This window comes from Microbulbifer rhizosphaerae, from assembly GCF_014191725.1.
Taxonomy (GTDB): Bacteria; Pseudomonadota; Gammaproteobacteria; order Pseudomonadales; family Cellvibrionaceae; genus Microbulbifer; species Microbulbifer rhizosphaerae.
The window spans coordinates 315,077-410,499 of record NZ_JACHWZ010000002.1 but is presented as its reverse complement, the minus strand read 5'-3'; the positions used below and the strand labels follow the sequence as shown (position 1 = coordinate 410,499).

Annotated in this window: 95 protein-coding genes and 2 pseudogenes (1 of these 97 cut by a window edge); 47 read left to right on the top strand and 50 right to left on the bottom strand. The window is 60.7% G+C overall.

Features of this window, described 5'->3' with window-relative positions; translation table 11 throughout:
- Positions 1-118: 118 nt before the first annotated feature.
- The 10 genes from FHS09_RS03555 to FHS09_RS03515 are packed head-to-tail and all read right to left on the bottom strand — an operon-like array spanning position 119 to position 8,004.
- Positions 119-943, bottom strand: a complete 825-nt coding sequence (locus tag FHS09_RS03555) for a phosphate ABC transporter ATP-binding protein (protein WP_183456731.1) — start codon at positions 941-943, stop codon at positions 119-121.
- The gene (pstA, locus tag FHS09_RS03550; RefSeq protein ID WP_183456729.1) at positions 940-1,782 is read right to left on the bottom strand and encodes a phosphate ABC transporter permease PstA; all 843 of its coding nucleotides are present in this window, start codon (positions 1,780-1,782) and stop codon (positions 940-942) included. Before pstA ends, FHS09_RS03555 begins: the two co-directional genes overlap by 4 nt.
- On the bottom strand, positions 1,775-2,683 hold the full coding sequence (gene pstC, locus FHS09_RS03545; protein WP_183456727.1) for a phosphate ABC transporter permease subunit PstC: 909 nt from the start codon (positions 2,681-2,683) through the stop codon (positions 1,775-1,777). Before pstC ends, pstA begins: the two co-directional genes overlap by 8 nt.
- Positions 2,684-2,717: 34 nt before the next feature.
- On the bottom strand, positions 2,718-3,530 hold the full coding sequence (locus FHS09_RS03540; protein ID WP_183456725.1) for a substrate-binding domain-containing protein: 813 nt from the start codon (positions 3,528-3,530) through the stop codon (positions 2,718-2,720).
- Positions 3,527-4,051 (bottom strand): arsenate reductase ArsC, encoded by a 525-nt coding sequence (locus tag FHS09_RS03535; protein WP_183456723.1) that lies wholly within the window; start codon positions 4,049-4,051, stop codon positions 3,527-3,529. Before FHS09_RS03535 ends, FHS09_RS03540 begins: the two co-directional genes overlap by 4 nt.
- Positions 4,051-4,485, bottom strand: coding sequence for a hypothetical protein (locus FHS09_RS03530; protein WP_246394355.1), 435 nt, complete (start codon positions 4,483-4,485; stop codon positions 4,051-4,053). The genes FHS09_RS03535 and FHS09_RS03530 overlap by 1 nt, the downstream gene beginning before the upstream one ends.
- Positions 4,485-5,303 carry a DUF547 domain-containing protein gene (locus tag FHS09_RS03525; RefSeq protein WP_183456721.1) on the bottom strand — a complete coding sequence of 273 codons (819 nt, stop codon included), beginning with the start codon at positions 5,301-5,303 and terminating at the stop codon, positions 4,485-4,487. Before FHS09_RS03525 ends, FHS09_RS03530 begins: the two co-directional genes overlap by 1 nt.
- A gap of 3 nt (positions 5,304-5,306) precedes the next feature.
- Entirely contained in the window at positions 5,307-6,770 is a 1,464-nt protein-coding gene (locus tag FHS09_RS03520; RefSeq protein WP_246394353.1) for a dihydrolipoyl dehydrogenase family protein, read from the bottom strand.
- Positions 6,770-7,462: a TVP38/TMEM64 family protein gene (locus FHS09_RS22690; protein ID WP_246394345.1), complete on the bottom strand. Its 693-nt coding sequence runs from the start codon at positions 7,460-7,462 to the stop codon at positions 6,770-6,772. Before FHS09_RS22690 ends, FHS09_RS03520 begins: the two co-directional genes overlap by 1 nt.
- Positions 7,463-7,473: 11 nt before the next feature.
- On the bottom strand, positions 7,474-8,004 hold the full coding sequence (locus FHS09_RS03515; protein ID WP_183456719.1) for a DUF3641 domain-containing protein: 531 nt from the start codon (positions 8,002-8,004) through the stop codon (positions 7,474-7,476).
- A gap of 81 nt (positions 8,005-8,085) precedes the next feature.
- Here FHS09_RS03515 and FHS09_RS03510 point away from each other — a divergent pair, with 81 nt between their 5' ends.
- The 7 genes from FHS09_RS03510 to FHS09_RS23055 all read left to right on the top strand — a co-directional run bounded on the left by FHS09_RS03510 (position 8,086) and on the right by FHS09_RS23055 (position 11,884).
- Positions 8,086-8,640 (top strand): carboxymuconolactone decarboxylase family protein, encoded by a 555-nt coding sequence (locus FHS09_RS03510; protein WP_183456717.1) that lies wholly within the window; start codon positions 8,086-8,088, stop codon positions 8,638-8,640.
- A gap of 131 nt (positions 8,641-8,771) precedes the next feature.
- On the top strand, positions 8,772-9,197 hold the full coding sequence (locus FHS09_RS03505; protein ID WP_183456715.1) for a thioredoxin family protein: 426 nt from the start codon (positions 8,772-8,774) through the stop codon (positions 9,195-9,197).
- On the top strand, positions 9,197-9,910 hold the full coding sequence (locus tag FHS09_RS03500) for a cytochrome c biogenesis CcdA family protein (RefSeq protein ID WP_183456713.1): 714 nt from the start codon (positions 9,197-9,199) through the stop codon (positions 9,908-9,910). Before FHS09_RS03505 ends, FHS09_RS03500 begins: the two co-directional genes overlap by 1 nt.
- Positions 9,907-10,389: an RNA polymerase sigma factor gene (locus FHS09_RS03495; RefSeq protein WP_183456711.1), complete on the top strand. Its 483-nt coding sequence runs from the start codon at positions 9,907-9,909 to the stop codon at positions 10,387-10,389. Before FHS09_RS03500 ends, FHS09_RS03495 begins: the two co-directional genes overlap by 4 nt.
- The gene (locus FHS09_RS03490; RefSeq protein WP_183456709.1) at positions 10,382-10,999 is read left to right on the top strand and encodes a hypothetical protein; all 618 of its coding nucleotides are present in this window, start codon (positions 10,382-10,384) and stop codon (positions 10,997-10,999) included. The genes FHS09_RS03495 and FHS09_RS03490 overlap by 8 nt, the downstream gene beginning before the upstream one ends.
- Positions 11,000-11,045: 46 nt before the next feature.
- Positions 11,046-11,663 (top strand): RNA polymerase factor sigma-70, encoded by a 618-nt coding sequence (locus tag FHS09_RS03485; protein ID WP_183456707.1) that lies wholly within the window; start codon positions 11,046-11,048, stop codon positions 11,661-11,663.
- The gene (locus tag FHS09_RS23055) at positions 11,603-11,884 is read left to right on the top strand and encodes a zf-HC2 domain-containing protein (RefSeq protein WP_183456705.1); all 282 of its coding nucleotides are present in this window, start codon (positions 11,603-11,605) and stop codon (positions 11,882-11,884) included. Before FHS09_RS03485 ends, FHS09_RS23055 begins: the two co-directional genes overlap by 61 nt.
- A gap of 35 nt (positions 11,885-11,919) precedes the next feature.
- Here the strand turns inward: FHS09_RS23055 and FHS09_RS03475 are convergent, their stop codons facing one another.
- The 4 genes from FHS09_RS03475 to FHS09_RS03460 form a co-directional block, all read right to left on the bottom strand.
- Positions 11,920-12,339, bottom strand: coding sequence for a L,D-transpeptidase (locus FHS09_RS03475; protein WP_246394343.1), 420 nt, complete (start codon positions 12,337-12,339; stop codon positions 11,920-11,922).
- Positions 12,340-12,545: 206 nt separating this feature from the next.
- Complete coding sequence (locus tag FHS09_RS03470; protein WP_183456701.1) at positions 12,546-13,298, bottom strand: YiiX/YebB-like N1pC/P60 family cysteine hydrolase; 753 nt, start codon at positions 13,296-13,298, stop codon at positions 12,546-12,548.
- A 3-nt stretch (positions 13,299-13,301) separates the two neighbouring features.
- On the bottom strand, positions 13,302-13,799 hold the full coding sequence (locus FHS09_RS03465) for a DoxX family protein (RefSeq protein ID WP_183456699.1): 498 nt from the start codon (positions 13,797-13,799) through the stop codon (positions 13,302-13,304).
- Positions 13,800-13,951: 152 nt separating this feature from the next.
- Positions 13,952-14,248, bottom strand: a complete 297-nt coding sequence (locus FHS09_RS03460) for a BufA1 family periplasmic bufferin-type metallophore (RefSeq protein WP_183456697.1) — start codon at positions 14,246-14,248, stop codon at positions 13,952-13,954.
- 386 nt (positions 14,249-14,634) lie between these two features.
- Here FHS09_RS03460 and FHS09_RS23355 point away from each other — a divergent pair, with 386 nt between their 5' ends.
- Positions 14,635-14,769: a TraR/DksA family transcriptional regulator gene (locus FHS09_RS23355; protein WP_425487759.1), complete on the top strand. Its 135-nt coding sequence runs from the start codon at positions 14,635-14,637 to the stop codon at positions 14,767-14,769.
- A gap of 278 nt (positions 14,770-15,047) precedes the next feature.
- On the opposite strand, the gene FHS09_RS03450 is transcribed toward FHS09_RS23355, so the two are convergent.
- The gene (locus tag FHS09_RS03450; RefSeq protein ID WP_221191767.1) at positions 15,048-15,827 is read right to left on the bottom strand and encodes an alpha/beta fold hydrolase; all 780 of its coding nucleotides are present in this window, start codon (positions 15,825-15,827) and stop codon (positions 15,048-15,050) included.
- 680 nt (positions 15,828-16,507) lie between these two features.
- Positions 16,508-16,888 carry a BufA1 family periplasmic bufferin-type metallophore gene (locus tag FHS09_RS03445; RefSeq protein ID WP_183456693.1) on the bottom strand — a complete coding sequence of 127 codons (381 nt, stop codon included), beginning with the start codon at positions 16,886-16,888 and terminating at the stop codon, positions 16,508-16,510.
- Positions 16,889-17,115: 227 nt separating this feature from the next.
- Here FHS09_RS03445 and FHS09_RS03440 point away from each other — a divergent pair, with 227 nt between their 5' ends.
- Positions 17,116-17,445: a TraR/DksA family transcriptional regulator gene (locus FHS09_RS03440; RefSeq protein ID WP_183456690.1), complete on the top strand. Its 330-nt coding sequence runs from the start codon at positions 17,116-17,118 to the stop codon at positions 17,443-17,445.
- An 850-nt stretch (positions 17,446-18,295) separates the two neighbouring features.
- Here the strand turns inward: FHS09_RS03440 and FHS09_RS03435 are convergent.
- The 7 genes from FHS09_RS03435 to FHS09_RS03405 form a co-directional block, all read right to left on the bottom strand.
- The gene (locus tag FHS09_RS03435; RefSeq protein ID WP_183456688.1) at positions 18,296-18,607 is read right to left on the bottom strand and encodes a hypothetical protein; all 312 of its coding nucleotides are present in this window, start codon (positions 18,605-18,607) and stop codon (positions 18,296-18,298) included.
- A gap of 309 nt (positions 18,608-18,916) precedes the next feature.
- Positions 18,917-19,276, bottom strand: coding sequence for a hypothetical protein (locus FHS09_RS03430; RefSeq protein WP_183456686.1), 360 nt, complete (start codon positions 19,274-19,276; stop codon positions 18,917-18,919).
- 68 nt (positions 19,277-19,344) lie between these two features.
- Positions 19,345-21,213 (bottom strand): membrane dipeptidase, encoded by a 1,869-nt coding sequence (locus FHS09_RS03425; protein ID WP_183456685.1) that lies wholly within the window; start codon positions 21,211-21,213, stop codon positions 19,345-19,347.
- A 9-nt stretch (positions 21,214-21,222) separates the two neighbouring features.
- A complete protein-coding gene (locus tag FHS09_RS03420) occupies positions 21,223-21,921 on the bottom strand; it encodes a hypothetical protein (RefSeq protein WP_183456683.1) in 699 nt (232 codons plus the stop codon).
- Positions 21,922-22,186: 265 nt separating this feature from the next.
- Positions 22,187-22,495, bottom strand: a complete 309-nt coding sequence (locus tag FHS09_RS03415; protein ID WP_183456681.1) for a hypothetical protein — start codon at positions 22,493-22,495, stop codon at positions 22,187-22,189.
- Positions 22,496-23,010: 515 nt separating this feature from the next.
- On the bottom strand, positions 23,011-23,226 hold the full coding sequence (locus tag FHS09_RS03410; protein WP_183456679.1) for a hypothetical protein: 216 nt from the start codon (positions 23,224-23,226) through the stop codon (positions 23,011-23,013).
- 388 nt (positions 23,227-23,614) lie between these two features.
- On the bottom strand, positions 23,615-25,870 hold the full coding sequence (locus tag FHS09_RS03405; RefSeq protein WP_183456678.1) for a thioredoxin domain-containing protein: 2,256 nt from the start codon (positions 25,868-25,870) through the stop codon (positions 23,615-23,617).
- A 200-nt stretch (positions 25,871-26,070) separates the two neighbouring features.
- Here FHS09_RS03405 and FHS09_RS03400 point away from each other — a divergent pair, with 200 nt between their 5' ends.
- From FHS09_RS03400 to FHS09_RS23050, 7 genes are all read left to right on the top strand, one after another.
- Positions 26,071-26,376 carry a hypothetical protein gene (locus tag FHS09_RS03400; RefSeq protein WP_183456676.1) on the top strand — a complete coding sequence of 102 codons (306 nt, stop codon included), beginning with the start codon at positions 26,071-26,073 and terminating at the stop codon, positions 26,374-26,376.
- 154 nt (positions 26,377-26,530) lie between these two features.
- Complete coding sequence (locus tag FHS09_RS03395; RefSeq protein ID WP_183456674.1) at positions 26,531-27,376, top strand: PA4780 family RIO1-like protein kinase; 846 nt, start codon at positions 26,531-26,533, stop codon at positions 27,374-27,376.
- A gap of 300 nt (positions 27,377-27,676) precedes the next feature.
- A complete protein-coding gene (locus tag FHS09_RS22530) occupies positions 27,677-27,874 on the top strand; it encodes a hypothetical protein (protein ID WP_221191766.1) in 198 nt (65 codons plus the stop codon).
- A gap of 162 nt (positions 27,875-28,036) precedes the next feature.
- On the top strand, positions 28,037-29,836 hold the full coding sequence (locus FHS09_RS03390; protein ID WP_183456672.1) for a SpoIIE family protein phosphatase: 1,800 nt from the start codon (positions 28,037-28,039) through the stop codon (positions 29,834-29,836).
- Positions 29,837-30,247: 411 nt separating this feature from the next.
- Entirely contained in the window at positions 30,248-31,333 is a 1,086-nt protein-coding gene (locus tag FHS09_RS03385; RefSeq protein WP_183456782.1) for a linear amide C-N hydrolase, read from the top strand.
- 170 nt (positions 31,334-31,503) lie between these two features.
- Positions 31,504-32,904, top strand: coding sequence for a guanine deaminase (gene guaD / locus FHS09_RS03380; protein WP_183456670.1), 1,401 nt, complete (start codon positions 31,504-31,506; stop codon positions 32,902-32,904).
- A complete protein-coding gene (locus FHS09_RS23050) occupies positions 32,901-33,878 on the top strand; it encodes an antibiotic biosynthesis monooxygenase (RefSeq protein WP_183456668.1) in 978 nt (325 codons plus the stop codon). Before guaD ends, FHS09_RS23050 begins: the two co-directional genes overlap by 4 nt.
- A gap of 189 nt (positions 33,879-34,067) precedes the next feature.
- Here the strand turns inward: FHS09_RS23050 and FHS09_RS03370 are convergent.
- From FHS09_RS03370 to FHS09_RS03330, 9 genes and pseudogenes are all read right to left on the bottom strand, one after another.
- Positions 34,068-34,160, bottom strand: a pseudogene (locus FHS09_RS03370) (IS5/IS1182 family transposase); the annotation flags it as partial.
- A gap of 69 nt (positions 34,161-34,229) precedes the next feature.
- Positions 34,230-34,289, bottom strand: a pseudogene (locus FHS09_RS23350) (DUF1232 domain-containing protein); the annotation flags it as partial.
- 145 nt (positions 34,290-34,434) lie between these two features.
- A complete protein-coding gene (locus FHS09_RS03360) occupies positions 34,435-35,052 on the bottom strand; it encodes a class I SAM-dependent methyltransferase (RefSeq protein ID WP_183456667.1) in 618 nt (205 codons plus the stop codon).
- Between the two features lie 126 nt (positions 35,053-35,178).
- Positions 35,179-35,394: a hypothetical protein gene (locus FHS09_RS03355; protein WP_183456665.1), complete on the bottom strand. Its 216-nt coding sequence runs from the start codon at positions 35,392-35,394 to the stop codon at positions 35,179-35,181.
- Positions 35,391-38,534 (bottom strand): efflux RND transporter permease subunit, encoded by a 3,144-nt coding sequence (locus FHS09_RS03350; protein ID WP_183456663.1) that lies wholly within the window; start codon positions 38,532-38,534, stop codon positions 35,391-35,393. The genes FHS09_RS03355 and FHS09_RS03350 overlap by 4 nt, the downstream gene beginning before the upstream one ends.
- Positions 38,528-40,057 carry an efflux RND transporter periplasmic adaptor subunit gene (locus tag FHS09_RS03345; RefSeq protein WP_183456661.1) on the bottom strand — a complete coding sequence of 510 codons (1,530 nt, stop codon included), beginning with the start codon at positions 40,055-40,057 and terminating at the stop codon, positions 38,528-38,530. The genes FHS09_RS03350 and FHS09_RS03345 overlap by 7 nt, the downstream gene beginning before the upstream one ends.
- Positions 40,054-40,224: a hypothetical protein gene (locus FHS09_RS03340; protein ID WP_183456659.1), complete on the bottom strand. Its 171-nt coding sequence runs from the start codon at positions 40,222-40,224 to the stop codon at positions 40,054-40,056. Before FHS09_RS03340 ends, FHS09_RS03345 begins: the two co-directional genes overlap by 4 nt.
- The gene (locus FHS09_RS03335; protein ID WP_183456657.1) at positions 40,221-41,510 is read right to left on the bottom strand and encodes a TolC family protein; all 1,290 of its coding nucleotides are present in this window, start codon (positions 41,508-41,510) and stop codon (positions 40,221-40,223) included. Before FHS09_RS03335 ends, FHS09_RS03340 begins: the two co-directional genes overlap by 4 nt.
- Positions 41,511-41,601: 91 nt before the next feature.
- A complete protein-coding gene (locus tag FHS09_RS03330) occupies positions 41,602-41,997 on the bottom strand; it encodes a hypothetical protein (protein WP_183456655.1) in 396 nt (131 codons plus the stop codon).
- Positions 41,998-42,136: 139 nt separating this feature from the next.
- Here FHS09_RS03330 and radA point away from each other — a divergent pair, with 139 nt between their 5' ends.
- The 5 genes from radA (at position 42,137) to FHS09_RS03305 (ending at position 46,848) form a co-directional block, all read left to right on the top strand.
- The gene (gene radA, locus FHS09_RS03325) at positions 42,137-43,531 is read left to right on the top strand and encodes a DNA repair protein RadA (RefSeq protein WP_183456653.1); all 1,395 of its coding nucleotides are present in this window, start codon (positions 42,137-42,139) and stop codon (positions 43,529-43,531) included.
- A 69-nt stretch (positions 43,532-43,600) separates the two neighbouring features.
- Complete coding sequence (locus FHS09_RS03320; RefSeq protein ID WP_183456651.1) at positions 43,601-44,278, top strand: REP-associated tyrosine transposase; 678 nt, start codon at positions 43,601-43,603, stop codon at positions 44,276-44,278.
- Positions 44,275-45,084 carry an ABC transporter substrate-binding protein gene (locus FHS09_RS03315; protein ID WP_183456650.1) on the top strand — a complete coding sequence of 270 codons (810 nt, stop codon included), beginning with the start codon at positions 44,275-44,277 and terminating at the stop codon, positions 45,082-45,084. The genes FHS09_RS03320 and FHS09_RS03315 overlap by 4 nt, the downstream gene beginning before the upstream one ends.
- Complete coding sequence (locus FHS09_RS03310; RefSeq protein WP_183456648.1) at positions 45,068-46,087, top strand: FecCD family ABC transporter permease; 1,020 nt, start codon at positions 45,068-45,070, stop codon at positions 46,085-46,087. The genes FHS09_RS03315 and FHS09_RS03310 overlap by 17 nt, the downstream gene beginning before the upstream one ends.
- Positions 46,084-46,848: an ATP-binding cassette domain-containing protein gene (locus tag FHS09_RS03305; protein WP_183456646.1), complete on the top strand. Its 765-nt coding sequence runs from the start codon at positions 46,084-46,086 to the stop codon at positions 46,846-46,848. Before FHS09_RS03310 ends, FHS09_RS03305 begins: the two co-directional genes overlap by 4 nt.
- 191 nt (positions 46,849-47,039) lie before the next feature.
- Here FHS09_RS03305 and FHS09_RS03300 read toward each other — a convergent pair whose 3' ends face one another.
- The 3 genes from FHS09_RS03300 to FHS09_RS03290 form a co-directional block, all read right to left on the bottom strand.
- Positions 47,040-47,861 (bottom strand): putative porin, encoded by an 822-nt coding sequence (locus FHS09_RS03300; protein ID WP_183456644.1) that lies wholly within the window; start codon positions 47,859-47,861, stop codon positions 47,040-47,042.
- Positions 47,862-47,944: 83 nt separating this feature from the next.
- The gene (locus FHS09_RS03295; RefSeq protein WP_183456643.1) at positions 47,945-49,291 is read right to left on the bottom strand and encodes a tetratricopeptide repeat protein; all 1,347 of its coding nucleotides are present in this window, start codon (positions 49,289-49,291) and stop codon (positions 47,945-47,947) included.
- A 148-nt stretch (positions 49,292-49,439) separates the two neighbouring features.
- Positions 49,440-51,665 carry a TonB-dependent receptor gene (locus tag FHS09_RS03290; protein ID WP_183456641.1) on the bottom strand — a complete coding sequence of 742 codons (2,226 nt, stop codon included), beginning with the start codon at positions 51,663-51,665 and terminating at the stop codon, positions 49,440-49,442.
- 565 nt (positions 51,666-52,230) lie between these two features.
- Between FHS09_RS03290 and FHS09_RS03285 the strand changes: the two genes are divergently transcribed.
- The 4 genes from FHS09_RS03285 to FHS09_RS03270 all read left to right on the top strand — a co-directional run bounded on the left by FHS09_RS03285 (position 52,231) and on the right by FHS09_RS03270 (position 56,503).
- A complete protein-coding gene (locus FHS09_RS03285) occupies positions 52,231-52,581 on the top strand; it encodes an ArsR/SmtB family transcription factor (RefSeq protein WP_183456639.1) in 351 nt (116 codons plus the stop codon).
- 201 nt (positions 52,582-52,782) lie between these two features.
- Positions 52,783-53,154 carry an SRPBCC domain-containing protein gene (locus tag FHS09_RS22675; RefSeq protein WP_343057391.1) on the top strand — a complete coding sequence of 124 codons (372 nt, stop codon included), beginning with the start codon at positions 52,783-52,785 and terminating at the stop codon, positions 53,152-53,154.
- Between the two features lie 76 nt (positions 53,155-53,230).
- Positions 53,231-54,889 carry an amidohydrolase gene (locus tag FHS09_RS03275; protein ID WP_183456637.1) on the top strand — a complete coding sequence of 553 codons (1,659 nt, stop codon included), beginning with the start codon at positions 53,231-53,233 and terminating at the stop codon, positions 54,887-54,889.
- A gap of 36 nt (positions 54,890-54,925) precedes the next feature.
- Positions 54,926-56,503 carry a phytoene desaturase family protein gene (locus tag FHS09_RS03270; protein WP_183456635.1) on the top strand — a complete coding sequence of 526 codons (1,578 nt, stop codon included), beginning with the start codon at positions 54,926-54,928 and terminating at the stop codon, positions 56,501-56,503.
- A gap of 259 nt (positions 56,504-56,762) precedes the next feature.
- Here FHS09_RS03270 and FHS09_RS03265 read toward each other — a convergent pair whose 3' ends face one another.
- Positions 56,763-57,668 carry a helix-turn-helix domain-containing protein gene (locus FHS09_RS03265; protein ID WP_183456633.1) on the bottom strand — a complete coding sequence of 302 codons (906 nt, stop codon included), beginning with the start codon at positions 57,666-57,668 and terminating at the stop codon, positions 56,763-56,765.
- 175 nt (positions 57,669-57,843) lie between these two features.
- Between FHS09_RS03265 and exaC the strand changes: the two genes are divergently transcribed.
- Positions 57,844-59,364 carry an acetaldehyde dehydrogenase ExaC gene (gene exaC / locus FHS09_RS03260; protein WP_183456631.1) on the top strand — a complete coding sequence of 507 codons (1,521 nt, stop codon included), beginning with the start codon at positions 57,844-57,846 and terminating at the stop codon, positions 59,362-59,364.
- Positions 59,365-59,826: 462 nt separating this feature from the next.
- Positions 59,827-60,528, top strand: a complete 702-nt coding sequence (locus tag FHS09_RS03255; protein WP_183456630.1) for a glutamine amidotransferase-related protein — start codon at positions 59,827-59,829, stop codon at positions 60,526-60,528.
- Positions 60,529-60,641: 113 nt separating this feature from the next.
- Here the strand turns inward: FHS09_RS03255 and FHS09_RS03250 are convergent, their stop codons facing one another.
- Positions 60,642-61,190, bottom strand: coding sequence for a thioredoxin family protein (locus FHS09_RS03250; protein ID WP_183456628.1), 549 nt, complete (start codon positions 61,188-61,190; stop codon positions 60,642-60,644).
- A 122-nt stretch (positions 61,191-61,312) separates the two neighbouring features.
- On the opposite strand from FHS09_RS03250, the gene FHS09_RS03245 reads away from it, so the two are divergent.
- Entirely contained in the window at positions 61,313-64,549 is a 3,237-nt protein-coding gene (locus FHS09_RS03245; RefSeq protein WP_221191764.1) for a TonB-dependent receptor, read from the top strand.
- A 485-nt stretch (positions 64,550-65,034) separates the two neighbouring features.
- Here FHS09_RS03245 and FHS09_RS03240 read toward each other — a convergent pair whose 3' ends face one another.
- The 9 genes from FHS09_RS03240 to ettA form a co-directional block, all read right to left on the bottom strand.
- Positions 65,035-66,426, bottom strand: a complete 1,392-nt coding sequence (locus tag FHS09_RS03240; protein WP_183456626.1) for a sigma-54-dependent transcriptional regulator — start codon at positions 66,424-66,426, stop codon at positions 65,035-65,037.
- Entirely contained in the window at positions 66,423-68,234 is a 1,812-nt protein-coding gene (locus FHS09_RS03235; RefSeq protein WP_343057395.1) for a sensor histidine kinase, read from the bottom strand. The genes FHS09_RS03240 and FHS09_RS03235 overlap by 4 nt, the downstream gene beginning before the upstream one ends.
- A gap of 275 nt (positions 68,235-68,509) precedes the next feature.
- Positions 68,510-69,907, bottom strand: a complete 1,398-nt coding sequence (locus tag FHS09_RS03230) for a TRAP transporter large permease (protein WP_183456622.1) — start codon at positions 69,905-69,907, stop codon at positions 68,510-68,512.
- Positions 69,908-69,909: 2 nt separating this feature from the next.
- Positions 69,910-70,494, bottom strand: coding sequence for a TRAP transporter small permease subunit (locus FHS09_RS03225; RefSeq protein WP_221191763.1), 585 nt, complete (start codon positions 70,492-70,494; stop codon positions 69,910-69,912).
- A gap of 124 nt (positions 70,495-70,618) precedes the next feature.
- The gene (locus tag FHS09_RS03220) at positions 70,619-71,608 is read right to left on the bottom strand and encodes a TRAP transporter substrate-binding protein (RefSeq protein WP_183456620.1); all 990 of its coding nucleotides are present in this window, start codon (positions 71,606-71,608) and stop codon (positions 70,619-70,621) included.
- 48 nt (positions 71,609-71,656) lie between these two features.
- Positions 71,657-72,958, bottom strand: a complete 1,302-nt coding sequence (locus tag FHS09_RS03215) for an OprD family outer membrane porin (RefSeq protein ID WP_183456618.1) — start codon at positions 72,956-72,958, stop codon at positions 71,657-71,659.
- Between the two features lie 276 nt (positions 72,959-73,234).
- Positions 73,235-74,230, bottom strand: a complete 996-nt coding sequence (locus tag FHS09_RS03210) for a questin oxidase family protein (protein WP_183456616.1) — start codon at positions 74,228-74,230, stop codon at positions 73,235-73,237.
- A 17-nt stretch (positions 74,231-74,247) separates the two neighbouring features.
- Positions 74,248-75,066, bottom strand: a complete 819-nt coding sequence (locus tag FHS09_RS03205; RefSeq protein WP_183456614.1) for an MOSC domain-containing protein — start codon at positions 75,064-75,066, stop codon at positions 74,248-74,250.
- A 158-nt stretch (positions 75,067-75,224) separates the two neighbouring features.
- Entirely contained in the window at positions 75,225-76,889 is a 1,665-nt protein-coding gene (gene ettA / locus FHS09_RS03200) for an energy-dependent translational throttle protein EttA (RefSeq protein WP_183456612.1), read from the bottom strand.
- Between the two features lie 201 nt (positions 76,890-77,090).
- Here ettA and FHS09_RS03195 point away from each other — a divergent pair, with 201 nt between their 5' ends.
- Entirely contained in the window at positions 77,091-78,194 is a 1,104-nt protein-coding gene (locus FHS09_RS03195) for an enoyl-CoA hydratase/isomerase family protein (RefSeq protein WP_183456610.1), read from the top strand.
- A 59-nt stretch (positions 78,195-78,253) separates the two neighbouring features.
- Positions 78,254-79,156 (top strand): 3-hydroxyisobutyrate dehydrogenase, encoded by a 903-nt coding sequence (gene mmsB, locus FHS09_RS03190; protein ID WP_183456608.1) that lies wholly within the window; start codon positions 78,254-78,256, stop codon positions 79,154-79,156.
- A 111-nt stretch (positions 79,157-79,267) separates the two neighbouring features.
- Here mmsB and FHS09_RS03185 read toward each other — a convergent pair whose 3' ends face one another.
- Positions 79,268-79,672 (bottom strand): hypothetical protein, encoded by a 405-nt coding sequence (locus tag FHS09_RS03185; protein WP_183456606.1) that lies wholly within the window; start codon positions 79,670-79,672, stop codon positions 79,268-79,270.
- A gap of 198 nt (positions 79,673-79,870) precedes the next feature.
- Here FHS09_RS03185 and FHS09_RS03180 point away from each other — a divergent pair, with 198 nt between their 5' ends.
- The 12 genes from FHS09_RS03180 to ribA all read left to right on the top strand — a co-directional run bounded on the left by FHS09_RS03180 (position 79,871) and on the right by ribA (position 89,419).
- Positions 79,871-80,350 (top strand): outer membrane beta-barrel protein, encoded by a 480-nt coding sequence (locus tag FHS09_RS03180; protein WP_183456604.1) that lies wholly within the window; start codon positions 79,871-79,873, stop codon positions 80,348-80,350.
- A 127-nt stretch (positions 80,351-80,477) separates the two neighbouring features.
- A complete protein-coding gene (gene glyA / locus FHS09_RS03175) occupies positions 80,478-81,743 on the top strand; it encodes a serine hydroxymethyltransferase (RefSeq protein WP_183456602.1) in 1,266 nt (421 codons plus the stop codon).
- A gap of 72 nt (positions 81,744-81,815) precedes the next feature.
- Entirely contained in the window at positions 81,816-82,283 is a 468-nt protein-coding gene (gene nrdR / locus FHS09_RS03170) for a transcriptional regulator NrdR (RefSeq protein ID WP_183456600.1), read from the top strand.
- Position 82,284: 1 nt separating this feature from the next.
- Positions 82,285-83,430 carry a bifunctional diaminohydroxyphosphoribosylaminopyrimidine deaminase/5-amino-6-(5-phosphoribosylamino)uracil reductase RibD gene (ribD, locus tag FHS09_RS03165; protein ID WP_246394341.1) on the top strand — a complete coding sequence of 382 codons (1,146 nt, stop codon included), beginning with the start codon at positions 82,285-82,287 and terminating at the stop codon, positions 83,428-83,430.
- Positions 83,430-84,089 (top strand): riboflavin synthase, encoded by a 660-nt coding sequence (locus tag FHS09_RS03160; protein ID WP_183456598.1) that lies wholly within the window; start codon positions 83,430-83,432, stop codon positions 84,087-84,089. The genes ribD and FHS09_RS03160 overlap by 1 nt, the downstream gene beginning before the upstream one ends.
- Positions 84,090-84,281: 192 nt before the next feature.
- Positions 84,282-85,397: a bifunctional 3,4-dihydroxy-2-butanone-4-phosphate synthase/GTP cyclohydrolase II gene (ribBA, locus tag FHS09_RS03155; RefSeq protein ID WP_183456596.1), complete on the top strand. Its 1,116-nt coding sequence runs from the start codon at positions 84,282-84,284 to the stop codon at positions 85,395-85,397.
- Between the two features lie 148 nt (positions 85,398-85,545).
- Positions 85,546-86,016, top strand: a complete 471-nt coding sequence (gene ribH / locus FHS09_RS03150) for a 6,7-dimethyl-8-ribityllumazine synthase (RefSeq protein ID WP_183456594.1) — start codon at positions 85,546-85,548, stop codon at positions 86,014-86,016.
- A gap of 170 nt (positions 86,017-86,186) precedes the next feature.
- Complete coding sequence (nusB, locus tag FHS09_RS03145; protein WP_183456593.1) at positions 86,187-86,627, top strand: transcription antitermination factor NusB; 441 nt, start codon at positions 86,187-86,189, stop codon at positions 86,625-86,627.
- 23 nt (positions 86,628-86,650) lie between these two features.
- On the top strand, positions 86,651-87,604 hold the full coding sequence (thiL, locus tag FHS09_RS03140) for a thiamine-phosphate kinase (protein ID WP_183456591.1): 954 nt from the start codon (positions 86,651-86,653) through the stop codon (positions 87,602-87,604).
- 52 nt (positions 87,605-87,656) lie between these two features.
- Positions 87,657-88,136: a phosphatidylglycerophosphatase A family protein gene (locus FHS09_RS03135; RefSeq protein ID WP_183456589.1), complete on the top strand. Its 480-nt coding sequence runs from the start codon at positions 87,657-87,659 to the stop codon at positions 88,134-88,136.
- A 9-nt stretch (positions 88,137-88,145) separates the two neighbouring features.
- Positions 88,146-88,793 (top strand): retropepsin-like aspartic protease family protein, encoded by a 648-nt coding sequence (locus FHS09_RS03130; RefSeq protein ID WP_183456587.1) that lies wholly within the window; start codon positions 88,146-88,148, stop codon positions 88,791-88,793.
- An 11-nt stretch (positions 88,794-88,804) separates the two neighbouring features.
- Positions 88,805-89,419: a GTP cyclohydrolase II gene (gene ribA / locus FHS09_RS03125; protein WP_183456585.1), complete on the top strand. Its 615-nt coding sequence runs from the start codon at positions 88,805-88,807 to the stop codon at positions 89,417-89,419.
- A gap of 316 nt (positions 89,420-89,735) precedes the next feature.
- Here ribA and FHS09_RS03120 read toward each other — a convergent pair whose 3' ends face one another.
- Positions 89,736-90,155, bottom strand: coding sequence for a TraR/DksA family transcriptional regulator (locus FHS09_RS03120; protein WP_246394340.1), 420 nt, complete (start codon positions 90,153-90,155; stop codon positions 89,736-89,738).
- 137 nt (positions 90,156-90,292) lie between these two features.
- Between FHS09_RS03120 and FHS09_RS03115 the strand changes: the two genes are divergently transcribed.
- The 4 genes from FHS09_RS03115 (at position 90,293) to FHS09_RS03100 (ending at position 92,428) form a co-directional block, all read left to right on the top strand.
- Positions 90,293-90,670, top strand: a complete 378-nt coding sequence (locus FHS09_RS03115; protein ID WP_183456583.1) for a MerC family mercury resistance protein — start codon at positions 90,293-90,295, stop codon at positions 90,668-90,670.
- Between the two features lie 63 nt (positions 90,671-90,733).
- Positions 90,734-90,952: a ZrgA family zinc uptake protein gene (locus tag FHS09_RS03110; protein WP_183456581.1), complete on the top strand. Its 219-nt coding sequence runs from the start codon at positions 90,734-90,736 to the stop codon at positions 90,950-90,952.
- A 3-nt stretch (positions 90,953-90,955) separates the two neighbouring features.
- On the top strand, positions 90,956-91,423 hold the full coding sequence (locus FHS09_RS03105) for a Fur family transcriptional regulator (RefSeq protein WP_183456579.1): 468 nt from the start codon (positions 90,956-90,958) through the stop codon (positions 91,421-91,423).
- Positions 91,424-92,428 carry a CobW family GTP-binding protein gene (locus FHS09_RS03100; protein WP_183456577.1) on the top strand — a complete coding sequence of 335 codons (1,005 nt, stop codon included), beginning with the start codon at positions 91,424-91,426 and terminating at the stop codon, positions 92,426-92,428.
- Between the two features lie 107 nt (positions 92,429-92,535).
- Here the strand turns inward: FHS09_RS03100 and fghA are convergent, their stop codons facing one another.
- Positions 92,536-93,375, bottom strand: coding sequence for an S-formylglutathione hydrolase (gene fghA, locus FHS09_RS03095; RefSeq protein WP_221191762.1), 840 nt, complete (start codon positions 93,373-93,375; stop codon positions 92,536-92,538).
- Positions 93,376-93,387: 12 nt separating this feature from the next.
- Positions 93,388-94,515, bottom strand: a complete 1,128-nt coding sequence (locus FHS09_RS03090) for an S-(hydroxymethyl)glutathione dehydrogenase/class III alcohol dehydrogenase (RefSeq protein ID WP_425487758.1) — start codon at positions 94,513-94,515, stop codon at positions 93,388-93,390.
- A 139-nt stretch (positions 94,516-94,654) separates the two neighbouring features.
- Here FHS09_RS03090 and FHS09_RS03085 point away from each other — a divergent pair, with 139 nt between their 5' ends.
- Positions 94,655-95,423: the 5' portion of a LysR substrate-binding domain-containing protein gene (locus FHS09_RS03085; protein ID WP_183456575.1), read on the top strand. It continues 122 nt past the right edge of the window; 769 of the gene's 891 nt are visible here — the first part of the coding sequence; it begins with the start codon at positions 94,655-94,657; its stop codon lies off the right edge, out of view.

Here is a 95,423-nt window from a genome sequence, read left to right as displayed (position 1 = left end):
GAGATCCAGGACCTTATCTGAAAGACACGTTTGAGACTGCAAATCTCGGTATTTTTGCAGGATAACGTGCTTTTTTTATGCAACTACAGGGTTAACTCAACAGTATTGCATCAAAGTTTCACCCTTTCGCCCCGCTGATATAGGCGGCGGTGAGCGCTTGCGCCGGCGATTCGAACAGCCGCCGGCACTGGCCGAATTCGATCAGTTGGCCCACCTGTTCCTTCATCCAGAAAAATGCCGCGTAGTTGGCCAGGCGTTTCGCCTGTGCCAGGTTGTGGGTGACGATCACCACTGTGTAGCGGCCCTGCAGGCGGGCGATCAAGTCCTCGATGGCGGCGGAGGCGATGGGGTCCAGGGCGCTGCAGGGCTCGTCCATCAGTAGTATCTCCGGTTCCAGCACCAGCGCGCGGGCGATGCACAGGCGCTGCTGCTGGCCGCCGGAGAGCGCCAGCGCGGAGCTGTCCAGGCGGTGGCCGACCTCGCTCCATAGGTTTACGTCGCGCAGCGCCCGTTCGATTTTTTCCTCCAGCAGTTGGCGCCCGCGCACCCCGTGCTCGCGCAGCGGCAGCTCCAGGTTGCGGCGGATCGAGAGGGGAAAGGGGTTGGGTTTCTGGAAGATCATGCCGATGCGCCGGCGCAATGCCAGCAGGTTTACGGAATCGGCGAGAATATCCTGTCCGTCGAATGCCACTTCCCCGTGCACGTTCGCATCCGGTGTCAGGTCGTGCAGCCGGTTCAGGGTGCACAGAAAGCTGGTTTTACCGCAGCCGGAGGGACCGATCAGCGCGGTGATGCAGCCGCGGTAGATATCCAGGGACACGTCCTCGAGCACCGGGCGGCCGCCGTAGGCGACGGAGAGCCCGCGCACCCGCAGGTGCGCCTCGGGCTCGCAACAGGGCGGGCCCGCTTTCACCTGGCCGAGGGTATAGGTCCGGGTTGTCATAGGGGAGTGATCCTCCGGCTGAGCCAGTTGTCGGTGAGCGCCTGGGCCAGGACGTTGAGCAGCGCGATCAGCGCGATCAGCACCAGGGCCGAGGCGTAGGCGGCGGCGTCGCCGCCGGTGACGTTCATGGAAAGATCGTAAATGTGCACCGCCAGCGCGCGGCCGGAATCCAGCAGCGAGCCGGGTATGCGGTCCACATAACCACTGGTGAAAATGAGCGCGGCGGTCTCCGCGGTGGCGCGGCCGATGCCCAGTACCAGCCCGGCGGCGACCGCCGGCGCCGCGGCGGGCAGCAGGATATGCCGGACGGCGGCCCCGTGGGTCATGCCCGCGGCCAGCGCACCCAGGCGCCACTCGCTGCCGACCGCGCCCAGTCCCGCCTCGCAGGTGCGGATAAACACCGGCAGTATCATGCAGGCCAGGGTGAGGCCGCCGGACAAAAGGGAAAATCCCAGTCCGAGGTAAATGCTGAAAAAGGCATTGCCGAAAAGCCCGTAGACGATCGACGGTACCCCGGCGAGCACATCCAGAAACAGGCGCATCGTATCGCCGCCGCGCCCGGCGCGGGTGAACTCCGACAGCCACACCGCCACCGCCAGCCCCAGGGGCACGGCCACGGCAAGCGCGATCGACAGGATCAGCAGGGTGGAAACCAGTATCGGAGCTATACCGCCGGTGCGTCCGGCGTCGCCCGGCGCCTGCGATAAAAAGGACCAGGACAGCGTGGAAAATCCGCGCAGTGCCACGTCGGCGACAATCCACAGGAACACCGCGGCCACCAGCGCCACCGACAGCCACACGGCGGTGGTAAAGGTGCGCTCGGCGAGCTTCTCACCCATGACGATGCCCTCGCATGACCCGGGTGCCCAGCCAGGCCAGCAACAGCACCAGCAGCGTCAGCACCAGCCCGGAGGCGAACAGGCCTGAGCGGTGTGTGCCCGTGGCGTAGGCCATCTCCAGGGCGATATTGGCGGTGAGGACCCGCACCGGTTCGAACAGCCCCGAGGGATTCTGTACCACGTTGCCCGCCACCATCAGCACCGCCATGGTCTCGCCCAGGGCGCGCGCCGCGGCCAGCAGGAAACCGCCGGTGATGCCGCCGCGCGCCGCCGGCAGCGCCACGCCGAGAATCCGTCCTCTGGCGCCGATACCCAGTGCCACTGCGCCGGAGAGCACCGCCCGCGGCACCGCTCTCAGGGCGGCGATGGCGGTCACCGCCACCGTGGGCAGAATCATCAGCGCCAATATCAGCACCGCCGCCAGCAGGCTGGCGCCGGGGGGCTGCCAGCGGGCGATCAGCGGCACCAGTACGGTCAGGCCCCAGAGCCCGAACACTACTGAGGGGATACCCGCCAGCAGGTTGAGTACCAGACGGTAGAAGCGGGCCAGCGGCGCGGGGGCGTAAAACACCACGAAAATCGCGCTGGCCAGACCCAGCGGCGCGGCCAGCAACAGGGCGCCGGTGGCGGCGGCGAGGGATGCCCACAGCATGGGCATCAGGTCGAAGCGATTCTCCAGCGGATACCAGCCTTCGCTGGAGAAAAACGCCCGCCAGTGCGCCAGTACCGGCAGTGACTCGACGAGCAGAAAGGCCAGCACCAGCAACAACAGGGTCGCGCAGGCCGCGGCCAACCCGGCGAGCAGTGCGCCCAGGCGGCGGTCCGAATCCCGCTTAAGGAACCTCTGAACAAGCCCCGGGGATGCTGTGGGAGCGAGCCCTGCTCGCGATTTCGCCTGCATGGCAGGCTCCCACAAAGACTTACTCATAGGTTCCCTAAGGTTCCAGCGGAACAAAGAACTGGGCCTCCACCAGGTCGTTCACCGCCGCCGACCGCGCGAACCCGATAAAGCGCTCGCCCAACGCCGGGGGCTTTCCCTTCACCACCAGGTTCAGCGGCCTCGAGAGCGGATAGCTGCCGTCGCGCACCGCGGCCACGCTGGCCTCGACGCCGTCCATCGGAATCAGCCTGATCGGCACCCCGCGCTTCTGCTCGAACTCTGCGCTGCCGATGGACACATAGCCGATGGCACCGGGGTTGCCGGCCACTGTCTTGATGCCCTGCTGGTTGTCGCCAATCACCACCTGCGCCCGGATCTGGCTGTTTTTCAGTGCGAAGTAGTGCAGGAACAGTTCCAATGTCGAGCGGCCCTCCGCCTTGTTGACTGCGGTGATGGGCTTGTCCGGGCCGCCCAGCTCGCGCCAGTTGCGGGTCTTGCCGGTGTAGATATCGACGATCTGTTCCACGCTCAACTGCCTCACCGGATTATCCCGGTGCAGGATAATGCCGATGCCGTCCAGCGCGATGGTGTAGGCGGTCAGGTCTTTCTCCTCCGCATTCAGCGCGCGCGATACCAGGCCGATGTCCGCAAGCCCCAGGCGCGCGTCGTTGATCCCCCGGGAGGAGCCGCCGGTCTGCACGTCCACGCGCACACCGGGATTTTCCCGCTCGAAGCGCTTGCCGATTTCCAGCGCCAGCGGCGCCACGGTGCTGGAGCCGGTGAGGGTCAGGCGGTCGTCCGCAGCGGCCAGCGGCTGCAGCCAGCCAGCGGCCAGCAGGACGAGAAGGGTTTTTGCGATTCTGTTCACTGCATGGTCTCAGTCTGTCCGGCGAATGCGCGCATGGCCCGCGCCACTTCCGCCCGGCTGTAGCCGGCCAGCGGCAGTGCTGCGAGTGTTTGCACCCGCGATTTGAGGATGTCGAAACAGTCGCTGAAGGCCGCGCGCTTTTGTCCGTCGGCCGCCGCTGCCGGGTCCGGCAGCCCCCAGTGGATATGTTCGTAGTCGCCGTAAAAGGCCGGACAGGGCTCCGCTGCGGCGCCGTCGCAGACGGTGAGCAGCAAGTCCAGTTCGGGCGCGCCCGCGCGGGAGAATTCGAGCCAGTTCTTACTGCGGTAGTTCAACAGCGGAATACCGCGGCTGGTGATCTGGTTCAGGGCGTGGGGATTGACCTGGCCCGTGGGGCGACTGCCGGCGCTGTAGGCGTTGAAGTGGCGGCTGCCGACGCTGTTGAAAATGGCCTCCGCCATAATGCTGCGGGCGGAATTGCCGGTGCACAGAACCAGCAGTGTCCAGCGGTCGCGTGGTTTTTTTTGTACCGAGTCGTGCATTATCGATTTCCCAGTTTTGTCGTGGCGATAGTGTCCAGGTCGCGCAGCAGGTAGAGCGCGATACAGGCTGAGAGCATGGGCCAGGCGGTGAAAAACAGCAGGTTCTTGAACGGGTCCAGGTACTGCGGAAAAGAGGAAAAAGTGGAGACCGCGTGTAACAGCAGTACCAGGCCGTAGCTCCAGCGTTTCCAGGAACCGGTGACAAAGGCGAGCAACAACAGCAGCTCCAGCAGGCCGATCACCGTAAACGCGTTTTCGCCCAGGCCACCGATAAAATAGAAGTTTTCGAATACCCTGCCCGCGTGTTGCGGATTGAAAAATTTGTCCAGGGTCCACATCAGCATCACCAGGAAGACGCCGAGCCGTAACAGCAGCAGGGAGAGGGCGATTCTCGCCTGAGTTTCGCTTACCTTGGGAGTGGTGGTCCGCATCATCAGTGTTCCTGTGCCAGGTTTTTTGCCGGTGTTTCGTTAAGCCGCCAGTCGTAGTCCAGATACTCGACGGTGATTACCCCGGACTGCAGCAGGCGCATATCCTCCGGGGAGAGGTCCAGGCTTTCCGCGTACTTTTTCCAGAAGTCGTCGAGCGACCAGAAACCCCGCCAGCCCCTCTCAAAATCTTCCCTGTACCACTTAAAGATTTTGGAAACCTTGAGCACCTTGCCGTCCAGTCGGTTGCGCACCCGGTCGGTGAGAAACAGCCGCGCCTGCTCCTCCAGTTGCGCTTCCAACTGCTCGCCGGTGTAGGCTTCCGTGCGCAGCGCCGGGCAGCCGACACTGGCGCAGTTCACCGCGAAGTGAATGCGCGGGTCCCGGTAGCGCCCGGAGCCGCGGATCAGCTTGTGCTCGATATCGTCCAGGGAAAGCTCGTCGCCGAACAGGGGCACAAACGCCTTGTTCCACGGCGTGCGGAAGAGGCTGCCCAAATCCTTGATCGACTCGATATTCGGATAGCCGCGCAAAACCAGCTCCACCGTCCAGGCATTGTAGGCGTTGATCAGGAAGGCGAGTTGTTCCCGCCGCGGCCAGCGGTCGAACTGCTCCTGCTCAACCGCCGACATCCGCTCCAGATAGCCCTTCAGTTGCGCGCGTTCGCGCTGTATACCGGCGTAGTCCATCGCGGTGGCGTGGTCGTCGCGCAGGGAAACCACATGTCGTTGTAGCAGCCGATTCCAATCGTCGTGATCGAAGGTTTCCGCCTGTGTGCCGAAGGCAAAAAAAGCGAGTACTGTGAAACAGATGAATTTCCACATGATTCAGTTCCTCATCCAGCGGTGATAGCGCTCCAGCCACTTGAGTAGCTTTTGCGGCACGTGATTGCGTTTCCATTCACCCGCGGCGTATTTGTTGGCCTCGGCCCAGGTGGGATAGCTGTGGATGGTGCCAAGTATTTTGTTCAGGCCCAGGCCGTGCTTCATGGCCAGCACGAATTCCGCCAGCAGATCGCCGGCGTGCTCGGCGACGATGGTGACGCCGAGAATCTTGTCCTTTCCCGGCGGAGTCAGCACCTTGACGAAGCCCTCTGCGGCGCCGTCGGCGATGGCCCGGTCCAGTTCCTCCAGTTCGAAACGGGTTACCTCGAAGGCGATGGCTTTTTCCTTTGCCTCGCGCTCGTTCAACCCCACCCTCGCCACCTCCGGATCGACAAAGGTAGTCCAGGGCACAAAGCGGTAGTCCACCTTGAATTTCTTGAACTGGCCGAAGAGCGCATTCACCGACGCATACCAGGCTTGGTGCGCGGAGACGTGGGTGAGCTGATAGGGGCCCGCCACGTCGCCGGCGGCGTAGATATTGCGGTGCAGGGTCTGTAGATATTTGTTGGTCTCAATGGTGCGCCCGGTCTCAATGCCCAGCTCTTCCAGGCCGTAGCCCGAGAGGCGCGCGGTGCGGCCCACTGCGCAGAGCAGGGCGTCGAACTCGATACGCTCCTCGCCGCTGTCGCCCTGCACCGCCATGAACTTGCGCTCGCCCATGCGCAGGCAGTGCAGCGCCCTGTGCCCGGTCAGCACCTGTACCCCGTCGCGCTTCAAGGCTGCCTCGACCAATGCTGCGGCATCCGCGTCCTCGCGCGCGAGCAGTTGCGGCGACATCTCCACCTGGGTGACCTCGGAGCCCAGGCGCGCAAAGCTCTGTGCCAGCTCGCAGCCGATGGGGCCGCCGCCCAGCACCAGCAGCCGGCGCGGCGGCCGCTCCAGCTCGGCGAATTCCTGCCACAGGGTATCGCTGGTCACATAGCCCACTTCCTCGATGCCGGGCAGCGGCGGCACAAAGGGTCGCGCGCCGGTGGCGATCACTATGGCGCGAGTGCGCAGGCGCACACTGCCGCCGTCCTCAAGTTCGACCTCCACCGTGTGCGGGTCCACGATGCGCGCGTAACCCTGCAAAACCTCCACACCCAGCGCGGAATAGCGCTCGGCGCTGTCGTGGGGTTCCACGCGGGCGATCACCTCCTGCACCCGCTGCATCACCTTGCGGAAGGAAACCCCGGGATCTACGGCTTCCAGGCCAAAATGATCGGCGCGGCGCATCTGCTGCGCCAGTTTGGCGCTCCTGATCAGTGCCTTGCTGGGTACGCAGCCGTAGTTGAGGCAATCGCCACCCATCCTGTGAGATTCGACCAGAGTCACTTTGGCCTTGACCGCGGCGGCGATATAGGCGCTTACCAAGCCGGCGGCGCCGGCGCCGATCACCACCAGGTTGCGATCGTATTTCACGTTCATCAGTGCTCCCCAATCCGTTCTCTACGTTTGAGCTGGATCAGGCCCAGCAGCTTTTTGGCCAGCAGCGGGAAAAGCCCCAGCAGCCCGAAGGACAGCAGCAGTGCCGGCGAGAGGATGCCCGACAGGCTCTGCAACTGCGCCAACTGGGTGCCCGCGTTGACGTACACCAGGGTGCCCGCGAGCATGCCCAGTTGGCTCACCCAATAGAAGGTGGTGGCGCGGATCGGGGTCAGGCCCATCAGCAGGTTGATCAGGAAAAACGGAAACAGTGGCACCAGGCGCAGGGTAAACAGGTAGAAAATGCCGTCCTCCTCCACGCCCCGGTTGACCGCTTGCAGGCGCTCGCCGAAGCGCGTCTGTATCCTGTCCCGCAGCAGGTAACGGGAGGTCAGGAAGGCCAGCAGCGCCCCCAGGCTGGAGGCGAAGGACACGATCAGGCTGCCCCACAGGAACCCGAACAGGGCACCCGCGGCCAGGGTCAGGACCGCCGCGCCGGGCAGCGACAGTGCGGTGACCAGCACATAGACGGCGAAGAAGGCCGCGGCCAGCGCCAGCGGATGCGCGGTGCGCAGGGCGGCGAAATCGTCCATGCCCGACTTGAGCCCCTCCAGGGTCAGCATCTGGTGCAGGTCGAACAGGAAAAAGGCGCCGATAGCCAGCGCCAGCAGCAGTGCCAGCAGAACTTTTTTCATCACAGCTTTCCTCACAGCGCGCCTCCGCAACTGCTGCCCTGCCCAGCAGTGCAGCCGAAGCAGTGGTCGGCCACACGCACCGGGCGGCCCGAGAGATCCTCGCGCAGCAGGTCGCGCAGGTGCGGGCGGCCGGACTGTGTCGGGCCGGGCAGCGCCAGGCCCAACTGCTGGTTGAAATCGCAGTCGTACAAGTGGCCCCGCCAGTCGACGCTGACCAGCGAGCGGCACATCACGTCCTCCAGGTTGTCCGCCGCGTGGTTGTCCTTGAGCAGGCGCATATAGTCGTGGAACTGCCCCTTGGAAATCAGCGTGGAGCCGAAGCGCTGGATGGGCATATTGGCCAGCGCGTAGAGTTCGTTGAACACAATGCCGAAGTGCTCGAACAGGGCGCGCTTGTAGTCCGCCTGCAGCGGCGCCTTATGGCCGGGAATTCCGTCAGTTCCAGCAGGGGCAGGGTCGCGTGCATCGCGGCTTCCTCGCGTTGTGTTTTGCCGGTCTGTCGCCGCGGGGAGGGCGTTTGTTACAGGGCGGGGTATTTTCATGGCTGTAACTCTTTCCTTGTAACAAGGGCCCGCCTCCCGTCGACTAACGTTGAACCTACACAGGCAACCTGGAGCAGAGCCATGACCGATTTCACTTTCCACACCCCGGAATCCGCGCCGGAGGATGCGCGGGACGTCCTGGAAAAGGCGCAGGCGCAAATGGGCTTCGTGCCCGGCCTCTACGCCGGGCTGGCCAACGCGCCGGCGGCGCTGGACGCCTACCTGGCGGTATCGGATTATTTTTCCCGCACCAGCCTGTCGCCCGAGGAGCAGCAGGTGGTGCTGCTGGCCGCCAGCGTGGTGAACGGCTGTGACTTCTGCGTCGCCGCCCACTCGATGATCGCCAAGCAGATGGCCGGCGTGGCAGAGCCGGTGGTCGCCGCCCTGCGCGACGGCGGGCAGCCGCAAGACCCGAAACTGGCCGCGCTCGCGGAGTTTACCCGTGCGGTGGTGAGCGAACGCGGCTGGGTTCGCGAACACCCGGCCTTCCGCGCCTTCCTGGACGCGGGCTACAGGCCCGAACAGGCGCTGGAAGTGATCCTCGGCGTGGCCCAGAAAACCCTCAGCAATTACGCCAACCACTTGCTGCAAACACCGCTGGATTCCGCCTTGGAGAGCGAGCGCTGGTCGCGCTGATCCTCGTGAAATCAAGGAACCGGAATATTTTTTCCGGCGGGCTGCAATCAAAACCCGCACTCATTCGTCTTCATCCAGGGCGCGGCCGGACCGGCCGCGCCAAACCCTGTATCACACAGCGAGGCCCCCCCATGAAACAACTGATCGCCGCACTGCTGCTCCTGCCCGGCTTGGTGGCCGGCGCTGTGGCCGCGGAAGAGCCCTCAGCGGAGGTAAATAAGGAATCCTTCAGCAAAGAACGCTTCGAGGCGCTCAAGGCCGCGGGCCAGGTGGTGTTGGTCGATGTTTACGCCGGCTGGTGCCCCACCTGTGCGAAGCAGCAGGAAGTAATCCAGCAATACCGTGAAGACAATCCGGGCAAGGAGTTCCACGTACTGGAAGTGGATTTCGACAAGGACAAGCAGTGGGTGCGCCACTTCCGCGCGCCGAGGCAGTCCACCTTGCTGCTGTACGCCGGTGAACAGCAGATGTGGTTCGGCGTCGCCGAGACCCGCCCGGACGTGATCGCCGCCGAGCTGGACAAGGCTCTCGCGGCGGCCGCTGAGGGCGGCTCCTGATGGCATTGGAGCTGGCGGCGGTACCCCTGGCTTTTGTGGCGGGGGTGGTCGGCATCCTGTCCCCCTGCGTCTGGCCACTGGTACCTGTGATCATGACGTCCGCGGCCAGCGGCGGCCGCGCCGGCCCGCCGTTCCTGGCCCTGGGCCTGGCCTGTGCCTTCGCCCTGGCGGGCACGGTGCTGACCCTGGCGCTGATAAACCTGGGGCTGGACCCGGTGGCCTTTCGCACGGTCGCGGCGGTGCTGCTCATTTTAGTAGCGCTGATGCTGCTGGTGCCGCGCTTTGGTAGTTGGGCCAGCGCGCAGCTGTCGCGTCTCACTAGCCGGTTCGACAGCGGCGGCAGCGCCATCGGCTCCGGTGCCGCCGGCCAGTTTGCGGTGGGTGCGCTGCTCGGGCTGGTGTGGCTGCCCTGTGTGGGGCCCACCCTGGGCGCCGCCATCGCGCTTGCCTCCCTGGGACAGCAGATGGCGATGGCCTTTGCGGTGATGTTCACCTTTGGTATCGGTACCGCCGCGGCACTGCTGGCGGCGGCCTATCTTTCCGCGCGCCTGCTCGGCCGCTGGCGGGGCGGGATTGTCGCGGGTGCGAACCGCGGCAAGCAGCTGCTCGGCGGCCTGCTGCTCGTCCTGGGTGTCATGGTGCTGAGCGGGGCCGATAAACTGCTGGAGGCTTTCGCGCTCGGCGTGCTCCCCGACTGGGCCATCTCCCTATGACCTTTACCCGTTCCGAGCTGGATGCACTGTTCCGCTACTGCCTGGCACTGATCGGACAAGCGGAGGACGCCCAGGATCTGCTGCACAGCGCGCTGGAGCGCTTCCTGCGCAGCCGGCCGGCAGATGTACAGCAACCGCTGGCCTATATTCGCCGCATCGCCCGCAACCGCTTCTTCGACCAGATGCGCCGCGCGGGCAGGGTGCAGTTCGACTCCCTCGAAGACGTGGACGCCCAGCCTGGCACAGAGCGGGACCTCGAAAGCCTGCTGGTGGACGAGATGACCTTGCGCCAGTGGCGGGACCTGAACGCCGCGGAGCGGGAGGTCGTGTTCCTGTGGGCGGTGGAGGGGCTCTCCAGCGGCGAGATAGCCCTGCAACTGGGCCAGCCTCGGGGTACGGTACTGGCGCGCCTGCACCGGTTGCGCCGGCGGCTCCTGCAGCGATTCCCACAACCGGCGGGGGGAATTGTGCATGACTGAAGTATCGAAAGGGCGCGGCCCACTGCGCCCACAGCTGAAACAGATGCTGGAACGGGATCGCCTGGACGATCGCCAATACGCCCAACTGCAACGTTCGCTGGATAGCCGCGGGACGCGCACCGGGCAGAACCGGCGACGCGCCTGGCTGGCGAGTGCGGCAGCGCTGTTGTTGTCGTTCGGAGTCTGGTTCTCCTGGCACACGGTCAGCGGTGTTGTTCCGGGGCGCATTGCCGAAGAGGTCACCACCAACCATATCCACCTGCACCCGCTGGATATCGAGACCTCGTCCATGCAGCGGGTGCGCTCCAGGCTCCAGCGCCTCGACTTTGTTCCGGTGAGGCCCGACGCGGCGAATGGGCTCACCCTGTTGGGTGCGCGCTACTGCACGCTGCAGGGTGCCATTGCCACACAGCTGATGTTCCTCACCCCGGACGGTTCACTGGTTACCTTCTACCAGGCCGCTTACGACCCGCAGCGGTTCGGCGACTTGCCCCAGGGGTTGCAGGAACGACCGCTCACACTGGTCAGGCAGGGGGTGGAAATTCGCATCTGGGTGGAGCGCGGCGTGGTGATGGCGCGGGCACAAACCGCCGCCCCCACGCCCGTTTAAAAACACTGTAACAAGGCCGGTGGCCGGCGCGACCAAAGGAAGAACAATGCATATCGACGATACCGACCCGGCAAAGGTTCTGGCCGAAGAGGGCCTCCTGCGCGATCTGCGCAGCCAGATGCACCGCTTCGCCAGCCTGCAACTGGGGGACCCACAGCTGGCGGAAGACGCGGTGCAGGAGGCTTTGATGGGAGCGCTGAAAAACGCCCGCAGCTTCGGGGGCCGCGCCGCGCTGAAGACCTGGGTGTTCGCCATTCTCAAAAACAAGATCGCGGATACCCTGCGCAAGCGGAGTCGCACGGTGGAGGCGAACCAACTGGTGGGCGACGGGGAAGAAAGCTTCGACGAGCTGTTCGACGAGCGCGGCTACTGGCACGCTGCCGAGCGGCCGGTGCACTGGGCGGACCCGGAGTCGGCGCTACACGACAAGCATTTCTGGCGGGTGTTCGAAACCTGTCTCGATCACCTGCCCGGCCGGCAGGCACGGGTGTTTATGATGCGGGAATTTATCGAGTTGGAGAGCCGGGAAATCTGTGCGGCTGCGGATATCACCGTCAGCAACCTTAACGTGACTCTGCACCGGGCACGCCTGCGGCTGCGCGAATGCCTCGAGAACCACTGGTTCCTGCGCGGAGAATTGTCATACGGAGGGTCGTCCCGGTGAACTGCCGCCACGCCACGCGGCTGCTCTCGGAAGCCCAGGAGCGGGAACTTTCCCTCAGCGAGCTCGCGAGTCTGAAATTCCACACCGCTATGTGCGTTGGTTGCCGCAATTTCGGTCGGCAGATACAGACTCTGCGCAAAATCAGCCGCGCCTATACTCTGGGCGCCGGGATGGAAGAGCCCGAAAAGACCGAGGGGAGGTCAGGGGACGGGGACTCCTGATACCGCTACCCCAAAGTTCCCCTCGGATAAAGTAATCAGTGGGTGATGGTCACCCGTGTGCCCACCGGTGCGTGCCGATAAAACTTGCGCGCCATTTCCGGCGGCAGGCGCACGCAACCGTGCGAAGCCGGGCGGTTGGGTACATTGCCGGAGGCATGGAAACCGATACCGCTGTTGAATCGGATGTAGTAATGCATCTTGGCGCCGCGATAGTAAGTACCCGGCGGGCGGCGGTGTTTTCTGGTGTTCACATTCGCCCTGATGACCCGGCCGCTCCCGTGCTGGACAAAACTGCCGTAAATACTCGAACGATGCCTGGGGTGTTTCGACAGCACGCGGAAATGCCCCGGCCGCGTCGCGAAGCCGGGCTTGCCGGATGACGCCCTGGAAACGCCAATCAGCTTTCCTCCCTTATAGAAATAAGCGCGCTGCTCGCTGAAATCAACCTTGATCAAAGGTGTTCCGCTACTGCTGGCCGCAGCCTGATCATCAAACCAATTGACCTTTTTCGCGTGTGCCAGCGGGGAAAGCGCGAGCATCGCGGCCAGGAATATGGCATTTCCGCCTGTGGATTATGGATTTGTTTTGCCCTGATCGATGTTATTGCCATCGAATAGAGAGCAGTACCGACGACTGGGACGGAATTCTGCAGGCGGAGGGCTTATTCGCCGTCCATCGGGGCCTTGCGCCACACAATCCGGTGAAAATCGAAATCGCTTTCCAGGGTAGGTTTGATCACCGAAAAGTAGGGTGATACATCGAAATCCCGCGGGGTGAAGAGACTGTGGTGGCGGATATGGAACAGCTCCCTGCTGCAGTTGCGACAGCCCTCGGTCTCCACCGGCAGCTGCTCCACCAGCGGCAATATGGGATAGCTGATCGACTGGAAGGCCTGGGCGATCAGCGTGGAACAGATGGCCCGCGAAGGATCGCCGCTGCCGAGCGCGATCATGCGCCGCCGGTAGCGCGAGGGCACCGGCGGCGTGGGCAGCAGGTAGCGGGCCAGATCGAAAATATTGCGCAAGTCGTACCGGTAGCCGATACGCTCGATTGCATAGTCGATCACCAGGCGGCGATCGTCTTCCGTCAACCCATGGGGACGGCAGATGCGCGTGTGCATACCGGCGAATTGCTCCAGCCCGACGCTGCGCACCCCCTCCAGCGTATCCGCCTCCACAAAGCAGTTCTGCTCATCGCCGCCCACATAGAGGGCTGCGTGGGACCAAGTGGATTGGGTGAGGTATTTGATCGCGGTGCTGAAGCGGGTGTTGCCCTCCACCAGCAGCACATCCGCCGGCTGAAGGCAGGCGCGCAATTGCTCGATGGGCGTGGCCGCGGCGGCGGCGTGAGCTCGGTGGGGTTTCTCAAGGTAGCGCGCCAGCCATTTCCCGAGATTGTTCAGCAAGCGATTCACCCCTTATCTCCCGCCGAAATGCCGCGCCAGCAAGCAATCCAGGGAGAGGCGCCCCGGCCCCATGGCCATCAGCATTAGGAATATCGCCGCCCAGGTGCCGTGGGTCGGCCAGGCGCCCGGGTAAACGAACACCTGGATCACCGCGGTCATCACCAGTAGCGCCAGGGCGGCGAAGCATGTGCCCAGACCGAACAGCAGCATCAGCGGAAACAGGTGCTCGGCGGTGGCGGCCAGCAAGGCGCCGAGCTTCGGGGAAATCAGCGGCAATTGGTATTCGTCGCGGAACAGGTCCCCCGCCGATTCGGACAGGTGCGGCCATCCCAACTGAAATGTGCCGTCGACCAGGTCTACGGCAAAACCTTCGACTTTGGTCTGTCCGGACTTCCAGAAGACGCCGGCGATGGCGAATCGGCCCAGCAGCGCGATCAGGCTGTAGGGGATGCGGCCCAGCCACTCCCGAAAGCGGTTGGCGAGGCGGCACAGGGAATGGAAAATTGCCATGAGTTGAATTCCTCTCGTTATTTTTCGATTGCCGTGAGCAGTGAACGAAATACCGGGGCGTGAGCCTCCACACCAGTGGCAACTGTGCAGCAACTGCCGCGGGTGGGAGCGCCACGGGAGGAGCGGTCATCTCGCGGCGCTCTCGTCCGGCCTCAGGATTTTTTTTCTTTGAACTCGCTGAGCTGGCCGTAGCCGGTGGGAGAGGTGGGGGAAGAGGTCTTTTTACAGGTGCCCTTTGACACGTATTTCCAGGCGTTGCCCTGGTAGTCCCTCTTGGAAGTGCCCGAGCAGGTGGTACCGGGCCCGGCCGCGCAGTCGTTCTTGCCGGCCAGGGCCACGCCGTAGCATTTCTCCTTGTTTTTCTCTACGGCGGCTGCCGGCGCGGCGGCGAAGGCCACCGCGGCACTCAGTGCGAAGGCCAGGGAAGTGGAGGTGAGTCTTCGGTTCATGAACGAGCTCCTGTTCACTAATGAAGGGAGACATCGGGGCCAACCCGGCGGACCGGGCGGTTCCGAATTCTTCGTCGCGGCGAAATTGTGTCCTGCTACATCCAGATATAGATGCCACGCTTTCACTTAATGAATATAGCCAACCTGGCCGATAGGCTATTGTTGTTGCCGCGGAAATCAAAGATATTCGGCTTATTTGTGGGAAGGCCGTATGGACAGCGATCCGATACAGATACTCAAATCGAAGCTGTTGCGAATGAAAGCGGCACTGGCGGCAGAAACGGACTCCGGCCAGGCCGAAACTGTCGAACTCGACCAGAGCCGCATGTGTCCTACAGGCGCAGCAGGTCGCGCTGGAAGCCGGGCGGCGCCGGGAGCGCCAGTGGTTGGCCATTGAAGGGGCCTTGAAGCGGATCGAATCCGGCGACTACGGCTACTGCTATGCCTGCGGCGAAGAGATCTCCTTTGCGCGGTTGAGTTTCGATTCAACCATCACGCGTTGCGTCGATTGCGCGTCTTAGCGTCGGAGAGGTACGGGATCGCGTTAACGGGATGTTGGCGGTGCCCTGTGGTTGAGGCACCAGGCCACGGTGAATTCCAGTGGCACCGGTTTGTGTATAGCGCGCCGCCGAAAGGGCGAACACAAGTTTCGCCCTACACGAGTTGGCGACTTCCGATTATGTGGAAAAGTGACTGCTGCCATCCCTTTAGGGTAAGTACTGCTGAATCAGGCAATTGCATTTTCATTGCCGCCTCTCTCCTCAAGGAGTGCTCATCAAGTCCATTCCTATGCCTGCCACTACTTCACATCCGCAAGCAACTGGTTGATCTCTTGCGCAATAACCTCGGGATGGTCCTCGGGCGTGAAATGTTTTCCACCTTCGATCCGGTGTAGCGATGCGGAAAGATCATGTGCAAAGCGTTCCCCGTACTCAATTTTCTGGAACTGATCCGCAGCGCCCCAGGCGATACGGGCGGGGAGCCCCAGTTTCGGCAAGTCATTCGCGACAGCCAAGGTGTCCTGCACATTGAGCGAATCCACCTGGCGGACGAAAGCGGCGGCACCGTCATGATGATCGTAATGGGACCAGTGCACCTCTACGGCTTCATCCGCCGCGGCGCTGTCATCGTGACCGCGGTGAATAAAGGTCCGGAAAACCTGCCTGAAAGCAGGGTCGGGCAGATGACGCACAACTGGTCCTGCCATACGCATAGCCTTCACGCTCGGGATGGGCCAGGAGTCATAACCGATTGCGTTGGTCAGGAAGAGACCGCGGAATAGCCCGGGGTGCCGTACGGCAGCGATCTGAGCCACTCCCCCGCCAAGATCGTGGCCGGCGAGAATAGCCTGCTCGATTCCCAGATGTTTAAGCCAGCTTACGAGATAGTCGGCCTGCCGAGCTATGGAAATGTCCCGGTCGAGCCCCTCAGGGATGGAGGCGCCGTAGCCGACCATCTCCCAGGCAAGGCAGCGAGCTCCATTAATTCTAGGCACAACGTGGCGCCATAGCGCGGGACTGGTGGGGATTCCGTGTATAAGGACGACCGGCACGCCCTCGCCTCCCTCCTCCCATCTCATGTTAATTCCATCCACAACTACCCTGTTGCTAGCCACCTGCATTGCCTCCGAAATGTTTCACCGCCTTGGCTCCAGCCCAGCAGCGCTCCAGCAAAGATGCGTCGTCAGACTCGTGGAGGGGCCATCAGATGGCCTTTTATGCCAAAGAACTTGCTGACGATCGGCATCAGCGTTGGTGACCAGCCAGCGGATCTCCCCGAGAAGGATAACCGCGCAGTGAGGGATAGCCGCCAACGAGGTAAATGACCAAGCCGTAGAGGGCGCCCACCCCGACTGCAGTACCTGTGCCCAAGCCACCGCATAGCCAAGCGAAAACTGCGGCATATATCCAGGCCAGAATGAAATGAATCACCATTGCCGTTATTACAATGCCTATCGCAAAAGAGGCTGGAGGTGGTAGAACTTCGCGCCCCAATACTATTGCCGCGATCATGCGTGGTGGGCCCCACAGGCTTGCCCCCATGAACAGCATTTCCTGCAGCAGGAATACGATGCCGCGATGCCGGCAATGAGCCCGCTCCAGAATATACCTTTCCAACTGATTGTCTGATTACCGGTTAGTGTATGGAGTGCCATACACAAACACTCCCTATGTTGGTGTTTAGTCAATGTTTGCCGCGAGTGGAGAGCGCTGCAGGGTGAACGCGAGCCCGCGAATATCTGCAGCGCTCCCCACCGGTTCAGGCACTCTTCTCGTCGAACTCCTCAAGCTGGCCCTTGCCTGTGGGCGAGGTGGCGGAGGGGATTTGCTCACAGGTGCCCTTGGGCACGTATTTCCACGCGTTGCCCTGGTAATCCGTTGTGGAACTGCCCGAGCAGGTGGTGCCGGGGCCGGCCTTGCAGTCATTCTTGCCGGCCAGGGCCACGCCGTAGCATTTCTCCATGTTTTTCTTATCTTTCATATCCGTCATGCCATTTTCCCTGCCTTTCTGCATGCCGTTTTCCATGCCTCTTTCCATGTCTTTTTCGTCGTCTCTGCGATCACAGGATGGCAGGGTGGCGATCGCTACCGCGGCGCTCAGGGCGAGGGCCAGGGAAGCGGGGGTCAACTTGCGATTCATGTTCGTGCTCCTGTTCGATGTGGATTGGAAGTCATCGGCGTCCCCCTGGCCAGGCAGACCGGGAGTTCCCGAATATTTCATAGCAGCCGGAGAACGGCTCGTTACATCTAAAGTGTAGATATTGAGACCGTTTCGTCGCTTTTGGTGTGAAATTATTAGCTTGAGTGACGGGCTATTGCCGCCGTCGTCGAAATCAGCGACATTCAGCTCATTTGCGGGGAGCACGTATGGACGGTGATCAGGAGCGGAGACTCAAAGCGAAGCTGCTTCAGATGAAGGCGGCGCTTGAGGCGGAGACGGATTCCGGGCAGGGTGAAACCGTCGAACTCGACCAGAGCCGCATGGGCAGGCTTTCGCGTATGGATGCCCTGCAGGCGCAGCAGATCGCACTGGAAGCCGGGCGGCGCCGGGAGCGCCAGGGGCTGGCCATTGAAGGGGCCTTGAAGCGGATCGAATCCGGCGACTACGGCTACTGCTATGCCTGTGGCGAAGAGATTTCCTTTGCCCGGCTGAGTTTCGACCCGACCGTCACCCGTTGCATCGATTGCGCGTCCTAGAGGAGCTTGGGAAGGGGATTATCTCGCCTCCATCGCGAGGAGCCTCCCAATTCCGACCGAATCAATCCCTCTTCCATTAGGGGCCCGATCTTGCGGATCTGTCGGGGGAATATCGCGCTGTCCTGGGCGGGCAGGTTACACACGCCCTGCTCATACACATAGGCGGTGGCCCTTGCCGGCCAGCCTTCTTGCCTTCCCGCAACGGGATCAGCTTCATTTGGCGTGCCAGTTCGCGGCCCTGCTTCAGCACGGCGAGTACCCGGTGGAAGGCCGAAGCCAGCATCATTCCAGACAGGCCAGCGCCTGCTTTAGCCAGTGGACCATTCCTTTGAGGCAAACGCCAAGCACGGCGGAGGCGGATGCACAGCATTTGGCTTCCGCTGATACGTCTCATTAAGGCTTTTACTGATGTTGGAGTTCGATCATGTCCAGAGTGAGAATGGATGCGTTCGAGCATTGATTGCCAGTTACCCAGATTGTGCGAATCTTCTTACCTGCGATGTAGGCAGACAGAAGGCTACTGGTGAGTTCTTTATAAGCTGCATTACTGGGCGAGACAACAGCATGCATTCTATACTGGGAACCGCCACCACAAGCAGCTGGCGCTGGAGAAAGCGCTACATAAACACCTTGAGCTCCCACTCGCATGCTTGAAATAGTAAAGGGACCATCCTGATCAGCCCAGGACGCCGCGTTGGCCGAGAGGAGCAAGGTCAAACAGCCGATTAAGTATCTTTTCATTCTTCTAATACTTCAATTCTATAATAATTTTAACGTCACACAGGAAGCCAAAAACAGCACACGAAGTGTACTGCTTTTGGCTTGCTGTGCTGCGCTTGGTTATGCCTGCTTATTTAAGGCTAATAATTCCGACGCTCGGGTAGCCGTTGACCACATCCCAATATCGTATCCAGATGTTCGATTGGCCGGATAGTTTTGCTGCCAGTGCGGTCGAGTACATAACTTCGGCCGCTTTTTCTCCAACCTCGCCAATGGAGAGATATCCCGATACACCCTCAACCTGAATTAGCATTACGCCTGCGTTGTTGATGTATACTTCAGTAATCCTCGCGCCACTTTTGTCGTGCATATCAGCAAGCACGTCAATGGACGAAAATAACAGGGCGAGCATGAGTGCAACTCGCGGAAAGGTATTCTTCATAAAATTCTCCTTTAAGTACCTGGTAGCTAAGGGCCTTGCGGCCCTTCGCCCCATAAGAACTGTACGTGATAGTTTCCCAGCATACAGCTCAAGCCTTTTGAAGGCCGCTCGGGCGACCCAACTATTTATATCCAATAAGGCCTCCATTCAGGCGGCCAGCTTCTCGTGCGACGAGCCATTCAAGAACCTTCTGTCCCGTCGAGCATTCATCGGCTGCTCCTTGTATCTCGCTTCAAAGTAATTCATGCCGCAATTAACGTTGCCAGCATGCACCGTGTTAGCGGTCATCGTGACCGGCTTTGTTACACCTTAGTAGATTGAAGTGTACCAAACCTCGCAATCCGGACTATTTTCCAAGATGCGAACATATACATCCTTTCCGGACATGTGTGCCGCGAGCAGCATGCTATACATTTCGGTAAAATGGGGATGGCTTCTCTTTATGGTGGCATACACTCCTTCACTCAGACTACAGCCGAGAACAGAAGTATCAGAGCCATTGGCACCAATAGGTGGAGTGATTTTAATATTCCCTTCTGGATGCAAATAAATTCGATCGATTTTTCCGACGCAGGCCAACCTTTGGCAGCCTTGAAATGGAGGTGTTCCTGCGATTGTAGCTAATGGCACTGCAATTAGGAGCAACAATATCATCATTCTCTTTTTCATATTCTTCCTTCCTTTTAACGTGTAACAGTCAATTCAAAAGACGCTGCTTTATATCTACATACTAGATATTAAAAGATAATCAAATTTTGCAGAGGAACAAACCAGGAGTAGTCATCTCCTTTCAACTCAGAATTATGAGCTCGCTCCCACATCTGCACAAAGTTTTCCGCTGAGCTGTTGATGTGATCTATATATTGCTGATTTAGACCTACCTCTTCCAGATCATTTACCAGCACAGGAAGCAATCCTATATGAGCGAGGCCTTGACCATCAAACTGCGATCTTTCATACCAAGGTTTTTGCGGCTGAGCATCTTGGTCTGAATTATTTCCCCAACAAGCTTCTTCTTCAGCTCCATATCTGGGTAGCATTTGTTCGATAAAGCCATTTAAATCTGCGCCAAAGCCAATAGTTAAATTATGATCGACCGCATAGGCTACCGATTGTGCAAAAGACTTAGACGAACCTTGACAATTGTTTAAAACGCCTGATGAATAAACCGTTCGGGTTTTCTCGGGTCCTGTCCGAACACCCGCCATTCCCCCGGTTTCAACAAACATATCTATTTCAGGTTGGGTAAGATACTTCTCATTGAACGATTCTTTTGGGTCCGTTACGACATCCGCAAGATGCACATGGGAAGAGAACATTGGATAACTGTTGCGCTTAGACACCTCGTATACATCTTTAATAGTATTTCTGGAAGAGTGCGCAAGATCAATTAACATACGACGCTCCATCATCGCTTTTACAAGCTTTCTACCGTCAGAAGTTAATCCTTTGGCATTGAGGTAGTCTCTGCCATCGCAATCTCCCTTTGCGCCGGTGGCATTGCCTTTATAGGTGCATGTTACTCTACTGAAATTTGAACCAATGCCAATATTTTGACTAATGACTGTTAGTATGTCGTTGGACCCTAGAAGCCCTTCTAAAACTTCTAAGATAGCCGGTATGCCCGACATATTGTTAAATTCATTCAATACACCGCCTTTATTCACAAGCTTGGAAAATGGCGCTACGCCAGCGAACCGGCTGTTCGCATGATGGGCTAAGTGAATAGATCTAACGCCCAAGTCATAGAAATCCTGCAATTGCGGCTCAATATCACCGCTCGGGAAGAGATCTGTGATTTCAACAGATAGAACCAGAGCTAATTTATTTTGAACTTGAATGATATTCCTGGCTTCATCCGGTGTTTTTGCCACTGCGAGCCAGTCATTGTTCCGTTCAACGAACGTTTGGAATGCCTGCAATTGCCTGCGAACTGAATCCATCTCACCACAGGGGAACCGACGTTTGTGCGGCGGCGTAAGTTTACACATCATTTCCGATTCAGCTATTGATACAACCATCAACTTCATGCCGCCTTCGAATGCGTCCTTTAGCCAACCTTCCCACATCTGCTGGTGCGCACGAGTATCCCAGGAAGGCCAACCCTGAAAGTGTGGCCTGGGACAGGTGCCGGGAACTTCGACTTTAATACCCCATATCCTGTCTATATATACATAGCGGCACTTTCTGTTATCAAACCCTCTGCGCTTACCCAGGTGAATCCCCACGTCACCACCAGAAAGATCCCATTTAATTGGATTATCTATACCTGCTTCAGAAAGCCCATGATAATCGCCAAAAAGTTCAGTTGCAGGACCTAATATAGTGGCTGCATGACTGTGTGATGGCACGGGAGTAGGTAGATCATCCCAAAAAGCCATATCATGAGTATGTAGCCCTCCATCGCAACGAGCTAAAGCCTGTTCCATTGGGCCGGAATTTTTGCCCCAAAACCAGCTTCCCCCAAATTGATATTCCGCCATCAAGTGCGAGTGTAGTTCCGCGAAGCCGTTAATTCTGCCGTAGCTTGTGCTTTCTGCTTGTGCGGAATTTGTAAGCAATAAAGCACTCAGTAAAAGCGAACTTAAAAAGCAATTTTTATACATTTTTATCACCTACGAATTTTCCTGATATGAAAATTGAAATTTCTCGACTGAATCAGATCTCGAAAGCGTATTATCAAGTTTCATTTGTCCAATTACCCTGCCGTAAAAATCCATCCAGAAAAGTAGTTTTCTTTGCTCATCGAATGCCAATCCATGAAACTCATTTTCTTCGACTTGGATGAGCTTTTCCTTCTTAATAAGACTTCCTTGGCTATCAAGCGTTAGCCGTCCAATCCAACCCGCTGCATGAATAAATACTTCTTCATTATCATATTCATTGACGTAACTAATTTGATAGGGATAAACAAAATTGCTTTTAATGGTTTCAACTACACTTCCACTCATACTCTTCCGCTTTAGTACTCCATCTTTGCTACTGGTCCAGTACAGGGCATCGCCAGATGGGCTCAATGCAACGCCATAAGGAGTGGATGTATCTTCTGTTAAAGTTGTCTCGACATTGGTCGCTAAATTTATTGAGACAATTTTATTGGATCTGGCTTCAATGGAAATTTCTTCGCCATCTTGAATCTGCAGTACTCGCCTTGGCGAATCTACGCTAGAGCCATATCGGTCAGCAAACCCTCCGTCCAGTTCAGAAGGCCCGTCCTCGGAAGCATTAACCTGGCTAACAAGGAAACATGAAGATAAAACACCGAGAACTAAAAAAGATCTTACTGGTAGGTATTTTTTAATTGAAGTAGTCATAAAGTTAACTCTCTATACACAATAGTAAACCTGTATTTTTCATCTTTTCAGTATCGCTTAAGCCGCAGATCTGATCTTTGCGCGCTCATCCCAGGCTTGTCTACGCCTCTCTCCGGATGCCGGCAAGATTTCTTAAAGCCGGCTTAGTTTAATTGGTAATTAGGTAAGGATTTAGTTCGACCAGTGGCTATTTTTTTAAGCTAAAATGGTCTGCTAAGCTCTGGGAAATCTCTCTCCAGAATATAATACTGTAACTGCGACAGTCTTAATATGCCATGTACTCTGGAGAGGCATAAGTCGGATTTGAGTCGCTGCAGCTCGATAATGAGGACCAATAGAAGGTTATTTCTCTGTCAGCGGTACGTGCAGTAAGCAAAGTGCTGTAAGCTCTATTTTTATCCTCTTCGCTGCTCCATTTGATTTGGCACCAATTTTTACAGGTTTGTGACGACATAAAATAGATGTTTCCATTCTGATGAAGAATGGCAGCATTTATGTCTTCGGCGCAATGAATGCCCGCATTCGCAATAAGTGGCATTGTCAGAAATAAGGAAAGTAGAAACTTTAACTTCATGGAGTTCTCCAGGTTATTCTGTGTCTTTGGAATCTAGTATTTATGAGCTAGTGGTGGTTAGTTGTCAGTAACAGTTCCATCTTGCTCCCTTTAGGGAGGCAGTAACGAACAGAGCCGGTAATACTTCAAATCCGGATCTAAATACACAACAATTTTTGCACAAAAAATATACGCCCACAGGGAGTGAATTCAATGCAGGTAAGCTAACCAATACCAGCTTCAGGTTGATTCGATGGGAAACTTATCAGAGATTTGCGGGGAACTTTCTTCCAGGAGTGCTATTAATAATGAAAGCGCGCCTTCATATCGCAATATTAGACATATTCTGCCATTGGAGGTCAGTAAAGGACTCAGATAATAGTGGAACGGATATTCTCAAACCGAAGTGGGAAAGTTGCTCCGTAGTCAGCCCAAGGCCTTGATAAATGTATACTCCATTCTTAGTCTTTGACACATCCGCAATAGAATACGGGCATGTGAAAAGAGGCTTTATCTGAATGGAGCAGGGGGCAGTGTCAGCGCTGATTAATTCCGGCCCAGTTCCACCAAGTGCCGACAGTGCTGCCGTCACTATTGCCGTAGTCATCAATGACCTGCACGGAATGAGTTTGCATGCCGATGGAGATGTCTTCATTGAAAACAAACCGTTGGTGACTATTGCCGGCGGCGTAATTCTTCTTACCCTTGAGAGCTACGTCGTAGCATTTCTCCATGTTTTTCTTATCATTCATGTCTGCCAAGGTTTTTTCGTCACCTTGCGGTCACAGGATGGAGAGACACGATTGCTACCGCGGCGTTCAGGGCGAGGGCCAGGGAAGCGGGGTCAGCTTGCGGTTCATGTTCACGTTCCTGTTCAATGTGAACGGGAGGTCATCGGGGCCCTGTCCGGTTGGCAGACCCGGAATATTTCCTTGCCGCCGGGGAGACCGGTTACATCGGGAATGTAGATATTGAGACCGTTTCGTCGCTTTTGGTGCGAAATTATTAGCCTGAGTGACGGGTATTGCCGCCGTCGTCGAAATCAGAGACATTCAGCCCAGTTGAGGGATAGCGGATGAGCAGCAATCAGCTTCGGATACCCTCCAGCGCGAAGAGCCCCGCCAAAGGTTTCTGACCGCATCAATCCCTCTTCCACAGGGGCTCGACCTTGCGGATCTGTCGGGAGAAGATCGCGCTGTCTTGGACCGGCAGTTCGCATACGCCTTGCTCGCATACATAGGCGGTGGCCTTGCCGGCCTGTGCCTTCTTGCCTTCCAGCAGTGGGATCAGCTTCGTCTGGCGCGCCAGTTCGCGGCCCTGCTCCACCACGGCGAGTACCCGGTTGGGCAGGAAGGTGCGCCGCAGCTCCGCGAGCATGGGCGCGGCGCTGTCCTTCTCCCCCTCCGGGGTGACGATAATGATTTCCTTCGCCCTGTCGCGATAGAAGGCCAGGGCCTGCATCATTTCCGACAGGGCCATGGGGTTGGTCTGCAGGCTGCCGGCAAAGGCTTTCAGGCCCTTTTCCGCGCGCTGGCGAAAGCGGTCGTCGGTGGTGAACTCGTGCAGGCGGAGCAGGTTGAGCAGGGCCGCGGAATTGCCCGAGGGCTCCGCGCCGTCGAAAGCGGGTTTTTCCCGGGCGAGAAGTTTTTCGTGGTCGTCGCTGGTCATATAAAAGCCGCCCTGCTTCCTGTCCTCGTAGAGCTTCTCCAGAGTTTCGTCCAGCGCCAGCGCCTGTTGCAGCCAGTGGAGTTCGCCGCTGGCCTCGTAGAGGTCGAGCATCGCGGCGATGGTGAAGGCGTAGTCCTCCAGGTAGCCGTTGTGGCGCGCGCGGCCGTCCATGAAACTGCGCTGGAGGCGGCCGTCCTCGTACAGGTTTTCGAGCAGGAAAGCGGCTGCGTTTTTTGCGGTTTCGGTGTAGTCCGGCTCGTTCAGCACCAGCCCCGCCCGGGCGAAGGCGGAGATCATCAGGCCGTTCCAGGCGGAGAGGATTTTCTCGTCGCGGATGGGCGGCGGGCGTTGGGCGCGGGCGCGGTAGAGTTTTTCGCGGATCGATGCCAGCAGCAATCGGGCACGATGGTCTGGAATTTCCAGTTCACCGGCAACGGCCGCCAGGGGTTCGGGCGCGTGCAGGATATTGCGCCCCTCGAAATTGCCCTTTTCGCTGACCTGATAGTAGCTTTTTGCCAGCAGTGCCTCTTCCTCATTCAGCACAGCGTCCATTTCCGCCGGTGTCCAGGTGAAGAACCAACCCTCCTCGCGGTGGCCTTCCGGAGTGGGGCTGTCGGCGTCGGTGGCGGAATAGAAGGCGCCGCCGGGAGCCATCATATCCCGCTTTACATAGCGCAGGATATCCTCCGCCACGGTTTTGAACAGCGTGTCTCCGGTGACCTGATAGGCCTCCAGATAGGCGATCGCCAGCAGCGCATTGTCGTAGAGCATTATCTCGAAGTGTGGCACCAGCCACTGGGCATCGGTGGAGTAGCGGTGAAAGCCGCCGCCCACCTGGTCGTGGATACCGCCGGCGGCCATCTTCTCCAGGGTGTTGGTGGCCATCTCCAGCACGGCCTCGTCGCCGCTGTGGCGATAGTGGCGCAGCAGCAGTCGGACCGGCAGGCCGCTGGGAAATTTGGGCGCACCCTCGATGCCGCCGTGTTGCGGGTCATACACCTGCCGGTATCGGGTTACCGCGGTTTGCAGCAGTTCCGCCTTCGGCAGCTCGCCGCTGGTTTGCGGCGCCAGTATCTGTTTGACCGCGCGGGTCAGTCCCTCACTGGATTGCGCCACCTTCTGCGGGTGCTGGTGGTAAATTTCCGCCAGTTGTCGCAGCAGGGTGAGATAGCCGTAGCGGGCGCCGCGGTCGCCGTCGCGGGGTGGGATATAGGAGTCGCCGTGGAAAGGCTTGCCTTCCGGCGTCAGCCACACGGTCATCGGCCAGCCGCCGCGGCCGGTGAGCGCCTGCACCGCGCTCATATACACCGCGTCGATATCCGGCCGCTCCTCCCGGTCCACCTTGACGGCGATGTAGTGCTCGTTCATGGCTTTGGCGATTTCCTCGTCCTCGAAGGATTCCTCCTCCATGACGTGGCACCAGTGGCAGGTGGAATAGCCTACGCTGAGCAGGATCGGCCGATCGAGTTTTTTCGCCGCGGCGAAGGCCTCCTCGCCCCAGGGGTACCAGTTCACCGGGTTGTGGGCGTGCTGCAGCAGGTAAGGGCTGGATTCCATGAACAGGCGGTTGGTGTATCTGGCCGAGCCATCCTCGTTCAGGTGGCGGGTGCGCGGCCGGTAGTCCGCACCCTTGTTGCGGTAGGCCGCCGCTATATCCTTGCGCAGGGTTTCGCCCTGGGGCTCGGCGCCGGGCAGCGCGACTGGGGATGGCGTGGGTTTCTGTGACATGCGGAGCTCCATCCCGATAGAGGCGCCGATCGCGCCGGCGCACAGCAACACAGCGCGCCCCGCAGAATTATCCTGCTGCGCATTGGGTTCACCTGTGGCTGGGAATCTGCCTGTGGTTGAATAATCAGGTTATGACGATATTTACAGCGATGCCACCCGACTGCATGCTCGATATGGGCTCCAGGTCGCGCTGGAGGCCATTGGCGAGATACCACCCGCCCATCAGACCTTTATTCACCTCGACCCACGACAGTTCCAGCATTCGTCAGCACTTCCATCGGGTGGTGGACGAACCAGCGCGGTTCGAGGCCCTGTGCCGGTTGCTGCTCACCTATTGCCCCTTGCCCCGAGTCCAGCGTGGTATTCTGCAACACCAGCGCGAGACCCAGGAAGTCGCCGATATCCTGGGCGAGCACGGCTTCAGTGTCCCGTCCGGGCAGGGTGGCATCGCCAGCGATCAGGTGGGCAAGATCAAGGTGCAGGAGCGCAAGCCTATGTCGCCGTGAGCCGCGACGTGACCAAGATCGCACTGCAGAAACTGAGCGCGGGTAAGCTCAAGGGGCGCTCGTTCCGCGCCCGTAGAGTCACCTGAAAAGGCCTGCGCTTCGCTCGGCGATTTTCAATAGAACCTGAACTAGAGAGGGCTGATTACCAAGAACCATGAAAGTACCCAAAAGATTACAGCCGCTGGTCGACGACGGCATTATCGACGAGGTCATCGTCCAGTTGATGAGCGGCAAGGAAGCACAGGTGTATGTGGTGCGCTGCGGCGAGCGCTTGCGCTGTGCCAAGGTCTTCAAGGAAGCCAGGCAGCGCAGCTTCAAGCAGGCGGTGCAGTACCAGGAAGGCCGCAAGGTGCGCAACAGCCGCCGCGCCCGCGCGATGTCGAAGAAGACCCGCTACGGCCAGAAAGAGCAGGAACAGGCCTGGCTGAATGCCGAGGTCGACGCCCTGTATCGGCTGGCGTCGGCCGGTGTGCGCGTCCCCCAGCCATACGGCTTCGTCGATGGCGTGCTGCTGATGGAGCTGGTGGCCGACGACGAGGGCTACGCCGCCCCGCGGCTGGATGACATCACGCTGAGCGCGGAGCAGGCCCACGATTATCACGGCCAAGTCATAGCCGACGTCGTGCGCATGCTGTGTGCCGGCCTGGTGCATGGCGACCTTTCCGAGTTCAACGTGCTGGTGGACCGCCACGGCCCGGTGATCATTGATTTACCCCAGGCGGTGGATGCAGCCGGCAACAATAACGCCGCCATGATGCTGGAGCGCGATGTCGACAATATGCGCGCCTATTTCGGTCGCTTCGCCCCGGAACTATTGACTACCGATTACGGCAAGGAGATCTGGGCGCTTTTTGAGGCGGGTAAACTGTACCCGGACAGCTCCCTTACCGGGCATTTCGAGCATGACACGACCGGCGTCGACGTCGGGGACCTGATGGCCGTCATCGATGACGTTCGTGAAGAGCAGGCCGAGCGCATGGCGCCGGCTTGGGATGAGTAGGACGACGATTGAGACAAGTGGAATTCAGGGTGCACCCAGAGCGATCAGGCGGCAAAACGGCGGGCCGTTGACGGAAAACTACCGCCAGACCTGAAAAGGGCGTTTATTCTTCCTATACTCCGCAAGTCAGTAGCCGGAACGATCATCGCAGGCGGGCTCGCGGCCGCTAGGCGGTCACCGCCCTGGCCCAGGATGAATCGCGACAGGCCGCCGACGACGAGGCCCGGAAATCGCCTCTGTCTGTCAATCTCCCGAATTGATCGAATTGGAAAAGTCGGTAACCAGACCCTGATCTTCCACATGCATGGCGACGAGAAATATATCAACCACCTGCCCTATCGATGCTCGGGCCTGAAGCGCAACAGCATTCTGCACGAGACCTCACTCAACTCCTACTGTGACCTGGATATCATCCCGGTCATCGGCACCTCACTGGGAATGCGCCTGGGTTCGTGTCCGCTGGGCCCGGCCGGATTCCGGCAGCGTGGGACAGCATGACCAGTAACTGTTCCGCGCTATTTCCGGATCTGGAATTTGCCGATCAGTTGCCGCTTCCCGGTCTGTGGATGGTAGCTTCAGTGCTGGTTAGGGGGGGCATCTGTATTTTCCTGTTAGGGGCCAAAGACCGAGCCACGATCCGAGCCGCGGAGGTACCCTGGAATGTCGACAAAGCGTCCTACAACCGCCGACACGGCAGGCGCTGACAGCAACACCCGCCGCACCAAACCGACGTTTCTGGTGGTGGACGATGATCCCATGGTACGCAAGATCGTTGCCTGGGGGCTGGCAGCGCTCGATCCGGCGGAAGTATTGGAGGTGGAAGACGGATTGGCAGCACAGGATGTGCTGAGAGCAAAAACCGTGGACGTGGTTGTGACCGATGTTCTCATGCCCCACATGAATGGCCTTGAGCTCATGAAGTGGGCGCAGGAGCACTGCCCGGGACCGCTCTGGATCGTCCTGTCCGGACTGGAGACTTTCGACGCTGCCGTGGACGCGCTGCAACTGGGCGCCTTCGACTATCTGGGGAAGCCGCCGGAGGTGCAGCGGGTGCGGGTTGTGGTACGCAACGCCCTGGAGCAGATCGAGCTGGTGCGCGAGCGCAAACGGCTGTACGAACAGATCGAGCGCAGCAACGCGCAGCTCGCCGAAAAGGTGGAGCAACTGGAACAGGTCTGCCGCATGCTTGAGGAACAGGCCGCGGTCATCCAGTCGGACCTGGATCGTGCCGAAGTCATTCAGCACGCACTCCTGCCCCAGGAGCCTCCGGAAATCGATGGCTGGTGCCTGGAAACCCTGTACCGTTCAGGGAGCAGCGTGGGTGGTGACCTCTACGACGTCATTCTGCTGGATCAACAGCACATGGGACTGGTGATTGCAGACGCCGCCGGCCACGGCGTGGCTGCGGCCATGCTCTCGGTGCTGCTCAAGTTGCGCCTCAACCTTACCGATAAAGCGGGCACGTTGCGAATGCCGAGTCAGGTCCTGAGCAACCTCAACCGCAGGCTCCACGAGACCGTAACGGCGCCTGGAGCCTTCATCACCGCCGTGTATGTGCTGCTGAATCGGCACACAGGGCAGGCGCGGATCGCATCGGCCGGGCATCCGCCCTGTATCTGGACCACGCCGGGCGGGCAGTGCCAACTGCTGGCACACACAGGCCCGGCACTGGGTCTTGAAGCGGACGCCCGCTACGAGGAGCGAGAGGTTCAGCTGGCTGTCGGCGATCGGCTGCTGCTGTACACCGACGGCGTGCTGGGGAGTGGAGCCGAGTCCATCACGAGTGACGAGCTTACTCGTACCCTGTGCTCCGGGATCGACCGCGCAGAGCTGCCGGGTTCCCTGTACCGGGCGGCAACGCAGAAGATCACCGGAGAGCGTGATGACATTACCATGATCCTGCTGGAGCGCGGCGAGGGTGCCAGCCATTTCGATGACACGGCGAGCCCCGAGGAACGCCTCACCCCCCAACCGTCCACCACACAGGCGCAGCTGCTGTATGCAGTGCGGGGGGAGCAGGCGTTCATCAGCATTGCCGGCAATGTAACCTGGGTTTTCAGCCAAGCCTTGCTGGACACCGCCAACACACTGCTGGAGCGATACAATAAACTGACCATAGACTTGGCAGCCTGCGAGTACATGGACAGCACCTGCCTCGGCACCCTGCACGAGATCGTGATCTCGCGACCGGATGCAGTGTACCTGCAACGGATGCCTACCAATATTCGGGAACTGTTCGAAGAGCTGAGTATGGGCGCGGTACTGAGTCATGAGAGCCCCTCGAACGACCCGCTCCCGGATTTGATGGAGCCGTTACCGCAGAAGGAGATCGATGTGGCCCGGCAGGGCGCGCGCATGCTGAGTGCGCACGAAACGCTCGCGTCGCTCAGCCCGGAGAATCGCGAGAGGTTTCAAGGTGTGGTCGATTCACTGCGGGCAGATCTGGACCGGAAGCGGTAGACCCCTCCGCCACCGCCTGCGGATGATGCCCGGTGTTGCACCGCAGCCTGCAATACCACTTCCAGCTCGGCCACCTTCGGCTCCAGCGTACGAAGCACTGAGATCGCCGCTTCGAGCTGTGCGTCACGGCCGATGTGGTTCAAGTCGCAAGGCGGTGGCAGCGGCGGCCCGCCCACCAATGATGTTGTCCGGGCCCTTAGGCACTCAGGGCGATCAGGCGGCGAAATGGCGGGCGGTTGACGAGCGGTTGATGGAAAACTACCGCCGGACCTGGGCAAAAAAAGGGCGTTTATTCTTCCTATACTCGGCGGGCCTGGGCAAAAGGGCATTTATTCTTCCTATACTTTTCCCTCAAGCGGCGCCCGCGACGCGCCTCAATGGAGACGAGTAAGGAACATGCATTTGAAAAAGATGAAATTCCTGTCCTGGGTTGCGCTAACCTTATTCTCGACCGCGGCGGTGCTGACCTCCGTAGCCCAGGCCTGCACCCGCACGCTCTACTCCGGTACCGACAACATGGTGATCACCGGCCGGTCGATGGACTGGATGCAGGACATGCAGACGGACCTCTGGGCGTTTCCGCGCGGTATGGCGCGCAACGGCGCGGCCGGCCCGGATTCGCCGAAATGGGTATCCAAATACGGCAGCGTTATCGCCTCGGCCTACAATATCGCCAGCGCCGACGGCATGAACGATCAGGGACTGGTCGCCAACCTGCTCTATCTCGCCGAGTCTGACTACGGCAAACAAGGCGATAAGCCGCCACTGTCGATCGGTCTGTGGGCACAGTACGTGCTCGACAATTACGCGACGGTCGCCGAAGCGGTAGACGGGCTGCGGGCGGAGCCGTTCCGCATCATTGCGCCGAACCTGCCGAACGGCTCCGCCGCCGAGTTGCATCTCTCCATCTCCGATCCTTCCGGCGATTCGGCGATCTTCGAGTACCTTGATGGCGAGCTCGTCATTCACCACGGCAAACAGTACACGGTGATGACCAACTCGCCGAGCTACGACCAGCAGCTGGCCCTCAACAGCTATTGGGAGAAGATCGGTGGGCTCAAGTTCCTGCCCGGTACCAACAGCGCCGCCGACCGTTTCGCCCGCGCCTCGTTCCTGCTCGGAGCGGTTCCCGTAAAGACTGATCCGAACTTCATTTCGGCGGTCCCCGAGCAGACCTACGCCCACCAGGCGATCGCCGAGGTGATGTCGGTGATGCGTGCGGTCAGCGTACCGCTGGGTATCACCACACCCGGTTCGCCGAACATCGCTTCCACCCTGTGGCGCACGGTCGCTGATCAGAAGAACAAGATTTATTACTTCGATTCGTCAACGACACCGAATGCGTTCTGGGTACCGATGGCAGATCTGGATCTCTCAAAAGGCGCCCCGGCGAAGAAGCTGGCGATTGCCGGCGGCAAGTATTACGCGGGCAACGCCGCAGAACACTTCGCGGAAGCCACCCCGTTCGAGTTCCTTCAGGCCGCCCCGGCGAAGTGATGTCTGCCGTCAGGCATGGCATCTGATCCGCGGCCACCTGTCCGTCCGGTCCCGGTCTGTCTGCGTGGGCAGCGCCGGGAGTTCTTCATCGTTTTCGAATGAGCCGCTCGTCTTATTCTTCCTATACTCGATCATACGACCGAAGGGGCGGGCTGGAGGAGCTGAGCCAAATGAAGAGAGGCGTCCGTGGAACCTGGTTCGACTTCGTCGACGACCCCTGGAAGCACGTAGGGCGGGAGATGGAGGCGGCGCGCTTCCATCCGGATGGACTGCTGGTGATCGAGGACGGGATCATCGCGGACTTCGGGCCCTTCGACGAGGTGTCCCCGCGACATCCGGACCTCGAGGTCACGCAGATCGAGCGCCGGCTGATCCTGCCGGGTTTCATCGACGGCCACATCCACGTGCCGCAGACCCGGGTGCTGGGCGCCTTCGGCGAGCAGTTGCTGCCCTGGCTCGAGACGTGGGTGTTCCCGGAGGAGATGAAGTACGCCGATCGGGAGTATGCCGAGGAGGGCACCCAGCGGTTCTTCGACAATCTGCTGGCGGCCGGTACCACCACCTGCCAGGCTTTCACCACCAGTTCCCCCGTCTCCACGGAGGTGTTCTTCGAGGAGGCGAGCCGGCGGAATATGCGCGTGATCGGTGGCCTGACGGGCATCGATCGCATGGGTCCCGAGGAGTTCCTGAACACACCAGAGGGCTTCTACGAGGATAGCAAGGCCCTCATCGAGCGGTTTCATGGCCAAGGCCGCAATCTGTATGCCATCACGCCGCGCTTTGCCTACGGAGCCTCCCCCGAGCTGATGGAGGCCTGCCGCCGCCTGAAGCAAGAGTTCCCGGACTGCTGGGTCAACACGCACATCTCGGAGAATCCCTCGGAGTTCTACGGAGTCCTGCGGCTCCACACCGATTGCCGGGACTACCTGGGGGTCTACGAGAAGTACGACCTGGTGGGCCCCCGGTTCTCGGGGGGCCACGGCGTCTGGCTCTCCAACGACGAGTTCCGACGGATCTCGGCCCATGACGCGTCCCTCACCTTCTGTCCCTGCTCGAACCTGTTCCTGGGCAGCGGCCTCTTCCGCCTGGGCCGGGTCACCGATCCCGCGTTCCGCATCCGCCTCTCCTTCGGTACCGACATGGGCGGTGGGAACCGCTTCAGCATGCTGAGCGTGCTGGACGAGGCCTACAAGGTGGGCATGTGCAACAACACCTTGCTCGACGGCAGCGTTGACCCCTCGCGGGAGGACCTGGCCGAAGCGGAGCGCAACAAGCTGTCCCCCTACCGGGGGTTCTGGTCGGTCACCCTGGGCGGCGCCGAGGGGCTGTACCTAGATGACAAGGTGGGCAACTTCATGCTCGGCAAGGAGGCGGATTTCGTCGTCCTGGATTGGGAGGGCGGACCGAAGGCCGCGGCCTGGCATCAGTCGCTTGTGGTCGGTCCCGAGGGGCCCGCGACCATGGAGCAGGCGGCCAACCTGCTCTTCGGCATGATGATGGTGGGCGACGACCGCTGCGTGGACGAGACGTGGATCATGGGGGCCCGCGCCTACAAGAGAACGCGCGCGTGACCGTCGCCTCGGGGTCCCCCGTGGCGTTGGTTATCCAGACCCGGATCGCCGAGGAGGGGGCGGGCTCCTATGTCGAGTGGCAGCGCCGGGTGGGCGAGGTGCTGCAGTCCCGCCCCGGGTTCCTGGGGCAGGAGGTCCTGGCTCCGTCCCCGCCCGCCCAGGCGGACTGGATCGTGGTCCAGCGGTTCGAGGACCTGGACCACGCCCGGGACTGGATGCAGTCCGACGAGCTGCACCGGCTCCTCAAAGAGGTGGCCGGGCTCTTCGCGGGGCACGAGGACATCTTCCTCGTGGGCGACTCCCTGGCCCGCCACCCTCCCGTGTCCGCCATCATCTACTGCCGGTTGGGGCCGGAGGAAGAGGAGGCGTTCCTGGAATGGGAGGAGCGGCTGTTTCGGGCGGAGATGAGCTTTCCCGGTTTCGTCGGACACAAGCTGAACCAGCCCATCCCCGGGATCCAGGAGAGCTGGGTGGCGGTGGTCACTTTCGACACCGAGGCGAACCTGCAGCGGTGGCTGGATTCCCCAGAGCGGGAGGCCCTCCTGGAGCAGGGGCGGCGTTACGAGGGCCATGTCCGCATCATGAGCAGCAATGCCGGATTTGGCGTGTGGGCCCGGGACCAGGAGGGCGCTCCGGCCCACAGCCTCCTGTGGGTGCTGAAAAGCAACCTCCTGGTGCTGTTGGTGCTTTACCCGGTGGTCTACCTGTGGGGCTACCTGGCTGGGCAACCGCTTCTCGACGAGAAGGGCGCCCCGGCCTGGCTGTCGCTGTTCATCGGCAACCTGGTCAGCACGCAGGTGCTGGGTTGGTTCCTGGTGCCGTGGGCCCTGAAGGCCTTCGAGCCGTGGCTGGCCCCCGGGAGGTCAACGGCCACGGAGGTGGTGGGGTGGGCGGTGCTGTTGGTACTGTACGGGCTGTCCATGGCCGGGTTCGCCTGGATCCTCCGCCTGCCGCCCCTGTCGCTGGGGTCCTGACCGCTTTTCCGCCGTCTGGGCCCGCGCGGTATTGGGGGATCAGGGGCGGGGGAGACGACCGCGATGTGGTGGTTGTAGATGTCGGCCGCGCGCCGCACAGTAGCCAGGAGAAGGCGCTCCCGACGCAACAGACGTTACTCTGATACCGATTTCAAAGCAGTCTGCCAGCTTCTTAGAGCCTGTTCGCGATCTCCGTAGCAGCAGCACCAAGAATGCGAGGTGGATGAACTGCAAGCTAGTGTTGAGCTTGCGCTCGCAGTTCTTCCACAGCCTCTGTCTCTGCACGGGGGGGCTGCAGTTCCCGCCACAATCCGGTGGTATCAGCCGTATCGCCAACCAGATGCCCAGCGGCAGCAGAATCAAGTCGTCCAGGTAGCTAAGCACGGGAATAAAATCCGGGATCAGGTCGATGGGCTGAGGGGGTAGGCGACCACTGCGATGAGCACCAGCTTGGCGACCAGCGGCGTGTGTGGATCGCGGCTCGCAGGTAGAGTACCGGCAGCTGCAGTTTCATTTTTTTGCGCGAAGCGTTTCAGCCGTGCGGGTATCACGGCAGTCAGTCCAACTTGCGGCAGAAGCAGTAGACGAACCGCTGTATCACACCCGCTGGCGTGTGGTGTTCCTCCCTTTCCTGGCCGAGTAGGTCGAAGGGCGCTCCGAACTCGCCGTGCAGCTGGTCGGCGCTGTAGCGCATTACCGGCAGGCCGCTGCATTTTTCCGGGCCGTCCTCGGCGAAAGTGGCCACTATTACATGGCCGCCGGGTTTTACCGAGCGCAGCACCGTCTTCACGTAGGCTTTTCGCTCTTCCGGCTTGGTCAGGAAGTGAAATACCGCGCGGTCGTGCCAGATATCGTAGGCCCGTTCTGGCAGGGTGGTTTCCAGGATATTCGCCTCCAGCCACTGTACCCTTTCAGACTTTGTGCCCAACCGGCGCTTTGCTGACTCCAGTGCCGCGCCGGAGAGGTCGAGCACGGTGAGGTTTTCGTAGCCCCTGTCCAGCAGGTCGTCCACCAGCGTGGAGGCACCGCCGCCGACGTCGATGATCTGCGCGGATTTGGGCGCGCCCGTCTGCTCGATCAGTTTCAGCGACACCTCGGCGTGTTCCTGGAACCAGCTGACCTCGTCCTCAGACTTGGTTGTGTAGACTTTTTCCCAGTGGCTTTTGGATTGCATACAGTAAGTCCTCCGTGTTGTTGTAGGAGCGGCCGCTGGCCGCGATCGGTGTGGCTATTGGCAGAGGTCGATCGCGGCCAGCGGCGGATGGCCGCCCCGCCGCTCCTACAGGGTAGGGGGATGCGATCAGGGTTTTCTGCCGAACAGGTATTTCAGGAGGGCCATGATCGCCAGTACCAGTGCGACGAAAATTAGTATCCCGAGTATCACACAGACCGCGACGCCCCAGCCTCCCATTGACATCATCATCATATCGCCGGGCTGCGCATTCGCGGCGCTGGCGCCGAGCAGCGGTATCAGCGGCGCCACCAGTTTTGCCAGTAACTTTGTGCACGGATTCATTGCCTTTTCCTCGTGGTTTTCCATTTCCAAAGAACGAAGATTCCCGGCATTACCAATAGCACAAATACCAGCGCGGACAGGGTGCCGCCCACCATTGGCGCGGCGATGCGTTTCATCACGTCGGCTCCGGTGCCGCCGCTGAGCATTACCGGAACCAGCGAGATCAGCAGGGTCAGGCTGGTCATCAGCATGGGGCGGATGCGGTGGGCGGCGCCCTGGGCCACTTCCTCGAGAAACAGTTCCCGGCTCATGTCCGGTACGCGCTGGCGGGCCTGGTCCAGGGCATGGTCCAGGTAGTGGAGCATCAAAAGCCCCATCTCCGCCGCCAGTCCGGCCATGGCGATGGCGCCGACCCACACCGCCACGCTGAGTTTGTAATCGAGCCCCCACAGCAGCCAGAAGGCGCCGATCAGCGACACGGGCACGGCGGCGAGTACGAACAGGGTGTCTGACATGCGGCCGCGGTGCAGGTAGAGCAGCAGGCATACGGCGAGCAGGGTCATCGGTACCAGCCAGGCGAGCCGCGCCTTGGCGCGTTCGAAGTACTGGTACTGCCCGGCCCAGCCCAGGCGCTGGCCGGGCACCAGGGATACGCGCTCAGCCACCACCTGTTTGGCCCGCGCTACGTAATCGGCCACGCCGAGCCCACCCTTCAGGTCCACGAAAACCAAGCCCACCAACTGGCCGTCCTCGTTGCGGATCATGGGCGCGCCGCGGCGGTGTTCCAGGTCTGCCAGTTGGCTCAGCGGCACCCAGCTGTCGCCGGGAGTGGGTACCAGCAGTTGCTCCACTTGTTCGGGGGAATCCCGGTAGTCGCGGGCGTAGCGCACTAGTACCGGGTAGCGCTCGCGGCCCTCCACCGTGCGGGTGGCGGTCAAGCCGCCGAGGGCGGCCGCGATCACGTCCTCCACGTCCTCCACGTTGAGGCCGTAGCGGGCGGCGCGTTCGCGGTCGATATCGAAGTCGAGGAAGTAGCCACCGGTGAGGCGCTCGGCGAAAGCGCTGCGGGTTTCGCCCGCGGTGCGCTCGTCCTCCAGCAGGGCCTTTTCGATGGCCACCGCGGTCTCCTCTATCTGCTGCAGGTTGTCGCCGAATACCTTGATACCGAGCTGGCTGCGGATGCCGGTGGCGAGCATCTCGGTGCGGGTCTGGATCGGCATCCACCAGATATTCGGCATACCCGGGTAGCGCAGTTTTTCATCCATTTCCGCGATCAGTTCGTCCCAGTCCAGCCCCGGCCGCCACTGGTCTTTGGGTTTCAGGGTGACCACTGTCTCCACCATGGACAGGGGCGCCGGGTCCGTGGCACTGGTGGAGCGGCCGATCTTGCCGAACACCCGCTCCACCTCCGGGAAGGATTTCAGTTCCGCGTCCATGCGTTGCAGCACGTCGCCCGCCTGGGTGATGGACATGCCCGGGAGGGCGGTGGGCATATACAGGATGCTGCCCTCGTTCAGCGGCGGCATAAATTCCGAGCCCAGCTGCTTCAGTGGAATTGCGGTGAGTACCAGTGCCAGCAGCGCCGCTACCACCACCTCCCGGGGGTGCGCGACGCAGAAGCGGATGGCGGGGAGAAAGGCGCCGGTGAGTGCGCGGTTGACCGGGTTGTCCCCGGTGCGGACTTTGCCGCGGATCAGCAGTACCGCCAGCGCGGGGATCAGGGTCACCGCGAGCAGGGCGGCGAAGGCCATGCTGTAGGTCTTGGTGTAGGCCAGGGGTTTGAACAGCCTGCCCTCGGTGGCTTCCAGCGCGAATACCGGCAGGAAGGAGATGGTGATGATCACCAGCGAGAAAAAGATGCTGGGGCCCACCTCCTGCATGGCCTCGACGATCAGCCGCCGCCGATCGTCGCCGCCCGTGGCCAGCTTTTTATGGATGTTGTCCACCATCACCACCGCCGCGTCCACCATCGCGCCGATGGCTACGGCGATGCCGCCGAGGGACATGATATTGGCGGTGAGACCCTGCAGGGATAGCGGAATAAACGCCAACAGCACGGCCACCGGCAGGGTGATGACGGCCACCAGCGCCGAGCGCGCGTGCAGCAGGAACAGCGCGATAATTGCCGCCACCACCAGCATTTCCTCGATCAGCGTGTGCTTGAGGTTGTCGATGGCGCTCAGGATCAGCTCGGAGCGGTCGTAGGTGACAACCAGCTCCACGCCCTCGGGCAGGCCGGCTTTGACTTCTTCGAGGCGCTGTTTGACCCGCTCGATCACCGCCAGTGCGTTTTCCCCGTAGCGCATCACCACGATGCCGCCCACCGTCTGCCCCTCGCCGTCCAGTTCCGCGAGGCCGCGCTGCATGGCGGGGCCCAGGGTGATATCCGACACCTGGTCCAGGGTTACCGGTATCCGGTTGGCGTCCATGCCGATCACTACCTGTGCCAGGTCGTCCACATCGTCGATATAGCCGCGCCCGCGCACGAAATGCTCGTGGCCGGCGATCTCCAGCACCCGTCCGCCGGTGTCCCCGTTGCTGCGGCGAATGGCGCTGATCACTTTGGCCAGGGGGATATCGAAAGTGGCCAGGCGGTAGGGGTCGATATGTACCTGGTACTCCTTTTCGAAGCCGCCGATGGAGGCCACTTCCGCCACGCCCTCCACCGAGGTGAGCCAGTAGCGCAGCTTGAAATCCTGCAGCGAGCGCAGATCCGCCAGGCTGTGGTTGCCGGTCCTGTCCACCAGGGCGTATTGAAAGACCCAACCCACGCCGGTGGCGTCCGGGCCCAGGGTGGGTTGCACCCCCTCCGGCAGCTGGTCCGCCACCTGGTTCAGGTATTCCAGTACCCGTGATCTGGCCCAGTAGATGTCGGTGCCGTCCTCAAAAATGGCATAGACGAAACTGAGCCCGAAGAAGCTCTGCCCGCGCACGAACTTCACCTTGGGCAGGCCCAGCAACGCGGTGGACAGGGGGTAGGTGATCTGGTCCTCCACCAGGTCCGGGCTGCGCCCGGCCCACTCGGTCATGATGATCACCTGGGCGTCGGACAGGTCCGGTATTGCGTCCAGGGGCACCTTGGTCATGGCGCGGTAGCCGGCCAGCGCGGCCAGGGCCACCAGCACCAGGGTGATGCCGGGCTTGCCGGCGCAGAGTGCGATCAGTCGCGCGATGGCCCCCCTGGATTCGCCGCCTACCATTGCTGCATCCCCGACTTGAGCCGGCTCTCGGCGGCGATCAGGAAAACGCCGGAGGTGACGATGCGGTCTCCCTCCTCGAGACCCGAGCGGATGACGATATGTTCGCCATCGCTGTAGCCGGTGCGCACCACGACCGGTTTCAGGCGGCCGTTGCCGAGATCCAGGAACACGATGCGCTTGTCGCCGGAAACCAGTACCGCATCCCGGGGCACCAGCAACAGTTCACCCAGCGCGGCGCGCACTTCGATATCGGCGAAGAGGCCGGGTCTCAGGTGGCCCTGCGGATTGTCCAGTCCCAGGCGCAGGCGGGCGCTGTGGCTTTTTGGATCGAGGAAAGGGTCCAGTTGGATCACTTCGGCGGACATTTCCGCGCCGGGCACATTGGTCAGGCGCACCCGCGCCGGCATGCCCGCGCGTAACAGCGGCAGCTGGTCCTCGTAGGCGAAGCCTTCCACCCACACGCGGCGCAGGTCCGCCAGGCGCAGCAGCTTTTCCCCTTTTTTGAACGCGGAACCGGCGACGATATTTTTTTCGATGATGACGCCGCTCTGCGGGGCGAAGATGGGCACGTAGTCCCGGGCTTCCCCCTGCTCGCGCAGCCACTGGATCTGGCGCGCGGACAGCCCCCAGAGCCGCAGGCGTTTGCGCGCCACCGCCTCGGTGGTTCCGCCGCGTTTGCTGGACTGCAGGTACTCGTCCTGCAGTGCCAGCAGTTCCGGGCTGTAGACGGTAAACAGCACATCGCCGCGGGCGATCTGCTTACCTTCGAAATCCGCATCCAGTTTGCCGATCCAGCCGTCGAAACGCAGGCTGACATCCGCCAGGCGGGTCTCGTCGTAGGCAACCTGGCCTTGCAGGCGCAGGGGCAGCGCGAAGGGCCTGCGCACCACGGTGCCGGTTTTCACGCCGATGGCCTGGCGGCGGCCCTCGTCTATTGCGACGCTGCCGCTCTCCAGCTCCTCGCGGCTCACCGGCGCCAGGTCCATGCCGCAGATGGGGCAGGTGCCCGGGGCGGCGGACTTGACCGAGGGGTGCATGGCGCAGGTGTAGTAGGCGGTGTCGGATTTTCCCGGCGCCGAGGTCAGGCGCAGGCCGGTGCGGCTAGTGGTCATATCGAACACCAGGTCCACATGCTTGTCGTGGCTGGTGGCTACATCAACCGCCAGGGGCCAGGCGCCCTCCATGGACAGTTCGAACTCACCCTCGTAGACGCCGGCGGAAGTCTCCTCGATATCCGCCTGGGCGCGCATCGCGGGCATGGCGCCCATGACCGGCATCTCCGCCACGGCACGCACCTGGGCGCCTTCGACCGGGTTGTTTTCACCGTCGCGGACTTCTATGTGGATTTTGTTTTTCCCCACCTGCGGCCGCTCGGGGTCGATGGACACGGCGATACGAAAGGGGCCGGCCTCGATAAATTCCGCGGTGGTTTCCGCCGGGCGCTGGCTTTGCAATGCCCAGTAGGAGAGCAGGGCTACGGCGAGCAGCGCCAGGGCGGCCGCCAGGTATTTGCCTTTAATCACTTGCTGTTTCCCTTGAATTCTTTTCGCGTGTGTTTTTGTAGGAGCGGCCCGGCCTGGCCTGGCCGTTGGCCGCGATAGATCTCGCCGATAGTCAAATATTGATCGCGGCCAACGGCCGCTCCTACAGGGGGGCGGGAAAAAATTGCCGGTTTGCAGACGGTGTTCATTTCCCCCCTCCCGCGAGCAGGTTCCAATCTTCCAGCATCACCAACCCCGCGGCGGCGGTGAGCTGCGCCAGGGCCGCGAAGCGGTCGCGCTCCGCGGCCTCCAAATCCCGCTGCACTTTGAGCAGGTTGCGCTCCGCCACCAGCAGGGTCAGGAAATCGCCACGGCCGGCAGCGAAATCGTCGCGCGCGGTAACCAGGCTTTCCTCCGTCAGTGGCAGCAGCTCTTCTCTGTACATATGCAGGGTGTCATTGGCCTCGCGGTGGCGGCTCTCGGCTCGTCCCAGTGCGTCCGCCAGGGCCAGCGCCGCGTCCCGGCGCTGCCACTCTACGGCCAGCCGCTCCGCCTCCAGGCTGCGCTCGCGGGCGGAGCGCTTGCCGCCGATATCCAGGGGCAGGTTGAAGCCCACGCCGACAAACAACCGCTGGTCCGGGTTGGCCCATTGGTTGTTGTGGCGCGCGAGCACGGAGAAGTTGGGGTACCGGTCCTTCTCCGCCAGTTCCAGTTCGCGGCTCTTGCGCGTCTCCTCGGCGGCCAACTGCTGCAGTTGTGGCTGGGTGTCCAGGCTGTCGAGGGCCAGGGTGAGAGAGCCCGCGGGCGGTTCGCGCTGCGGCAGTGGGGTACTGGTGGACAGTTCACTGGGGTTGATATTGGCCAGGCGGGCCAGGCGGCTCCTGTCCCGCGCGACGGCCTGGGTGAGCGCGAGCTCATCGAGATGTAGTTGATGCTCCTCATGCCTGGCTTGCAGCACCGCCGCCTTGCCGCCGCTGCCGGCGGCGTAGCGCGCGCGGCTGCTGTCCACGAAGGTCCGCCAGAGGGACTGGTGGCGGCGGTTGATGGCGATCAGCCGCTCTCTGTAGTGCCAGTCGGCGTAGGCCAGGCGCAGCGCCAGGGCCAGCTGCACCGCGCCCTGGTCGTACTCGAAGGCGCGGCTGTCGGTGCCGGCCTCCTCCAGCGCGCGGCGCAGCTCGAGCACCCCGGGCCAGGGCAGGGATTGGCTGACCTCGACCACGTAGCCTTTCCGCACCTCATTCTGCCCCAGGGTCCTGGGCGCAACGCCCAGCATCAGCTTTGGGTCGTCCAGGTGGCCGCTGGCGGCGGTGCGCTCGGCCTGGGCGCGCACCCGGGCATCCAGGGCCAATTGACCGGGATTGCAGGCCAGTGCCCGTTTCACCAGGGGTTCGCTGCCCGGCGCCGGGGGCGCGTCGCAGTCGCTCTGGGCGCGGGTGGCGGGAGAGAGCAGCACTGCCGCCAGGGCCAGCACTGGCAATAATTTTGGGGTAAGCAAGGGTTCACTCCTCGAACACTGTTTTTGAACAGCAGGGCGCGCAGCCGCACCCTTTTACACGGGAAACAGTCGGTTCAACGACAGGAGTGGATCAGATGCGCAGGCGCAGCGTGGCCAGCCACGTGCGGCTGCCGGGATGGGATGGGTCGGATTGGAATTTCGGGTTCGCGGCGGACTGCGGCGGCGGTATCGGTGGCCACTGGCCCGGTGGTACTGCGGTCAGCTGCGGCAGCTCCAACGCCAATTGCGCTGCGGGCAGCACCGCCTGCTGATCCTGCGCTTCCGCTTTCAGGGAAATCCGGCTATCCAGGGTGCAGCAGTCGCTGTCCGGCTCTTGGCCGCCCGGCGCCATGTCATCACAGCAGCACTCGGACACTGGCCCGGAGTGCTCCATCATCTCACAGGCGAACACCATCTGTACCTGCAGCAAGAGGGCCAGCAGGGCGGCGACGGTGATCAGCTTGGAGCGCAGGCGGTTTTTATTCATGGTTTGGGCAATATAGCAGAGGCACCCGTGCGGAAGAAAGCCGCGACCGCTTCCGGTACACTCCCGGGACCGCGGAGCTCCAGCTCCGCATGCGGGCCGCATGCCCGCCCTCTGACCAATTAAAACTGCGGAGTGAGACTTGGCCACAAAACGCAAAACCGCCTACGTCTGCAACGAGTGCGGCGCCGACTATTCCAAGTGGGCCGGCCAGTGCAGCGCCTGCGGCACCTGGAACAGCCTCAGTGAAGTGCGCTTGGGCCCCGAGCACAAGGACAGCCGCGCGGCCAACTTTACCGATGCCCAGGCGGGCTACGCCGGCGCCGCCGGCGGCAGCGGGGTACAGAAGCTTTCGGAGATCGACCTCAGCGAACTGCCGCGCATCCCCACCAATGCCGGCGAGCTGGACCGGGTGCTGGGCGGCGGCCTGGTGCCGGGTTCGGTGGTGCTGATCGGCGGCCATCCCGGCGCCGGCAAATCCACCATTCTGCTGCAGACCCTGTGCCACCTGGCCGGAGCCATGCCCGCGCTCTATGTCACCGGCGAGGAGTCCCTGCAGCAGGTGGCCATGCGCGCGAAGCGCCTGGGCCTGCCGGCGGAGCACCTGCAGATGTTCAGCGAGACCGACGTGGAGCGCATCTGCCACACCGCCGGCCAGGTCAAGCCGAAGGTGATGGTGGTGGACTCCATCCAGGTGATGCATATGAGCGAGGTGCAGTCCGCCCCCGGCTCCGTGGCGCAGGTGCGCGAGAGTGCCGCCTACCTGACCCGCTACGCCAAGCAGACCGGCACCGCACTTATTCTGGTGGGCCACGTCACCAAGGACGGCAGCCTGGCCGGCCCTAAGGTGCTGGAACACATCATCGACTGCTCGGTAATGCTTGAGGGCACCCACGACTCCCGTTTCCGCACCCTGCGCGCGCAAAAAAACCGCTTCGGCGCGGTGAACGAACTGGGGGTCTTTGCGATGACCGAGCAGGGACTTAAAGAGGTCTCCAACCCCTCGGCGATTTTTTTGCAGCGCGCCGAAGAGGTGGCCGCCGGTTCAGTGGTCACCGCGGTGTGGGAGGGCACCCGCCCGCTGCTGGTGGAACTGCAGGCGCTGGTGGACGACAGCAGCCTGGGCAACCCGCGCCGGGTGGCTGTGGGCCTGGACCAGAACCGCCTGAATATGCTGCTCGCGGTACTGCACCGCCACGGCGGCATCCTGGTCGGCGACCAGGATGTGTTTATCAATGTGGTGGGCGGGGTCAAGGTGGTGGAGACCAGCGCCGACCTCACCTTGCTGATGGCGGTGGTTTCCAGCTTCCGCAACCGCCCGCTGCCGCGGGACCTGATGGTATTCGGCGAAGTGGGCCTGGCCGGCGAAATCCGCCCGGTGCCCTCCGGCCAGGAACGCCTGCGCGAAGCCGCCAAGCACGGCTTCCGCAAGGCCATAGTGCCCGCGGCGAATCGCTTAAAAAACGATATTCCCGGCGTGGAGATGGTGCCGGTAAAAACCCTGGCGGAGGCGCTGTCTGCGATTGAGATGAGCTGACCCCCGGGACCGCGGAGCTCCAGCTCCGCATTTCATATTTTCCAGTAAACCAGGGAGGGAAATTTTGCAATGGACGATTCTGAGAGCAAAGATGCGGAGCTGGAGCTCCGCGGTCCCGGGGAAAGTGCCAAAGGCTGGTATTCGAGAGGCTATCTGCCCCATTTGGACAGCATTCACGCATTGCAATTTATTACATTTCGCTTGGCTGACTCATTGCCGAAAAACCAACTTGAACAACTTGAGTGTGAGTTGAAACAATTAAAATCAGTGCGCAATCTGGAATCTGTCAAGAGGAAACGAATTGATCAATGGCTGGATGCAGGTTACGGCTGTTGTGCGCTGGGGCATCCGGAAATGGCCCGGGTAATGGAGCAAGCATTGTTGAAGTTTCACAGGGTTCGCTACCAATTGATCGCCTGGTGCATAATGCCCAACCACGTTCATGTATTGATTGAACCTCAGGAGCCGCTTGGCAAAATCGTGCAATCCTGGAAGTCCATTACCGCTCGTTGGGCCCTGCGGAAAAATGCGGAGCTGGAGCTCCGCGTTCCCGGGAGGAAACTCTGGATGCCGGATTATTGGGACAGATTTATCCGCGACCAGCAACACTTTGAACAAGTGATCGATTACATCCATCGGAATCCAGTAAAAGCTGGCTTGTGCTCCAGACCCGAAGATTGGCACTGGTCCAGCACCCGGGACCGCGGAGCTCCAGCTCCGCAACAGCAGCAGGAAAAAACACCGTGAAAAAAATCTTCCTGCTGACTCTCTTATTGGTCACCCAACAAGCAACCGCCCAAAACCGCATCGCCTCCCTAAACCTCTGCCTGGACCAGATCCTCCTCAACTGGCTCCCCCCACAAAAAATCGCCTCGGTTACCTGGCTCTCCGCCGACGATCACTACCGCAAGGCGCCGCTGCCAAAGCATGTGTATTTGAACCGCGGCCGCGCCGAGGAATTGTTGCGGCTGGACCCGGATCTGATCCTGGTTGGCCAGTTCGGCGCCCAGCGCGCGGCGGCGCGGCTGCGCAACCTGGGATTCAATGTAGTCGCCATTCCCGATGCCTACAGTTTGGAGCAGTTGCTGGACCAGCTGAGTGCACTGGAAAAGACGCTGGGGCACAATGCGCCGCTGGAAAAACAAAAACGCAGGCTGGAAAAACTGCTCGTCCAACCGGTGCCGCGGGCACGGGCCAGTGCGCTGATCCTGTCCGCCAATAACATCACCTACGGCAGCGGTATGCTGGAACACCAGTTGCTGGAGCGCGCCGGCTTTGCCAATCTCGCCGCGAAACAGGGCGTGGAACAGCTGGGTCGTGTCAGTCTCGAAGAGGTGGTCGCCGCGCAGCCGGACCTGTTGGTGCTGTACGGCGGCGAGAAGGATTTCGCCATCGCCCATCTGGCCGCGCGCCACCCGGTGCTCAAAAACTATATCGACAGCGGCCGGGTCTACACCCTGCCGGCGGAACTGGGGTTCTGCCCGGCGCTGGTGGCGGCGGACGTTTTGCAGCAGCTTACAGAAAAGAGAAAGTCACTTGTCGAGCAGCGATAAATTAGCCCTCACCCTTTTGCTTCTGGCCCTGCCGCTGGCACTGGTCGCCGCATTGGTGAGCGGACCCGTATCCATCGACCTGGGAGCGGCGCTGACCCAGGGCTGGCGCAGCGAGAGCAGCGACGCGGTGATCCTGTGGCAGCTGCGCCTGCCCCGCGCGCTGCTGGCGATTCTGGTGGGGGCGGCCCTGGGCATGGGCGGCGCGGCGATGCAGGGCATGTTGCGCAACCCGCTGGCGGAGCCGGCGCTGCTGGGGGTGAGCAGCGGCGCGGCGCTGGCCGCTATTCTGCTGCTCTACTATGGTTCCGCCTTACAGGCTAGTTGGGGTTCCGCCTGGCAGTCCGGCTGGCTGCTGCCGGCGCTGGCCATCGCCGGGGCCTTCAGCGCGGTGGGCTGCGTCTGGCTGTTGGCCGGGCGGGGCGCCGGCGCGGGCCAGTTGGTGCTGGCGGGGGTGGCCATCAACGCCTTCCTGTCCGCGCTGATGGCGCTGGCCTTGAACTATGCGCCGAGCCTGTTCGCGATGCAGGAAATTGTTTTCTGGCTGCTGGGCTCGCTGGCCAACCGCGGCTGGGATCAGTTGCTGCTGGCGCTGCCGTTTGTCCTGCTCGGCGCCATACTGCTGTTCAGCGCGCGCAACTATTTGCGCGCGCTGTCCCTGGGGGAGGACAGCGCCGCGTCCCTGGGGTATCGCGGCCGCCGCTACCCGCTGTCGATTCTGCTGGGTATCGCCGCCGCGGTGGGTGCCGCGGTGGCGGTGGCGGGCACCATCGGCTTTATCGGATTGGTGGTACCGCACCTGATGCGGCCGCTGGTGGGGCAGGACCCGGGCAGGCTGCTGTGGACCAGCGCCCTGGCCGGCGCGCTGCTGTTGCTGCTGGCTGATATCCTGGTGGTGAATTTTGTCGGCGCCCAGGAACTGCGTATCGGCGCGGTGACCGCCTTTATCGGTGCGCCCTTCTTTTTCTGGCTGATCGTCAGCGCGCGCCGGGGGCAGCAACTGTGAAAGGCCTGGAAGTCTCCTGTCTGCAACTGGGCCTGGAACGCCAGCGCCGGCCGGTGCTGAGCGAAATCAGCTGTGTCTTCAAACCCTTTGAGTTGACCGCGGTAGTGGGCCCCAACGGCGCCGGCAAGAGCAGCCTGTTGCAGGCCCTGGCGGGTGTGCTCGCCCCCAGCGCCGGACATATCGAGCTGGACGGCCAACCCGCCGAGCGGATTTCCCCCGCGCAAATGGCGCGCCTGTGCGCCTATCTGCCCCAGGCGGAAACCCCGGCCTGGAGCCTGCGCGCCGCGGATCTGGTGGCTCTGGGACTGCTGCCTTGGGGGCGCCCGAAGGATCGCGAGCGGCGGGTCTCTGCGGCGCTGCAACTGGTGGACGCGCAGCAACTCGCCGAGCGGCCGGTGACCCGGCTCTCCGGTGGCGAACTGCGCCGGGTACAGCTGGCGCGCCTGCTGGTGGGCGAAGCGCCGCTGCTGATCGCCGACGAGCCCACCGCGGCACTGGATATCCGCCACCAACTGCAACTGATGCACACCTTCCGTCGCCAGGCGGATGCGGGCAAAACGGTAGTGCTCGCCCTGCACGACCTCCCCATGGCCGCGCGCTTCTGCGACCGCATCCTGTTGCTGGAGCAGGGTCGGCTGGTTGCCCAGGGTACGCCGGAAGATGTGTTCACCCCGGCGTTGATCGGCGATGTCTACGGTGTCACCTGTGAGTTTCGCTGGCGCGACGGCGTGGCGGATTTCGTACCTTTGGATCTCCTGTAGGGGTGTGCCGTGCGCACCGGGAATATTCTGGGATTTCGCCAGCAGTGGTTTTATCCAGGGCGGCGGTTTATGCGGGGGTGCAGCTCACCCTGTAAGCCACTATCTGTAGGAGCGGCCGCTGGCCGCGATCGGACTGGCTACGAAGCCAAGCCGATCGCGGCCAGCGGCCGCTCCTACATTTGAGGGTTTATCTAAAACTGGGCGCGGAGTCCCAGGGTGTAGGTTTTAAGGTCGGAGTTGTCGGCATTCGAGGAATAGGCCAGTTCGAGAGCGATGTTTTCCTGGAAGAAGTGGCTGAAGTCCACCAGGTAATTGTCATCCTTGTCGTAGCCCAAGCCGACGGAAGTGGCTTTGTTGAAGTAGTAATCGGCCTTGGTGCTCCAAGTGTTATCGTCACCGCCGACACTCACATAGTCGCCGTCCAGGCTCGCGTAGTTCAGGCTGAGGGCGATATAGCTGCCGCGGCCGAACTCGGCGAAGTACTTGGAGGAGAGTTCCCGATAGTCGAGGTCGTCGTCCACGCGCAGGGTAAAGCCGAGGTAGTCGCTGCCGCCCAGCCGGTGATTGTATTGCGCGGAGGCAAAGTAGTCGGTGTCCTGGTCCTCGAATTTCTCGGCGTCGACCCGAAACAGGAGATCGGGGCTTGCGAGATATCCGACGGAGGCGTAATAAGCATCCTGGTCCTCGGTGTTCTGGTAGGCGCCGCCGACCAATAGGTTGCCGGCGAAATACTCACCGCCGACGATCGCCGAGTCGACATTGTCGAAATCGGTATCGAAATAGGAGTAGCCACCGAAGACATTGCCGCTCCTGTTGATATATTCAAATTCCTTTAGCGGCCCCATGGTCATTCTGGGGGTAAAGTAATAGGTGGAGCCGAGAGTGTATTGGTCCGCTTTGAAGGAGCCGATTTCGGTACGGGAATAATCGAAGTCGGTGATGGACTGGTACTCCTCTGCGTGGGCCGTGACGGCGGAGGCGAGGAGCAGGGGGAACAGGGTTTTGGTCTTCATAAAAATATTCCTTATACAAAGCCTTTCCAGATAGGCAGCGTATTTTATTCATGCGAACCCTGAACGCAGTATGAATAATAGATTTACGGGCTATCGAAAAAAATATACTCCCTTTCTATTGATGAAATTTCCACCGCTTCGCCGTTTTCCAGCCGCGGGCGAAAACGCAGGTTGCGCAACATTTTCCGCAGGGCGATTTCCGCACCGCGGTCGTCTTTCGGTTCCAGGCTCAGCAGCTCCAGGTCCCGCAGCCGCCCGTAGCGGTCGACGGTGAAACGCACCTGCGCGCGGCCGCGCGGCGTGCGTTGTGTGAGTTCGATATCGGGAAGAAAGGCAAAATTATCCGGCAGCTCGGTGGGTTCTCCGAACAGTTGCTGGCGTTCGTCGGGGTCATCGAACAGGGCATAGGCTTCGGCGTAAATGTTTACAGCGCGGCCGCGATGCTGCTGCCATTGGTACCAGTCCCCCTGTGCAACCAGGGCCCGGGCGCGAACGGCGGGGACCTCTTCCCCGCTGGCTTCCACCAGTTCCCTGGCAACCCGCAGGCCGTGGCGATAACTCCTTTCCCGTAAAAGCTGCAGGCGCTCCTGTTCCGAGTTGTAGGCGGGCGCGGGGATATTGCTCTGGCGGATCTGTATCCGGATCTCCGGTTGCTGCCCCAGGGTGTCCAGCGCCATCAGGTAGGCCACCTGCAGGGCACCTTGCAGGAGCGGTCGCTGCATACTCTGCGGCGCCTCGCCTTCCCTCAGGGCCGCTATGGCGTCGTCGTACAGTTGGTGCAGGGTGAGCAGGCGGCGGGAGCCGTCGTCTCCCAGGTCCTGGAGGTAGGCGGAGCGCTGCCATTCCACGTAGTCGCGGGTGGCCAGCTCGAGGCGGGGGTCGCCGGGGGCCAGGGCGCGCCTGTGCACCAGGTAGATATATTCCTGCAGCCGGTCCAGTTCGAGCAGCTTGCGGTCGGCGAACAGGGACTCCCGCAGGCTGTCCAGCAGGGGGATCTGCTCGTCGGTAAAGGGTCCCTGGCTGATGCGGGTGAGGTGGATGGAGCGCTTGAAGGCGTCAACGGCCTGCTGGTGTTCCCCGAGGTTCTGGTAGTTGTGCGCCAATCCCGCCACTGCCTCCGACAGTCCGTCGGCGTAGGGGCCATGGGCTATCTCCAGCTGTTCGATCAGCGCCTGGTAACGGGCGATGCTCTCAGTGCCCTCAGTGCTCTCAATGCTCCCAAGGTTATCGGGGCTGTCGGGACTCTCCTCGCTTGCGTCACTTCCCTCCTCCCCTTTGTCCTCCGGCTGCCAGTCCTCTGCGCGGATAATTTCCAGGCCGTAGGCGGTGGGCTCGGGAGGCCTGGGAACGACGGAGCTTCCGAAGGGGGAGAACTGGGCGGTGGCGGATGCTGAGGAAACCAGCGCTAGGCACAGAATGAGTCGGCGCACATGGGGATTCCCTGATGTTATTTTCGAGGACTTTAGCAGGCTCCCGACCTATTTTGAATCTGTGTGGCCGATGTCGCGGTAATACCCTCCTCACCAAGAGCATTGGAGCCCGGGAAACGGGCTCCGATGTCGTTTCCCTACCTGCGGCTTACAGCTTCCAATTCAACCGCAGTCCGGCGGTGCGCGGCTGGCCCCAGACGCCGTATCCCCAGTCGCTGCCCAGGGTGTTCTGGTAGGTGAAATAGCGCTCGTCGGTCAGGTTGCGCGCGAAAGCCTCCACGCTGTAGCTGTCCGAGGGCGAGTGCCAGCTGATTTTGGCATTGGCCAGGCCGTAGCTGTCGTGTTTCGAGTAGGGGTCGTTTTCGATCTGCAGGTAGTGGTCGTCCTGCCAGGCGTAGTCGCCTTGGAAAACCAGTTCCCCCGAGTCTCCCAGGCTCAGGTAGTAGCGGGCCATCAGGTTGTAGGTGAATTCCGGTGCGGAGGGAAGTTCGTTGCCGTCCAGGGTATAGTTATCGCCGGCGACGATAAAAAACTGCTCGGAATCGAATTCCGTTTCCAGCCAGCCGGCACCGGCGATAACTTCGAGGTTGTCGGTGATGGGGGCGGTGATCTCGATCTCCGCGCCGGTACCGGTCACGTCGCCGGCGTTGGTGATTACGCTGCCCTCGGCGACGGTGAGGAATACCTGTGCCTGGTAGTCCTTGATGGTGTAGTTAAAGGCGGCGGCGTTGACGCGAAAACGATTGGCCAGGGTGGTTTTTATCCCGATCTCGAAGTTGGTGATGTCCTCTGCTTCGACCGGCCTGGTTGCCTCCAGGGAGGCGTTGTAACTGCCGGAGAAGCCGCCGCTCTTGAAGCCGGTTGACAGGCTGGCGTAGGCGAGGGTGGCGTCACTGGGGCGCCAGTCCAGTCCGATGCGGCCGGTGGTGGCGCTCTCTGAGAGGTCGTCTTCCACCGACAGCGGCTGATAAAAGCTCGGGCCGGAATCCTGTTTGAAATCGCGCTCTTCCTCCGTGTAGCGCAAGCCGGTAACCAGGGTCAGTTCGGGGTTCAGGTCGTACTCCACCTGGCCGAACAGGGCCCAGGACTCGCTGTCCAGGGCCACTATCTCCCGGTGCCAGAGGCCGTCGGCGGTAGTGGGGGCCTCGGTGACCAGACCGCGGTCGTCCTTGTAGTAATAGAAGCCGGTTACCCAGGTGGTGCGCTCGGTGCTGCCCTCCAGGCGGAGTTCCTGGGTGTACTGCTCCGCGTCCACCGCATACTGCTCGTCGAACCAGATAATCGGTGTGCCGTCGCCGTCGTCCTGGAGGAATTTATCCAGCTCCTCGTAGGCGGTGATGGAGGTGAGGGTAAAGGCGTCGAATTCCCAGTCCAGTGTGGCGGAGGTGCCGAAGGTGTCGATCTTTGTCGCCATGCCGTCGCTGGCGCTGGAGGCCACATGCTCCGGATCAAATCTGCCACCGGCCGCTTCGGCGCCGGTCATGCCGAAGGTGGCGCTGGTGCACTCGCCGTCCTGGATGCGGGAAATGGAGCAGGTGGCGGCACCCTCCACGGGCGCTTCCAGGTAGCCCATATGGGCGAAGCCCACGGACTGCTGGTCCGCCTCGCTGCCGTGCACATTGAGCAGCAGACCGCCACTGTCACCCAGGTCGAATTCCAATTGAGTGCGGTAACCGAAGCTGTCGGTATCGTTTAACTTGTCCCCGGTGACGGTGTTGGTCTGCCAGCCATCGTTTTTTGTGCTCTTGATCGCCACCCGGCCGCGTACGCCATCGCTGAGCGGGCCGCTTATGGTGCCCTCGACAATGCGCTCCGAATAGCTGCCGTAGCTGGCACTTGCGCTGGCCTCGAACTCTTCGGTGGGCTTGCGCGAGACATAGTGCACCAGACCGCCGGTGGTATTGCGTCCATACAGGGTGCCCTGGGGGCCGCGCAGTACCTCCACCCGCTCCAGGTCGAAAAGCTGAATCGCCGAACCGGCGGGATTGCCGCGGTAGACGTCGTCCACATAGATGGAGACCGGGGATTCCCAGGAGTCGGAAAAGTTGACCAGGCTGACCCCGCGCAGGCTGACCGAGGGACTAGAGGCCTCGCCGAAAATGGCGAAGAAATTCATATTGGGCACCTGCTGGGTGATATCCAGGCCCTCTTCGAATCCCATCTTGTCGATGGCGTCGCCGGAAAAGGCGCTGACTGCGATGGAGACATCCTGCATCGATTGCTGACGCTTCTGCGCGGTGACCGTGACCTCTTCGACAACCGATTGCTGGGCAAAAACCTGAACCGGTGCGGCAACTGCGAGGGCGATACACAGGGAAAGAAGACGCGGTGATTTTGGAAACGGCGTGAAGTAAGCGGTATTTGGCGAGTACATGGCCAGCTCCTTTTTATGCTTGTACTTTTTATGTTTGTAAATCGGTGGACGATATGCCGGTGTGAACCAAAACAGGGCATATGCGCAATTGAACGGGCCCATTGCGAGTTGCCCGCGCTTGAAACAGTGAAGCTTCTCCCGGAAAAGGGAGTTCACCGATAGAGAATTGATAGGGCATGGAAAAAGAAATAATGATCCTTATCTGAAGTGATTTCCTATCAGAGGTCTGACGCGAATGGCTCTAAGTTAAGGGCTCCTAACAGCGAAAAATTCCAACGTAGAGGCCGCTGGAGCTTAACTTAGCGCCGCTCGGCTCTGACGCTGCTATTCAGCGACAGAAAAACAAGATAACCATTTAAAAATAACGGTGCAAGGCACGGCCCTGCGGTGGCGCTCAATCGGCCAATGTGTCTTCTTGATCAATAACACTTTATTTATTGCTATCGATCGGTGAAAAAGCTCCCGGAGAATCCGCCAATTGGGGGTGAATATCTCGAGTTGTAATACTCGCCAATATTTAACCAAAAGGTTTTCAATTAGGGTAAGAAGGTCTATTGTTAACCCCATGGTTAACAATGATAGTGAACAGTTGGACGCCGTTTTCCGCGCCCTCGCCGACCCCACCCGGCGGGCGATATTGCGCAGCCTGGCCGATGGGCCCGGTACTGTAAGCGAACTGGCGGCGCCCTTTGAAATGTCGCTGGTGGCGGCGTCCAAACATATCCGGGTGCTGGAGCGCGCCGGGCTGGTACGGCGTGAGGTGCGGGGGCGCACCCATACTTGCCATTTGGACGCGCGCCCGATGCACGGCGGCATGGAGTGGTTGCGCCACTACGAACAATTCTGGAACCGACAGCTGGACGGCCTGGAAGCGCTACTGGAGGCGGAGAATACCGGGAATACGGGCGAGCAATGAATGACTCGCATTTCTGAGAGGAAGAAGGAGAGAAAGATGGAAGACTATGGCGTTATGACCGCCGCCGACACCTTGCGTATCGAGCGGCTGTTGCCGGGGCCGCTGGAGCGGGTCTGGCAATATCTGGTGGATTCCGACAAGCGCCGCTAGTGGCTGGCCGCCGGCGAGCTGGAGAAGCGAAGCGGCGCGCCGCTGGAGCTGGTGTTCCGCAACAGCGAGCTGTCGCAGAGCGGCGACCGGGCGCCGGACAAATATGCGGATATCGCCGAAGAGGCGAAGTTGCGAGGGGAGGTTATCGATTGTGATCCGCCGCGACAGCTCACCCTTAGCTGGGGCAGTCCAGCCGGTGAGGCATCTGAAGTCCGCTTTGATCTGGAGCCCCGGGGAGACAAAGTTCTGCTGGTGGTGACTCACAGCCGGCTGCAATCCCGCGACGAAACGCTCAGTGTCTCCGCCGGCTGGCACACCCACCTGGATATCCTGGGCGCGAAACTGCGCGGGGAAACTCCCCCGAGCTTCTGGTCTGAACACACGCGCCTGGAGGCTGAGTACCTGCAGAGACTCGCGCAATAGGGGGCTTGGAAGAGAGCGGTCGGTTGCGCTTTAATGGCGGACACCCAATATCAATCATAACGATAAGGTGAATGCCATGGGGCCTGGGTTCCTTCCGCGTTTTTTTCTCTTCCTCCTGCTGCTACCCCTTACTGCCCACTGCGATACCGTCCTGCTGCACAATATTCGGGGCGCCCATATCGTCGAAGGGGATTCCGGCAAACCCGCGGTGGAAAAGTTTTCCGCAATCGCTTTTTGCGAGGGCAGGGTGCTGGCGGTGGGGGAGGCGGCCGATCTGTCCGAGCGCTATAAAAGCGCCGAGGCAATCGACGGCCGTGGCCGCGCCCTGTTGCCGGGCCTGATCGATGCCCATGGGCATATGCAGGCGCTGGGATTGCTGCAGCGGGAAATCGATCTCCGCGATATGGGGTTTGCGGAAACTCTTGAGGCGGTCAAAAAGTTCGCCGCCACCAGGTCCGGGGCGCAGTGGGTTACCGGGCGCGGCTGGAACCAAGTACTCTGGCCCGGTGGCCAGTGGCCGAATGCCGCCGATCTGGATGCGCTGGAAATCGCCCGCCCGGTGTGGCTGCGACGGGTGGACGGCCACGCCGGATGGGCGAATTCCGCGGCGCTGCGCGCCGCCGGTATCGACCGCGATACCCCGGTGCCGGAGGGCGGGGAAATACTGAAAGACGCCGACGGTCGCCCCACCGGCATCCTGGTGGACAACGCCATGTCCCTGATGGAGCGGGCCATACCCGCGCCGTCGCAGAGGGAACTGGAAGCGGCGCTGGGCGCGGCGTTTGAAATCTCCCTGGCCAACGGCCTGACCAGCGTCCACGATGCGGGTATCAACGGCGACACCTATCGCGCCTATAGGGCTCTCGCCGAGCGCGGCGCCATTCCCATGCGTGTCTACCCTATGCTGGCGGTGGACGCGGACGAGTTCGCGCAGTTGCTGGACGCCGGCCCCGTGGGCACTGCGAAATCCCGCCTGTTTATCCGCAGTATCAAAATCTCCGCCGACGGCGCCCTGGGTAGCCGCGGTGCCGCACTGCTGGAACCCTACCGGGACCGGCCGCAGACCACCGGCCTGTTGTTGCACAGCGAGCGCGAACTGGATAAATATTTTGCCAGTGCGCTGGAGCGGGGCTTTCAGATCAATGTGCACGCCATCGGCGACCGTGCCAACCGCATTGTCCTGGATAAATTCGGGAAATATGCCGGCGACGACTCGCGGAATTTCCGCCACCGTATAGAACACGCCCAGGTCGTGTCGCCGAAGGATATTCCTCGTTTCGAGCAACTGGATATCATCGCTTCCATGCAACCGATTCACGCCACCAGTGATATGAATATGGCCGGAGACCGCCTCGGCGAAGAGCGCCTCGACGGCGCCTATGCCTGGCGCACTTTCCTGGATCGGGGCATTCCGCTGGCCGCCGGCTCCGATTTCCCGGTGGAGCCGGTCAACCCCTTTCTCGGCATTCACGCCGCGGTCACCCGGCAGAACAGCGATAACGAGCCCGAGGGTGGCTGGATTCCGCGGGAGAAAATTTCCCTGACCGAAGCGCTGCACGCCTTTACCCTGGGCGCCGCCTATGCCGCACACCAGGAGGAGGTGATCGGCAACCTGGAATCGGGCAAGGCCGCTGACTTTATCCTGGTGGACAGGGATATTTTCGCCATCAACCCGAAGGAATTGTGGAAAACCCGGGTGCTGGAGACCTGGGTGGCGGGTGAGCGAGTCCATTAACCGGCACCATTGGTCTGTGAGTAAGACAAGAATTTCATGACCGACATTATTATTATCGGCGGTGGTCACAACGGGCTGGTTTGCGCCTGTTATTTGGCCAGGGCGGGCAAGCAGGTGACCGTTCTGGAGCGCCGCCCTATCGTTGGCGGCGCCGCGGTCACGGAAGAGTTTTATCCGGGCTTTCGCAATTCAGTGGCCAGCTACACGGTGAGTTTGCTGAACCCGAAGGTTATTGAAGATTTGCGGCTGCGCGAACACGGCTTGCAGATAAAACTCCGTCCGCAATCCAATTTCTTCCCCCTGTCCGACATGGAGAGCCTTTCCTTTCATCGCGACTTTGCCGACACCCAGGCGGAAATCGCCCGCTTATCGCCAAAGGACGCCGAGGCGCTGCCGGCTTTCTACGCGATGTTGGAAACAGTTGCGGATTTCTTACGCGAAGAGTTGTTACGCACGCCGCCCAATGTGGGCGGGGGGCTGACAGACCTTCTGCGCGCCGGCGGCTTTGGCCTGCGGGCCAGAAAACTGAATATGGCGCAGAGGCGCGATGCGCTGGATTTGTTTACCAAGAGCGCGGCCGATGTGCTGGCCGAGTGGTTTGAGAACGACCATGTCAGGGCCGCTTTTGCGTTTGATTTCATCGTAGGCAACTACGGCGCACCGACCACCCCCGGTTCGGCGTATGTACTGCTGCACCATGTTTTCGGTGAGGTAAATGGCGAGAAAGGGGCATGGGGCCACGCCGTTGGCGGTATGGGTGCCATTACCCAGGCCATGCTCAAAGAGGCACAGCAACTCGGCGTGGATGTACGCACGGACGCGGCGGTGGAGGAAGTGTTGATCGCAGGCGGCCGTGCAGTGGGAGTGCGGCTCGCGGATGGCGAAAAGTTGTCCGCGGCAAAGGTCGTCTCAAACGTCGGTCCAAAACTGTTGTTTTCACAACTGGTGGCTCAACAGCATTTGAGTGAAGAGTTTCGCCGCCGGGTGCGGGGCTATAAAGTGGCTTCCGGCACTTTTCGCATGAATGTGGCCTTGTCCGAGCTTCCGGGTTTCACCTGTCGCCCCGGAACCGATCTGCAACGCCACCACCAGTCCGGTATTGTAATCGGGCCCAGCATGGCCTACCTGGACCAAGCGTATTTTGATGCAAAGCAGTTCGGCTGGTCCAGGAAGCCTGTTGTGGAAATGCTGATTCCATCCACGGTCGACGACTCGCTGGCACCACCCGGACAGCATGTGGCGAGCCTGTTCTGCCAGCAGTTTTCCCCGCAGTTACCGGACGGCGCGAGCTGGGATGATCACCGCGAAGCGGCTGCGGACACCATTATCGATACGATTGCGCGTTACGCCCCCAATTTCAAGCGTTCGGTTATTGCACGGCAGATTCATTCACCCCTGGACCTGGAGCGCAAGTTTGGACTGATGGGCGGGGATATCTTCCACGGCGCCCTGGGGCTGGACCAGCTGTGGAGCAACCGGCCATTTATGGGTTATGCCGATTACCGCACACCCGTCCGGGGCTTGTATATCTGCGGCTCCGGAACCCATCCCGGAGGTGGTGTCACCGGCGTGCCCGGGCACAATGCGGCACGGGAGATACTGAAAGACTGGTAGGATGGGCACGCTACGCTTTGCCTATCCTGCGAAAATTGCCCTGCCGGCTCTTAGAGCCTGTTTAGAATCTCGCGAAGAACTCTCCAGGGTGGGAGGGGTGCCTCTTTCCGGGACCGTATGAGGCAGGGATGCCGATTACGAGCGTACAGGGACGTATTTAAGGGGGGCGCCCAGCCCGTGTCCCGGAAAGAGGCACCCCTCCCACCCCGCGCTGGGCGTACAGCACCATAAACGCAAACAGGCTCTTAACTTTTGTCGTTCAGTTTGTCGCCCGGCGGCGGTGCAATTGGCAATACTGGCTGGGACTCAAACCGAATTGGTGCTGGAATCTTCGGCTGAAATGGCTCTGGTTGCAATAACCCAGATCAAAGCAGATCCGCTTGGCCGGCTCTCCGCTTTTCAGGCGCTCGCAGGCGCTTTGCATGCGCAGCTGGTGCTGAAACTCCGCCGGGGTGCAGCCCAGGTGCTTTTTAAACTCGCTGAAGAAACGGCTGCGGCTCATGCAGGCTGTTTTGCACAGCTGGTCGATATCCAGCGGGGCGGCTAGATCCCCCTGGATTGCGTGCACGGCAGCGCTGAGTCCGTTGGCGTCCGGCGCCAGGGCGCAGGCGCGGAGCAGGAAGCTCCGTGTCTGCTGGCGAAGCATACGCACCAGCAGTTCGCTGATCCCGAGGTCGATCAACAGGTTACGGTCCGGCAGCTCCTCGCTGAAGGCGGTCATCATCCGTTCGAGCAGGGCCTGGGTGGCCTGGGTATGAGGAGTGTGGATGACTGTTTCGGGGCGGTAGTGCCAGTCTTCGAAGTCCCTGTGCAGAGGCGCGGTTTTATTCAACTGGGAACAGACTTCATCCACCCGTTTCCTGGCAATTTCAATAGTGAGGCAATTGGTGGGGCTGCCCATGGCAGCTTCGGGGAAGTCGATCTCGATGTCTTCTCCGGGAGCCATGACAAATGATTCCCGCGGTAAAAATTTCGCTCTGTAACCGCTGGATCCGTGAAGAATTTTCTTTCCGCTGAGCATTCCGCAGTACAGAAGTTCGCCCGCATGCAGATTCACACGTTCCGCTGGCATATAGGTACTGTAGACGCTCAGTTCCGCATTGGGGCCGGCGAAAGACACCCGATTCTCGATCAGCTCGCGGGGCTCGCGAATTGGTTTCAGCATACTCACCACCGGTTTATTGTCGTTATTCTTTGCGTTGTGGACTCACAGGCAACTGGATTGGACTCACGGGAAAGTCCGCCTGCGTTCCAGGGTTTACATTAGGCTCCAAGGGCCTGTCGACTGGCAGGTTATAGTCCTGAATATACTATAAAAACGGCAATAGAGGATATCCGCGATGATTTACTCCCAGCCTGGCCAGGATAAGGCTCTGGTCACTTTCGAATCCCGCTATCAGAACTTCATCGGTGGGGACTGGGTGGCGCCGGTGGAGGGCCGCTACTTTGAGAACATTTCACCGGTAAACGGTCAGGTATTCTGCGAAATCCCCCGCTCGGGCGAAAAAGACATTGAGCTGGCCCTGAATGCCGCCCACGGCGCCAGGGACAGTTGGGGGCGTACCTCGGTTACCGACCGGGCCAATCTTCTGCTGCGCATCGCCGATCGCATAGAGCAGAACCTGGAAATGCTGGCAGTGGTGGAAACCTGGGACAACGGTAAGGCGGTACGCGAGACCCTGGCCGCGGACATCCCCCTGGCCGTGGATCATTTCCGCTATTTCGCCGGCTGCATACGCGCCCAGGAGAGTGGCCTTGCAGAGGTGGACAGCCACACGGTTTCCTACCATTTCCATGAACCGCTGGGTGTCGTGGGGCAGATCATTCCCTGGAACTTCCCCATCCTGATGGCGGCCTGGAAGCTGGCGCCGGCACTGGCGGCGGGCAATTGCGTGGTGTTGAAGCCCGCCGAGCAGACACCGGCATCGATACTGGTTCTGGTGGAACTGATCGCCGACCTGTTGCCCGCCGGGGTGCTCAATATCGTAAACGGCTTCGGCCGCGAAGCGGGGGAGGCACTGGCCACCAGCAAGCGCATTGCCAAGATAGCCTTTACCGGCTCCACCCCGGTGGGGTCTCATATCCTGAAGTGCGCGGCCGAAAACATCATTCCCTCTACCGTAGAGCTGGGAGGGAAATCACCTAATATCTACTTTGCCGATATCCTGCAACAGGAAGAGAGCTATATCAGCAAGTGTGTGGAGGGAATGGCGTTGGCGTTTTTCAATCAGGGTGAGGTATGTACCTGCCCCTCCCGGGCGCTGGTCCAGGAATCCATCTACGGCGATTTTATCGCCCGTGTTATTGAACGCACCAAATCGATCAGGCAGGGGAACCCGCTCGATACCGACACGCAAGTCGGCGCCCAGGCCTCGCGCATGCAGTTTGACAAGATCATGAGCTATATCGATATAGGGCGACAGGAGGGCGCGGAGGTATTACTGGGCGGTGGCGTCGAAAGTATGAGCGGTGACCTGCAAGACGGCTTTTATATTCAGCCGACCCTGCTCAAGGGCAGCAACGAGATGCGCGTATTCCAAGAGGAGATCTTTGGCCCGGTGGTGGGAGTTACCACGTTCAAATCAGAACAGGAAGCCCTGGAGATCGCCAATGACACCGAGTATGGATTGGGCGCTGGCGTGTGGACCAGGGATATCAACCTGGCTTTCCGTATGGGGCGCAATATCCAGGCCGGGCGGGTGTGGACCAATTGCTATCACCAATACCCGGCTCACGCGGCCTTTGGCGGATACAAGAAATCCGGTATCGGCCGCGAAACCCACAAGCTAGCGCTGGAACACTACCAGCAGACCAAGAACCTCCTGGTCAGTTACGACACCAATCCATTGGGATTTTTCTAATCGGTTTTGTTTTCACTGGGGCGCGAGGCGCCCCCTTTTTGATTCTGAACGGCCTTTCACCGCGTAACCGTCCGGCTTGCGATCCCATCTGTCCGTCCCGAGAGAAGAAAACACGACAGGAAAATATCGCCGGGGATATGTCATAATCTAGTGTCCTGTATGGAACTAAATAGTGATACCAGAGCCCCCCAGATTGCCCACAGTTAGGCGCAGCTCGCAGGGAATGGTCATTCCATTTTCAAGAGCTGCAACGCCACTGTGGGCCCTCTCTACCAGGTGAAGAGGGGGGGCTCCCTTCGGGCGGGCCGCTAAGCAGCCATCTGCGGCGTTGTACTTGCTTGACGTAGAATGACTACGCCGGCGCAAGTGCGCCTTGCATCTGGCCGCTTAGCGGCCCGCTGGTATCACTATTTAGTTCCATACAGGACACTAGGACTCAGCAGTCAAACCAGCGGTGTGATAATGAAAATTGGTGTATTGAAAACCGACGACGTGCGCAAGGAACTGGTGGGCGAATTCGGGGAGTACCCGGAAATGTTCGCCGAGTTGCTGCGCGCCCAGGACCCGGACCTGGAATTTGTGACCTACGAAGTACAGCGCGGCCACTACCCGGAGGATATCGACGAAGTGGACGCCTACCTGATCACCGGCAGCAAGGCCGGCGTCTACGAGGACAAGCCCTGGATTCCGCCGTTGATGGACTTCGTGCGCAAGCTGCGCGACGCCAAAAAGCCCACCATCGGCATCTGTTTCGGCCACCAGCTGATCGCCCACGCCCTGGGCGGCAAGACCCGCAAGTCCGACAAGGGCTGGGGCATCGGTGTACACAGCTATGAAATGCAGGAAACCCCGTCGTGGATGTCCGAGCCGCAGGACAGCTTCAGCCTGCTGGTGACCCACCAGGACCAGGTGGAGGAACTCCCCCCGGGCGCCAAGGTGCTGGCCTCCAGCGACTTCTGTCCCTACGCCATGGTCCAGGTGGACGAGCATATGCTCACCTTCCAGGCCCACCCGGAATTCACCAAGCCTTACTCCAAGAGCCTGATGGAACTGCGCCGCGAGGTATTCGGCGACGAAACGGTGGAAAAGGGCAAGACCTCGCTGCAAAACGATATTCACGAGAGCGCCGTGGCCAGGTGGATGATCGAATTCCTGCGTCGGTAATCCTCTGCCCGTCCCTTGTAGGAGCGGCGGGGCGGCCATCCGCCCATGGCCGCGATCAGGCTTGCAGCCGGCACCACCCCCCCCGATCGCGGCCATGGGCCGCTCCTACACAATCATTTCCACTTGATATTGCAGCCCATCGAAGGAACCTGATCCTCAGCCGGCCGCTCCCCCGCCAGCACCGCATCCACCGCCGCACGCAGATCCCGCCCATTGACCGGCTCATTGTTGCCCGGCCGGCTGTCGTCGAATTGTCCCCGGTACACCAGTTTTCTATTCTTATCGAATAAAAAGAAATCCGGCGTACAGGCCGCATCGAACGCCCGTGCCACCTCCTGGGTTTCGTCTACCAGATAGGGGAATACATAACCTCGTGCGGCGATTTCCTCCTGCATTTTCTCCGGGCTGTCATCCGGATAGTTTGCGAAGTCATTGCTGTTGATTGCCACGATACTCAATCCTGCCTCGCGGTACTCCCGTGCAAATTCGGACAGGGCGGGGGCTATGTGTTTTACGTAGGGGCAATGATTGCAGATGAAGACGACCAGTACAGGTTGTTCAGGAAAGTCCTGACTGTCATGAATGTTTCTTGCCGGGTCCGGAAGGGAGAAGTTGGGCATGGGACTGCCGAGAGGAATCATGGTGGAGGGAGTTAGGGCCATGGTGTTTGCTCCTCTATTGTCGGTGCTTTGGGATGAGAGCATAGCATTGTCAGTCTTGTATCTGTGTAAACCGGATTATTAGGTTGAAGTTGACGGAATGGCTTCTCGTCGTAATCTAGGCTTTGAATAGTTTAATTTCTAAACAAAAGCTGATTTGGATGCCGATAGATGAATTAAATTTTTTAAATGCGGCAGAAGTCACATTTTCTTGTGATGGGTTGAGTGGTTGGTTCGTCAATCTCTATGTGTTGGGGCGATACTGGCCGCTGGGGGCGGCCATTTACCTAATAATGAAAACCAACGATCTACCGATCAATAGAGGGTTTGAAATGAATAATAACTTCCGGAAAAGCATTCTCGCAGCTTCCGTAATGGCAGCATCGATAGGGCTCTCTGCCCCGGCGTTTGCCGCAGGTAACACGAGCTCAAATATTGTGGGCACAATCCACGCTGTTGAGGGTGATGCCAGTGGGTCATATACCGTAACGGCTACCAATGTAGATACTGGGACATCTCGTACCATTGAAACCACCGCGGACAAAAGCTTCCGCCTGGCAGGACTGCCAATTGGCAGCTATGAAGTGGTCGTCGTAAAAGACGGTGTAACCGTTGCACAGCGCATTGTTCGCGTAGCCCTCGGATCCAATGCTAATGCCGACTTCGATATGGCTGGCAATATCGAAGAAGTGGTCGTAGAAGGCCAATTGATTACCTCCGTTGACACCTACACCATGGACTCTGGCTTGGTGATAGGCGAAACACAAATCGACGCGATGCCGGTGGCCCGCAACCTTACCGCGGTATCCCTTCTCGCTCCCGGTGTGGTTCTGGGGGATTCCGATTTTGGCTCCGGTAATACCGCTTCGTTCGCATCATTCGGTGGCGCCTCAATTGCTGAAAACTCCTGTTATATCAACGGCCTGGAAGTGACCAATACTCGTCAGGGGCTTGGTTGCAGCTCTGTGCCGTTTGAATTCTATAAGGAATTCCAGGTTAAGACTGGCGGCTACTCGGCAGAGTTCGGTCGCACCACTGGTGGTGTAATTAACTCCGTTACCAAAAGCGGCGGCAATACCTGGGAGTTCGGCGCTACCATGAACTGGAGTCCGGACGCCCTGCGATCCGAAGGTCAAGTATCCAGAGGCGATGGTGGTACCGGTGCAGTCTTTCGCGACACTAGCGTTGCTGAGACTGACGAGATGGATTATACCTTTTCCGCGTCCGGTCCAATCATTCAGGACAAGCTGTTCATCTATGCTCTGGTCAACCCAAGAGATTCCGAGCAAAAATTCACTCAGGCGACTGGTACTCAGCGTTATAACGGCGTGAATACTTACCGTGTCCGTGAATCTTCCGGGACAGATAATATGTTCTGGGGCACCAAGATCGATTGGGATATCGCCGAGAATCACCGTTTGAGTTACACCGGATTCTCAGACCGTAATGATGCCGAAGAAAGAGTCTTCGCTTATGACGCGGAGACGAGCACCATCGGTGAAGAAACCGGCGGCTTTACCCGGCTTCGCGGTAGTGAGGCTAATAGCCTCAACTACACAGGCTACTTTGGTAATGATCTGACTGTATCTGCGATGGCGGGAAAGATTGAAACTGAGTACACAACTGACCCGCTGAATCTGGATTGCCCTACTGTTGGCGGTTCTCTTACTGATGGTACTGATGTGGAAGGTTGTGGTCCCGGCGGCTCGATCGGTGACAACTTCGATGAAAATACTCAGTACCGTCTAGACGTAAACTACGTGCTCGGCGATCACGCGCTGAAAGCTGGTCTCGATATCCAGGAGCGTGCATCGACTCGTGTCACTGTTCCTGTTGCTGGGCATAGCTGGGAATACCAGTCTCTGGAGGCGGGTGGTTCCATTCAGGGAGATAGTGGCGCTCTTTACACCAACAATACCGGCGCAGCCATGGATATTGTCAGTGACCGGATATTTGTTGGGGGAGGCAGCTTTAGCTCAGATCTGACCGCTTTCTATATCGAGGACCAGTGGCAGATAAATGACGAGTGGATGGTGAGCATTGGTCTGCGCAAAGACCAGTTCGAAGGTGAAGGTACGACCGGAAAGCAGCTGTTTGATTTTGATACTGATATCGCTCCTCGCCTCGGGTTTACCTGGGACTTCATGGGCGATGGTGTGTCTAAGGTCTATGGGACTTGGGGCCGCTACTATTTGCCGATGGCCAACAACACCATCTATCGCGCAGCTTCTGGTGTTAGTGATGTTACTACCTTCTATACATTTAACGGCATAGATCCGGAAACCGGCATACCTACCGGTATAAACCCAGTTAATGGTACTGAGGCCAACTCCTCGTTTGTAAGCTCTGTGTCTACGATTCCCGAGAAGGATATCTTCCAGGCGCAGGAAGCTGATCCCTTTGCTCGAGATGAGTTAATTCTCGGTTTTGAAACTGCGGTAAATGACAATCTCCTGGTCGGTGTGCGCGGTATTTATCGTGAAGTAACCTCGGCACTGGATGACTACTGTGGTGCTTACGCATGGCCGTATTGCGTGATGGTTAACCCTGGCGAAGCGTCTTCCTGGTACAAAGATGGATATTACTGGGATGGAGAAAATCTAGTTGTAGAAGACGAGCTGTTTGATGGTTCACCAGATTCGGGTTCTCTGACTAAGTATTCCAAGGAAACCATTGGCTTGCCGGAAGCGAAGAACGAGTATCGTGCGATTCAGGCGGAGTTGACCTATTCTGACGAGAAAATGAACTGGAAGTTTATCTACACCTGGTCGAGAAGCACAGGCAACTTCGAGGGAGCGGTCAAGTCAGATATCGATCAGGCTGACGCGGGTATTACTCAGGACTTCGACTTCCCTGCACTGATGGATGGGGCAGAGGGTTACCAGGCCAATGATCGTCGTCACGTCTTCAAGCTCTTTGGTAGTTACGATTTTACCGAGGACCTGTCTCTGGGGATAAATGCAACCCTGGCGAGTGGCCGTCCGCTTTCTGCATTTGGCAAGGCTTATCCGAGTGATGATCCGAATGTCTACGGGAGTTACGGTGATACCTTCTACCACTGGAATGACCTGAATGGCGACGGTGAGGCTCAGCAAAACGAGTACTCCTTCTATCCGCGCGGAGAGATAGGCAGAACGCCCTGGACTTTCAACGTAGATGCATCGGCACGTTATCGTTTTATGGTTTCCGGTGTTGATATGGTCGCATCGCTCGATATTTTTAATCTGTTCGATTCTCAGGAGGCTTTGTCCACCAACGAACACTATGAGAGAAATGCGGGCACTTTAAACCAGTACTACGGAGCTGCTTACTCTTGGCAGAACCCCCGCTCCGTGCGTATGGGTCTGCAAGCTAACTTCTAATTTCAATTAGACAGTTAACTTGCTCTGATTGAGCTCCGGTCTTCGGGCCGGGGCATTTTTATTGGGGATTCCGAGGATAGTGGAAGATTCGAATTCCGAAGACAGTATACTTAATTAATACACAGGTAAACCACCATCTCTGTCGGTGAGACTTGACAGGGATCTGCCGTTAGCCGTTGAGAGTATAGCCTTCCATGAGTCGGCAAGTTCTATAAGGAGACTCGTATAGTTCCTGGCCGGTATACTTAATTTCTAAATTGACTCGAAGAGGCGAATAAACGGCTCGCAGCATCGGAGTCTTAAAATTTTAATCACAGCGCTTGGAGCCACGTTCCGCTTTTTGCGCACTGTCGCAGTGCGCTGTCCCAACATTTCAAATAGTGTCTTTCGCCATGCAAAGTCAAAGGATTTTTCAGGCGTAAACAACAGACGATAGACGAAATAGCTGTCAGGTAAATACCATCACGCTAAAAGTTGACTGATTGTCACTCTCTAGGATCCGAAACGAAATCCCGTCTTTCTAGACCATATTTTTTCATCTTGTCATACAGCGTCTTGCGAGGTAGCCCCAGGCTCACCATGCTGTCCTTGATGGACCCGCGGTGGCGTCGCAGTGCCTCTTCGATCACGGAACACTCGAACAGTTCGACGCGTTCCTGCAGGGTTTGCTGGCCGTGCAGATCCTCCTGTGAATCTGTGGGTGAGGCGCCACTGTTCAGCGCACCTGCACCGAGCAGAACATACCGTTCAGCCAGATTCCGCAATTCACGCACATTCCCAGGCCACTCCTGGCTTTTCAGCCGGGCCATGCTTTCCGCATTCAGGGGAATCAGCTCACGGTGGTGGCGGGCCGATGCGACCACGGCGAAGTGTTGAAAGAGCAGTGGAATGTCCTCCCTGCGCTCCCGCAGTGGCGGTATGGGGATGGTGACCAGGTTGAGGCGGTAGTAGAGATCACGACGGAATTTTCCGGAATCGCTCAGGGCGAGTAGATCCTCTTTGGTGGCGGCGATGACGCGGATATCCAGAGAAATTTGCTGATTGCTTCCCAGGCGCTCAACCTGACGCTCTTCCAGAACGCGGAGCAGTTTTACCTGCAGCGTCAGCGGCATACTCTCGATTTCATCGAGAAACAGGGTGCCGCCGTTGGCGTACTCGAACTTGCCGATGCGGCGCTTGTCGGCGCCGGTAAAGGCGCCGGCCTCGTAGCCGAAGAGTTCGCTCTCGATGATACTTTCTGGCAGGGCACCGCAGTTGATGGCGACAAAGTTTTTGTCACGGCGGGCGCTGTGATCGTGCAGGTAGCGGGCTACCAGGTCCTTGCCGGTTCCGGTATCGCCAAACAACAGAATATCGGCGGGGGTGTCCAGTACCCGGTGGATAAGTTCCCGCATTTGGCGAATGGCGGGGGTATTGCCGAGAATACGGGGGCCAGGGGCGGCGAAGTTCTCCACCTCCGCCTTGAGTTTACGGTTTTCCAGCGTCAGATGGCGCTTTTCCAGCGCCCTGCGTACTACTTCCAGCAGGTGTTCGTTATCAAACGGTTTTTCAATAAAATCGTACGCGCCGTTACGGATGGCGTTGACGGCCATGGATATATCACCGTGGCCGGTCAGTAGTATCACCGGTAGTCCCCGATCGATTTTCAGTGTGTGTTCTGTCAGCGCGAGGCCGTCCATGCCCGGCATATTGATATCGCTGATCAAAATGCCGGGCCACTCCGGTGCCAGTTTCGGCAGTACCTTCTCGGCTGAGTCAAAGGTTTCCACCGTGTAGTCGTGTAGCTCCAACAGCTGCCTGACCGCGTCGCGGATATACTTCTCATCGTCTACATAGGCGATTGGGCCGCCCGGCGAGGTGGTGGGCTCTGTGTTCATTGATTCTCGCCTCTCTGTTTATTGGTTTTGGCCGCAGGCAGTTGTATACGGAAAATTGCTCCTCCGTCAGGATGGTTGCGCGCGCTCAATTCGCCCCGCATGGATTCGATAATCTGGTAGGAAATGGACAATCCCAGGCCCAGCCCCCGCTCTTCGCTCTTGGTGGTGAAGAAGGGCTCGAATATGCGGCTCAGGTTGCTCGCTATAATGCCGGGTCCGGAATCGTGGAATTCGATAATGACTCGGTCGTGCTCACGCCAGGCATCTATATTGAGCGTCTTTTGATCCTGGTTTTCCATGGCTTGCATGGCGTTCGACAGGACATTAACGATAACCTGTTCGAGACGAACCATATCCCCGAGTACGATAAGCGGTTCGCCATGAAAATGCTGCTGACAAGTGATCCCTGCATTCTGGTATGCCCTGTGCATAATGGTCATGGCGCCCCGCACACTTTCGCGCAGGTCGATGGGGCTGAGCATACCCGGGCTATTCCGCGAGAACTCTTTGTACTGCGCAATAATTTTGCCCATACGCTCGCTGAGAGCATTGATCTGGAGCAGGTTTTCCCGGGCTTTATCAGGGTTGTCCCGGTCGAGGAGTGTGACTGCCGTCTGTGCATAGCTGCGCAGGGCAGCCAGCGGTTGGTTGAGTTCGTGGTTGATACTGGCCGACAGGCTTCCGATTACAGCCATCTTGGCGGTTTGTATCAATTCGTCCTGGGCGTGCTTTAACATCAGCCGCGCCTTTTCCTTCTCCTCCACTTCGGCAACCAGGCGCCGGTTGGTTGTTGTCAGCGCCTCTGTGCGTTTGCGGACCAGGCGCTCCAGCTCGTGGCGGGAACGGCGCAGCAACTTGAGGGTTTTGGCGCGCTTGCGGAGGTAAAGCAATACCATGACCACGAGCAGGTAGCAGGCCGCAGCGGTCAAGAGCAGGATAAAGCGCTGGCGTCGGACTTCTTCAAGGGTTGTCAATGTCATGGCCCGCCAGCCGACTACGGGCATGGACTTGGATTGGGCCAGAATGCGGGCCCTTCCCTCCTGGGGGCTTCCGAAATCGAGCAGTTGAGAGCCTTTACGGGAGGGAAGGCTTGTCGGCCGCGCTTCAGTTACGTCCAGCTGACCTATAGTCGTTCCCGCATACTGCTGATTTTTGGCCAGCTCTCGGCGCTGGTCCGCCGTTAGCGGGTAGAGGGCATGCAATATCCAGTCGGGTTCGGATGAAAAGAAAATAATCCCGTTGTTGTCGATTACCAAGTATTTGAAGTTGCCTCCTCTGGCGGCGCGCAGCCATTCCCTTTCCAGGTTCTGGATGTTTATCTTTGTGACGATGACCCCTATCACATCATTATCGACAGTTAATGGCGCGGCATAGTAATAGCCGCGCAATCCGGAAGTGGTGCCGAGAGCGTAGTAGCGGCCGAAAAAACCGTTTTTGGCCTGTGTGAAGTAGGGGCGAAAGGAAAAGTTTTTACCGACAAAGCTGGTAGGTTTTTGCCAGTTGCTGGCGGCGACGACGTCGCCCTTCAGGTCCATCAGGTAAATATCGGATGCGCCGGTAATACCTTCAACTTCCTGGAGGTAGATATTTGCTTCACTCTGTAGCGAGGCGGCCGGCTTTTGCAGCAGGTTCTGAAGCAGGGTGTTGGTGGAAAGCACCTGGGGAATGGCTTCGTATCTGCCCAATGCGCCTTCCAGGTAGGCCGTGAAGTTCTGCAGCTGAAAGCCCGATTCCCACTGCAGTCTCCGAAACGCCGCGGCGGTGCCCAGGCGCTGGGTGATAAACAGCGTCAGCAGAAATCCCGCCACTGCCAGGGTGGAGACAAGAATACGTAGAATGTAGGTGCGGGTTGTGGTCACTCTGGCTGTTCACTCGGCGATGAGGATATAGCTCTGTAGGAGCGGCCGCTGGCCGCGATCGGCTTTCACTACGAAGTGAGGCTGATCGCGGCCAGCGGCCGCTCCTACAGGGTGGTTACTCGGGTAAGGCATTTCGTCACCGCAATCTATCTGTAAAAGGGCCCGGCCGGTTCGGAAGGACGTAACTGCTGGGTCCTTTCCCTCCCGGCCGGGTCCGACAGGGGTCAACCACCCCCCGAATAGCCGAAATACTCGGGCAGCACCAGCGAGATCTGCGGCACGTAGGTGATTAATAGCAGAAACAGCAGCAATAATGCCAGCCAGGGAGCGGCGGCACCGATCACCCAGCCGATCCCGCGGTTGGTAATACCGGCGGTCACAAAGAGGTTCAGACCCACTGGCGGCGTCAGCATGCCGATCTCCATGTTCACCACCATGATGATTCCCAAATGGATGGGATCGATTCCCAACTGGGTGGCGATAGGGAACAGGATCGGGGCCAGAATCAGCAGAATGGCCGTAGGCTCCATAAAGTTCCCGGCCATCAGCAGCAGGATATTGACGATGATCAGAAAGCCCCAGGCCGGCAGTCCCCATTGGATAATGGCCTCGGCAATGGCGTGGGGGATACGCTCCGTCGTCAGCACATGGGCAAACAGCATGGCGTTGGCGATGATAAACAGCAGCATCAGGGAGACTTTGGCGGCGTCCAGCAGAACTTTCCTGACCTCTTCGTCCGTGCTGGCGCGGGGGAGGGCCAGGGCGATGCCGCCGATATTGCGACCCAGCGTCCGGCTAAAGGACTCTCCCGCCTTACGCCAGGGGACCCCCTTGAGGGGACCGATATCGCGGTAACCCACGATGGCAACCAGGAAGGCGTACACCGCGGCCACGGCAGCCGCTTCGGTGGGGCTCGCCACGCCGCCGTAGATGGAGCCGAGCACGATGAAGATCAGCATCAGGCCGCCCAGGGCCTTGATGCCGGAGCGGGAGAGCTGGCCGATGCCGGGGAAGGGGCGCGAAGGCAGCTTTTTGATGCGGGCCAGAATATAGATGGCGATCATCAGAATGCCCCCCATCATCAGTCCGGGGATCAGCCCGGCCATAAACAGCCTTGCGGCCGAGACCTCTGTGGCGGCGGCGTAGACCAGCATGACGATGGATGGCGGGATCAGGATGCCCAGAGTTCCCGCATTGGCGATCACACCGGCGGCGTACTTTTCGGGATAGCCGGCCCGCACCATGCCGGCAATGACGATGGAGCCGATTGCCGCTACCGTGGCGGGGGAAGAGCCGGATACGGCGGCAAAAAGCATACAGGCCAGAACGGAGGCCATTGCCAGGCCCCCGCGAATATGGCCGATCGAATCCATCGCAAAATTGATCATCCGGCGGGCCACGCCGCCGGTGGACAGGAATGCCGATGACAGAATGAAGAACGGAATGGCGAGCAGCGTGTAGTGCTCGGAGGTGGCTTCAAAAAATTTCAGTGCGACCGATGCCAGGGAATCGTTGGAATATATCAGGATGGTCAATACGCTGGAAAACCCCAGGGCAATGGCAATGGGCATGCCCAGCAGCATGCAGATGAACAGTACCAGGAAAAGAGTTGCAATAGTCATGTTCAGGCTCCCTCGGCCAGTGCGGCATTAAGTTTCGGGGAGGGGCGGTCGGGGGCGATGTTTTCCTTGTCTGCCAGTTGCAGACTCTCTTTCACTTCGTCGGTGTGGCTGAAGCCGTCAGCTGTACCGCGGATAACGTCCCACAAAAGGTGTAACAGGCGCAGGGCCATAAGGCCGAACCCGACCAGCAGTATGCTGGTGACCGACCACTTCGGCAGGGGCAGGTCTTCCATTTCCAATCCGATCATGTGCAGTTTGCCCACGTAAACCCATCCCCCATACATAATCAGGCCGCAGTAGGCCAGGCAGATCAGTACGGCAATGGCGGTACAAATGCGTCGTCCGGTGCGGGGGAGGAGACGTACCAGGGCGTCCACGCCGATATGGGCGCCGATTTTTAGGCCGTAGGACATGCCGAAAAGCACGAACCAGGCTGATACTGTCAGGGTGAGTTCTCCGATCCACATAACGCCGACGCCGAATCCGAAACGCAACACGACTTCGACAAAGACCAGCAGGGTCATGGCAACCAGCAGTGCGCTGATGCACCCTTCTTCAAGACGCTCGATAAATTTTTTTATATTCACGACTATTGAACCTCAAGGCAGTGAGCCCGGTCGGCAAAGCTCTGTCTGTCTTCACCGTGGAGCTGGGCATACTCTCCTGGGCTGTGCAAAAAATGCGGGCCGTTGGTGGCCCGCGATCTTAGAGTTATTGATTGGATGCTACCGCGGCGGCAATTAGATCCCGGCCGATCTGCTTTTCGAACTGCTTCCATACCGGCCGCATGCTCTCCACCCATTGTTCACGCTGGCCGGCGGTCAGCGGCAACACTTTGGTCTGCCCGGAGGTGATGATGGCCTCTTTGTCCTCCTGGTCCTTGAGATCAGCGACCTTGTTGCCATAGGCGATGGATTCATCCAGTGCCTTCTTGATTTCCGGGCGCAAGTCGTCCGGCAGGCCCCGCCAGAACTCGGCGGAAGTGACCACCAGATAGTCGAGAACTCCGTGATTGGTTTCGGTTATGTAGGGCTGGACTTCAAAGAATTTCTTGGAGTAGATATTCGACCAGCTGTTCTCCTGCCCGTCGATAGCCTTGGTTTGCAATAAGGTGAATACTTCGGAGAAAGGCTTTTTCACGGGAATGGCATCGACGGTTTCGAATTGGGCAGCGAGAACGTCCGAGGTCATGATACGGAATTTCTTGCCCTCGGCATCCCGGGGTTCTCGGATGGGGGAATTGGCGCTCAGCTGTTTCATGCCGTTGTGGAGGTAGCCGAGGCCGACCAGCCCTTTTTTCTCCAATGAACCCAGTATTTTCTGGCCCGCCGGACTTTGCTGGAAGCGGTCCACGGCTTCCATATCCTCGAACAGAAACGGCAGGTCAAACACCTGCAGTTGGTCGGTAAACTTCTGGAACTTCGATACCGAGGGTGCGGCCAGTTGCACGTCACCCAGCAATAGAGCCTCCAGTACCTTGTTGTCACCGAACAGCTGGGCATTGGGAAATACCTGGACAGACACCCGGCCGGGGAAGCGTTTTTCCACAAGCTCCTTGAAGTGAATGGCCATCTGGCCCTTGGGAGTATTCTCTGCCACGACGTGGGAAAATTTGATTTCGATCGGGGCGGAAAATGCTGTGAGGCTGAAGGCGCACAACACGGTGGCTGCGCCTGCTTTGATAAGGTTGCGAATGGACATAATGTTTCCTCTCTATCGCGTTGTTTATTGCTATGGTTGCGGGGCCGGTCAGAATTTGTAGACGTAGTCCATGTAGAAGCGGTTATCGAGCTCATCCTCTTTGACCTGCGCGACCGTGCCCTTTTCGTCCGAATGGTAGTCGTGGGCAATCCAGCGGAGGCTCAGGCCTTTTACGTTGGGTAGGTTCCATTTGACATCCAGCTCCGTATACCACTCGTCGGCTATGCCCAGAGACTTATCCACGGTGTTCTCCGCACCTTCGCCGCAGGTGTAACTCAGCTTGGTGGTGAGTCCGGGAACCAGGTCCGTCCAGTTGTAGGTGGTGCGCAGCTGCCAGATATCTTCATTTTTTCCGGTCAAGTCGGGTGCGATGACCGAGCGGGTGGGGAAGGGGTTGCGGCCGTGGTCGCCGGTGAAGTTGTCCTCGAGCCAGACATCGTCGCGAATCGCGGTAAAGGCTCCGCCCAGGGTCAGGTTGCCGCGCTTCCACTCCGCATCGACATAGGCAGCGCGAGCGTGGTTCTCCGGCTCGACGCCGTCGACATAATCCATTTCGCCTTTTTCAGCGCCGACTGCGAACAGTTCGCCGTCGTCGTCGGAAGTGAAATAACCACCGCTCAGCATGAGACTGGAATTCCCCAGTGGGAGCTGGTAGCCAAGGCGCAGGCCGCGTTTTTGCAGGTAGTCTTTGCTGTTCAGCTGTTCCAGCTCGGCCGTGAAGTTGCCGCGTTTGTACTTGGCACCGAAGACGCCGATGTAGTCTATGGCACCGGCTTCGGTAATATCCGTGCGGAAACCTTCGAAGTGATCGTCGTGCCGACTGGACCACTGATCGACACGCACGCCGTAGAGTTCGAAGTCGGCCAGCTTTCCATTAATGCTGACGCCGTTGTAGGAGCTGGGAATGGCGCGCGTTCCGGAGGAGGAGAGCAGCATGGTCTTGACCAACTGGCGGCCGATCTTCGCACTCACGCGGTCGGCGACGTTGAGTTTCAGGTAGGCCTGACCGATCTTGGAGAAAGCGTCGTCCAGCTCGCCGCTGTTGGTGCGGGTGAGAATGTCATTGCTCATCGCGCCGGAGGAGGCCAGTTCCTGCACGTGGTAGCCGGTCACATCAAAGCCGATCAGGTTTCCCAAGTAGCCTGAGCTGTAACCCAGTTCCAGGCCCATAGCCGACTGTTCGCGGTTCTTGCTGTCATTTTCGTAGTCGCGATCAAAGTGGATGCCGCGGATCTTGGCGTTGACGCCGCCGCCTTCCCAAAAACCTTCGTCCGCGAAGGCGGGGGCGGCGGCCAGCAGGCAGAGGGAAGTGGTGCTCAGGGCCAATGGCAGGCGAATTATTCTCATCATTGCTCTCCTGGTATTTGTTATTAGATACCCGGCGCATTTGCGTTGTTATGGCGCCCGGGTACCTATGGCAAGAGCAAGAGCCATACCAGTTGCTGAAATTTCCCTTTTTCTCTATAAAAATCAAAGTATTAGCAAAAAAACCAAACCGCGGGCCGGTGTTGGAATGGGTGGCTGTTCACCCATTGGCTTTGGGGAAATGGGTGGGATTACGCCAACTGGTGCCCTGGCGGGCGGGTGGGATCGATAAGTTCTAACGGGATTTTGAGGATGTAAGGATCAGGCGGCCCGGGGTTTTTCCATAGGGTCAACGGCGCGGGCCGCCGCGTACAGATAATCTTCAAGACCGTATTGTTCAAACTCCTGGGAGCAGCTGTAAGTCAATTTCACCACATGATCGTCGCTGCTGAGGCGGGCTTTTTTCCTGATTTCCTTCCAGCTAGGAATATCTCCGGTTTCCGTCGGTAAATGGATCTCTTTCGGTCCCGTACTTAAATAAGCCGCCACAAATCCTGTCCAGAAATAGCGCAATGCGGTCTCAGGTTCCGGGCAATAGGGCAATACCAGCCGCAGTGCATGGCATCCGGTTACCCCGTGCAACAGGGTGAAATCCCCGGTGCCCCGATAGGCATCAATGGCCACCCGTGCAATATCCTCCAGCGCCAATTGCTCCGGCTGTATGGGGGTATCCAGCCAGCCGTGCTGCTGCGTTACCGAAAACATATGGTCGGAAATATTTCCCGGCGCCAGGGAGATCAGCGGATAGCGCTCTGCCAGTAGCGATGGTATTTCCCTGGCGGGCATCGGGATCTGTTCCCTGCTGGCCAGCAGCGTGTGGTATTCCAGGTTCCAGTAGGCCAACCCGGTGGCGATTTCCTGTTGGTGCTCTGCGTCTATGCCGTAGGCGGTGCGGATCAGCGGGTGGAAGGCGGCGGTGGCAATGGCCGGGAGTAGCGGCGGCAGCTCGCGGCGCAGACACTCCTCGATGTCGTGTTCCTTTATTTGTAGCTCGTAGTAACGCAGGGCGCTGGGGTAGAACTCCTCCCGGTTGCGGCATTCGGCGATACAGACGGATGGGGTCGGCGGTGGCAGTTGCGGTCTTTCCAGGGAGGGGACGCAGCGTTCGAAGGCGCGCTTTAACTGCCTGCGGCTGGCGCCCATCTTGTCCAGGGCGATTAGCACCATCGGTAGATGGTTGGCGAGACGGTCGCCATAACGAACATGGTATCGACTGGCGGCCTCCAGCAATTCCGCGCAGTAGCGGGTAATGCTCATATTGGGCCTGCTAAAACTTATTCCACTTCCACTCTATCCCCCAAGTGTATGGTGGCTCCGTTCGGGTCGCTAAGACGCGGCGCCAGGTTCTGGCCAAAGTAGACCTGGCCGTCCTCCCCGCGCCGGTAGCGCGACAAGGTGCGCAACGGTTCCTTGGTGGGCCGGCCGGTGTCCGGGTCCAGTCCGGGAATGGCGCAGCGAGAGCAGGGGTGGGTACCCTCCAGTTCCAGGGGGCCCCCCGCTGTGTGAATGCGGATCAGGCGCCAGTCATCTTCGGCAAAGGGGGCGGCGCCTTCGATGACCAGGTTGGGGCGGAAGCGCAGCATGGATACCGGTTCCTCCAGGCGCCCGTTGAGATCGTCCAGGGAGGCCTGGCCGATCAGCAGCAGCGGCGCGCCGTCAGCAAAGCCGACCTGGATACCGTCGCGGGGCGATGGCAGAGGGCGGCGGTATTCGCTGCCCATGGCAACCAGGCGTACCGGGGTTTGCAATTGCTCACTCAGCCATTCGGCAGCGCTGTCGCCGGCGTCGCGGGCGGTGCAGGTGTCTTTCCAGACGCGCACCTGGCGCATTGGGGCGGAGCTGTCCGGCCGGGATACCTCGATACGGTCGCCGCTCTGGTTGCGGATGCTGACCCCGGCCTCGGTGACAGTGGCCTGCAGCCTGGCCATGGCGCGCAGGCGGCGCTGGGTGACGAACTGGTTGTCGCTGTCGACCAACATCCAGCGGCGGTCGCCGACGGCGCCGAAGCGGTCCAGCGTCAGGGATTCGCAGCGGTGGCCTTGGAGGGATTTGATGGGGAAGTGGTAGAGGGCGGAGATGTGCATCCGAGTCATTTTTCCTTCTTCTGCGCAGCTCCCCTCTCCCACTTGCGGGGGCGGGGGCTTCGATCTGCCCCCCTCTCCCTAACCCTCTCCCCAAGGGGAGAGGGGACCGATCGAGGTATCGGCGGGCTCCGAAATAAAAAGCCCGCATCAGCGGGCCTTCAGTTTTATCAGGTTTTGAGTTTCTTGTACTGCATCCGGTGCGGCGTGGCCTCTTCGCCTTTGCGCTGGGTGAAGTCCTCGTGGTACTCGGTGTAGTTGCCCTCGAAGAAGACCGCTTCGCTCCCGCCCTCGTAGGCGAGGATATGGGTGGCCACCCGGTCCAGGAACCAGCGGTCGTGGGAGATCACCAGGGCGCAGCCGGGGAAGTTGAGCAGGGCTTCTTCCAGCGCGCGCAGGGTTTCGATGTCCAGGTCGTTGGAGGGTTCGTCCAGCAGCAGCACGTTGGCGCCCTGCTTTAACGTGTACGCCAGGTGCAAACGGCCGCGCTCGCCACCAGAGAGCTCGCCCACGCGTTTCTGCTGGTCGCTACCTTTGAAGTTGAAGCGCCCGACGTAGTTGCGCGAGCCCACTTCGTAGTTGTTGATCCTGAGCATATCGTGGCCGTCGGAAATGGCCTCCCATACGGTTTTGTTGTCGTCCAGGTTTTCGCGGCCCTGCTCGACGTAGGCGACCTGTACCGTCTCTCCGATCTTGATATTACCGTTGTCCGGTTGCTCGGTACCGTTGATCATGCGGAACAGGGTGGATTTGCCCGCGCCGTTGCCGCCGACGATGCCCACGATCGCGCCGTTGGGTACGCGGAAGGACAGGTTGTCGACCAGCAACCGGTCGCCGAAGCCTTTGCTTACACTCTCGAACTCGATCACGTTGTCCCCCAGGCGCTCGCCCGGCGGAATGTAGATCTCGTTGGTCTCGTTGCGGGCCTGGAAATCCTGGGACTGCATCTCCTCCAGGCGCGAGAGGCGCGCCTTGTTTTTGGACTGGCGGCCCTTGGGATTCTGGCGCGCCCACTCCAGTTCTTTCTGCATGGCCTTGGCGCGGGCCTGCTCGCCGCGCTGCTCCTGTGCCAGGCGCTTTTCCTTCTGCTCCAGCCAGGTGGTGTAATTGCCCTCCCAGGGAATACCGTGGCCGCGGTCCAGTTCCAGTATCCAGCCGGCTACATTGTCGAGGAAGTAGCGGTCGTGGGTGATGGCCACCACGGTGCCGTTGAAGTCGTGCAGGAAGCGCTCCAGCCAGTAGACGCTCTCCGCGTCCAGGTGGTTGGTGGGCTCGTCCAGCAGCAGCATGTCCGGGCGAGACAGCAGCAGGCGGCACAGGGCCACGCGGCGCTTCTCGCCGCCGGAGAGGTTGTTCACGTCCGCGTCCCAGGGCGGCAGGCGCAGGGCGTCGGCGGCCACTTCCAGGCGGTGCTCCAGATTGTGCGCGTCCCAGGCCTGGATGATGTCCTCGAACTGCTGCTGCTTCTTGGCCAGGGCGTCGAAGTCGGCATCCGGCTCGGCGTAGTCGGCGTAGACCTGCTCCAGGCCGGCGAGGGCGTCGATGGCTTCGCGCATGCCGTCCTCGACGTTGCCGCGCACGTTCTTGGCCGGGTCCAGCTGCGGCTCCTGGGGTAGGTAGCCCACTTTGATCCCGGGCATGGCCCGGGCCTCGCCGTTATAGTCCTGGTCCACGCCGGCCATGATGCGCAGCAGGGTGGATTTACCGGCGCCGTTCAGGCCCAGCACGCCGATCTTGGCGCCGGGGAAGAAGGACAGGGAGATGTCCTTGAGGATTTCGCGCTTGGGCGGCACTACCTTGCCCACCCGGTTCATGGTGTATACGTATTCGGCCATTTAAGGTTCCAGTAAACAGAGTTGGAATCGGTCAGAATTTGCGCGCAACTTATCAGGTTGATGAAAAAGTGCAACCGGGCGCTTTTCGGCCAAAAGCCCACCGATAATCAGCTGCGGGCGGCCAGCTGCGGGCGGCCAGCTGACGCGGGTGTTTATCTGTGTTTAACTGCCTTGGAATTTTTTACCCTGATAGAGAGAACGATGGATCAGAACTCTCCGGTACTCTTTTCCCGCCGCGGCGCCCTGGCAGTCGCCACCCTCAACCTGCCCAAGGCACTGAACGCGCTCAACCTGGATATGATCCGGCTGCTGTCCCGGCAACTGGACGACTGGGCCGCGGACGACAGTGTGGCCTGTGTGTGGATAGACGGCAGCGGCGACCGGGGGTTCTGCGCCGGCGGCGATGTGGTCAGCCTTTACCGGGAGTCCAGCGGCTACGGCGAGGCGCCGCGCTACGACTACACTACTGAGTTCTTTTCCTGCGAATACCGGCTGGACCACAAAATTCACACTTATACGAAACCCGTCGTGGTCTGGGGAAGCGGCATAGTGATGGGCGGAGGCATCGGCATTATGGCCGGCGCCAGCCACCGCATCGCCACCGACACCACCCGAATGGCCATGCCTGAGGTGACCATCGGCCTGCTTCCGGACGTGGGCGGCAGCTGGTTCCTGAGCCGCATGCCCGGCCGCCTGGGCCTCTTCCTGGGCCTGAGCGGAGTCCAGTTCAACGGCGCCGATGCACTGTTTGCCGGGCTGGCGGACCGCCTGCTGCCGAGCGGTGACAGGATGGCCACGCTGGAGCGATTGGAAGCGCTGCCGTTTACCGCCTCGGCGGAGTCCGACCATCGCCTGGTGAGCGACTGTCTCAAGGAGTTGGAATTGCCCCGGGAGGAGCGCCCGAAATCGGTGCTGTGGGAGCATTACGACCAGATCCAGGCGCTCACCGACTACGCCAGCCTGCCGGAGGTCTGCCGGGCCATTGCAGGCTATAAAGGAGAGGACCCCTGGCTGCAAAAGGCTGCCGCCACCCTGTGGGCGGGTTCGCCGCTGACGCCCTGGGTTGTCTGGGAGCAGCTGCGCCGGGGCCGCCACCTGTCCCTCGCCGAAGTGTTTCGCATGGAGCTGGTGCTGGCGGTCAACCTCTGCGCCAGCGGCCACTTCAGGGAGGGTGTGCGCGCCCTGCTGATCGACAAGGACCGCGAGCCAAGGTGGCAGCCGGCCAGCCTGGAAGAGATTACCTCGGGGGAGGTGGAGAAATGCTTCGTCCCTCCCTGGGCGCAAAGCCCGCTTCACGATTTGTAGGAGCGGCCGTTGGCCGCTCCTACAGGGAGATACAACCATAACAAAAGGGAGTTAACACAATGGAGAAAGTCACTTTTATCGGTCTCGGCAATATGGGCGGCCCCATGGCCGCCAACCTGGTCAAGGCCGGCTTCCGGGTCACCGCTTTCGATCTGTCCGAATCGGCGCTGGCACACGCGGTGGAAAACGGTTGTGAGCGCGGGGAGAACGCGCAGCAGGCAGCGCAGGGGGCCGATGTGGTCATTTCCATGCTGCCTAGCGGCGATGGGGTAAAAGGGCTCTACCTGGGTGCGCGAGGGCTGCTGCAGGCGCTCGATCCGCGCACCCTGGTAATCGACAGCTCCACCATCTCTGTCAACGACGCGCGCCAGTTGATCGCCGCCGCGGCCAGCCGGGATATCCGCGCCATTGATGCGCCGGTCTCCGGCGGCACCGCGGCGGCGGCCGCCGGCACCCTGTCCTTTATGTGCGGAGGAGACGCGGAGGCGGTGGCGGCGGCGCGGCCGCTGCTGGAGGCTATGGGGGCCAGGCTCTTCCACGCCGGTGCCGCCGGTGCCGGCCAGATCGCCAAGATCTGTAACAATATGCTGCTTGCCATCCATATGATCGGCACCGCCGAGGCGCTGCAGATGGGGGTGGACAACGGCCTGGATCCCAGTGTGCTCTCGGAGATCATACGCGCGAGTTCCGGCGGCAACTGGTCACTGGAAAAATACAATCCCTATCCGGGGGTGATGGACGGCGTGCCCGCCTCCAGCGGTTACGCCGGCGGGTTTTCGGTGGCATTGATGCTCAAGGACCTGGGCCTGGCGATGGACACCGCCGCCGGCAGCGCCTCTTCCACACCCCTCGGCGCGCTGGCGAAAAATCTCTACCAGCTGCATGGCAGCAGCGAGGAGAACCGACGGTTGGATTTCTCCAGTATTCAGAACCTGTTCCGGCGGCCGGCGGGGAAGGGATGACGGCAGGTCAGTGTAGGAGCGGGCCATGCCCGCGATCGGACTATGCCGCGAAGCTGGATCGATCGCGGGCATGGCCCGCTCCTACAGCGCAATCTCGCGGGTCCCGAGTCCCTAAAAATAGTAATCCTCCATATTGATTTCCCGCCAATCGTAGACCAGCTGTTCGCCATCCGCGGTGACCAGGCTCACCCGCTCGGCAGCGATGCAGGTGGACCAGTCCACCTCCCGCCAATCCACCAGCTCAGCGCCGCCGTGTACTTTGATCACAGCGTCCTGCCAGACCTGTGCGCACTGCTCGGGAACACTGCCCTGCACGACCAGCTCGCGTCCCAGGTATTTGCCGTAGCGCAGTTGCGGCATCCAGTTGAGGTGATATCGGATTTCCGCGCTCTGTAAATAGTATTTGCCACCGGCCTCCACCAGTGTGCCGCTGACCGTGATCGACATCGTGGGAGGATTGGCGGTGCAGGCGGCCAGAAGAAGCGGAAAGAAAGGCAGGGCAATACGCGGAGACATAAAAAAACCTCGCGGAAACGGTTGCCGGTAAACTTAGCTGGCATATCGAGGTTTTTGGCGTCTGGACAAAAATTGCAATCAAGCGGTCGGACCTTGCTGAAGTTATCACGCACATCTGTGACCCGTGAACTGTTCCTCCGCAAGATAGGCGGATAGAATCCGCGCAATTTTTCCGGTAAACAACAATTGGGGGTACCTATGCGTACTTTTGCAAAGGGGCTGGCTGCGCTGGCTCTGGCCTGTTCTTCCGCAGCCAACGCCGAAGGCGGTTACTTCGGCGGGACCGCCGGTTTGATGACCATTGACCGCTCCAATTTCGATGACCCTTTCAATCTCGGCCTGCGCGCCGGCTATACCTTCGCTTCCGGCTGGGGCTTTGAAGGGGAATACACCAACTCGATCATCAGCGGCGAGGCCGATGCCTTTAGTGGAGATATCGATGTGGATATCCAGACCCTCGCCTTCTATGGCACCTACCGCTCCCACGGCAATATCTACTTCAAAGGCCGTGCCGGCATCCTGCACGAGGATATCGACTTCTTCGGCGACGACACCGGTATCTCCCTCGGTGCCGGCGTAGGCTTCAACTTCGGCCCCAACACCAACGTGGAACTGGAATACACCCTGATCGAAGAGGACGTGAACTTCTGGTCCGGGACCATGATCCTGTCCTTCTGACCCCTCCCCCCCGGCGCGGCCGCCCGGTCGCGCCTTGGCGCACAGCCCCCTTGGTGTACAATGCGCGCCTTTCCAAACCGCCAGTTTCATCTAGTCTGAACTCAGCCCGCTTTACCGAGGGAATACCATGTTTGATTCATCCACCAAGCTCTCTTCTTTCGACCCGGAAATCTGGGAAGCCATTCAGGAAGAGGACCGCCGCCAGGAAGAGCATATCGAGCTGATCGCCTCTGAAAACTACACCAGCCCGCTGGTGATGACGGCCCAGGGCACCAGCCTGACCAACAAGTATGCAGAGGGCTATCCCGGCAAGCGCTACTACGGTGGCTGCGAGTATGTGGACAAGGTGGAGACGCTGGCGATAGAGCGGGCGAAAGAGCTGTTCGGCGCCGACTACGCCAATGTGCAGCCCCACTCCGGCTCCCAGGCCAACGCCGCGGTCTATCAGGCCCTGTGTGCCCCCGGAGACACCGTGCTCGGCATGAGCCTGGCCCACGGAGGCCATCTGACCCACGGCGCACGGGTGAACTTCTCCGGCAAGATGTACAACGCGGTGCAGTACGGCCTCAACCCGGAGACCGGCGAAGTGGATTACGAAGAGGTGGAACGCCTGGCCCTGGAAACCAAACCGAAGATGATCGTGGCCGGCTTCTCCGCCTACAGCCGGGTGATGGACTGGGCGAAGTTCCGCACCATTGCCGACAAGGTGGGCGCCTACCTGATGGTGGATATGGCCCATGTGGCCGGCCTGGTGGCCGCGGGCGAGTACCCGTCCCCGATCCCCCACGCCGACGTGGTGACCTCAACCACCCACAAGACCCTGCGCGGCCCCCGTGGCGGCCTTATCCTGGCGCGCGCTAACGAGGAGATCGAGAAGAAGCTCAACTCCGCAGTATTCCCCGGCGGCCAGGGCGGCCCGCTGATGCACGTGATCGCCGCCAAGGCGGTGTCCTTCAAGGAGGCCATGAGTCCCGAGTACAAGGCCTACCAGAAGAAAGTGGTGGAGAACGCCCGCGCCATGGCCGAGACCTTCCTCGACCGCGGCATCAACATCGTCTCCGGCGGCACCGACGACCACCTGATGCTGGTGGACCTGATCGGCAAGGAGTACACCGGGAAGGACGCCGACGAGGCCCTCGGTAACGCCAATATCACCGTGAACAAGAACGCCGTGCCCAACGACCCCCGCTCACCGTTTATCACCAGCGGCCTGCGCGTCGGCACCCCGGCGATCACCACCCGCGGTTTCGGGGTGGAGGAGACAAAGCAGCTCACCCACTGGATCTGCGACGTGCTGGACGGGCTGGAGAAGGGCGACGCCGAGCCGGTGATCGCCGAGGTGAAGGAGAAGGTGCTGGAGATCTGCGCCCGCTATCCAGTATACAAAAGCTGAATCGCGCTCCGCAGGGCGCACCCTGCGGACTGTGTTAAACTGCGCGCAATTTTTCTACAGGGCCTCCCCTCCATGCACTGTCCTTTCTGCGCCGCAGAGGAAACCAAAGTCGTCGATTCCCGCCTGGTCGCCGAGGGCGACCAGGTGCGCCGCCGGCGCGAGTGCCTCCAGTGCCACGAGCGCTTCACCACCTTCGAGACCGCCGAACTGCTGCTGCCGCGGGTGATCAAGCAGAACGGCCAGCGCGAACCCTTCAACGAGGAGAAGCTGCGCGCCGGCATCCAGCGCGCGGTGGAAAAGCGCCCGATCAGCACCGAGCGGGTGGAATCCGCCGTGGCCCAGATCAAGCACGCCCTGCAGGCCACCGGCGAGCGCGAACTGCCCGCGCGCGCCATCGGCGAACTGGTGATGGAACAGCTGCGCGAGCTGGACCAGGTGGCCTACGTGCGTTTTGCCTCCGTCTACCGCCGCTTCGAGGATGTCAGCGAGTTCAGCGAGGAGATCGAGCGGCTGACGCGGAAACCCGCGGAGCCCCGCTGATATGCTGCCCCGGGAACTGATGGCGCGGGCGGTACAGCTCGCGGAGCGCGGCCTTTACACCACCATGCCCAATCCCCGGGTCGGCTGCGTGATCGCCGACGGCGACGGCCGGATCCTCGGCGAGGGCTGGCACCGGCGCGCCGGTCTGCCCCACGCGGAGATCGAGGCGCTCACCGATGCCGGCGAGCGATCCCGCGGTGCCACTGTCTACGTCACCCTGGAACCCTGCAGTCACAGCGGCCGTACCGGCCCCTGCGCCGACGCCCTGATCGAGGCCGGCGTGGCGAAGGTGGTTTACGGCATGCAGGACCCAAATCCCGCGGTGGGCGGGCAGGGGCTGCAGAGGCTGCGCGATGCCGGCATCGAGGTGGAGGGACCACTGCTTGAAGAGCAATGCCGAGCCCTCAACCCCGGCTTTATCAAGCGCATGGCCCTGGGTCTGCCGTTGGTGCGCATCAAATCCGCCATGAGCCTGGACGGCCGCACCGCCATGGCCAGCGGCGAGTCCAAGTGGGTCACCGGTCCCGCCGCGCGCGCCGACGTGCAGCGGCTGCGCGCGCGCAGCTGCGCGGTGGTCACCGGGGTGGAGACGGTGCGTTTTGACAACCCCAACCTGAACGTGCGCGCCGACGAAATGGCCCTGGAGCTGCTCGCCGCGGAAAGTGCGGCCCAAATGATCATGGTGCAAGAGGTCCAGCCATTGCGGGTGATCGTCGACAGCCGCCTGCGCACCCCCGCGAACGCCTTTATTCTGCAGGGGGAGGCCCCCACCTTGATCTGCACCACCGAGGGGGCGGACAATGCGCGCCGCGAGCGCCTGCAGGCTGCCGGTGCGGAAGTGCTCACCCTGCCGGCCGGTGCCGAGGGCCGCGTGGACCTGAGTGCACTGCTGGCGGAGCTGGTCCGGCGCGAGTGCAACGAGGTACTGATCGAGAGCGGCGCCACCCTGTCCGGCGAGTTTCTCTACCGCGGCCACGTGGACGAACTGATCGTGTACATGGCCCCGAAGCTGTTGGGCAGCACCGCCCGGCCGCTGTTCGAGCTACCCATCAAGCGTATGGGTTCGGTGCTGCCCGTAACGATCACCGATATGCGCGCAGTGGGGCACGATTGGCGCATTACAGCCACAACCGATATAGAACGCTGATGTTTACCGGAATTATCGAAGCCATCGGCGAAATCGCCGAACTGCAACCCCGGGGCGGGGACCTGCGCCTGCGGGTAAAAACCGGCAAGCTGGATCTGTCCGACGTACAGCTGGGCGACAGCATCGCCACCAACGGCGTCTGCCTCACGGTGGTGGACCTGCCCGGCGACGGCTACTGGGCGGACGTCTCCGCGGAGACCCTGGCGGTGGCCACTGTCGGCGAGTGGAAGCGGGGCGAGCGGGTGAACCTGGAAAAGGCCCTGACCCCACAGACCCGCCTCGGCGGCCATATCGTCAGCGGCCATGTGGACGGTATCGGCGAGGTGCTATGGCGCAGATCCGAGGCCCGCGCCGAGCGTTTCCGCCTGCGCGCGCCGGACGCGCTGGCAAAATATATCGCCCACAAGGGCTCGATCACCGTCGACGGCACCAGCCTCACGGTCAACGCGGTGGAAGGCGGCGAGTTCGAACTCACCATAGTGCCGCACACCCTGCGGGAGACGGTGATGGGCGACTATGCCGCCGGCACCCGGGTCAATCTGGAAGTGGACCTGATTGCGCGCTACCTGGAGCGGCTGCTGCTGGGAGATGAGGCCGCCAAATCCGACGAAGGCCTTACGGTGGAATTTCTGGCCAAGCACGGTTTTTACAAGGCCTGATAATGGGCTCGGGACTCGAAAGAATAGCTCCCCTCTCCCGCTTGCGGGGGAGGGGCCGGGGGAGGGGGCTTCGATCGGCACCCCTCTCCCTAACCCTCTCCCCCAGGGGAGAGGGAACAGCACCTCCCTTTACTCCCTTCCCCGCATATGGGGACCGGGGGTATGGGCCACAAATCACGCTTAGAGAGATTTATGGAATTAAATACGGTTGAAGAACTGATCGACGACATCCGCCAGGGCAAGATGGTGATCCTGATGGATGACGAGGATCGCGAGAACGAGGGCGACCTGGTGATGGCCGCGGAGCAGGTGCGCGCCGAGGATATCAACTTTATGGCCACCCACGCCCGCGGTCTGATCTGTATGCCCATGTCCCGGGAGCGCTGCGAGCAGTTGGATCTGCCGCTGATGTCACGGGACAACGGCGCCCAGTTCAGCACCAACTTCACCGTGTCCATCGAGGCGGCCGAGGGGGTCACCACCGGTATTTCCGCCGCCGACCGCGCGCGCACCGTGCGCGCCGCAGTGGCGCGCAATGCGAAGCCGCAGGATATCGTGCAGCCGGGGCATATTTTTCCGATCATGGCCCAGCCCGGCGGTGTATTGAGCCGCGCCGGTCACACCGAGGCCAGCTGCGACCTGTCGCGCCTGGCCGGCTTCGAGTCGGCGGCGGTGATCGTGGAAATCATGAACGAGGACGGCACCATGGCGCGCCGCCCGGACCTGGAGATCTTCGCGCAAAAGCACAAGCTGAAGATCGGCACCATCGCCGACCTGATCAACTACCGGGCCCTCAACGAAAAAACCGTGGAGTGCACCAACGAGCGCCAGGTGCACACCGAGTTCGGCGAATTCAAACTGCGCACCTACCTGGACAAGGCCCGCCGCGAGCGCCACTTCGCGTTCGTGAAAGGCAAACCCGCCCCGGAGGAACCGACCCTGGTGCGGGTGCACGTGGGCAATACCCTGCGCGACGTGCTTACCATCCGGCGCGGCGATGAGAAATTTGTCCCCTGGACCTTCCGCACCGCCATGCAGCGGGTGGCGCAGGAGGGCAAGGGCGTGGTGGTGCTGATCTGCCACAACGAGACCACCGAGGAGATCGAGGAGAGCATCGACTGGCTGATCAGCGGCAAGCAGCAGCGCCCCAGCCAGGACCTGGTGTACAAGCAGGTGGGTACCGGTTCGCAGATACTGCGCGATCTGAATGTGCGCAAAATGCGCCTGATGAGCGCGCCGTTCAAGTTCAGTGCCATCTCCGGTTTCGACCTGGAAGTGGAAGAATATCTGAACATCGACCAGGAATAGTTTGTTTTTTTAGGATGGGCAAAGCGCAGGCAGAAAATTGCTCCATGCATTTGCTGCATTCCCGCCATCCATGGCGGGCTCGTGCCCATCATGCGGAAATTGATGGGCACGCTGCGCTTTGCCCATCCTACGCGATAGAAAAGAAATTATGAGCGATATCCAAGTAATCGAAGGCGACTTCACCAACTGCCAGGGCAAATACGCGCTGCTGGTGAGCCGCTGGAATAGTTTTGTAGTTGAAAGCCTCAAGAGTGGCGCCCTGGACACACTGCGCCGCAAAGGCATCAAGAACGAGGACATCACCATCTATTACACCCCGGGCGCCTTTGAATTCCCCCTGGCTGCGCAGAAGCTTGCCGCCAGCGGAAATTTCGATGCGATCATCGCCCTGGGCGCGGTGATCCGCGGCGGCACCCCGCACTTCGAATACGTCGCCGGCGAGTGCACCAAGGGCCTGGCCCAGGTGTCCCTGAACAGCGGCGTGCCGGTGACCTTCGGCGTGCTCACCGTGGACTCCATCGAGCAGGCCATAGAGCGCGCCGGCACCAAGGCGGGCAACAAGGGCTGCGAAGCGGCGGAAACCGCGCTGGAAATGGTTTCCCTGCTCGGAAAAATATAAGCCCGGGAACGCCGAGCCCCAGCTCGGCAACGCGGGCGCAGCCCGCGCGAGGAGCGTGAAAGATTGTTGTAGGAGCGGCCGTTGGCCGCGATCGATGTATCGAGAAACAGCCAATATCCAATCGCGGCCAACGGCCGCTCCTACAGCGTGACTATCGGAAAGCGAAAGTTATGACCGTTACCGCATCGGCCCGCCGCAAGGCGCGCCACTACGCCATGCAGGCGCTCTACCAGTGGCAGATGGCCGGCGCCAGCCTGAACACTATCGAGGCCGAGTTCCGTACCGACAACGATATGAGCAAGACGGATGTGGACTACTTCCACGATCTGCTCCACGGTGTGGCGAAAGAACTCGACGAAGTGGAGGGTGCCTTCGAGCCGCACCTGGACCGCGCCATCGACGGCCTGGACCCGGTGTCCCGCGCGCTGTTGCGCATGTCCAGCTACGAACTGAAAAACCGCATCGACGTGCCTTACAAGGTGGTGATCAACGAGGCGGTGGCGCTGGCAAAGAAATTCGGCCCCACGGATTCCTACAAGTTTATCAATGGCATTCTCGACAAAACCGCTGCGGATCTGCGGGCGACGGAAGTCGCCGCGGATAAAAAGTAGCGGCAGCAGGCGGTAACGATCCCGTGCGCGGCCCCGGCGAATTCGAAATTATCCGCGATTTTTTTGCCGGAGCAAAAAAATTGAGCGAGGGCGTGGTGGTGGGTATCGGCGACGATTGCGCGCTGCTGAAGCCGCCGGCGCAGGGACTGCTCGCCACCAGTGTGGATACTCTGGTAGCCGACAGGCATTTTCCCGCGGACGCGGACCCGGCGGCCATCGCCGCGCGCGCGCTGCGGGTCAATCTCAGCGACCTGGCGGCGATGAATGCCAAGCCCCTGTGGTTCACTCTGGCGCTGACGCTGCCGGAGAGCGATGCGGATTGGCTGCGGGAATTTTCCCGCGGCCTGCTGGAGACGGCAGAGCTGTTCGGCATTTCCCTGGTGGGAGGCGATACGACGCGCGGGCCGCTGTCTGTCACCATCCAGGTCACCGGCAGCAGCAAATTACCGCTGCGCCGCGACGGGGCCCGGGTTGGCGATGGCATTTATGTCAGCGGCCCGGTGGGCGCAGCCTCGGCGGCGCTGCCGGTGGTGCTGGGGCAGGCTGCCGCCGGGCATGAGAGAGAAGAGGCGCGGCGGGCTTACTACTTTCCCGAGCCGCAACTGGCCCTGGCCGCGGCAATCGGTGAACTGGCCGGCAGTGCGGTGGATATTTCCGATGGCCTGCTGGCGGACCTGGGACATATCTGCAACGCCAGCCGTGTCAGCGCGGACGTCCATATGGAATCGGTGCCTGTGTCGCCGCTGGCCCGGCAGCTGGCCGGAGAGAACAGGGCCCTGGAACTGGCCGCCACCGGCGGCGACGATTACCAGTTGTGTTTTACCGTTCCGGAGAAACACTGGTCCGCGCTGGAAAAACTCGGACTGGATATCGCACGCATAGGAACCATTGTGCCGGCGGAAGGAAATCCCGGGGTGCGCAGTTGGCTGGATGGAAAACCCTGGTCCCCGACCCGATCAGGTTACCAACACTTTTGATTCTTACCTTGTAGGAGCGGCCGCTCCTACAGGGGATTAGTAGAGCCCCGGAATGAAACAGCCAAGCTTTTCCGATTTATTGCGCAGCCCCACCATGCTGCTGGCCTTCGGCTTCGGCTCCGGCCTGGCGCCCAGGGCGCCGGGCACCTTCGGCACCCTGGCGGCGATCCCGGTCTGGTTGCTGCTGCAGCCGCTGGCTCCCGCAGTCTACCTGGCGGTGGTGGTGGCCGCTGCGCTGCTGGGTTTTTATCTCTGCGAAGCGGCCTCGGAAAAACTCGGGGTGCACGACCATAGCGGTATCGTGTGGGACGAAATGGTGGGCTACTGGCTTACCATGTTTATGGCCCCGTCAGGCTGGATCTGGGCGCTCTATGGTTTCGCGCTGTTCCGCCTGTTCGATATCGCCAAGCCGCAACTGATCGGCTGGGCGGACCGCCGGGTGCACGGTGGTGTGGGTATTATGCTCGACGATATACTAGCCGCCGTGTACGCGGCAGTGGTGCTGCAGCTGACCGCTCTATTTATCGGGTAGGGAACGCCGATGGGAAAAAAACTGTTCACTATATTCTTCACCGCCCTTTGTCTCACCCCACCGCTGGCCGCCACCGCCCAGCAGGTGCAGCTCAAGGGCCTGTTCGGCAGCAGCGCCATGCTGGAGATCGATGGCCGCCAGCGTCTGCTGAAGAGCGGGCAGCAATCCCCTGAAGGGGTGAAGTTGCTGGAGGCCACCACCGATTACGCGCGGATACGCATCGATGGCCGGGAGCAAAAACTGACCCTGGACGCGCCGGTGGCGGCCAGCTACCAGCGGTCCGAGCGCGCCGAGGTGCGCCTGATGCCGGACAGCCGGGGGCACTACAGCACCAGCGGCTGGGTCAACGGCCGCAGCGTATCGATGATGGTGGATACCGGGGCTACCAGCATCGCGTTCAACTATCCCACCGCGCGCCGGTTGGGGCTGAACCTGGAGCGAGCTCAGCCGATCCGCGTGAGTACCGCCAACGGCGTCACCCAGGCCTACCGGCTGAAACTGGACAGCGTCACCATCGGCGGCATCAAGTTGCACAGCGTGGACGCCACGGTGCACACGGACGATTTTCCCCAGATCACCCTGCTGGGCAACAGCTTTCTCAGCCGGGTGGATATGGAGCAGCAGCGCGGAGTTCTGATACTGCGCGCGCGAAATTGAGAGGTAAAGATTTGACCATTCGCTATGTGGAATCCTCGAAACTGCCCACTCCCTGGGGCATGTTCGCGATGCACGGGTTCGAGGACACGGAATCCGGCAAGGAGCACCTGGTGCTCACCATGGGGGATATGGACACCGGGGAGCCTCTGCTCGCGCGGATTCACTCCGAGTGCCTGACCGGCGATGCACTCTTTTCCCTGCGCTGCGACTGCGGCGCCCAGCTGCAACACGCCATGCACCGTATCGCCATCGAAGGGCGCGGGGCTATCTTCTATCTTCGCCAGGAGGGACGCGGCATCGGCCTGCTCAACAAGATCCGCGCCTACCACCTGCAGGACTGCGGCGCGGATACCGTGGAGGCCAACGAGCAGCTGGGGTTTGGTGCGGACATGCGCGACTACTCGATCCTCAAGTCGATGCTGGAACACCTGGGGGTGAAGTCCGTTCGCCTGATGACTAATAACCCGCGCAAGGTGAAGGCGGTGGAGGAATTGGGCATCGAAGTGGTGGAGCGGCTGCCGCATGAGACCGGGCGCAACCCGCACAATGTGAAATACCTCTCCACAAAGAAAGGCAAGTTGGGGCACCTGTTCGAGGACGACCAAGGTTCGCCGGAAGATGAGTAGTACTCGCGGAGCTCCGGCTCCGCAACGAGCTGAGAGCCAAGTGTTGAACTCGATGCGGAGCTGGAGCTCCGCGGTCCCGGGTGAAACCAGCCACATCCTCCCCCGGGAGGGGGAGGTGGTCACAAATTCTTCACGAAACTGTCACGGGCCGGCAACGCCGCCGGACGATGCTTGGTATCGAGTCTGGTGTTGCGGGCGGAACTTTCCGCAGCGTCTATACTCAAACCATCAGGTTGCCGTCAGTCGAGAAAGGTGATGCACTGGCAGCAGTCCGATAAAAAAGCCGGCGTAATGCCGGCTTTTGCTTTTTTGCCCTTCATCCCCTCCGCTTGGTGTAGTTGCGCTCCAGTTCCTCCTGCCGGGCCTTTTCCTCGAAAGACAGCTCCGCCGTGGGCCGCAGCAGCAGACGCTGCAGGCCGATGGGGTCGCCGCTGATCTCGCAGTAGCCGTAACTGCCGTCCTCTATTTTCTCCAGTGCCCGGTGGATCTTGCGCAGCAGCAGATATTTGCGCTCGGTAAAACGCAGGCGCTGGCGGTTCTCCTCCTCCGCAGTCGCCCGGTCCAACTCGTCGGCGGCAGCCAGTTCCGCGGTGGCGATCGCCCGCCGGCCGGACTCTATCTCCGCCTGGGTTTCGGCCCTGAGATCCAGCCGGAAAAAGGCCAGCTGGCGCTCGTTCATATAGTCCGAAGCGGGCATCTGCAGCAGTTTCCGCTCGCTGATTGGGGAAGGGGGCATCGACGGTGTCCTGGTTGGATTAAGTCGATATGATATGATGTATCATATGATCTATCATAAAGTTGCTTGAAGCAAACGCGCAAGCCCAGGACATCGCAGCTCCGCGCTGAGCGCTAATCCGAGCTGGAGGATTACCGGTGAGAGACGCCGCGGGGATGTTCGTTTCCTGCCTGTGCCTGGCCCACTGCCTGCTGACGCCGGCGCTGTTGGCCCTGGGCGGCTTCGGGGTGCTGGGCGCATTGTTGGAGGACCGCCTGGTCCACTTGGCGGTGCTGTTGCCAGTGCTGCTGCTGGCGCTGACCAGCTTTCCCGGCGCCTGCCGCCGCTACCGGCGCCCGGCGGTGATGGTGGCCGGCTTCTCGGGCCTGCTGTTGCTGGCTGGTCGCGCTCTGCCTGGAGGGAACCTGGGACCTGCTGGCCAGCGTCGGCGGTGCCGGTTTGCTGGTGGCTTCCCACTGGGTGAACCGGCGCCTGCTGTGCCGCCAGCCGATTGCGGACTAGGGGATGGCAAATGAAGCTGAAAACGGCTGTTTCCGCTGCTGCACTTCTCTTCGCCGGGGCGGCTGCCGTGGATGGCGGTGCCCCACGGCAAAGGAGCGGGTTCCCAGAAGGGACACGCCAGCTTCCGCGCCAGCTATCGTTTCCAGTGTGATAATCTGGCCCGGCTCGACACCATCGGTGTGGCGCTATTTGCGAGTTTCCCCGGTATTCACAGGATCGCCGTGCAATGGCTGGCCCCGGAGGGGCAGGGCGCCACCTCGCTCACTGCGCGAAACAACCAGCTGCAACTGAAATAGTCCATGAAAGCATCCGAACTCAAACAGACCCTGGGCAAGGCGGAGCAGAGCTGCCGCGCCTCCGGGGCCCGGCTCACAGAGAAGCGCAGGAATATTCTCGCCATTCTGCTGCGCGCCAAGACCCCGCTTTCCGCCTACGAGATCGCGGACCAGTACAGCCGCGACTACGATGAGTCCATCCCCGCCATGTCGGTGTACCGCATGCTGGATTTCCTGGTCGCGGAAAACCTGGCGCACAAGCTCAACTCGGAAAACAAATACCTGGCCTGTGGCCACATCGCCTGCGACCACCGCCACGAAACGCCGCAGTTCCTGATCTGCAATCGCTGCAACAAAGTGCGGGAAATCGGTATCAAGCCGGAGGTAATCGCCGCGCTGCGCGACACGGTGGAGGGCTCCGGTTATCGCCTGCTCACCTCGCAGCTGGAGCTGGACTGCCTGTGCGAAGACTGCGCGCGGAGTGCGGCTTAGATGTCGGCACGCGAGGAGATCCGCCGGGTTCCGGCCAATGTGATCACCGGCTACCTGGGCGTCGGCAAGACCACCGCCATTCGCCACCTGCTGGAGAGCAAGCCGCGGGACGAGCGTTGGGCGGTGCTGGTCAACGAATTCGGCGAGGTGGGCATAGACGGCGGCCTGTTCGGCGCGGGGGAGGGAGAGGACATCTTTATCCGCGAGGTGCCCGGGGGCTGCATGTGCTGCGCCGCCGGCCTGCCCATGCAGGTGGCCCTGAACCAGCTGCTCACCAGGGCCAGGCCCCAGCGACTGCTGATCGAACCCACCGGCCTCGGCCACCCGCGGGAGGTGCTGGGCGCCCTCTCCGACTCGGTGCGCGCCGGCGTGCTGGACCTGCGCGCGACCCTCACCCTGGTGGATGCGCGCAACCTGTTGGACGAGCGCTACCTGCGCAGCGACACCTTCCGCCAGCAACTGGAAGTGGCGGACCTGCTGGTGGCCAACAAGGTGGATCTCTACAGACCGCAGGAGCTGGAAAACCTGCGCCGCTTTCTCGCCCTCGGGGAAAACACCGCGGGCAAGCCGCTGCAAGCGGTGGAGCAGGGGCGCATCCAACTGGAGTGGCTTCGGGCCCCGAGCGGATTCTGTTCGCCGGCTGGCCAGGCTCACGCCCACGCCACGCCGCCCCCGATGGAAGAGGAACCGCTGCCGGAGTGCGGCTACCGGCGTCTGGAGAACAGCGGCGAGGGCCACCACAGTTGCGGCTGGCGCTTCGACCCGGCGCTGGTGTTCCGTTTCGACGCACTCTTTTCCCTGATCAGCGGCGCCGCCGCGGAGCGGGTAAAAGGGGTGTTTATCACCGAGCGGGGCGTATTCGCCTTCAACAAGGCGGATGCGGTGCTGAGTGTGCTGGAGCTGGACGATACACTGGACAGCCGGGTAGAGGTGATCGACCGCGAGCGCGGGAACTGGGAGCAGCTGGAGTCCGCTTGGCTGGATGCCCTGGAGACTGATCGCTAAACCCGGCCGCCAGGCAGGCTCCTGCTGCCGTAGGGTGCGCCGCGCGCGCCGCCGGTGCGCACGGCGCACCCTACATTCCCTGGCCCGGCAATAGAAATTGCCGGGCGCTACAGACCCAGGTGCCGCGCGTGAAACCGCAGGTGCTCGTCGATAAAGCTGGCGATAAAGTAGTAGCTGTGGTCGTAGCCCTCGCGGCGCCTCAGCTGCAGCGGGTAGTCGCTGGCCGCGGCCGCCGCTTCCAGCATCTCCGGCTTCAACTGCTCGGCCAGGAAGTCGTCCGCCTCTCCCTGATCCACCAGCGCCGGTACCTTGGCAGTTGCCTGGCGCATTAGCACGCTCGCGTCGTATTCCTCCCAGCCGGCGGTGTCCCCGCCCAGGTAGGCGGTAAACGCCTTCCTGCCCCAGGGGCAGTTGACCGGATTGGCGATGGGGCTGAACGCAGACACCGAGCGGTAGCGCTCCGGGTTGCGCAACGCCAGCACCAGTGCGCCGTGGCCGCCCATCGAATGGCCGGCCAGGGCGCGCTCGCCGCTGACTGGAAACAGTGATTCCACCAGCTTTGGCAGTTCGTCGAGAACATAGTCGTACATGTGGTAGTGGCGGCTCCACGGGGCTTCGGTCGCGTTGACGTAGAAGCCCGCTCCCTGGCCCAGGTCGTAGCCTTCGTCGTCGGCGACCGCATCGCCCCGGGGGCTGGTGTCCGGGGCCACCAGCGCCATCCCCAGGCGGGCGGCGAACTGCTGGGCACCGGCCTTCTGCATAAAGTTTTCGTCGGTGCAGGTCAGTCCGGACAGCCAGTAGAGCGCCGGCACTTTTTCGCCCAAGGCCGTTTGTGGGGGCAGGTAGATAGCAAAGCGCATCTCGCAGTTGATGGATTCGGACTGGTGGCGGTACTGCTTGTGCCAGCCGCCGAAGCTCCGGTTGCTGCTCAGGTTTTCAATGGTCATCGCCAACTCCGGTCACTGGTCGAAATGGATGACTGAGCGGATGCTCTCGCCGCGGTGCATCAGGTCGAAGGCCTCGTTGATTTCCTCCAATCCCATGGTGTGGGTGATGAAATCGTTCAGCTTGAACTCGCCGCTCAGGTAGCGCTCGACGATAGCGGGGAGCTCGGAGCGGCCCTTGACCCCGCCGAAGGCGGTCCCTCTCCAGACCCGGCCCGTGACCAGTTGGAAGGGGCGGGTGGATATCTCCTGGCCGGCGCCGGCCACGCCGATGATCACCGATTCCCCCCAGCCCTTGTGGCAGCACTCCAGCGCCGAGCGCATGACGTCGACGTTGCCGATACATTCGAAGGAGTAGTCCACGCCGCCGTCGGTCAGATCGACGATCACCTCCTGGATCGGCTTGTCGTAGTCCTTCGGGTTGATGCAGTCGGTGGCGCCCAGCTGGCGCGCCAGCTCGAACTTGCTCTCGTTGATATCGATGGCGATGATGCGCCCGGCCCTGGCCATGGTGGCGCCGATCACCGCCGACAGGCCGATACCCCCCAGACCGAAGATGGCGACACTGGCCCCCTCCTCGACCTTTGCGGTGTTCATCACCGCGCCCATCCCGGTGGTGACGCCACAGCCGAGCAGGCAGACCTCCTCCAGCGGCGCCGCCTTGTCGACTTTGGCCAGGGAGATTTCCGGCAGCACCGTGTATTCGGAGAAGGTGGAACAGCCCATAAAGTGGTGGATGGGCTGTCCATCCTTGTAGAAGCGGGTGGTGCCGTCCGGCATCAGGCCCTTGCCCTGGGTCTCGCGGATCTTGCCGCACAGGTTGGTCTTGCCGGACCGGCAGAATTTGCACTCGCCGCACTCCGGCGTGTACAGGGGGATCACATGGTCGCCCACCGCGACGCTGGTCACGCCTTCACCCACCGCCTCGACGATACCGCCGCCCTCGTGCCCGAGAATCGACGGGAAGATGCCTTCCGGATCGTCCCCGGACAGAGTGAAGGCGTCGGTGTGGCAGACACCGGACGCGACCACACGCACCAGCACCTCGCCCGCCTGCGGCGGCATTACATCGACTTCTTCGATAGACAGCGGTTGCCCGGGGCCCCAGGCCACGGCGGCTTTGGACTTGATCATCTGGGTCATTGCGCATTCCTCTTCTGTTTGGCGTCTACCGCCGTTTGGGCGAGTCTATCTGTTTCTGCATGCCTTATAATCACAGCATTCTGAAATTTATATTTTCTATTTGGTAACAATTAGGTATACCGCCGGAGAGAGGGGAACGATGATCAGTTGGGAAGGGGTCAGCGAATTTGTGGCTGTCGCCGAGGCCGGCAGCTTCACCGGCGCGGCCGGGAGGCTGGGGATTTCCACGGCTCAAGTCAGCCGCCAGGTCAGCGCCCTGGAGGCCAGGCTGTCGACCAGATTGTTTTATCGCACTACCCGCAAGGTCTCGGTGACCGAACCGGGGCAGGTCTACTACCGGCACTGCCGCCAGGTGCTCGACGGGCTGGAGGAGGCGGAGCGCGCCATTACCGACCTGCAGCAGGTGCCCCGGGGCAGGCTCAGGCTGACGGCAGCGGTCACCTACGGGGAGACGACCCTGGCCCCGCTGGTCAACGATTTTGCGCTGCGCTACCCGGAACTGCAGGTGGAGATGCACCTGACCAACCAAAAGCTGGACCTGGTGGCAGAGGGCTATGATCTCGCCATCCGGCTGGGCAAGCTGGACGACTCCAGCATGATGGCGCGGCGACTCGCGTCGCGGACCCTGTACGTCTGCGCCTCCCCGGAATACCTGTCCTCCCGCGGCGAGCCACACAGCCTGTCGGAACTGGGGCGGCACAACTGCCTGCCGGGGACGCTGGACTACTGGCGCTTCCAGGAGAGGAATCGGCCGCGGAATATCAAAGTCAGTGGCAGTATCCGTTGCAACAGCGGCTGGGCGCTGGTCGATGCAGCCCTGAAGGGGATCGGTATCGTGCAACTGCCCGGCTACTATGTGCGCGAGCACCTGGGAACGGGCCGTTTGATTTCCCTGCTGGAACACTACC

Excerpts from the sequence above, each read along its gene's own strand:
- FHS09_RS03555 (WP_183456731.1), bottom strand. The coding sequence starts at position 943 with ATGACAACCCGGACCTATACCCTCGGCCAGGTGAAAGCGGGCCCGCCC.
- pstA (WP_183456729.1), bottom strand. The coding sequence starts at position 1,782 with ATGGGTGAGAAGCTCGCCGAGCGCACCTTTACCACCGCCGTGTGGCTG.
- pstC (WP_183456727.1), bottom strand. The coding sequence starts at position 2,683 with ATGCAGGCGAAATCGCGAGCAGGGCTCGCTCCCACAGCATCCCCGGGG.
- FHS09_RS03535 (WP_183456723.1), bottom strand. The coding sequence starts at position 4,051 with ATGCACGACTCGGTACAAAAAAAACCACGCGACCGCTGGACACTGCTG.
- FHS09_RS03530 (WP_246394355.1), bottom strand. The coding sequence starts at position 4,485 with ATGATGCGGACCACCACTCCCAAGGTAAGCGAAACTCAGGCGAGAATC.
- FHS09_RS03525 (WP_183456721.1), bottom strand. The coding sequence starts at position 5,303 with ATGTGGAAATTCATCTGTTTCACAGTACTCGCTTTTTTTGCCTTCGGC.
- FHS09_RS03520 (WP_246394353.1), bottom strand. The coding sequence starts at position 6,770 with ATGAACGTGAAATACGATCGCAACCTGGTGGTGATCGGCGCCGGCGCC.
- FHS09_RS22690 (WP_246394345.1), bottom strand. The coding sequence starts at position 7,462 with ATGAAAAAAGTTCTGCTGGCACTGCTGCTGGCGCTGGCTATCGGCGCC.
- FHS09_RS03515 (WP_183456719.1), bottom strand. The coding sequence starts at position 8,004 with ATGAAAATACCCCGCCCTGTAACAAACGCCCTCCCCGCGGCGACAGAC.
- FHS09_RS03510 (WP_183456717.1), top strand. The coding sequence starts at position 8,086 with ATGACCGATTTCACTTTCCACACCCCGGAATCCGCGCCGGAGGATGCG.
- FHS09_RS03505 (WP_183456715.1), top strand. The coding sequence starts at position 8,772 with ATGAAACAACTGATCGCCGCACTGCTGCTCCTGCCCGGCTTGGTGGCC.
- FHS09_RS03500 (WP_183456713.1), top strand. The coding sequence starts at position 9,197 with ATGGCATTGGAGCTGGCGGCGGTACCCCTGGCTTTTGTGGCGGGGGTG.
- FHS09_RS03495 (WP_183456711.1), top strand. The coding sequence starts at position 9,907 with ATGACCTTTACCCGTTCCGAGCTGGATGCACTGTTCCGCTACTGCCTG.
- FHS09_RS03490 (WP_183456709.1), top strand. The coding sequence starts at position 10,382 with ATGACTGAAGTATCGAAAGGGCGCGGCCCACTGCGCCCACAGCTGAAA.
- FHS09_RS03485 (WP_183456707.1), top strand. The coding sequence starts at position 11,046 with ATGCATATCGACGATACCGACCCGGCAAAGGTTCTGGCCGAAGAGGGC.
- FHS09_RS23055 (WP_183456705.1), top strand. The coding sequence starts at position 11,603 with ATGCCTCGAGAACCACTGGTTCCTGCGCGGAGAATTGTCATACGGAGG.
- FHS09_RS03465 (WP_183456699.1), bottom strand. The coding sequence starts at position 13,799 with ATGGCAATTTTCCATTCCCTGTGCCGCCTCGCCAACCGCTTTCGGGAG.
- FHS09_RS03460 (WP_183456697.1), bottom strand. The coding sequence starts at position 14,248 with ATGAACCGAAGACTCACCTCCACTTCCCTGGCCTTCGCACTGAGTGCC.
- FHS09_RS03450 (WP_221191767.1), bottom strand. The coding sequence starts at position 15,827 with ATGAGATGGGAGGAGGGAGGCGAGGGCGTGCCGGTCGTCCTTATACAC.
- FHS09_RS03445 (WP_183456693.1), bottom strand. The coding sequence starts at position 16,888 with ATGAATCGCAAGTTGACCCCCGCTTCCCTGGCCCTCGCCCTGAGCGCC.
- FHS09_RS03440 (WP_183456690.1), top strand. The coding sequence starts at position 17,116 with ATGGACGGTGATCAGGAGCGGAGACTCAAAGCGAAGCTGCTTCAGATG.
- FHS09_RS03435 (WP_183456688.1), bottom strand. The coding sequence starts at position 18,607 with ATGAAGAATACCTTTCCGCGAGTTGCACTCATGCTCGCCCTGTTATTT.
- FHS09_RS03430 (WP_183456686.1), bottom strand. The coding sequence starts at position 19,276 with ATGAAAAAGAGAATGATGATATTGTTGCTCCTAATTGCAGTGCCATTA.
- FHS09_RS03425 (WP_183456685.1), bottom strand. The coding sequence starts at position 21,213 with ATGTATAAAAATTGCTTTTTAAGTTCGCTTTTACTGAGTGCTTTATTG.
- FHS09_RS03420 (WP_183456683.1), bottom strand. The coding sequence starts at position 21,921 with ATGACTACTTCAATTAAAAAATACCTACCAGTAAGATCTTTTTTAGTT.
- FHS09_RS03415 (WP_183456681.1), bottom strand. The coding sequence starts at position 22,495 with ATGAAGTTAAAGTTTCTACTTTCCTTATTTCTGACAATGCCACTTATT.
- FHS09_RS03410 (WP_183456679.1), bottom strand. The coding sequence starts at position 23,226 with ATGAATGATAAGAAAAACATGGAGAAATGCTACGACGTAGCTCTCAAG.
- FHS09_RS03405 (WP_183456678.1), bottom strand. The coding sequence starts at position 25,870 with ATGTCACAGAAACCCACGCCATCCCCAGTCGCGCTGCCCGGCGCCGAG.
- FHS09_RS03395 (WP_183456674.1), top strand. The coding sequence starts at position 26,531 with ATGAAAGTACCCAAAAGATTACAGCCGCTGGTCGACGACGGCATTATC.
- FHS09_RS22530 (WP_221191766.1), top strand. The coding sequence starts at position 27,677 with ATGCATGGCGACGAGAAATATATCAACCACCTGCCCTATCGATGCTCG.
- FHS09_RS03390 (WP_183456672.1), top strand. The coding sequence starts at position 28,037 with ATGTCGACAAAGCGTCCTACAACCGCCGACACGGCAGGCGCTGACAGC.
- FHS09_RS03385 (WP_183456782.1), top strand. The coding sequence starts at position 30,248 with ATGAAATTCCTGTCCTGGGTTGCGCTAACCTTATTCTCGACCGCGGCG.
- guaD (WP_183456670.1), top strand. The coding sequence starts at position 31,504 with ATGAAGAGAGGCGTCCGTGGAACCTGGTTCGACTTCGTCGACGACCCC.
- FHS09_RS03360 (WP_183456667.1), bottom strand. The coding sequence starts at position 35,052 with ATGCAATCCAAAAGCCACTGGGAAAAAGTCTACACAACCAAGTCTGAG.
- FHS09_RS03355 (WP_183456665.1), bottom strand. The coding sequence starts at position 35,394 with ATGAATCCGTGCACAAAGTTACTGGCAAAACTGGTGGCGCCGCTGATA.
- FHS09_RS03350 (WP_183456663.1), bottom strand. The coding sequence starts at position 38,534 with ATGGTAGGCGGCGAATCCAGGGGGGCCATCGCGCGACTGATCGCACTC.
- FHS09_RS03340 (WP_183456659.1), bottom strand. The coding sequence starts at position 40,224 with ATGAACACCGTCTGCAAACCGGCAATTTTTTCCCGCCCCCCTGTAGGA.
- FHS09_RS03330 (WP_183456655.1), bottom strand. The coding sequence starts at position 41,997 with ATGAATAAAAACCGCCTGCGCTCCAAGCTGATCACCGTCGCCGCCCTG.
- FHS09_RS03320 (WP_183456651.1), top strand. The coding sequence starts at position 43,601 with ATGGACGATTCTGAGAGCAAAGATGCGGAGCTGGAGCTCCGCGGTCCC.
- FHS09_RS03300 (WP_183456644.1), bottom strand. The coding sequence starts at position 47,861 with ATGAAGACCAAAACCCTGTTCCCCCTGCTCCTCGCCTCCGCCGTCACG.
- FHS09_RS03290 (WP_183456641.1), bottom strand. The coding sequence starts at position 51,665 with ATGTACTCGCCAAATACCGCTTACTTCACGCCGTTTCCAAAATCACCG.
- FHS09_RS03285 (WP_183456639.1), top strand. The coding sequence starts at position 52,231 with ATGGTTAACAATGATAGTGAACAGTTGGACGCCGTTTTCCGCGCCCTC.
- FHS09_RS03275 (WP_183456637.1), top strand. The coding sequence starts at position 53,231 with ATGGGGCCTGGGTTCCTTCCGCGTTTTTTTCTCTTCCTCCTGCTGCTA.
- FHS09_RS03270 (WP_183456635.1), top strand. The coding sequence starts at position 54,926 with ATGACCGACATTATTATTATCGGCGGTGGTCACAACGGGCTGGTTTGC.
- FHS09_RS03265 (WP_183456633.1), bottom strand. The coding sequence starts at position 57,668 with ATGCTGAAACCAATTCGCGAGCCCCGCGAGCTGATCGAGAATCGGGTG.
- exaC (WP_183456631.1), top strand. The coding sequence starts at position 57,844 with ATGATTTACTCCCAGCCTGGCCAGGATAAGGCTCTGGTCACTTTCGAA.
- FHS09_RS03255 (WP_183456630.1), top strand. The coding sequence starts at position 59,827 with ATGAAAATTGGTGTATTGAAAACCGACGACGTGCGCAAGGAACTGGTG.
- FHS09_RS03250 (WP_183456628.1), bottom strand. The coding sequence starts at position 61,190 with ATGGCCCTAACTCCCTCCACCATGATTCCTCTCGGCAGTCCCATGCCC.
- FHS09_RS03240 (WP_183456626.1), bottom strand. The coding sequence starts at position 66,426 with ATGAACACAGAGCCCACCACCTCGCCGGGCGGCCCAATCGCCTATGTA.
- FHS09_RS03230 (WP_183456622.1), bottom strand. The coding sequence starts at position 69,907 with ATGACTATTGCAACTCTTTTCCTGGTACTGTTCATCTGCATGCTGCTG.
- FHS09_RS03220 (WP_183456620.1), bottom strand. The coding sequence starts at position 71,608 with ATGTCCATTCGCAACCTTATCAAAGCAGGCGCAGCCACCGTGTTGTGC.
- FHS09_RS03215 (WP_183456618.1), bottom strand. The coding sequence starts at position 72,958 with ATGATGAGAATAATTCGCCTGCCATTGGCCCTGAGCACCACTTCCCTC.
- FHS09_RS03210 (WP_183456616.1), bottom strand. The coding sequence starts at position 74,230 with ATGAGCATTACCCGCTACTGCGCGGAATTGCTGGAGGCCGCCAGTCGA.
- FHS09_RS03205 (WP_183456614.1), bottom strand. The coding sequence starts at position 75,066 with ATGACTCGGATGCACATCTCCGCCCTCTACCACTTCCCCATCAAATCC.
- ettA (WP_183456612.1), bottom strand. The coding sequence starts at position 76,889 with ATGGCCGAATACGTATACACCATGAACCGGGTGGGCAAGGTAGTGCCG.
- FHS09_RS03195 (WP_183456610.1), top strand. The coding sequence starts at position 77,091 with ATGGATCAGAACTCTCCGGTACTCTTTTCCCGCCGCGGCGCCCTGGCA.
- mmsB (WP_183456608.1), top strand. The coding sequence starts at position 78,254 with ATGGAGAAAGTCACTTTTATCGGTCTCGGCAATATGGGCGGCCCCATG.
- FHS09_RS03185 (WP_183456606.1), bottom strand. The coding sequence starts at position 79,672 with ATGTCTCCGCGTATTGCCCTGCCTTTCTTTCCGCTTCTTCTGGCCGCC.
- FHS09_RS03180 (WP_183456604.1), top strand. The coding sequence starts at position 79,871 with ATGCGTACTTTTGCAAAGGGGCTGGCTGCGCTGGCTCTGGCCTGTTCT.
- glyA (WP_183456602.1), top strand. The coding sequence starts at position 80,478 with ATGTTTGATTCATCCACCAAGCTCTCTTCTTTCGACCCGGAAATCTGG.
- nrdR (WP_183456600.1), top strand. The coding sequence starts at position 81,816 with ATGCACTGTCCTTTCTGCGCCGCAGAGGAAACCAAAGTCGTCGATTCC.
- ribD (WP_246394341.1), top strand. The coding sequence starts at position 82,285 with ATGCTGCCCCGGGAACTGATGGCGCGGGCGGTACAGCTCGCGGAGCGC.
- FHS09_RS03160 (WP_183456598.1), top strand. The coding sequence starts at position 83,430 with ATGTTTACCGGAATTATCGAAGCCATCGGCGAAATCGCCGAACTGCAA.
- ribBA (WP_183456596.1), top strand. The coding sequence starts at position 84,282 with ATGGAATTAAATACGGTTGAAGAACTGATCGACGACATCCGCCAGGGC.
- ribH (WP_183456594.1), top strand. The coding sequence starts at position 85,546 with ATGAGCGATATCCAAGTAATCGAAGGCGACTTCACCAACTGCCAGGGC.
- nusB (WP_183456593.1), top strand. The coding sequence starts at position 86,187 with ATGACCGTTACCGCATCGGCCCGCCGCAAGGCGCGCCACTACGCCATG.
- FHS09_RS03135 (WP_183456589.1), top strand. The coding sequence starts at position 87,657 with ATGAAACAGCCAAGCTTTTCCGATTTATTGCGCAGCCCCACCATGCTG.
- FHS09_RS03130 (WP_183456587.1), top strand. The coding sequence starts at position 88,146 with ATGGGAAAAAAACTGTTCACTATATTCTTCACCGCCCTTTGTCTCACC.
- FHS09_RS03120 (WP_246394340.1), bottom strand. The coding sequence starts at position 90,155 with ATGCCCCCTTCCCCAATCAGCGAGCGGAAACTGCTGCAGATGCCCGCT.
- FHS09_RS03105 (WP_183456579.1), top strand. The coding sequence starts at position 90,956 with ATGAAAGCATCCGAACTCAAACAGACCCTGGGCAAGGCGGAGCAGAGC.
- FHS09_RS03100 (WP_183456577.1), top strand. The coding sequence starts at position 91,424 with ATGTCGGCACGCGAGGAGATCCGCCGGGTTCCGGCCAATGTGATCACC.
- fghA (WP_221191762.1), bottom strand. The coding sequence starts at position 93,375 with ATGACCATTGAAAACCTGAGCAGCAACCGGAGCTTCGGCGGCTGGCAC.
- FHS09_RS03090 (WP_425487758.1), bottom strand. The coding sequence starts at position 94,515 with ATGACCCAGATGATCAAGTCCAAAGCCGCCGTGGCCTGGGGCCCCGGG.